General features: G+C 59.6%; 106 protein-coding genes and 3 pseudogenes (2 of these 109 running past the window's edge). 58 read left to right on the top strand and 51 right to left on the bottom strand.

What is annotated here, in order from left to right:
- Both AB4N43_RS12490 and AB4N43_RS12485 read right to left on the bottom strand, forming a co-directional pair.
- A protein-coding gene (locus tag AB4N43_RS12490) for an ABC transporter substrate-binding protein (protein ID WP_460154103.1) crosses the window boundary here: on the bottom strand, positions 1-1042 show its 5' portion. It extends 557 nt beyond the left edge of the window; only the first 1042 of its 1599 coding nucleotides appear in the window; it begins with the start codon at positions 1040-1042; the stop codon falls past the left edge of the window.
- Positions 1043-1349: 307 nt separating this feature from the next.
- Positions 1350-2975 (bottom strand): ABC transporter substrate-binding protein, encoded by a 1626-nt coding sequence (locus AB4N43_RS12485; protein WP_027924498.1) that lies wholly within the window; start codon positions 2973-2975, stop codon positions 1350-1352.
- A gap of 1289 nt (positions 2976-4264) precedes the next feature.
- Here AB4N43_RS12485 and AB4N43_RS12480 point away from each other — a divergent pair.
- Positions 4265-4630, top strand: a complete 366-nt coding sequence (locus tag AB4N43_RS12480; protein WP_460154102.1) for a DUF6124 family protein — start codon at positions 4265-4267, stop codon at positions 4628-4630.
- A 224-nt stretch (positions 4631-4854) separates the two neighbouring features.
- Here AB4N43_RS12480 and AB4N43_RS12475 read toward each other — a convergent pair whose 3' ends face one another.
- Entirely contained in the window at positions 4855-5571 is a 717-nt protein-coding gene (locus tag AB4N43_RS12475; RefSeq protein ID WP_027924500.1) for an SIMPL domain-containing protein, read from the bottom strand.
- Positions 5572-5889: 318 nt separating this feature from the next.
- Between AB4N43_RS12475 and AB4N43_RS12470 the strand changes: the two genes are divergently transcribed.
- The 4 genes from AB4N43_RS12470 to AB4N43_RS12455 all read left to right on the top strand — a co-directional run bounded on the left by AB4N43_RS12470 (position 5890) and on the right by AB4N43_RS12455 (position 10404).
- On the top strand, positions 5890-7152 hold the full coding sequence (locus tag AB4N43_RS12470) for an ATP-binding protein (protein ID WP_027924502.1): 1263 nt from the start codon (positions 5890-5892) through the stop codon (positions 7150-7152).
- Positions 7145-7705 (top strand): response regulator transcription factor, encoded by a 561-nt coding sequence (locus AB4N43_RS12465; protein ID WP_027924503.1) that lies wholly within the window; start codon positions 7145-7147, stop codon positions 7703-7705. Before AB4N43_RS12470 ends, AB4N43_RS12465 begins: the two co-directional genes overlap by 8 nt.
- 96 nt (positions 7706-7801) lie before the next feature.
- Complete coding sequence (locus tag AB4N43_RS12460) at positions 7802-9529, top strand: ABC transporter ATP-binding protein/permease (protein WP_027924504.1); 1728 nt, start codon at positions 7802-7804, stop codon at positions 9527-9529.
- A 125-nt stretch (positions 9530-9654) separates the two neighbouring features.
- On the top strand, positions 9655-10404 hold the full coding sequence (locus AB4N43_RS12455; RefSeq protein WP_027924505.1) for a FadR/GntR family transcriptional regulator: 750 nt from the start codon (positions 9655-9657) through the stop codon (positions 10402-10404).
- Positions 10405-10533: 129 nt separating this feature from the next.
- Here the strand turns inward: AB4N43_RS12455 and AB4N43_RS12450 are convergent, their stop codons facing one another.
- Both AB4N43_RS12450 and AB4N43_RS12445 read right to left on the bottom strand, forming a co-directional pair.
- The gene (locus AB4N43_RS12450; protein ID WP_027924506.1) at positions 10534-10725 is read right to left on the bottom strand and encodes a hypothetical protein; all 192 of its coding nucleotides are present in this window, start codon (positions 10723-10725) and stop codon (positions 10534-10536) included.
- A 14-nt stretch (positions 10726-10739) separates the two neighbouring features.
- Positions 10740-12044, bottom strand: a complete 1305-nt coding sequence (locus AB4N43_RS12445) for a phospholipase (RefSeq protein WP_460154101.1) — start codon at positions 12042-12044, stop codon at positions 10740-10742.
- Positions 12045-12280: 236 nt separating this feature from the next.
- On the opposite strand from AB4N43_RS12445, the gene kdgD reads away from it, so the two are divergent.
- The 5 genes from kdgD to AB4N43_RS12420 all read left to right on the top strand — a co-directional run bounded on the left by kdgD (position 12281) and on the right by AB4N43_RS12420 (position 18860).
- Positions 12281-13192 carry a 5-dehydro-4-deoxyglucarate dehydratase gene (gene kdgD, locus AB4N43_RS12440; RefSeq protein ID WP_027924508.1) on the top strand — a complete coding sequence of 304 codons (912 nt, stop codon included), beginning with the start codon at positions 12281-12283 and terminating at the stop codon, positions 13190-13192.
- A gap of 60 nt (positions 13193-13252) precedes the next feature.
- Positions 13253-14698 (top strand): aldehyde dehydrogenase family protein, encoded by a 1446-nt coding sequence (locus tag AB4N43_RS12435; protein ID WP_460154100.1) that lies wholly within the window; start codon positions 13253-13255, stop codon positions 14696-14698.
- 89 nt (positions 14699-14787) lie between these two features.
- A complete protein-coding gene (locus tag AB4N43_RS12430) occupies positions 14788-16167 on the top strand; it encodes an MFS transporter (protein WP_027924510.1) in 1380 nt (459 codons plus the stop codon).
- Positions 16168-16178: 11 nt separating this feature from the next.
- A complete protein-coding gene (gene garD / locus AB4N43_RS12425; RefSeq protein WP_460154099.1) occupies positions 16179-17732 on the top strand; it encodes a galactarate dehydratase in 1554 nt (517 codons plus the stop codon).
- Between the two features lie 186 nt (positions 17733-17918).
- Entirely contained in the window at positions 17919-18860 is a 942-nt protein-coding gene (locus AB4N43_RS12420) for an AEC family transporter (protein ID WP_027924512.1), read from the top strand.
- A gap of 73 nt (positions 18861-18933) precedes the next feature.
- Here AB4N43_RS12420 and AB4N43_RS12415 read toward each other — a convergent pair whose 3' ends face one another.
- From AB4N43_RS12415 to gatC, 6 genes are all read right to left on the bottom strand, one after another.
- Complete coding sequence (locus AB4N43_RS12415) at positions 18934-19314, bottom strand: carboxymuconolactone decarboxylase family protein (RefSeq protein ID WP_027924513.1); 381 nt, start codon at positions 19312-19314, stop codon at positions 18934-18936.
- Entirely contained in the window at positions 19311-20372 is a 1062-nt protein-coding gene (locus tag AB4N43_RS12410) for a calcium/sodium antiporter (protein ID WP_027924514.1), read from the bottom strand. Before AB4N43_RS12410 ends, AB4N43_RS12415 begins: the two co-directional genes overlap by 4 nt.
- 50 nt (positions 20373-20422) lie before the next feature.
- Positions 20423-20797: a septal ring lytic transglycosylase RlpA family protein gene (locus AB4N43_RS12405; protein ID WP_027924515.1), complete on the bottom strand. Its 375-nt coding sequence runs from the start codon at positions 20795-20797 to the stop codon at positions 20423-20425.
- Positions 20798-20945: 148 nt separating this feature from the next.
- A complete protein-coding gene (gene gatB / locus AB4N43_RS12400; protein ID WP_059181616.1) occupies positions 20946-22391 on the bottom strand; it encodes an Asp-tRNA(Asn)/Glu-tRNA(Gln) amidotransferase subunit GatB in 1446 nt (481 codons plus the stop codon).
- Positions 22392-22401: 10 nt separating this feature from the next.
- Complete coding sequence (gatA, locus tag AB4N43_RS12395; RefSeq protein ID WP_027924517.1) at positions 22402-23853, bottom strand: Asp-tRNA(Asn)/Glu-tRNA(Gln) amidotransferase subunit GatA; 1452 nt, start codon at positions 23851-23853, stop codon at positions 22402-22404.
- A gap of 16 nt (positions 23854-23869) precedes the next feature.
- The gene (gene gatC, locus AB4N43_RS12390) at positions 23870-24157 is read right to left on the bottom strand and encodes an Asp-tRNA(Asn)/Glu-tRNA(Gln) amidotransferase subunit GatC (protein WP_007901429.1); all 288 of its coding nucleotides are present in this window, start codon (positions 24155-24157) and stop codon (positions 23870-23872) included.
- 211 nt (positions 24158-24368) lie between these two features.
- Between gatC and mreB the strand changes: the two genes are divergently transcribed.
- The 8 genes from mreB to tldD all read left to right on the top strand — a co-directional run bounded on the left by mreB (position 24369) and on the right by tldD (position 35654).
- Positions 24369-25406, top strand: coding sequence for a rod shape-determining protein MreB (mreB, locus tag AB4N43_RS12385; RefSeq protein ID WP_002555108.1), 1038 nt, complete (start codon positions 24369-24371; stop codon positions 25404-25406).
- Positions 25407-25585: 179 nt separating this feature from the next.
- A complete protein-coding gene (gene mreC / locus AB4N43_RS12380; protein WP_027924518.1) occupies positions 25586-26674 on the top strand; it encodes a rod shape-determining protein MreC in 1089 nt (362 codons plus the stop codon).
- Positions 26674-27165 carry a rod shape-determining protein MreD gene (mreD, locus tag AB4N43_RS12375; RefSeq protein ID WP_027924519.1) on the top strand — a complete coding sequence of 164 codons (492 nt, stop codon included), beginning with the start codon at positions 26674-26676 and terminating at the stop codon, positions 27163-27165. Before mreC ends, mreD begins: the two co-directional genes overlap by 1 nt.
- 43 nt (positions 27166-27208) lie before the next feature.
- A complete protein-coding gene (locus AB4N43_RS12370) occupies positions 27209-27805 on the top strand; it encodes a Maf family protein (RefSeq protein ID WP_027924520.1) in 597 nt (198 codons plus the stop codon).
- A gap of 57 nt (positions 27806-27862) precedes the next feature.
- Entirely contained in the window at positions 27863-29320 is a 1458-nt protein-coding gene (gene rng, locus AB4N43_RS12365) for a ribonuclease G (RefSeq protein ID WP_027924521.1), read from the top strand.
- A 75-nt stretch (positions 29321-29395) separates the two neighbouring features.
- A complete protein-coding gene (locus tag AB4N43_RS12360) occupies positions 29396-33199 on the top strand; it encodes a YhdP family protein (RefSeq protein ID WP_460154098.1) in 3804 nt (1267 codons plus the stop codon).
- Positions 33200-33344: 145 nt separating this feature from the next.
- Positions 33345-34193 carry a carbon-nitrogen hydrolase family protein gene (locus AB4N43_RS12355; protein ID WP_027924523.1) on the top strand — a complete coding sequence of 283 codons (849 nt, stop codon included), beginning with the start codon at positions 33345-33347 and terminating at the stop codon, positions 34191-34193.
- Positions 34194-34211: 18 nt separating this feature from the next.
- Positions 34212-35654, top strand: coding sequence for a metalloprotease TldD (gene tldD / locus AB4N43_RS12350; protein ID WP_027924524.1), 1443 nt, complete (start codon positions 34212-34214; stop codon positions 35652-35654).
- A 50-nt stretch (positions 35655-35704) separates the two neighbouring features.
- On the opposite strand, the gene yjgA is transcribed toward tldD, so the two are convergent.
- Positions 35705-36229, bottom strand: coding sequence for a ribosome biogenesis factor YjgA (yjgA, locus tag AB4N43_RS12345; RefSeq protein ID WP_027924525.1), 525 nt, complete (start codon positions 36227-36229; stop codon positions 35705-35707).
- A gap of 107 nt (positions 36230-36336) precedes the next feature.
- On the opposite strand from yjgA, the gene pmbA reads away from it, so the two are divergent.
- The gene (pmbA, locus tag AB4N43_RS12340) at positions 36337-37683 is read left to right on the top strand and encodes a metalloprotease PmbA (protein ID WP_027924526.1); all 1347 of its coding nucleotides are present in this window, start codon (positions 36337-36339) and stop codon (positions 37681-37683) included.
- 89 nt (positions 37684-37772) lie between these two features.
- Here the strand turns inward: pmbA and AB4N43_RS12335 are convergent, their stop codons facing one another.
- From AB4N43_RS12335 to AB4N43_RS12290, 10 genes are all read right to left on the bottom strand, one after another.
- The gene (locus AB4N43_RS12335) at positions 37773-38048 is read right to left on the bottom strand and encodes an HPr family phosphocarrier protein (RefSeq protein ID WP_123435312.1); all 276 of its coding nucleotides are present in this window, start codon (positions 38046-38048) and stop codon (positions 37773-37775) included.
- 15 nt (positions 38049-38063) lie between these two features.
- Positions 38064-38921, bottom strand: coding sequence for an RNase adapter RapZ (gene rapZ, locus AB4N43_RS12330; protein WP_027924528.1), 858 nt, complete (start codon positions 38919-38921; stop codon positions 38064-38066).
- Positions 38922-38923: 2 nt separating this feature from the next.
- Positions 38924-39388, bottom strand: a complete 465-nt coding sequence (ptsN, locus tag AB4N43_RS12325; RefSeq protein ID WP_027924529.1) for a PTS IIA-like nitrogen regulatory protein PtsN — start codon at positions 39386-39388, stop codon at positions 38924-38926.
- A 12-nt stretch (positions 39389-39400) separates the two neighbouring features.
- A complete protein-coding gene (hpf, locus tag AB4N43_RS12320) occupies positions 39401-39709 on the bottom strand; it encodes a ribosome hibernation-promoting factor, HPF/YfiA family (protein ID WP_027924530.1) in 309 nt (102 codons plus the stop codon).
- 74 nt (positions 39710-39783) lie between these two features.
- Positions 39784-41277 (bottom strand): RNA polymerase factor sigma-54, encoded by a 1494-nt coding sequence (locus AB4N43_RS12315; RefSeq protein WP_027924531.1) that lies wholly within the window; start codon positions 41275-41277, stop codon positions 39784-39786.
- 183 nt (positions 41278-41460) lie between these two features.
- Entirely contained in the window at positions 41461-42186 is a 726-nt protein-coding gene (gene lptB, locus AB4N43_RS12310) for an LPS export ABC transporter ATP-binding protein (protein ID WP_027924532.1), read from the bottom strand.
- Positions 42186-42734 carry a lipopolysaccharide transport periplasmic protein LptA gene (gene lptA / locus AB4N43_RS12305; protein ID WP_027924533.1) on the bottom strand — a complete coding sequence of 183 codons (549 nt, stop codon included), beginning with the start codon at positions 42732-42734 and terminating at the stop codon, positions 42186-42188. The genes lptB and lptA overlap by 1 nt, the downstream gene beginning before the upstream one ends.
- Positions 42721-43293: an LPS export ABC transporter periplasmic protein LptC gene (gene lptC, locus AB4N43_RS12300; protein WP_027924534.1), complete on the bottom strand. Its 573-nt coding sequence runs from the start codon at positions 43291-43293 to the stop codon at positions 42721-42723. The genes lptA and lptC overlap by 14 nt, the downstream gene beginning before the upstream one ends.
- A gap of 7 nt (positions 43294-43300) precedes the next feature.
- The gene (locus AB4N43_RS12295; protein WP_027924535.1) at positions 43301-43825 is read right to left on the bottom strand and encodes a KdsC family phosphatase; all 525 of its coding nucleotides are present in this window, start codon (positions 43823-43825) and stop codon (positions 43301-43303) included.
- Entirely contained in the window at positions 43825-44799 is a 975-nt protein-coding gene (locus AB4N43_RS12290; protein ID WP_027924536.1) for a KpsF/GutQ family sugar-phosphate isomerase, read from the bottom strand. Before AB4N43_RS12290 ends, AB4N43_RS12295 begins: the two co-directional genes overlap by 1 nt.
- Positions 44800-45076: 277 nt before the next feature.
- Between AB4N43_RS12290 and AB4N43_RS12285 the strand changes: the two genes are divergently transcribed.
- The 10 genes from AB4N43_RS12285 (at position 45077) to hisC (ending at position 53013) form a co-directional block, all read left to right on the top strand.
- Positions 45077-45886, top strand: a complete 810-nt coding sequence (locus AB4N43_RS12285; protein ID WP_027924537.1) for an ATP-binding cassette domain-containing protein — start codon at positions 45077-45079, stop codon at positions 45884-45886.
- Positions 45886-46683, top strand: coding sequence for a lipid asymmetry maintenance ABC transporter permease subunit MlaE (mlaE, locus tag AB4N43_RS12280; protein ID WP_027924538.1), 798 nt, complete (start codon positions 45886-45888; stop codon positions 46681-46683). The genes AB4N43_RS12285 and mlaE overlap by 1 nt, the downstream gene beginning before the upstream one ends.
- Positions 46683-47150, top strand: a complete 468-nt coding sequence (gene mlaD, locus AB4N43_RS12275; protein ID WP_027924539.1) for an outer membrane lipid asymmetry maintenance protein MlaD — start codon at positions 46683-46685, stop codon at positions 47148-47150. Before mlaE ends, mlaD begins: the two co-directional genes overlap by 1 nt.
- Positions 47151-47161: 11 nt before the next feature.
- Positions 47162-47803, top strand: coding sequence for an MlaC/ttg2D family ABC transporter substrate-binding protein (locus AB4N43_RS12270; RefSeq protein WP_027924540.1), 642 nt, complete (start codon positions 47162-47164; stop codon positions 47801-47803).
- The gene (locus tag AB4N43_RS12265; protein WP_027924541.1) at positions 47800-48105 is read left to right on the top strand and encodes an STAS domain-containing protein; all 306 of its coding nucleotides are present in this window, start codon (positions 47800-47802) and stop codon (positions 48103-48105) included. The genes AB4N43_RS12270 and AB4N43_RS12265 overlap by 4 nt, the downstream gene beginning before the upstream one ends.
- A 113-nt stretch (positions 48106-48218) precedes the next feature.
- The gene (locus tag AB4N43_RS12260; RefSeq protein ID WP_007912386.1) at positions 48219-48458 is read left to right on the top strand and encodes a BolA family protein; all 240 of its coding nucleotides are present in this window, start codon (positions 48219-48221) and stop codon (positions 48456-48458) included.
- A gap of 22 nt (positions 48459-48480) precedes the next feature.
- Positions 48481-49746, top strand: coding sequence for a UDP-N-acetylglucosamine 1-carboxyvinyltransferase (gene murA, locus AB4N43_RS12255; protein WP_027924542.1), 1266 nt, complete (start codon positions 48481-48483; stop codon positions 49744-49746).
- A 126-nt stretch (positions 49747-49872) separates the two neighbouring features.
- Entirely contained in the window at positions 49873-50508 is a 636-nt protein-coding gene (hisG, locus tag AB4N43_RS12250; protein WP_007942738.1) for an ATP phosphoribosyltransferase, read from the top strand.
- A 124-nt stretch (positions 50509-50632) separates the two neighbouring features.
- Complete coding sequence (gene hisD / locus AB4N43_RS12245) at positions 50633-51958, top strand: histidinol dehydrogenase (RefSeq protein ID WP_027924543.1); 1326 nt, start codon at positions 50633-50635, stop codon at positions 51956-51958.
- A 2-nt stretch (positions 51959-51960) separates the two neighbouring features.
- Entirely contained in the window at positions 51961-53013 is a 1053-nt protein-coding gene (gene hisC, locus AB4N43_RS12240; RefSeq protein ID WP_027924544.1) for a histidinol-phosphate transaminase, read from the top strand.
- Positions 53014-53134: 121 nt separating this feature from the next.
- Here hisC and algW read toward each other — a convergent pair whose 3' ends face one another.
- On the bottom strand, positions 53135-54295 hold the full coding sequence (gene algW, locus AB4N43_RS12235) for a Do family serine endopeptidase AlgW (protein WP_027924545.1): 1161 nt from the start codon (positions 54293-54295) through the stop codon (positions 53135-53137).
- A 102-nt stretch (positions 54296-54397) separates the two neighbouring features.
- Here algW and AB4N43_RS12230 point away from each other — a divergent pair, with 102 nt between their 5' ends.
- The 3 genes from AB4N43_RS12230 to cysN all read left to right on the top strand — a co-directional run bounded on the left by AB4N43_RS12230 (position 54398) and on the right by cysN (position 58189).
- On the top strand, positions 54398-55156 hold the full coding sequence (locus AB4N43_RS12230; RefSeq protein WP_027924546.1) for a Nif3-like dinuclear metal center hexameric protein: 759 nt from the start codon (positions 54398-54400) through the stop codon (positions 55154-55156).
- Positions 55157-55363: 207 nt separating this feature from the next.
- The gene (cysD, locus tag AB4N43_RS12225) at positions 55364-56281 is read left to right on the top strand and encodes a sulfate adenylyltransferase subunit CysD (protein ID WP_460154097.1); all 918 of its coding nucleotides are present in this window, start codon (positions 55364-55366) and stop codon (positions 56279-56281) included.
- Between the two features lie 9 nt (positions 56282-56290).
- A complete protein-coding gene (cysN, locus tag AB4N43_RS12220; RefSeq protein WP_027924548.1) occupies positions 56291-58189 on the top strand; it encodes a sulfate adenylyltransferase subunit CysN in 1899 nt (632 codons plus the stop codon).
- Positions 58190-58299: 110 nt separating this feature from the next.
- On the opposite strand, the gene AB4N43_RS12215 is transcribed toward cysN, so the two are convergent.
- From AB4N43_RS12215 to AB4N43_RS12205, 3 genes are read right to left on the bottom strand one after another with little or no spacing between them, the layout of a single operon-like run.
- Positions 58300-59205, bottom strand: a complete 906-nt coding sequence (locus tag AB4N43_RS12215; RefSeq protein ID WP_027924549.1) for an acyltransferase — start codon at positions 59203-59205, stop codon at positions 58300-58302.
- Positions 59206-61305: a phosphate acetyltransferase gene (gene pta, locus AB4N43_RS12210; protein WP_027924550.1), complete on the bottom strand. Its 2100-nt coding sequence runs from the start codon at positions 61303-61305 to the stop codon at positions 59206-59208.
- Between the two features lie 60 nt (positions 61306-61365).
- Positions 61366-61704, bottom strand: coding sequence for a DUF3565 domain-containing protein (locus AB4N43_RS12205; protein WP_194940803.1), 339 nt, complete (start codon positions 61702-61704; stop codon positions 61366-61368).
- On the opposite strand from AB4N43_RS12205, the gene AB4N43_RS12200 reads away from it, so the two are divergent.
- The 3 genes from AB4N43_RS12200 (at position 61673) to AB4N43_RS12190 (ending at position 64024) form a co-directional block, all read left to right on the top strand.
- Positions 61673-62158, top strand: coding sequence for an FKBP-type peptidyl-prolyl cis-trans isomerase (locus tag AB4N43_RS12200; protein WP_045061434.1), 486 nt, complete (start codon positions 61673-61675; stop codon positions 62156-62158). The two genes, AB4N43_RS12205 and AB4N43_RS12200, sit on opposite strands and share 32 nt — an antisense overlap.
- A 122-nt stretch (positions 62159-62280) precedes the next feature.
- Positions 62281-62763: a glutathione peroxidase gene (locus AB4N43_RS12195; protein ID WP_027924552.1), complete on the top strand. Its 483-nt coding sequence runs from the start codon at positions 62281-62283 to the stop codon at positions 62761-62763.
- A 157-nt stretch (positions 62764-62920) separates the two neighbouring features.
- Positions 62921-64024 (top strand): NADH:flavin oxidoreductase, encoded by a 1104-nt coding sequence (locus AB4N43_RS12190; protein WP_059181609.1) that lies wholly within the window; start codon positions 62921-62923, stop codon positions 64022-64024.
- A 116-nt stretch (positions 64025-64140) separates the two neighbouring features.
- Here the strand turns inward: AB4N43_RS12190 and AB4N43_RS12185 are convergent, their stop codons facing one another.
- Entirely contained in the window at positions 64141-65340 is a 1200-nt protein-coding gene (locus AB4N43_RS12185; protein WP_027924554.1) for a glycosyltransferase family 4 protein, read from the bottom strand.
- A gap of 40 nt (positions 65341-65380) precedes the next feature.
- A complete protein-coding gene (gene cysZ, locus AB4N43_RS12180) occupies positions 65381-66133 on the bottom strand; it encodes a sulfate transporter CysZ (RefSeq protein WP_027924555.1) in 753 nt (250 codons plus the stop codon).
- Between the two features lie 313 nt (positions 66134-66446).
- On the opposite strand from cysZ, the gene trxB reads away from it, so the two are divergent.
- Together trxB and AB4N43_RS12170 are read left to right on the top strand one after the other, a co-directional pair.
- Positions 66447-67409, top strand: a complete 963-nt coding sequence (trxB, locus tag AB4N43_RS12175) for a thioredoxin-disulfide reductase (protein WP_460154096.1) — start codon at positions 66447-66449, stop codon at positions 67407-67409.
- Between the two features lie 245 nt (positions 67410-67654).
- Positions 67655-67913 (top strand): annotated as a pseudogene (locus tag AB4N43_RS12170) (transposase); the annotation flags it as partial.
- A 101-nt stretch (positions 67914-68014) separates the two neighbouring features.
- On the opposite strand, the gene AB4N43_RS12165 reads toward AB4N43_RS12170, so the two are convergent.
- The 11 genes from AB4N43_RS12165 to AB4N43_RS12115 form a co-directional block, all read right to left on the bottom strand.
- A complete protein-coding gene (locus AB4N43_RS12165) occupies positions 68015-69298 on the bottom strand; it encodes an NAD(P)/FAD-dependent oxidoreductase (protein ID WP_027924557.1) in 1284 nt (427 codons plus the stop codon).
- Between the two features lie 67 nt (positions 69299-69365).
- The gene (locus AB4N43_RS12160; RefSeq protein WP_027924558.1) at positions 69366-70199 is read right to left on the bottom strand and encodes a transporter substrate-binding domain-containing protein; all 834 of its coding nucleotides are present in this window, start codon (positions 70197-70199) and stop codon (positions 69366-69368) included.
- 47 nt (positions 70200-70246) lie between these two features.
- On the bottom strand, positions 70247-70975 hold the full coding sequence (locus AB4N43_RS12155) for an amino acid ABC transporter ATP-binding protein (RefSeq protein WP_032833571.1): 729 nt from the start codon (positions 70973-70975) through the stop codon (positions 70247-70249).
- Between the two features lie 69 nt (positions 70976-71044).
- Positions 71045-72019: an amino acid ABC transporter permease gene (locus AB4N43_RS12150; protein ID WP_027924560.1), complete on the bottom strand. Its 975-nt coding sequence runs from the start codon at positions 72017-72019 to the stop codon at positions 71045-71047.
- A 128-nt stretch (positions 72020-72147) separates the two neighbouring features.
- Positions 72148-73398 carry a 2-aminoadipate transaminase gene (locus tag AB4N43_RS12145; RefSeq protein ID WP_460154095.1) on the bottom strand — a complete coding sequence of 417 codons (1251 nt, stop codon included), beginning with the start codon at positions 73396-73398 and terminating at the stop codon, positions 72148-72150.
- Positions 73399-73519: 121 nt separating this feature from the next.
- Positions 73520-73858 carry a HopJ type III effector protein gene (locus AB4N43_RS12140; RefSeq protein ID WP_027924562.1) on the bottom strand — a complete coding sequence of 113 codons (339 nt, stop codon included), beginning with the start codon at positions 73856-73858 and terminating at the stop codon, positions 73520-73522.
- Positions 73851-74147: a DUF1244 domain-containing protein gene (locus AB4N43_RS12135; RefSeq protein WP_007944633.1), complete on the bottom strand. Its 297-nt coding sequence runs from the start codon at positions 74145-74147 to the stop codon at positions 73851-73853. Before AB4N43_RS12135 ends, AB4N43_RS12140 begins: the two co-directional genes overlap by 8 nt.
- Before the next feature lie 97 nt (positions 74148-74244).
- Positions 74245-74616 carry a dihydroneopterin triphosphate 2'-epimerase gene (folX, locus tag AB4N43_RS12130; RefSeq protein ID WP_027924563.1) on the bottom strand — a complete coding sequence of 124 codons (372 nt, stop codon included), beginning with the start codon at positions 74614-74616 and terminating at the stop codon, positions 74245-74247.
- Entirely contained in the window at positions 74616-75194 is a 579-nt protein-coding gene (gene folE, locus AB4N43_RS12125) for a GTP cyclohydrolase I FolE (protein ID WP_027924564.1), read from the bottom strand. The genes folX and folE overlap by 1 nt, the downstream gene beginning before the upstream one ends.
- 21 nt (positions 75195-75215) lie before the next feature.
- On the bottom strand, positions 75216-75926 hold the full coding sequence (gene folM / locus AB4N43_RS12120; RefSeq protein WP_027924565.1) for a dihydromonapterin reductase: 711 nt from the start codon (positions 75924-75926) through the stop codon (positions 75216-75218).
- A 71-nt stretch (positions 75927-75997) separates the two neighbouring features.
- A complete protein-coding gene (locus AB4N43_RS12115; protein WP_027924566.1) occupies positions 75998-76567 on the bottom strand; it encodes an antibiotic biosynthesis monooxygenase in 570 nt (189 codons plus the stop codon).
- Between the two features lie 209 nt (positions 76568-76776).
- On the opposite strand from AB4N43_RS12115, the pseudogene AB4N43_RS12110 reads away from it, so the two are divergent.
- Positions 76777-77739 (top strand): annotated as a pseudogene (locus tag AB4N43_RS12110) (MerR family transcriptional regulator).
- A gap of 3 nt (positions 77740-77742) precedes the next feature.
- Here AB4N43_RS12110 and AB4N43_RS12105 read toward each other — a convergent pair.
- Together AB4N43_RS12105 and AB4N43_RS12100 are read right to left on the bottom strand one after the other, a co-directional pair.
- Complete coding sequence (locus tag AB4N43_RS12105; RefSeq protein WP_027924568.1) at positions 77743-78348, bottom strand: hypothetical protein; 606 nt, start codon at positions 78346-78348, stop codon at positions 77743-77745.
- A gap of 54 nt (positions 78349-78402) precedes the next feature.
- Positions 78403-78879, bottom strand: coding sequence for a PAS domain-containing protein (locus AB4N43_RS12100; RefSeq protein WP_059181604.1), 477 nt, complete (start codon positions 78877-78879; stop codon positions 78403-78405).
- 101 nt (positions 78880-78980) lie between these two features.
- Between AB4N43_RS12100 and AB4N43_RS12095 the strand changes: the two genes are divergently transcribed.
- From AB4N43_RS12095 to AB4N43_RS12080, 4 genes are all read left to right on the top strand, one after another.
- Positions 78981-79433, top strand: a complete 453-nt coding sequence (locus tag AB4N43_RS12095; protein ID WP_460154094.1) for a flavodoxin — start codon at positions 78981-78983, stop codon at positions 79431-79433.
- A gap of 205 nt (positions 79434-79638) precedes the next feature.
- A complete protein-coding gene (locus AB4N43_RS12090) occupies positions 79639-80421 on the top strand; it encodes a class II aldolase/adducin family protein (RefSeq protein WP_059181602.1) in 783 nt (260 codons plus the stop codon).
- Positions 80421-81323: an alpha/beta fold hydrolase gene (locus tag AB4N43_RS12085; RefSeq protein WP_027924572.1), complete on the top strand. Its 903-nt coding sequence runs from the start codon at positions 80421-80423 to the stop codon at positions 81321-81323. The genes AB4N43_RS12090 and AB4N43_RS12085 overlap by 1 nt, the downstream gene beginning before the upstream one ends.
- Positions 81324-81434: 111 nt before the next feature.
- Complete coding sequence (locus AB4N43_RS12080; RefSeq protein ID WP_059181601.1) at positions 81435-82346, top strand: SDR family oxidoreductase; 912 nt, start codon at positions 81435-81437, stop codon at positions 82344-82346.
- A 65-nt stretch (positions 82347-82411) separates the two neighbouring features.
- Here the strand turns inward: AB4N43_RS12080 and AB4N43_RS12075 are convergent, their stop codons facing one another.
- Positions 82412-83179, bottom strand: a complete 768-nt coding sequence (locus AB4N43_RS12075) for an N-acetylmuramoyl-L-alanine amidase (RefSeq protein WP_027924574.1) — start codon at positions 83177-83179, stop codon at positions 82412-82414.
- 756 nt (positions 83180-83935) lie between these two features.
- On the opposite strand from AB4N43_RS12075, the gene AB4N43_RS12070 reads away from it, so the two are divergent.
- The 4 genes from AB4N43_RS12070 to AB4N43_RS12055 all read left to right on the top strand — a co-directional run bounded on the left by AB4N43_RS12070 (position 83936) and on the right by AB4N43_RS12055 (position 90633).
- The gene (locus AB4N43_RS12070) at positions 83936-85729 is read left to right on the top strand and encodes a DUF1302 domain-containing protein (RefSeq protein WP_027924575.1); all 1794 of its coding nucleotides are present in this window, start codon (positions 83936-83938) and stop codon (positions 85727-85729) included.
- A 23-nt stretch (positions 85730-85752) separates the two neighbouring features.
- The gene (locus AB4N43_RS12065) at positions 85753-87120 is read left to right on the top strand and encodes a DUF1329 domain-containing protein (RefSeq protein ID WP_027924576.1); all 1368 of its coding nucleotides are present in this window, start codon (positions 85753-85755) and stop codon (positions 87118-87120) included.
- 139 nt (positions 87121-87259) lie between these two features.
- A complete protein-coding gene (locus AB4N43_RS12060; protein WP_027924577.1) occupies positions 87260-89815 on the top strand; it encodes a LuxR C-terminal-related transcriptional regulator in 2556 nt (851 codons plus the stop codon).
- Positions 89812-90633, top strand: a complete 822-nt coding sequence (locus AB4N43_RS12055) for a hypothetical protein (RefSeq protein ID WP_156428506.1) — start codon at positions 89812-89814, stop codon at positions 90631-90633. Before AB4N43_RS12060 ends, AB4N43_RS12055 begins: the two co-directional genes overlap by 4 nt.
- Before the next feature lie 51 nt (positions 90634-90684).
- Here the strand turns inward: AB4N43_RS12055 and AB4N43_RS12050 are convergent, their stop codons facing one another.
- Positions 90685-91488: an IclR family transcriptional regulator gene (locus AB4N43_RS12050; RefSeq protein ID WP_027924579.1), complete on the bottom strand. Its 804-nt coding sequence runs from the start codon at positions 91486-91488 to the stop codon at positions 90685-90687.
- A gap of 164 nt (positions 91489-91652) precedes the next feature.
- On the opposite strand from AB4N43_RS12050, the gene hmgA reads away from it, so the two are divergent.
- The 3 genes from hmgA to maiA are packed head-to-tail and all read left to right on the top strand — an operon-like array spanning position 91653 to position 94913.
- Positions 91653-92957 (top strand): homogentisate 1,2-dioxygenase, encoded by a 1305-nt coding sequence (hmgA, locus tag AB4N43_RS12045; RefSeq protein ID WP_194940797.1) that lies wholly within the window; start codon positions 91653-91655, stop codon positions 92955-92957.
- Between the two features lie 3 nt (positions 92958-92960).
- Positions 92961-94265 (top strand): fumarylacetoacetase, encoded by a 1305-nt coding sequence (fahA, locus tag AB4N43_RS12040; RefSeq protein ID WP_027924581.1) that lies wholly within the window; start codon positions 92961-92963, stop codon positions 94263-94265.
- A 12-nt stretch (positions 94266-94277) separates the two neighbouring features.
- Positions 94278-94913, top strand: a complete 636-nt coding sequence (maiA, locus tag AB4N43_RS12035; RefSeq protein ID WP_027924582.1) for a maleylacetoacetate isomerase — start codon at positions 94278-94280, stop codon at positions 94911-94913.
- Positions 94914-95008: 95 nt separating this feature from the next.
- On the opposite strand, the gene AB4N43_RS12030 is transcribed toward maiA, so the two are convergent.
- Entirely contained in the window at positions 95009-95812 is an 804-nt protein-coding gene (locus tag AB4N43_RS12030; protein WP_460154093.1) for a SirB1 family protein, read from the bottom strand.
- Between the two features lie 183 nt (positions 95813-95995).
- Between AB4N43_RS12030 and AB4N43_RS12025 the strand changes: the two genes are divergently transcribed.
- Positions 95996-97015, top strand: coding sequence for a Glu/Leu/Phe/Val dehydrogenase family protein (locus tag AB4N43_RS12025; protein WP_027924584.1), 1020 nt, complete (start codon positions 95996-95998; stop codon positions 97013-97015).
- Between the two features lie 181 nt (positions 97016-97196).
- On the opposite strand, the pseudogene AB4N43_RS12020 reads toward AB4N43_RS12025, so the two are convergent.
- A pseudogene (locus tag AB4N43_RS12020) lies at positions 97197-97436 on the bottom strand (YebG family protein); the annotation flags it as partial.
- A 347-nt stretch (positions 97437-97783) separates the two neighbouring features.
- On the opposite strand from AB4N43_RS12020, the gene AB4N43_RS12015 reads away from it, so the two are divergent.
- Positions 97784-98284 (top strand): phosphate-starvation-inducible protein PsiE, encoded by a 501-nt coding sequence (locus AB4N43_RS12015; RefSeq protein ID WP_027924586.1) that lies wholly within the window; start codon positions 97784-97786, stop codon positions 98282-98284.
- Here the strand turns inward: AB4N43_RS12015 and AB4N43_RS12010 are convergent.
- Complete coding sequence (locus AB4N43_RS12010) at positions 98281-98598, bottom strand: DUF3509 domain-containing protein (protein WP_460154092.1); 318 nt, start codon at positions 98596-98598, stop codon at positions 98281-98283. The genes AB4N43_RS12015 and AB4N43_RS12010 overlap by 4 nt on opposite strands.
- A 264-nt stretch (positions 98599-98862) precedes the next feature.
- Positions 98863-100239 (bottom strand): L-serine ammonia-lyase, encoded by a 1377-nt coding sequence (locus tag AB4N43_RS12005; protein ID WP_460154091.1) that lies wholly within the window; start codon positions 100237-100239, stop codon positions 98863-98865.
- A gap of 135 nt (positions 100240-100374) precedes the next feature.
- Between AB4N43_RS12005 and AB4N43_RS12000 the strand changes: the two genes are divergently transcribed.
- The 5 genes from AB4N43_RS12000 to AB4N43_RS11980 all read left to right on the top strand — a co-directional run bounded on the left by AB4N43_RS12000 (position 100375) and on the right by AB4N43_RS11980 (position 106396).
- Complete coding sequence (locus AB4N43_RS12000; protein WP_059181596.1) at positions 100375-101322, top strand: LysR substrate-binding domain-containing protein; 948 nt, start codon at positions 100375-100377, stop codon at positions 101320-101322.
- 213 nt (positions 101323-101535) lie between these two features.
- Positions 101536-101943 carry an HPF/RaiA family ribosome-associated protein gene (locus AB4N43_RS11995; RefSeq protein ID WP_027924590.1) on the top strand — a complete coding sequence of 136 codons (408 nt, stop codon included), beginning with the start codon at positions 101536-101538 and terminating at the stop codon, positions 101941-101943.
- Between the two features lie 320 nt (positions 101944-102263).
- Positions 102264-102827, top strand: coding sequence for an RNA polymerase sigma factor (locus AB4N43_RS11990; protein WP_027924591.1), 564 nt, complete (start codon positions 102264-102266; stop codon positions 102825-102827).
- Positions 102824-103813 (top strand): FecR family protein, encoded by a 990-nt coding sequence (locus AB4N43_RS11985; protein WP_027924592.1) that lies wholly within the window; start codon positions 102824-102826, stop codon positions 103811-103813. The genes AB4N43_RS11990 and AB4N43_RS11985 overlap by 4 nt, the downstream gene beginning before the upstream one ends.
- 153 nt (positions 103814-103966) lie before the next feature.
- Positions 103967-106396, top strand: a complete 2430-nt coding sequence (locus AB4N43_RS11980; protein ID WP_194940795.1) for a TonB-dependent siderophore receptor — start codon at positions 103967-103969, stop codon at positions 106394-106396.
- A gap of 151 nt (positions 106397-106547) precedes the next feature.
- On the opposite strand, the gene AB4N43_RS11975 is transcribed toward AB4N43_RS11980, so the two are convergent.
- On the bottom strand, positions 106548-107423 hold the full coding sequence (locus AB4N43_RS11975; protein ID WP_059181593.1) for an AraC family transcriptional regulator: 876 nt from the start codon (positions 107421-107423) through the stop codon (positions 106548-106550).
- 138 nt (positions 107424-107561) lie between these two features.
- Here AB4N43_RS11975 and AB4N43_RS11970 point away from each other — a divergent pair, with 138 nt between their 5' ends.
- A complete protein-coding gene (locus tag AB4N43_RS11970) occupies positions 107562-108464 on the top strand; it encodes a DMT family transporter (protein WP_194940794.1) in 903 nt (300 codons plus the stop codon).
- A 39-nt stretch (positions 108465-108503) separates the two neighbouring features.
- On the opposite strand, the gene AB4N43_RS11965 is transcribed toward AB4N43_RS11970, so the two are convergent.
- Positions 108504-109478, bottom strand: coding sequence for a 2-hydroxyacid dehydrogenase (locus AB4N43_RS11965; RefSeq protein WP_460154090.1), 975 nt, complete (start codon positions 109476-109478; stop codon positions 108504-108506).
- Positions 109479-109776: 298 nt separating this feature from the next.
- Between AB4N43_RS11965 and AB4N43_RS11960 the strand changes: the two genes are divergently transcribed.
- Positions 109777-111305 (top strand): IS3 family transposase gene (locus AB4N43_RS11960; RefSeq protein WP_460154089.1). Its coding sequence is split into 2 segments (ribosomal slippage): positions 109777-110236 and positions 110236-111305, totalling 1530 coding nucleotides; the frame shifts between segments, so codons are not numbered across the junction.
- 519 nt (positions 111306-111824) lie between these two features.
- Here the strand turns inward: AB4N43_RS11960 and AB4N43_RS11955 are convergent.
- Both AB4N43_RS11955 and AB4N43_RS11950 read right to left on the bottom strand, forming a co-directional pair.
- On the bottom strand, positions 111825-112202 hold the full coding sequence (locus tag AB4N43_RS11955; RefSeq protein WP_460154088.1) for a DUF6124 family protein: 378 nt from the start codon (positions 112200-112202) through the stop codon (positions 111825-111827).
- A 332-nt stretch (positions 112203-112534) separates the two neighbouring features.
- Positions 112535-113119 carry the 3' portion of a LysR family transcriptional regulator gene (locus AB4N43_RS11950; RefSeq protein WP_027924598.1) on the bottom strand. Its footprint extends 384 nt past the window's final position, so the window shows 585 of its 969 coding nt (coding positions 385-969); its start codon lies off the right edge, out of view; it ends in the stop codon at positions 112535-112537.

The raw sequence follows: 113119 nt of genomic DNA, 5'->3' as shown, positions 1-113119 counted from the left end.
CTTTGATCGTTTCGTCGTACGACCATTGGGTCGGCGGCATGGCATTGACGGCCAACTGCCCGGCACCCTGGTAGACGGCGTTGAGAATGCTTTGCTTGTTCACCGCCATGTCCAGCGCCTGTCGCACTTCGAGCTGGTCGAAAGGCTTGTGCCGAACGTTGTAGGCGATGTAACCGAGGTTGAAACCTGGCTTCTCGATGAGCTTGAGTTTTTCGTCGTGCTTCAGCGCGGACACGTCGGCAGGGCGAGGGTGCAGGGTGATCTGGCACTCGTTGGCCTTGAGTTTCTGCACCCGCACCGAGGCGTCGGTGTTGATGGCGAAAATCAGGTTGTCGAGCTTGACCCGGCTCGGGTCCCAGTACTGCTTGTTGCCGGTGTAACGGATGTTGGAGTCTTTCTGGTAACTCTTGAACACAAACGGGCCAGTGCCGATCGGCTTCTGGTTGATGTCGCTCGGTTTGCCAACGGCCAGCAACTTGTCGGCGTATTCGGCGGACAGGATGGCGGCGAAGCTCATGGCGATGTTCTGGATGAACGCGGCGTCGACGCTGTTGAGCGTCATGACCACGGTCAGCGGCCCGGTCTTTTCGACCTTGGCGATGTTCTTGTTCAGGCTCATCCCGTTGAAATACGGGAACTCGGTCGGATAAGCCTTACGGAAAGGGTGTTGCGGGTCGAGCATGCGATTAAACGTGAACAGCACGTCATCGGCATTGAAGTCGCGGGTCGGCGTGAAGTAGGGCGTGGTATGAAACTTCACCCCTTCGCGCAGGTGAAAGGTGTACTTGAGGCCGTCTTCGGAAATATCCCAATGAGTGGCCAGGCCCGGTACGACATTGGTCGCGCCTTTTTCAAACTCTGCCAAACGGTTGTACAGCGGCTCGGCGGCGTCGTTATCGGTCGCAGTGGTGTACTGCGCCGTGTCGAAACCGGCGGGGCTGCCTTCAGAGCAGAACACCAGGCTGTTATTGGCGGCCTGGATGGATGTGGCGGCCAACAGGCCGGTGCCCAGTAATGCGGATAAAACCAAGGAATGGCGCATGACGCTCCCTCTTGTAATCACGAGTGTTTTGACAATGAGCCGCCGTCCCGTCCTGGGACGTGGAGGATCACTGACTTCAAACCATGCCTTTCAGCAATAACCGAGAGCCCACGCATGAGCTGGTCAGAACCCGACGGTATGAGCCGTGGATCTGGCAGTAAATGCGTAGAGTCCTAAAGACTCGTAGGAAATGGCAACGCGTCCGACTCCACCGCCGTAGTACGCGGAGGAAACGGATGTAAGAGTTTTCCTGCTTTCTCGGCAGATAAAGCAACGGCGACGTCAAAAACGTCGCCGTTGCAAAACCTTATTTGCTGACGCTGACGCCGTAGAAGGAGTTCAAGCCAAACGGACTGATCTTGAAATCCCGCACTTCGTTGCGCATTGGTTGGAACACCGTCGAGTGAGCGATAGGTGTCATTGGAACTGCATCTTTGAGGACGTGTTGCGCCTGTTTGTACAGTTCGGTGCGCTTGGCCTGGTCGGTTGTGCGCTTGGCTTCTTTAACGATGCCGTCGAACTTCTTGTCGCACCACTTGGAGAAGTTGTTGCCTTGCAGCGAGTCGCAGCCGAACAACACGTTCAGCCAGTTGTCCGGGTCACCGTTGTCGCCGCTCCAGCCAATCAGCATCGCGCCGTTTTCGCCGCCTTTGGAGCGCTTGATGTACTCGCCCCACTCGTAGGTCACGATCTTGGCTTTGATGCCGATCTTGGCCCAGTCGGACTGCAGCATTTCAGCCATCAGTTTGGCGTTCGGGTTGTAAGGACGCTGTACCGGCATCGCCCACAGGTTGATCTCGGTACCTTCCTTGATGCCGGCTTCCTTGAGCAGCTCTTTGGCTTTCTCAGGGTTGTACGGAGCATCTTTGATGGTGGTGTCGTAAGACCACTGGGTTGGCGGCATGGCGTTGACGGCCAGTTGGCCTGCGCCCTGGTAAACCGAGTCGATGATCTGCTGCTTGTTGACGGCCATGTCCAGTGCCTGACGCACTTTCAGTTGGGCCATCGGGTTCGGCTCGTCGCTGCCCTTGATCTTGTCCATCACGTTGTAGGCGATGTAACCCAGGTTGAAACCGGCCTGATCAGGCACTTTCAGGGTCTTGTCTTCTTTGAGCGCCTTCAAGTCGGCTGGACGTGGGAACAGAGTGATCTGGCACTCGCCCTTCTTCAGCTTCTGGATACGCACCGACGGGTCGGTGGTGATGGCGAAGATCAGGTTGTCGATCTTGACGTCGTCAGGCTTCCAGTAGTCCTTGTTCCCGGTGTAGCGGATGTTGGAGTCTTTCTGGTAGCTCTTGAATACGAACGGCCCCGTGCCGACCGGCTTCTGGTTGATGTCTGCCGCTTTGCCTTCTTTCAGCAGCTGGGCTGCGTACTCGGCGGACTGCACCGAGGCGAAGCTCATGGCCATGTTCTGGATGAACGCGGCATCCACTTCTTTCAACGTGAACTTGACGGTTTTGTCGTCGACTTTATCGATCTTGGTGATGTTGGTGTCCATCCCCATGTCGGTGAAGTACGGGAATTCAGTCGGGTACGCCTTACGGAACGGGTCATCCTTGTTAATCATGCGATTAAAGGTGAACAGCACGTCGTCGGCGTTGAACTCACGAGTCGGCTTGAAGTACGGGGTGGTGTGGAACTTGACGCCGTCACGCAGGTGGAAGGTGTACGTCAGGCCGTCCGGGGAAATGTCCCAGCTGGTCGCCAGGCCAGGAATCACGGCGGTGCCGCCGCGCTCGAACTGGGTCAGGCGGTTGAACATGGTTTCTGCAGAGGCGTCGAAGTCGGTTCCGGTGGTGTATTGACCTGGATCGAAACCGGCCGGGCTCCCTTCGGAGCAGAACACCAGGTTAGTCGCGGCTTGGGCGAAGGGTGCGCTAGCTAGCAAGCTGGCGCCGACTAAAAACGGAATGACCGCGTGTTTAAGCATGGTGGCCTCATGATTGTTGTCATTTTTGGAATTAGAGGACGACCTCGTGAGTCGACCTGCGGATACTTATGCAGGGGCCGTACCCAATGCAAGATCCAGAGCGACCACAGGCGTTAAACAGTGGCACGTACGTACCTTAATGTCGCATTTGTATAAATTCAGGCGCATTTGACCGTTTGCGCAGGTTTTTTTCGGTGCAACCGGCGCACCGCGGCGGGGCGATTGGCGGGGCTTGCGCACCCGGTTGGAGCGTGGTGTTACTTATTTATACCCACGTTTTGGGGGTTGAATGGGTTGGGTGGGTGGTTTTTTGGGATTGAGAATATTTTGCGCCGGGCGTGGGGGCTGTTGAGTTTGGGACCGTGTGGTAGGTATTTGTTGTTTAACGGGTTTGTTGTGGGGGTGGGTGCAGTTTGACTGGCAGGTGTTTGTCAGTGGACATCTTGGTTGTTGGTCTAATCAGTACATTATTGGCGACAGTTGGCGCACGGTCATGGGCTGAGTGTTTATGGGTGGTACTGGGTGCAACCTTGGCTTTTTATTGGTGGCGCCTTTTTTCGATGGCGGGGTACATATCCATTCCTGCGGTAACGGCCGCTAATGGTTTCGCTCTTACAGCGAGTCACTTTGGAAGTGCGCCAAAGTAACCAAAGCGCATTTGCCCCTTTCGTTCGGTGCCTCGCCCAGGCTCGGCATGCCCTCGCTCCGGTCCTGCTCCGTGGGCCCGCCGCCATCGGCCATCCATGGCCGGGGGCGGCTAACCCGGCATCCATGCCGGGTTGCCCACTGCGCAGAACCTCCACTCGGCCTCTCGAGGGGGCGGCGCGTCAAGATCAAAAGCTGTAGGCGAGCTAACGCTCGGCCTGTTGAGTGGTGAGAAGCGGCGGGTGTACGCCGACTGATCGTTCCCACGCTCCCGCGTGGGAATGCCGCCAGGGACGCTCTGCGTTCCATTTTTGCGTGTTGAAAGATGTGTAAAAAACACAGCGCTTTCCCACGCATTTTTCAGGTTGTCGGGTAGGAAGCCTTGTCTCTAACCTCTGGCTGTCGCTGCAAAATCAGCGACCGGGTGTGAGATCCCCGGCTATTAGTATTCATCTAGCGCCAATGCCACCATAATTGGCGCCAGCTTATCTGCTGCCTGTAAATGCGTTATGGCGGCTGTGTGCGGGCAGACTTCGGTCTGGCCGGGTGCCTACTACCGGTGATCTCACTCTGCACATAGCTGCCACCTCTTTGCCGCTTGAGATCCGGCGAAGGGAAGGCTCCCGTTACCAGTAGGAGTTTCCATGGATAAGTTAATCCCCGATCCACCCATCACCCCCGAAACCGAAGCCGAAGACATACGCGCCGAAACGCTACTCAAAGACCACGAAGCCATAAAACGCGCCCTCGACTACTACCTCGATTCCCCATCCCAATACACCGAAAAACCCCGCCGTCCCAGCACGATGTACATGATCGCCCCGAACATGGACACCGAAAGCCTGCTGGCCCAAGCCTGCGAATCACTGGCCTCCGCCAGTGTCATGACCAGTGATTTCGCCGCGAACCTGATCGGCCCGCAGCGTAATACGGTGTTGGCGATTCAGCAGATCATCATGCTGGCAGAGCTGGCGGTGAATCCGGCACTGGATAACGTCGATCCAGCATAGTAGTTCAGAGACCACGTTATCGTTCATCGCGAGCAAGCTCGCTCCCACAGGATTTATGTCGTACACAAATACTGTGCTCACCGTAGATCCACTGTGGGAGCGAGCTTGCTCGCGATGGCGGCCTATCATTCGCCAAAGAATTGAAGGGTTTACCCCAACTTCTGGCAGGCAAAAAAAACGGCGTTCACTCCAGTGATCGCCGTTTTTATGTACGTCTTATCAAATCAAGGCATCAACACTTCAATCGCGCCATCCGCCGTCATGCTGACCTGACTGGTGCCCGCCTCAACATCCGGTGTCACCGGTGCGGCGTCCATCGAGGCGGCTTTCATCATCATTGGGGCGCGCATGTACGGTTGTGGATAACCGTTGCTGTTCAGGTTCAGGTTAACGATCTTGTAGCTCTTGCCACCCAGTGCATCGGTCGCCAGTTGTGCGCGAGCCTTGAAGGCGGTCACGGCTTCTTTAAGCAGTGCGTCTTCGCTGGCCTTGCGTGTTGGTGTGGCGATGGCGAAGTCCATGCCGCCCATTTTCAGGTCGGTGAGCAGTTCGCCGGTCAGTTTCGACAGGGCGGCGAAGTCCGAGCTTTCCAGGCGCAGTTCGGCGCGTTCACGCCAGCCGGTGATTTTCTGGCCCTTGGTGTCGTAGATCGGGTAGCTGTTGCGGCTGCCCTGGCGCAGGGTGATGTCTTTGACCTGTTTGGCCTGGGCCAGTGCTTTGTTCATGGTGGTGCTGACGTCGGCGGCGAGTTTGGCCGGGTCGGTGTTTTGGTCTTCGGTATAAAGGGTCACGATCATCAGGTCGCGGGCCACTTCCTGGCTGACTTCGGCGCGCAGGGAAATCTGGTTGTAATGCAGCTCGTCGGCGGCGAGGGCCGGGAGGCTGGCGAGGGTGCCGGCACTCAGGGCGAGGAGGGCGGTGCAGCGGCGCAATGTGTGCATGAAAGCTCCTTGGGCGATGCGCAGGTGTCAGGTCCGAGCCTGCGTGAAACCATCAGACTCTAGCTTTATTGATCCGGTTCGCACAGTTACAACTTCTATACAGATAGCGACAGGTGACCGCTTCGCGGTCAATCGCGGGCAAGCCACGCTCCCACAGGGGAATGCATTTCAAGGTGGGAGCGAGCTTGCTCGCGATAGCGGCCTTATAGCCGCCGCAGAACTTTCTGCCATGTGGCCGTTTGCCGCACTTTTGCCTGTCAGCCCCCGTGCTTGGTTATACTCCGTGCGATCCGCCTGGAGCGCTCATCAGGAGAGCTCATGCTCGCCCCCGTTCAAATCACTTCTGCCACTCGCCAGAACCTCTGGCGGTTGACGTTCATCCGCACGTTAGTGCTCGCCGCTCAGGCCGGTTCCGTCGGGTTGGCCTATTGGCTCGACCTGCTGCCGCTGCCGTGGGTGCAACTGGCCATGACCCTCGGTTGCTCGACGCTGTTGTGCGCATTTACCGCGGTTCGGCTGCGCACGACGTGGCCGGTCACCGAGCTGGAATATGCGCTGCAACTGGCCTGCGACCTGTTTATCCACAGTGCCCTGCTGTATTTCTCCGGTGGCTCGACCAACCCGTTCGTCTCGTATTACCTGGTGCCGCTGACCATCGCCGCGGTGACGTTGCCATGGCGCTATTCGGTGATTCTGTCGGGTATCGCGTTGACGATGTACACCTTGCTGCTCGCGCGGTTCTATCCGCTGCAAACCTTCCCGATTGCCCGGGAGAACCTGCAGGTCTATGGGATGTGGCTGAGTTTCGCACTGGCGGCGGCGGTCATTACGTTTTTCGCCGCGCGCATGGCCGAAGAGCTGCGCCGTCAGGAAGAGCTGCGGGCGATTCGGCGTGAAGAAGGTCTGCGTGACCAGCAATTGCTGGCGGTAGCGACGCAAGCCGCCGGCGCGGCGCATGAATTGGGCACGCCGCTGGCGACCATGAGCGTGTTGCTCAAGGAAATGCGCCAGGACCACCACGACCCGTTGTTGCAGGACGATTTGAGTGTGCTGCAGGATCAGGTCAAGCTGTGCAAAGAGACCTTGCAGCAACTGGTGCGCGCCGCCGAGGCCAATCGCCGTTTGGCGGTGGAAATGCAGGACGTCACCGACTGGCTCGACGAAGCGCTGAACCGCTGGCACCTGATGCGCCCGGAAGCCAGTTACCGCTTCCAGCGCCTGGGCCAAGGCACTGTGCCGCGCATGGCACCGCCACCGGACCTGACCCAGGCGCTGCTGAATTTGCTGAACAACGCTGCTGATGCGTGCCCTGAAGGGCTGCAGGTGACGCTGGACTGGAACGCCGAAGACCTGACCATCAGCATCCGCGATCACGGTGCCGGTGTGCCGTTGGCCATCGCCGAACAGATCGGCAAACCGTTTTTTACCACCAAGGGCAAAGGTTTCGGCCTGGGCCTGTTTTTGAGCAAGGCCAGCGTGACACGCGCCGGCGGCTCAGTGAAACTCTACAGTCATGAGGAAGGCGGCACGCTCACCGAGCTGCGCCTGCCCCGTGTCGCCCGAGGAGACGAACATGAGTGACGATATCCAGGTTGAAGGCGAAGAACTGCCGCATTTGCTGTTGGTCGACGACGATGCAACCTTTACCCGCGTGATGGCCCGCGCCATGGCCCGCCGTGGTTTTCGCGTCAGCACCGCCGGCTCTGCCGAAGAAGGCCTGACCATCGCCCAGGCCGACCTGCCGGATTACGCCGCGCTGGACCTGAAAATGGACGGCGACTCGGGCCTGGTCTTGCTGCCCAAGCTGCTGGAACTGGACCCGGAAATGCGCGTGGTGATCCTCACCGGTTATTCGAGCATCGCCACCGCCGTCGAGGCGATCAAGCGCGGTGCCTGCAATTACCTGTGCAAACCGGCCGACGCCGACGACGTGCTGGCAGCCTTGCTGTCCGAGCACGCCGACCTCGACACCCTGGTGCCGGAAAACCCGATGTCGGTGGACCGTTTGCAGTGGGAGCACATCCAGCGCGTGCTGACCGAGCACGAAGGCAACATCTCGGCCACGGCCCGCGCCCTGGGCATGCACCGCCGTACCCTGCAGCGCAAACTGCAGAAACGTCCGGTGCGCCGCTGAACGGGCGCTGAACGATCATCGCCACCCCTCGCGATAACTCGAGCCGATCAACTATGATCGGTTCGTGTGTGTACTTTTCTTTATCGAGCCTTATCCATGAATCAGAACGCTGAATATTCCGCGGTCAACGATGCCGTGCGCGGGCAGTTTTTCCGCAAGGTCTGGGCGATCATCACGCCCTATTGGCAAAGTGAAGAGAAGGGCAAGGCCTGGACGCTGCTGATCGCGGTGATTGCCCTGTCGTTGATCAGCGTGGGGATCTCGGTGTGGTTCAACACCTGGTACAAGGATTTTTACAACGCCTTGCAGAAGAAGGATGAAGCGGCGTTCTGGCAGCTGATTCTGTATTTCTGCGCGATTGCCGCCGTGGCGATTGTCGGGGCGGTGTACCGGCTCTACCTGACGCAGATGCTGACGATCCGGTGGCGAGCCTGGCTGACGGAGAAACACTTTGCCCGCTGGCTCGGCAACAAAAACTACTACCAGCTGGAGCAGGGCGGTTACACCGATAACCCGGACCAGCGGATTTCCGAAGACCTCAACAACTTTACGGCCAACACCCTGAGCCTGGGCATCGGGCTGATCCGCAACGTCGTCAGCCTGGTGTCGTTCTCGATCATTTTGTGGGGCGTTTCGGGCAGCATTGAAGTGTTCGGTTTTACCATTCCCGGCTACATGTTCTGGTGTGTACTGGTCTACGCCGTGGTCGGTAGCTGGCTGACGCATTTGATCGGTCGTCGCTTGATCGGCCTGAACAACCAACAACAACGCTTCGAAGCCGACCTGCGTTTCTCCATGGTCCGGGTTCGTGAGAATGCCGAAAGTATCGCGTTGTACAACGGCGAGCCGAATGAAAATCGTCGCTTGAGCAGCCGTTTCGGAATGGTCTGGCACAACTTCTGGGACATCATGAAAGTGTCCAAGCGCCTGACATTCTTCACCGCCGGTTACAGTCAGGCCGCGATCATTTTCCCGTTCATGGTCGCTGCGCCGCGTTACTTCGCCGGCAAGATCGAACTCGGTGAACTGATGCAAATCAGCTCGGCGTTCGGCAACGTGCAAGAGAGTTTCAGCTGGTTTATCAGCGCGTATCAGGACCTCGCCTCATGGCGTGCCACCTGTGATCGTCTGCTGAGTTTCCGTCAGGCCATGACCGACAACGAAGAGCGCCAACCGGCCATCGACGTACAGAATCAGGGCGATGAACTGAAGATCCACAACCTCGGCCTCGATCTGGCGGACGGTCGTCACCTGCTGACCAACGCCGACCTGACGGTGGAAGAGGGCGATCGCGTGATGCTCAGCGGCCGTTCCGGCAGCGGCAAGTCGACCTTGTTGCGCGCGATGGGGCATCTGTGGCCAGCCGGCCACGGCAGTATCCGTCTGCCGTCGGCGCGCTACCTGTTCCTGCCGCAAAAGCCGTACTTGCCGATTGGCACCTTGCGTGAGGCGCTGAGTTATCCACAGGCGGGTGATATCTATCCGCAGGAACGCTACGTCCATGTGCTGGAAACCTGCCGTTTGCCGCATCTTGTTGCACGTCTGGATGAGGCGAACCACTGGCAGCGCATGCTCTCGCCGGGTGAACAGCAACGTTTGGCGTTTGCCCGAGCGCTGCTGTATGCACCGCAATGGCTGTACATGGACGAAGCCACTTCGGCGATGGATGAAGAGGATGAAGGGTCGCTGTATCAAGCGTTGATCGACGAGTTGCCGGGGTTGAGCATCATCAGCGTCGGGCACCGCAGCAGCCTGAAGCGTTTCCACCCACGGCATGTTCGAATCGAGAACGGCCATTTGGTGGACCAGACCGTGACCGCATAAACACCACTATCCCTGTGGGAGCGAGCTTGCTCGCTCCCACAGGGATAGTGGATGCTGACGGTGATCGTACAACCGCGTTGAGCTATGATGCGGTTTCAGCCGAATTTTCGAGACAGATGTTCACCATGGAAAACCCGATCGACGCACCACGCCTCCCTCGCAAGCGCCGCAGCCTCGCACAGGAATTGGTGACGGTGCTGTCCGAGCAGATCCGCGACGGTCACCTCAAGCGCGGCGACAAATTGCCCACCGAGTCGGCGATCATGGATGCTCATGGCGTCAGCCGCACGGTGGTGCGCGAGGCGATTTCCCGTTTGCAGGCGGCCGGGCAGGTTGAAACCCGCCATGGCATCGGCACCTTCGTGCTCGATACCCCGAGCCCGAGCGGCTTTCGCATCGATCCGGCAACGGTGGTCACTCTGCGTGACGTGTTGGCGATTCTGGAGTTGCGCATCAGCCTCGAAGTGGAGTCCGCCGGCCTCGCCGCGCAACGCCGCAGCGACGAGCAACTAGGTTTGATGAGAGCTGCGCTGGACGCCCTCAACGAAAGCGCTTCGCATGCCAGCGATGCGGTCGCCTCGGACTTCCAGTTCCACCTGCAAATCGCGCTGGCGACCGGTAACCGCTACTTCACCGACATCATGACCCACCTCGGCACCAGCATCATTCCGCGCACCCGCCTGAACTCCGCGCGCCTGGCCCATGACGACCAGCAGCACTACATGAATCGCCTGAGCCGTGAACACGAAGAGATTTACGACGCCATCGCCCGTCAGGATTCCGATGCGGCGCGGGCCGCAATGCGTTTGCACCTGACGAATAGCCGCGAGCGGTTGCGTCATGCGCATGAAGAGGCTGAGGCGCAGCGGGGTTAATTTTCCGGTCGCAATTTTCTGTTGTCTGCTGGAATGCCATCGCGAGCAAGCCCGGCTCCCACAGTGTCTTGTGAAAACCTGTGGGAGCCGAGCTTGCTCGCGATAGGGCCTTCAGCCCTGATGAAAAAGTTAGCTGATACGCAGGATCGAACGATCCACCCTCACCGCCAATCCAGCCACCCCAGGCTTGGCATCAAACACCACATCCCCCCGTTCATTCACCACCGCCCGCGCAATCACCACGCCCTTGGACAACAACTCCAACGGCGCCCCGTTCATAGATTGGCCCGAAGCCAGTTCCAGTTTCACTTTGATCGTCATCATGGATCTCCTTATCAGGCAACGTTGCCGGTGGGTGTGTAGTCCTTGAGCAGCAAATAAGTGCTCCAGCCCCACCAGTCGTCGATGGTGGCGGTGTCGTTCAGGTTGTTGACGTCCTTGCGCCGCAGCACCTTGCTGCCCTCGACCCTGAACAGCGGCGAGAAATTGCCGGCCGGGTTCAGCGCGGCTTGCAAGTCCGGCAGCTTTTTCAAGGCGCTGAAGTTGCTGGGCGATGGAGCGACACCGCTGAGGTACGCCGTGAAGATCTCATCCGCAGACAGCTGAACCGCTTGATTGACCTGCACGCGATTGGCGCTATCGATCGCGTCGAAATAGCGTTTGTCGCCATACGCGCGCCATTGATCGGCGTTGCCATTACGCACATTGAGGCCGAACTTGCTGTCTTCGTCGTGCATGAAACGGGTGATCAACGAGCCCAGGTCGCTGGGTGTGACCACCGCCGCCAGTTGCTTGCGCGGTACACGCAGGTGGCCCGCGGAAAACAGGTCAGTCAGGTAATGATCGGCAAACGCATTCATCGCGTAGGCGATTTCGAGCTGTTTTTCATCACCACTGTTTTTCGCCAGCACGGCTTGCTGCACGGCCGCAGTGTGGCCGGCGATATAGGCTGCCAGTGCCCCTTCGGCAAAGTGGTCAGTATTGTTGGCGGCGAGTTTCAGATAACGCCCCAACGGGAATAGCGCCGAGACGAAACTGCCGCCGCCGGTGATCTTGTTCCACTCCTCCGACAACGTATCTCCGAGGGCGTCATAGACCTCGTGAGGCTGTTTGCCGTCCTGGATCGCCTGCTTCACGGCGGCGATTTCCTTTTGCATGACCCCGAGGATCAGCTTGGCCTCGGCATTCGCGGCCGGCAGCACCGCCAGCGAGTTGAATGCGTTGGAGAAGCGCTGGACTCGGTCCGGAGCGGTGGCGCCTTCGCTGATCGGTTGCTCGGGAATTCCGTAGAAATCACCGCCCAGCGCAACAACCTGGCCATAGGTCAGCGCCAGCCCGTTGGGCAAATGCAGTTCGACCTGTGAGGCCGGGATCGCGGGGGCATCCTTGATGAAACGCAGCAGGGTGCCATCCCCGATAGCCGTGTGTTCACCCCCCTCGAACCTCAGTGGCGGCTTGCCATTCAAGGCTTTGCCGGAAGGGGAGGCGGACGGTTGAGGCGCGTGGTTGTGAGGTATGCCCAAGTGCAGCACCAGCAATTCATGGCCACTGATGGCAATGCCGTGCTCATTGAAAAGATCATCCAGAACGGTAATGACCTGCTTGGGTTTTTCCTGGGATTGAGTGTGTAGACCTGACATTTCTAGCTCCTTGATATGTCGTAGGCAGATTTCAAATTAACTGTATGTATATACAGTTAATTCGATCTTAGCCCAGAAATTTCCTACGTCAAGGACAGAACCTCTCCTACATAAAAATGCAGACGGCGATGAAATGCAGTTGACGGTTATTATTTAAGTTGTACGATGACCTACAACTCGGCGAAAGCTGAACGGTTTCCTCACACACATACGTTGCTACTCAGGGTGTTCGAATAATGAATCCACAAGAACTGAAGTCCATCCTCTCTTCCGGCCTGTTGTCTTTCCCGGTCACCGATTTCAATGCTCAGGGCGATTTCCATCGCGCGGGCTACATCAAGCGTCTCGAATGGCTGGCCCCATACGGCGCCACGGCGTTGTTCGCCGCGGGCGGCACCGGTGAGTTCTTCTCTCTGGCGGCCAGCGAATATTCGGAAATCATCAAGACTGCCGTCGACACCTGCGAAACCAGCGTGCCGATCCTGGCCGGCGTGGGCGGTTCGACCCGTCAAGCCATCGAGTACGCACAGGAAGCCGAGCGCCTGGGCGCCAAAGGCCTGTTGCTGCTGCCGCACTACCTGACCGAAGCCAGCCAGGACGGCGTTGCCGCCCACGTTGAAGCCGTGTGCAAATCGGTGAAAATCGGCGTGGTGGTTTACAACCGTAACGTCTGCCGCCTGACCGCTCCTTTGCTGGAGCGTCTGGCCGAGCGCTGCCCGAACCTGATCGGCTACAAAGATGGCCTGGGCGATATCGAACTGATGGTGTCGATCCGTCGTCGCCTCGGCGATCGCTTCAGCTACCTGGGCGGTTTGCCGACCGCTGAAGTCTACGCCGCTGCTTACAAAGCCCTGGGCGTGCCGGTTTACTCCTCGGCGGTGTTCAACTTCATCCCGAAAACCGCGATGGATTTTTACCACGCCATCGCTCGCGAAGATCACGCCACCGTTGGCAAGATCATCGACGACTTCTTCCTGCCCTACCTGGACATCCGTAACCGCAAAGCCGGCTACGCGGTGAGCATCGTCAAGGCCGGGGCAAAAATTGCCGGTTACGACGCAGGTCCTGTGCGTGCACCGCTGACCGATCTGACGGCCGAAGAGTACGAAATGCTCGCCGCGCTGATCGACAAGCAAGGTGCGCAGTAACACATCCGATTTAACAGGGCCGCTGAGTGATCAGCGGCCTTTTGCGTGAGGAGAATTGTTGTGGCAGATGCAAAGCGTTTTGATAACTACATCAACGGTGCATGGGTGGCGGGCAGTGATTACTGCGCCAACATCAACCCGTCCGAACTGACCGACACCATCGGTCACTACGCCAAAGCCGATCTGGCTCAAGTCCACGCCGCCATCGACGCCGCTCGCGCCGCGTTCCCGGCCTGGTCGACGTCGGGTATTCAGGCACGTCACGACTCGCTGGATAAAGTCGGTACTGAAATCCTCGCCCGTCGCGAAGAACTCGGTACCTTGCTGGCCCGTGAAGAAGGCAAGACCCTGCCTGAAGCCATCGGCGAAGTGGCTCGCGCCGGTAACATCTTCAAGTTCTTCGCTGGTGAAACCCTGCGTCTGTCCGGCGACTATTTGCCGTCGGTACGCCCGGGTGTGAACGTTGAAGTGACTCGCGAAGCATTGGGCGTGGTTGGCCTGATCACCCCGTGGAACTTCCCGATCGCCATCCCCGCGTGGAAAATCGCCCCGGCCCTGGCGTACGGTAACTGCGTCGTGCTGAAACCAGCGGATCTGGTACCCGGTTGCGCCTGGGCCCTGGCCGAAATCATCTCCCGCGCAGGCTTCCCGGCTGGCGTGTTCAACCTGGTGATGGGCAGCGGTCGGGTGGTCGGCGATGCGCTGGTGCAGAGCCCGAAAGTCGACGGCATCAGCTTCACCGGTTCCGTCGGTGTCGGTCGTCAGATCGCGGTCAGCTGTGTATCGCGTCAAGCCAAGGTTCAGCTGGAAATGGGCGGCAAGAACCCGCAGATCATTCTCGACGACGCTGACCTCAAGCAAGCGGTCGAGCTGTCGGTGCAGAGCGCGTTCTACTCCACCGGTCAGCGTTGCACTGCTTCCAGCCGTTTCATCGTGACGGCCGGCATCCACGACAAATTCGTCGAAGCCGTGGCCGAACGCATGAAGTCGATCAAGGTCGGCCATGCGCTGAAAACCGGTACTGACATTGGTCCCGTGGTTTCCCAGGCTCAGCTTGAGCAAGACATGAAGTACATCGACATCGGCCAGTCCGAAGGTGCGCGTCTGGTCAGTGGCGGTGGTCTGGTGACCTGCGACACCGAAGGCTACTACCTCGCGCCAACGCTGTTTGCCGACAGCGAAGCCGCGATGCGCATCAGCCGCGAAGAGATCTTCGGTCCGGTGGCCAACGTGGTTCGCGTCGCGGATTACGAAGCGGCACTGGCCATGGCCAACGACACCGAGTTCGGTCTGTCGGCGGGTATCGCGACCACCTCGTTGAAGTACGCCAACCACTTCAAGCGCCATTCCCAGGCCGGGATGGTGATGGTCAACCTGCCGACCGCAGGCGTGGATTACCACGTTCCATTCGGCGGGCGTAAAGGTTCATCCTATGGATCCCGCGAGCAAGGTCGCTATGCGCAAGAGTTCTACACCGTGGTGAAGACCTCTTACATCGGCTCCTGACAGGAAACGCCGCGGTATCGGCATCGATGCCGCAACCCCTGTAAATAGTTCCACCCGCGCATAAAAATAATCAGTGGGAGTACATCTACATGCAAGCGACCAAGCCGACCCATGTCCGCTATTTGATCCTGCTCATGCTTTTCCTGGTGACCACGATCAACTACGCCGACCGGGCTACCATCGCCATTGCGGGCTCGAGCCTGCAAAAAGACCTCGGCATCGACGCGGTCACTCTCGGTTATATCTTCTCTGCATTCGGTTGGGCCTACGTGGCCGGGCAAATTCCCGGTGGCTGGCTGCTGGACCGTTTCGGCTCGAAAAAAGTCTACGCACTGAGCATCTTCACCTGGTCGCTGTTCACCGTGCTCCAGGGCTACGTCGGTGAGTTCGGCATGTCCACGGCGATCGTTGCGCTGTTCATGCTGCGCTTCCTCGTCGGCCTGGCCGAAGCGCCATCCTTCCCTGGTAACGCACGCATCGTTGCGGCCTGGTTCCCGACCGCTGAACGCGGTACTGCGTCTGCGATCTTCAACTCGGCGCAATACTTCGCCACCGTTCTGTTTGCACCGCTGATGGGCTGGATCGTCTACACGTTCGGCTGGCAGCATGTGTTTGTGGTGATGGGCAGCATCGGCATCGTGTTCTCGCTGATCTGGCTGAAAGTTATCCACAGTCCGCGTCAGCACCCGATGATCAACGAGGCCGAGTTCAAGCACATCGCCGAGAACGGCGGCATGGTCGACATGGACCAGGACAAAGGCAAAGGGCAAGCCGCCGGCAAACCGGCTGAAGGCCCGAAATGGGACTACGTGCGTCAGCTGCTGACCAATCGCATGATGCTCGGCGTCTACCTGAGCCAGTATTGCATCAACGCCATCACCTACTTCTTCCTGACCTGGTTCCCGGTGTATCTGGTGCAAGAACGCGGCATGACCATCCTCAAGGCCGGTTTCATTGCCTCGTTGCCGGCGATCTGCGGTTTTATCGGTGGTGTGTTGGGCGGTGTGATTTCCGACTACCTGCTGCGCAAGGGCCACTCCCTGACCTTCGCCCGCAAGGCGCCGATCATCGCGGGCCTGCTGGTGTCCAGCAGCATCGTGGCTTGCAACTACGTCGACATCGAATGGATGGTCGTGGGCTTCATGGCCCTGGCCTTCTTCGGCAAAGGAGTGGGCGCGTTGGGCTGGGCCGTGGTGTCCGATACCTCGCCAAAGCAGATCGCCGGTTTGAGTGGCGGCCTGTTCAACATGTTCGGCAACATCGCGTCGATCACCACGCCAATCGTGATCGGCTACATCATCAGCTCCACCGGCTCGTTCAAATGGGCGCTGGTGTTTGTCGGTTGCAACGCACTGGTGGCGGTGTTCAGCTACCTGGTGATCGTTGGTCCGATCAAACGCGTGGTACTCAAGGAGCCGCCAGTCAGCGGTCCTGAAAAAAACAACAAATTGTCACAAGCGCATTCCTGAGGAGCGGCGTCATGCAGTTGATTGAACATTCCGACTCGCCGCGCTACATCCGTCTGCACGAGCGGGACAACGTAGTGATCGTGGTCAATGACCAGGGCGTGCCGGCCGGCACCGAGTTTCCCGATGGCCTGGTGACCGTGGACTTCGTGCCACAAAGCCACAAAGTCACGCTGGAAGACATTCCCGAAGGCGGGCAGGTGATTCGTTACGGCCAGACTATTGGCTACGCGTTGCAGCCGATTCCGCGCGGCAGCTGGGTCAAGGAAGATCAACTGCGCATGCCCACCGCGCCGCCGCTGGACAGCTTGCCGCTGTCCACCGAAGTGCCGGCGGCGCAAGCCCCGCTCGACGGCTATACGTTCGAGGGTTATCGCAACGCCGACGGCACTGTCGGCACACGCAATATCCTGGGGATTACCACGACCGTTCAGTGCGTCACCGGTGTGCTGGATCATGCGGTCAAGCGCATCAAGGACGAGTTGCTGCCCAAGTACCCGAACGTCGACGACGTGGTCGCGCTGACCCACAGCTACGGCTGTGGTGTGGCGATTACGGCGGCCGATGCGTACATCCCGATTCGTACTGTGCGCAACCTGGCGCGTAACCCGAACCTGGGTGGCGAAGCGTTGGTGATCAGCCTGGGTTGCGAGAAATTGCAGGCCGGGCAGGTGATGCACGAGAACGACAGCTCGGTGAATCTGAGCGAGCCGTGGTTGTACCGCCTGCAGGATTCGAGTCACGGTTTCACCGAGATGATCGAGCAGATCATGGCGCTGGCCGAAACCCGTTTGAAGAAGCTCGATCAGCGCCGCCGGGAAACCGTGCCGGCGTCCGAGCTGATTCTGGGCATGCAGTGCGGCGGCAGTGATGCGTTCTCCGGCATCACCGCTAACCCGGCGCTGGGTTATGCCTCGGACTTGTTGCTGCGTGCCGGTGCGACGGTGATGTTTTCCGAAGTGACTGAAGTGCGCGACGCGATCTACTTGCTGACCTCGCGAGCGGAAACTCAAGAAGTCGCTCAGGAACTGGTGCGGGAAATGGACTGGTACGACCGGTATCTGGCCAAGGGCGAAGCGGACCGTAGCGCCAACACCACGCCGGGCAACAAGAAGGGCGGGTTGTCGAACATCGTCGAGAAATCCCTGGGCTCGATCGTCAAGTCCGGCAGCAGCGCGATCAATGGGGTGCTTGGCCCTGGCGAGCGTTTCAAGCGCAAGGGCCTGATCTTCTGCGCAACCCCGGCCAGTGACTTTGTCTGCGGGACGTTGCAGTTGGCGGCGGGGATGAACCTGCACGTGTTCACCACCGGCCGTGGTACGCCGTATGGCTTGGCGATGGCGCCGGTGGTGAAGGTGTCAACCCGTACGGAACTGGCGCAGCGCTGGCCGGATTTGATCGACATCGATGCGGGGCGGATTGCCACCGGGCGGGCGTCGATCGAAGACCTCGGCTGGGAGTTGTTCCACTACTACCTGGACGTGGCCAGTGGCAAGAAGCAGACGTGGGCCGAGCAGCACAAGCTGCATAACGACATCACCCTGTTCAACCCTGCGCCGATCACCTGAGACCGCGTTATCGTTCATCGCGAGCAAGCTCGCTCCCTCCGGGATTTTCGTCGTGCGCAGATTGCGTGTTTTTCGCAGGACAAATGTGGGAGCGAGCTTGCTCGCGATTGCGGTCTAACAGACGCCGAAGGGCTGAGTGGCTTATTATTAGCCCCCTAACGACGCTCACCCAAGGTTCCCCTCGGCATGCTGGCAATCTTCCTCGAAACACTGAACATCACCGCGCCGGTGTTTGCCATGCTGTTTCTGGGTGTGCTGCTCAAGCGCATTGGCTGGATCAACGACAATTTCATCCACACCGCGTCGGCCCTGGTGTTCAACGTCACCATGCCGGCGTTGCTGTTTCTGGGCATTCTGCATGCGGACCTGCACGCGGCGCTGCAACCGGCGCTGCTGATCTACTTCTCGATGGCCACGCTGGTGAGTTTCGCCATTGCCTGGGTCTGGGCGATCTGGAAGTGCCCGCGCGAAGACCGGGGGATTTATACCCAAGGCGCGTTTCGCGGCAACAACGGGGTCATCGGCCTGGCGCTGGCGGCGAGCATGTACGGCGCCTACGGGATTTCCCTCGGGGCGATTCTCGCGGCGCTGGTGATCCTGTTCTACAACACGCTGTCGACCATTGTGCTGGCGGTGTACAGCCCGGTGATCAAGTCCGATCCGTGGAGCATCTGCAAAAGCGTGATGGGCAATCCGCTGATCATCAGCGTATTCGCGGCGGCGCCGTTTGCCTATTTCAAGATCGGTTTGCCGGGGTGGCTGGAGACGTCCGGGCAGTACCTGGCGCAGACCACATTGCCGCTGGCGTTGATTTGCATTGGCGGCACGCTGTCGCTGGCGGCGCTGCGCAAGAGCGGCGATATGGCGCTCAGTTCCAGCCTGGTGAAGATGATCGGCCTGCCGGTGCTGACGACCCTTGGGGCGTGGCTGTGGGGCTTTCGTGGGGCGGAGTTGGGGATTCTGTTTTTGTATTTTGGCAGCCCGACGGCGGCGGCCAGTTTTGTGATGGCCCGTCAGGCTGAGGGGAATCATGAACTGGCGGCGGCGATCATCGTCATCACCACGTTGATGGCGGCGGTGACCACCAACGTCGGGATCTTTTTGTTGCAGTGGGGTGGGTGGATCTAGCCCTGGGATTTTGGGTTGTTTTTCCGGGCCTGCTCGCGATGACGGCTGAACAATCACCACAAATGCCGGATTTTTATTCCGGCTTCTGATAACTCTCAATCACTTCCTGCGCCGCCCGAAATGCATCTATCGCCGCCGGCGCACCGGCATACACCGCGCAATGCAGCAGCGTTTCACGAATCTCTTCCACGGTGCAGCCGTTGTTCAATGCACCGCGCACATGGCCTTTCAATTCCTGCGGGCACTTCAGCGCGGTCAGCGCGGCGAGGGTGATCAGGCTGCGGGTTTTCAGTTCCAGGCCTTCGCGGTTCCACACAGCGCCCCACGCGTGTTCATTGACGAAATCCTGCAACGGCTGGGTGAATTCGGTGGCATTGCCCAGTGCGCGGTCGACGAAAGCGTCGCCCATCACTTGGCGGCGGACTTCAACGCCAGGTTTTTTATTGTCGGTCATGGCACATCCCTCTTGTGGTGTTGGCGACGCCAGGCGAGCAGCGACGTGAACAGCAAAAACGCCACCAGCGCCGGCAGAACGAAAAACAGCATCAGGTGTTCGAGCTTGCCGGCCAGCGGCATGCCGGTGGTGAACGACACCACGTGCAGCCCGTAAGCCAGGTACAAACCCAGGCACAGCAAACCTTCGGCCCGGGTCACCCGGTAGCCGGTGTAGAACAACGGCAGGCACAACACCGCGACGCCGAGCATCACCGGCAAGTCGAAATCCAGGGCGTTGGGTGATACCGACAGCGGTGACGGCGCGATCAACGCTGTCACGCCGAGCACGCCCAACAGGTTGAACAGGTTGCTGCCGATCACGTTACCCACGGCAATGTCGCGCTGACCGCGCAGGGCGGCGATCAGGGAGGTGGCGAGTTCCGGCAGGGAGGTGCTGATGGCGACGATGGTCAGGCCGATGATCCGTTCCGACAATCCAAGGTCGGTTGCCACCACCACGGCGGCGCCCAGCAGCAGATGCCCGGCGTAGACCAGCATCGCCAGCCCCGCCACGATCATCAGCAGGCTGCTGAACCAGGGCGCGGCCTGACTGAGGGGATCGCTCGATGGCGGGCGGGCCGAGTGCCGCGACTGGCGCAACAGCAAGCCCAGGTACAGCGCCAGTGCCGCCAGCAGGATCATGCCATCGGTGCGGGTCAGTTGTTCATTCCAGGCCAGCACGAACACCAGCAGGCTGGCGCCGATCATCAGCGGAATATCCAGGCGCACCAGTTGGCGCGAAACCCGCAGCGGAATGATCAGCGCCGAGAGCCCGAGGGTGACGAGAATGTTGAAAATGCTGCTGCCGATCACGCTGCCGACGGCAATGTCGGCATTGTCCGCCAGGGTGGCTTGCAGGCTGACGGCCATCTGCGGCGCACTGCTGCCGAGGGCGACGATGGTCAGGCCGATGATCAGTGGGCGCACATGCAGTCGCGCTGCCAGGCGCACGGCCGCGCGCACCATCAGCTCCGCGCCGATAATCAGTAGAACCAGGCCGCTGAGCAGTTCAATCAGGCTGATCAGGGGTACATCGGCAAGTCCGAAAATGGTCGGTACTCCGTCTGTCAGTCGTCGAGGGCTTGCACGCGAACCTTGGCGGTACCGCTGCTGATCATGCCCAGGCGTTCGGCGGCTGCATGGGACAGATCGATCAGGCGCCCGCGGGTATGCGGCCCACGGTCGTTGATGCGGACCACGCAGGACTTGTCGTTGTTCAGGTTGGTGACCTTCACCCGCGTGCCGAAGGGCAACTGGCGGTGGGCGGCGGTCATGGAATTCTTGTCGAAACGCTCGCCACTGGCGGTGCGTTTACCTTGGTGTTTGGCGCCGTAATAGGACGCCGTACCGGTCTTGTCGTAGCCGTGTGGATCGATGACATCGTTACTGGCGCAACCGGCCAGCAGAGCGAGCAGGGCGCAGGCACCGAGTAGACGCTTCATTTAAAGGTTTCCACAAACAAATGTGGGAGCGGGCTTGCTCGCGATTGCGTCCTGACAGCCAACTCATTGTTGAATGCAAAACCGCAATCGCGAGCAAGCTCGCTCCCACAGGGGGTGGAGCCAGGCTTTGAAACTGGCTCCATGCTCATCAGCCTTCGAGCTTGCTTTTCAGCAGTTCGTTGACCTGTTGCGGGTTGGCCTTGCCTTTGGAGGCTTTCATGGCCTGGCCGACGAAGAAGCCGAACATCTTGCCGCGTTTGGCTTCGTCTGCCGCGCGGTACTGTTCAACCTGTTCGGCATTGGCCGCAAGCATTTCGTCCAGCACCGCCGAAATCGCACCGGTGTCGGTCACTTGTTTGAGGCCGCGCTTGTCGATGATTTCGTCCGCGCTGCCTTCGCCGTTGGCCATCGCTTCAAACACGACCTTGGCGATCTTGCCAGAGATGGTGTTGTCCTTGATGCGCAGCAGCATGCCGCCCAGTTGCTCGGCCGAAACCGGTGAGTCTTCGATGTCCAGGCCTTGCTTGTTGAGCAGGCTGCCCAACTCGACCATTACCCAGTTCGCCGCCAGTTTGGCGTCGCCGCCGATGCTCGCGACTTTCTCGAAGTAATCGGCTTGCTCGCGGCTGGTCGCCAACACGCTGGCGTCATAGACCGACAGACCGAATTGCTCCTGGAAACGCTCGCGTTTTTGCGGTGGCAGTTCTGGCAGGGTCGCGCGCACGTCGTCGAGGAACGAATCTTCGATGACCACGGGCAGCAGGTCCGGATCGGGAAAGTAACGGTAGTCGTTGGCTTCCTCTTTGCTGCGCATCGGACGGGTTTCGTCCTTGTTCGGATCGTACAGACGGGTCTGCTGGATCACTTTGCCGCCGTCTTCGATCAGCTCGATCTGACGCTGTACTTCGCTGTTGATCGCTTTTTCGATGAAGCGGAACGAGTTGACGTTCTTGATCTCGCAGCGAGTGCCGAACTCAACCTGACCTTTCGGACGGATCGACACGTTGCAGTCGCAACGCAGCGAGCCTTCGGCCATGTTGCCGTCGCAGATGCCCAGGTAACGCACCAGCGCGTGGATCGTCTTGACGTAAGCCACGGCTTCCTTGGCGCTGCGCATGTCCGGCTCGGAGACGATTTCCAGCAGCGGCGTGCCGGCACGGTTCAGGTCGATGCCGGTGGCACCGTTGAACTCTTCGTGCAGGCTTTTACCGGCGTCTTCTTCCAGGTGCGCACGGGTCACGCCAACACGTTTGATCGTGCCGTCTTCCAAGGCGATGTCCAGGTGGCCCTTGCCGACGATCGGCAATTCCATCTGGCTGATCTGATAGCCCTTCGGCAAATCCGGGTAGAAATAGTTTTTACGGGCGAACACGTTGTGCTGGCCGATCTCGGCGTCAATCGCCAGACCGAACATCACCGCCATGCGCACCGCTTCCTGGTTCAGCACCGGCAATACGCCGGGCATGCCCAGGTCGATCAGGCTGGCCTGGGTATTCGGCTCGGAACCGAAGGTGGTGGAACTACCGGAAAAGATTTTCGACCGGGTGGTGAGCTGGGTATGAATCTCCAGCCCGATCACGACTTCCCATTGCATGTGTGTCTCCTCAGAAGCCGGTTGGGGTGCGGGTGTGCCAGTCAGTGTTCAACTGATACTGGTGGGCAACGTTCAACAGGCGACCTTCCTGGAAATACGGCGCGAGCAGTTGCACGCCCACCGGCAGGCCATCGACGAAACCGGCCGGCATGGACAAGCCCGGCAGGCCAGCGAGGTTGGCGGTGATGGTGTAGACGTCTTCCAGGTAGGCAGCGACCGGGTCGCTGTTCTTGGCGCCGAGCTTCCAGGCCGGGTTCGGCGTGGTTGGGCCGAGGATGATGTCGACCTCATTGAAGGCAGCCATGAAGTCGTTCTTGATCAAGCGACGAATCTTCTGGGCCTTCAGGTAGTAGGCGTCGTAGTAACCGGCCGACAGCGCGTAGGCACCGACCATGATCCGGCGCTGCACTTCCGGGCCGAAACCTTCGCCACGGGAACGCTTGTACAGATCGATCAGGTCTTTCGGGTTCTCGCAACGATGGCCAAAGCGCACGCCATCGAAACGCGACAGGTTGGACGAGGCTTCTGCCGGCGCGATCACGTAGTACGCAGGAATCGCGTGCTGCATGTTCGGCAGGCTGATTTCCTTGATCACGGCGCCGAGCTTTTCCAGCTCCTTGACGCTGGTGTGGATCAGCTCGGCAATGCGCGGGTCGAGACCGGCGCTGAAGTATTCCTTCGGCACACCGATGCGCAGGCCTTGCAGCGAATCGTTGAGGCTGGCGCGGTAATCCGGCACAGGCTCGTCGATGCTGGTGGAGTCCTTTGGATCGAAGCCGGCCATGCCTTGCAACAAAATCGCGCAGTCTTCGGCAGTGCGTGCCATCGGGCCGCCCTGATCGAGGCTGGAGGCGTAGGCAATCATGCCCCAGCGCGAAACACGACCGTACGTCGGTTTCAGGCCGGTGAGGTTGGTCAGGGCCGCTGGCTGACGGATCGAGCCGCCGGTGTCGGTGCCGGTGGCTGCAGGCAGCAGGCGCGCGGCAACCGCGGCGGCCGAACCGCCGGACGAACCGCCAGGCACGTATTCCAGGTTCCATGGGTTTTTCACCGGGCCGTAGTAGCTCGACTCGTTGGCCGACCCCATGGCGAATTCGTCCATGTTGGTCTTGCCCAGGGTCACGGTCCCGGCAGCCGCCAGCTTGGCGACGACGGTGGCGTCGTACGGGGCTTTGAAGTTGTCGAGCATCTTCGAGCCGCAGCTGGTACGGATGCCCTGGGTGCAGAACAGGTCTTTGTGGGCAATCGGCGCGCCGAGCAGGGCGCCGCTCTCACCATTGGCCCGGCGTGCGTCAGCGGCTTTCGCCTGCTGGAGCGCCAGGTCCTCGGTGAGGCTGATGAAACTGTTGAGCTGAGGATCAAGCAGGGCGATACGCGCCAGCAGGGTCTTGGTCAGCTCTTCGGAAGAAAACTTTTTTTCGGCGAGTCCGCGGGCGATCTCGGCCAGAGTCATGTGATGCATTGCAGGCTCTTTCCCTTTAGTCGATGACTTTCGGAACCAGGTACAGGCCGTTTTCGACCGCTGGTGCGATGGACTGATAAGCCTCGCGATGATTGGTCTCGGTCACGACGTCTGCACGCAGGCGCTGGCTGGCTTCCAATGGGTGGGCCAGCGGCTCGATACCGTCGGTATTGACCGCCTGCATTTCGTCGACCAGGCCCAGAATGCTGTTCAGGGCCGAAGTGATGTGTGGAAGATCGGCATCATTAAGGCCAAGGCAGGCCAAATGAGCGATTTTTTCCACGTCGGAGCGTTCAAGCGCCATTGCGATTCTCCAGTGGAATACAGAACGGACGGCGTCCGTGTGTTAGATTGTCGGAACACTACCGCATTTCTACGGTCATAAGGCCGCGATTGTGGGGGTTGGTGCACAGAAAAGCGGCCAATTTAACATATTGGCGCCTTGCCCAAAATCCCTGTCGTTGTTAGAGTTTGCCGCACTTTTTTACCCACGCGTTGCCTAGGGTCCCTTTCCCATGTTCAAGAAACTGCGTGGCATGTTTTCCAGCGATCTTTCCATTGACCTGGGCACTGCCAACACCCTTATTTACGTGCGCGAGCGCGGTATCGTCCTGAATGAGCCATCGGTTGTGGCTATTCGGACACACGGTAACCAGAAAAGTGTCGTTGCTGTCGGCACCGAGGCGAAGCGTATGCTCGGCCGTACGCCGGGCAACATTGCTGCCATTCGTCCGATGAAGGACGGCGTGATTGCCGACTTCAGCGTCTGCGAAAAGATGCTGCAATACTTTATCAACAAGGTTCACGAAAACAGCTTCCTGCAGCCTAGCCCGCGTGTGCTGATCTGCGTTCCGTGCAAATCCACCCAGGTTGAGCGTCGTGCCATCCGTGAATCGGCCCTTGGTGCCGGTGCTCGTGAAGTGTTCCTGATCGAAGAGCCGATGGCTGCTGCGATCGGTGCCGGCCTGCCGGTTGAAGAAGCACGCGGTTCGATGGTGGTCGATATTGGTGGTGGTACTACTGAAATCGCCCTGATCTCCCTGAACGGTGTGGTTTACGCTGAATCCGTACGGGTTGGCGGCGACCGCTTCGACGAAGCGATCATCACCTACGTGCGTCGCAACTACGGCAGCCTGATCGGCGAATCCACTGCCGAGCGCATCAAGCAGGAAATCGGTACGGCTTACCCGGGCGGCGAAGTGCGTGAAGTTGACGTTCGTGGCCGTAACCTGGCCGAAGGCGTTCCACGTGCTTTCACCCTGAACTCCAATGAAGTGCTGGAAGCTCTGCAAGAGTCCCTGGCCACCATCGTTCAGGCTGTGAAAAGTGCACTGGAGCAATCGCCTCCGGAGCTGGCGTCCGATATCGCCGAGCGCGGTCTGGTACTGACCGGTGGTGGCGCCTTGCTGCGCGACCTCGACAAGTTGCTGGCCCAGGAAACAGGTCTGCCGGTGATCGTTGCCGAAGACCCGCTGACCTGCGTTGCTCGCGGCGGTGGCCGTGCATTGGAAATGATGGATAAACACACCATGGACCTGCTTTCCAGCGAATAAGTCGCCGGATTGCCTCTATGCTGTTGAGCGCGCAGGCGGCACTTTGCAGTGCTGCCTGTTGGCGCTTATCTTCTGTCAGTCTGCATCCAGGCCGGTTTGATGCCGTATGAGTAAAGAGAACATTTGCCTGGGAGGAGCGGCTTATTAAACCGCTTTTTTCCAAAGGTCCCTCACTGGGCGTGCGCTTATTGGTGCTGGTCGTGCTTTCGATCGCGCTGATGGTGGTCGATGCCCGCTTCACACTGCTCAAGCCAGTGCGTAGCCAAATGTCGCTGGTGCTGATGCAGTCTTACTGGATCACCGACCTGCCGCAGCGGCTATGGCAGGGTGTGGCCAGCCAATTTGGCAGCCGTACCGAGCTCGTCGCCGAAAACGAAAAACTCAAGACCGAAAACCTGCTGTTGCAGGGGCGCATGCAGAAGCTTGCCGCCCTCACCGAGCAGAACGTTCGGCTGCGCGAGTTGCTCAACTCTTCCGCGCTGGTCAACGAGAAGGTCGAAGTGGCCGAGTTGATCGGCATGGACCCGAACCCGTTCACCCATCGCATCATCATCAACAAGGGTGAGCGCGACGGTGTGATCCTTGGCCAGCCGGTGCTCGATGCCCGCGGCCTGATGGGGCAGGTGGTCGAGTTGATGCCCTACACCTCCCGTGTCTTGCTGCTGACCGATACGACTCACAGCATTCCGGTGCAGGTGAACCGCAACGGTCTGCGGGCGATTGCCAGCGGCACCGGCAACCCGGAGCGCCTGGAGTTGCGTCACGTAGCGGATACCGCCGACATCAAGGAAGGTGATCTGCTGGTCAGCTCCGGCCTGGGTCAGCGGTTCCCGGCGGGTTACCCCGTGGCGACGGTCAAAGAAGTGATTCACGATTCCGGCCAGCCATTTGCCATCGTGCGTGCCGTGCCAACCGCCGCGCTGAACCGCAGCCGTTATTTGCTGCTGGTGTTCAGCGATGGCCGCACGGCCGAAGAGCGCGCCAACGAAGCGGCCCAGGCACAAGAGGCGCTGGATCAGCACGGCGGCGGTCCGATCATTCCGGCCACCGTTCCTAAACCGGTTCCGGCGGCAACCGTGGCGCCTGCTGCACCTGCCGTCACGCCGGCGGCCGCTGCGCCGGCTCCAGCAACGCCTGCTCCTGCAACCCCCGCCAAACCGGCCAAACCCGCCGCTTCCAAGCCGCCTGCCGCCAGTAAACCGCCGGCCGTGAAGCCTGCTGTCAAACCGCCTGTCTCCGAACCGGCTGCCACTGGGAGACAAGAATAATGGTCGGCGTCAAAGCCTCCCGAAACAGCTGGATTGTCTGGTTGACGTTCGCGATCGGCCTGTTGCTCAGCGTTTCACCGCTGCCGCAGTTCATGGAAATCCTCCGCCCGTTGTGGCTGGCGTTGCTGCTCGCGTTCTGGGCGCTGACCCTGCCGCAAAAAGTCGGCATGGTCACCGCGTGGTGCCTGGGCTTGGCTGAAGACGTGCTGTACGGCACGTTGCTTGGCCAGAACGCATTGATCCTGACGTTGATTACCTTCCTGGTGTTGTCGCTGCAACAGCGCTTGCGCATGTTCCCGATGTGGCAACAGAGCCTGGTGATCCTGGTGATCTTCGGCCTGGCGCAGCTTGTTCAGTTGTGGCTGAGTGCCTTGACCGGTAACCGTCAACCCACCCTGGCGCTGGTGCTGCCGGCACTGGTCAGCGCGTTGTTGTGGCCCTGGGTCAGCTACGGTTTGCGTGGTCTGCGTCGGCGCTACAAAATCAATTAATTCGGTCAGGCATTGGCCCGCACCTCGACAGGGAGATGTCTTGATGAAACAGCTATACCTCGCCTCAGGCTCGCCGCGTCGGCGTGAACTGCTCACGCAGATCGGCGTGCCGTTCTCCGCCATCAGCGCGGACATCGATGAAACCCCTTTTCCTCAAGAATCCCCGTCGGCCTATGTCGAGCGCCTCGCGCGCGGCAAAGCCGAGGCCGGGCGCGGGACCGTCGTGTCCGACGCTGATTTTTGCGTGTTGGGCGCCGACACCGCCGTGGTGCTGGAAGGCAAAATTCTTGGCAAACCGGTGGACGAAGCCGATGCGTGCGCCATGCTTATGCTGTTGGCCGGTCGTGAACATGAAGTGCTGACGGCCATTGCCGTACTCGATGCCGAACGCTGTGAGTCTCGGGTGGTGCGCAGCCTGGTGCGGTTTCGCAACATCAGTGGCGACGAAGCGGCAGCCTATTGGGCCAGCTGCGAGCCACGCGACAAGGCGGGTGGTTACGGCATTCAGGGCCTGGGTGCGGTATTTGTTGCCGGGCTCAATGGCAGTTATTCGGCGGTCGTCGGGTTGCCGCTGTGCGAAACCGCAGAACTGCTCGGCCATTTCGGCATACCCTGTTGGCAAACACTTAACGCGCGCTGAGCGTCGTACTGACAAGATGTAGCCATTATCGTGAACATGCCTGAACGAGACCCTGCCATGAGTGAAGAGATTCTGATCAACATCACGCCGATGGAATCACGCGTGGCGGTGGTCGAAAACGGTGTTCTGCAAGAGGTCCACGTCGAGCGTACGCAAAAGCGCGGGATCGTCGGCAACATCTATAAAGGCAAGGTCGTACGGGTTTTACCAGGCATGCAGGCGGCGTTCGTCGACATCGGCCTGGACCGCGCAGCATTCATTCACGCCTCGGAAATCTCCCTGCGTGAAGGCCCTGCGGTCGAGAGCATCAGCGCCCTGGTCCATGAAGGCCAGAGCCTGGTGGTCCAGGTCACCAAGGACCCGATCGGTTCCAAAGGCGCACGCCTGACGACGCAGCTGTCGATTCCGTCGCGCTATCTGGTGTACATGCCGCGTACCGCTCACGTCGGCATCTCGCTGAAGATCGAAGACGAGGCCGAACGCGAGCGCCTCAAGCAAGTGGTCACCGATTGCGTGGCCAAAGAAGGCATCAAGGAAGCCGGCGGTTTTATATTGCGCACTGCTGCCGAAGGGGCGGGCGCCGATGAGATCCTCATGGACATCCGCTACCTGCGCCGTCTCTGGGATCAGATCAACGAACAAATCAAAACCATTGCCGCGCCGAGTGTGATCTATGAAGACCTCGGTCTCGCGTTGCGCACCCTGCGTGACCTGGTGAGCCCGAAGATCGAGAAGATCCGCATCGATTCCCGGGAAACCTTCCAGAAAACCACACAGTTCGTCGCCGAACTGATGCCGGAAATCGCCGATCGCCTGGAGCATTACCCGGGTGAGCGGCCTATTTTCGATTTGTATGGCGTCGAAGACGAAATCCAGAAAGCCCTGGAGCGCAAAGTCCCGCTCAAGTCCGGCGGTTACCTGGTGGTCGATCCGGCGGAAGCCATGAGCACCATCGACGTCAACACCGGGGCGTTCGTCGGCCATCGCAACCTTGAAGAAACCATTTTCAAGACCAACCTCGAAGCCGCCACCGCCATTGCCCGTCAGCTGCGCCTGCGCAATCTGGGCGGGATCATCATCATCGACTTCATCGACATGGAAGACGAAGAACACCAGCGCCAGGTGTTGCGCACGCTCGAGAAGCAACTGGAACGCGACCACGCCAAGACCAACATCATCGGCATCACCGAGTTGGGCCTGGTGCAGATGACCCGCAAGCGCACCCGCGAAAGTCTTGAGCAAGTGCTGTGCGAACCGTGCAGCAGCTGCCAGGGCCGCGGCAAGTTGAAGACGCCGGAAACGGTCTGCTATGAAATTTTCCGCGAAATCCTCCGCGAGGCGCGCGCCTATCAAGCGGAAGGCTATCGTGTATTGGCGAACCAGAAAGTCGTCGACCGTTTGCTCGACGAAGAGTCAGGTAACGTTGCCGAGCTGGAAGGGTTTATCGGACGCACGATCCGATTCCAGGTGGAAACCATGTATTCCCAGGAACAATACGACGTGGTGCTGCTCTGAATCGCGGTGTTTCAACCTTAATAGAACGGCTGGCCTCAGCTTTTTGCAGCATTTTTGCCATGGGAGCCACCTGACATGGAACGTCTGACACGCATTTTGGTTGCATTGACCCGTTGGGGTCTGGGCCTGTGCGCGTTGGTACTCGTGTTGATGGCGTTTTACGTCAGCCTCGGCCGAGAGCTGACGCCTCTGGTGGCCGAATACCGTGCCGACGTCGAAACCAAAGCCACCGAAGCCTTGGGCATGCCGCTGCAAATCGGCAAGCTGGAAGGTAACTGGAGTGGTTTTGCGCCGATTCTGCTGGCCCATGACGTGACCGTCGGCGAAGGCGCCAATGCCCTTCATCTGGATCAGGTGCGTGCAGTGCCAGACATTTGGGAAAGCCTGTTGGCGCGCCAGGTGCGCATCGCTCACCTTGAACTCAATGGTTTGAAGATCAGCCTCAAGGAAGGCGACGACGGTCAGTGGGCGCTGGAAGGTTTGCCGGTGCAGAAAGATCAGCCTCTCGATCCAGAGCAGTTGCTCAATCGCATGCAAATGGTCCAGCAGTTGTCGGTGATCGACAGTCAGGTGACCTTGCAGCCCCTGGACCAGCCGCCACTGACCCTGACCTACGTCGGTTTCAATCTGAAAACCGGTGCTTCTCGCCAACGCCTCGATGCGCGAATGACCTTGCCCGATGGCCAGCCAGTTGCCATGAGCCTGCGCACCCGCATTCAGGCCAGTCAGTGGAAGGACGGTGAAGCCGAGGCTTACGTGAGCCTGCCGCAAAGCGACTGGTCGAAATGGCTGCCCGAACGCCTCACCCAGCAATGGAATTTTTCCGAGATCAAGGCCGGCGGCGAGCTCTGGATCAATTGGGGCAAGGGCGAACTGCAATCCGCGGCCATTCGCTTGAACGCACCGCAAGTCAAAGGTGCCTACGCCGAACGCAAGCCCATCCAGATCAACAATCTGGCGCTCAATGGCTATTTCCAACGCAGCACTGAAGGCGTGGTGGTGACGCTGGATTCCCTGGCCATGAATTTTGGCGAGACGCGCTGGGAATCCCATCTGCAACTCACACAAACCTCCGCCACCGACAAGGTCCAGGAGCTCTGGCACCTGCAAGCCGACCGCGTCGACCTCACCCCGCTCACGCCATTGCTGAACGCCCTGGGGCCACTGCCCGAAGGTGTCGCCACGGCGGTGGAAAAGCTCAAAGTGACCGGTGGGCTGCGCAATGTGCTGATCGACGTGCGCCCCAATGCCACCGACGACAGCAAGTTCAGCTTCGCCGCGAACCTCGACCGGGTCGGTTTTGATGCCTATCACGGCGCACCGGCCGCGCGGAATGTCAGCGGCAGCATCAGCGGTGACCTCGGCAAGGGTGAGTTGCGCATGGACAGCAAGGACTTTGTCCTGCACCTGGACCCGATTTTCGCCAAGCCATGGCAATACCTTCAGGCCAACGCGACGCTGACCTGGAAGCTCGACAAAGAAGGCTTCACCCTGATCGCGCCGTACCTCAAGGTACTTGGCGAAGAGGGCAAGATTGCCGGTGACTTCCTGATCCGCCTGCATTTTGATCACACCCAGGAAGACTACATGGACCTGCGGGTCGGCATGGTCGAGGGGGACGGTCGCTACACCGCCAAATACCTGCCGACCATGCTCAGCCCTGCGCTTGACGAATGGTTGCGTACGGCCATTCTAAAGGGCGCGGTAGACGAAGGTTTCTTCCAGTATCAGGGCTCGCTGAACCATGGTGCGGCCGACACTGCCCGCAGCATCAGCCTGTTCTTCAAGGTGCACGATGCCGAACTGGCGTTCCAGCCGGGCTGGCCGCATGTGAGCAAGGTCACCGGTGATGTGTTTGTGGAAGACAGTGGTGTGCGGGTTCTGGCCAGCAAGGGCCAGTTGCTCGACACTCAGGTGCGCGATATCTACGTCAATATCCCCCATGTCCCCGATGGCAAAAACGTCCATCTGTACCTCGACGGCGGATTCGCCGGCGGCTTGGGCGATGGCCTGAAAATTCTCCAGGAAGCGCCGATCGGCACCGCAGACACATTCGCCAAGTGGGAGGGTGAGGGCGATCTGCAAGGCACGTTGAACCTGGATATCCCGCTGGCCAAAGACGAGCAACCGAAGATTCTCGTCGATTTCAAGACCGCCAAGGCGCGCCTGAAGCTGGCCGAGCCCGCGCTGGAATTGACCCAACTCAAGGGTGATTTCCGCTTTGACAGCACCAAGGGTTTGAGCGGACAGAACATTAGCGCGCGGGCTTTTGACAGGCCTGTCACCGCACGGATTTTCGCCGATGGCAGCGCGGGCAACATCAAGACACGCGTCACGGCTTCCGGTCAGGTCGAGGTCAAGAAACTCACGGACTGGTTGAGCGTGACTCAGCCGTTGCCGGTTTCCGGGGTCATCCCGTATCAGTTGCAGCTGAACCTGGACGGTGCTGACAGTCAGTTGATGGTCAATTCCAGCCTGAAAGGCGTGAAGGTCGATCTGCCGGCCCCGTTCGGCATGACGGCCGATGACAGCCGTGACACGACGTTCCGCATGACCCTGCTAGGGCCGGAGCGGCGCTACTGGGTCAACTATGGTCAGCTGGCAAACTTCACGTTTGCAGCCCCTAGCGGCAGTTTTGCCGACGGTCGTGGTGAGCTGTTCCTCGGTGGTGGCGATGCCGTATTACCCGGCGCCAAAGGCCTGCGGGTGCGCGGTGTGCTGTCGGAGCTGGATGTCGGTCCCTGGCAGGATCTGGTGGGCAAGTACGCCGGTCAGGATCCGGGGGGCAGTGCCAAGCAGTTCTTCAGCAGTGCAGACTTAAAGATTGGCAAGCTCAGCGCTCTGGGCACGACCCTCGATCAGGCGTCCGTGCAAGTGAACCGAAAGCCTGCCAGTTGGGCGTTGCAACTCGACAGCCAGCAGGTCAAGGGCACCGTCGGTGTTCCCGATGCGAAAGGCGCACCGATCGCGGTCAATCTGCAATACGTGCGGCTGCCCGCGCCGGATCCGAAGGTGGTGGCCGACGAAAACTCGCCCGATCCACTGGCTACGGTCGACCCGACAAAGATTCCGGCACTGGACATCACCATCAACCAGCTTTTCCTAGGGCAGGATCTGGTGGGTGGCTGGTCGCTGAAAATCCGTCCGACTGCCAAAGGTATTGCACTCAACAACCTCGACATGGGCCTCAAAGGGATTCTGTTGCAAGGCAGTGGCGGCTGGGAAGGTGTGCCCGGTAGCTCCAGCAGTTGGTACAAGGGGCGGATCAGCGGCAAAAATCTCGCCGATGTCCTCAAGGGCTGGGGGTTTGCGCCGAGTGTCACCAGCGAAGAGTTTCATATGGATGTTGACGGTCGCTGGCCGGGTTCACCGGCCTGGCTGGCCAGCAAGCGTTTCTCCGGCACCCTGGATGCATCGCTGACCAAAGGCCAGTTTGTTGAGGTCGAGGGCAGTGCCCAGGCCCTGAAAGTCTTCGGCCTGCTGAACTTCAACTCCATCGGCCGCCGGCTGCGCCTGGACTTTTCCGACCTGTTCGGCAAAGGCCTGAGCTATGACCGGGTCAAGGGATTGCTGGTCGGGACCAATGGCGTCTACGTCACCCGCGAGCCGATCCGGATGACCGGTCCGTCCAGCAACGTAGAACTTGATGGCACCTTGAACCTGGTGGGTGATCAGATCGACGCCAAGTTGCTGGTGTCCTTGCCGGTGACCAACAACTTGCCGATTGCGGCGCTGATTGTCGGCGCGCCGGCTGTTGGCGGTGCGCTGTTCCTGATCGACAAACTGATCGGTGACCGCGTCTCCCGATTTGCCAGCGTGAAATACACCGTCAAGGGCCCGTGGAAAGAGCCGCAGATTACCTACGACAAACCTTTTTGACGCTCTTTTTCAAAAGCCATGTCCCAGCCTGATGGAGTAGCATGGCCGAACATATTCCAATTAGCGACGCCGATCCTGTAGCAGCCGGACGCAGGCTTCGCCAGCTGCTACAGGTTGGCGGACACTTCTCGAGTAAGGAAAGGCCATGTCGGTAGCGGTGATTCAAATGGTCAGCCAAAGCGATGTGCTGGCCAATCTGGCTCAGGCTCGCCGGCTGCTTGAACAGGCAGCGGCCGGTGGTGCGCAACTCGCCGTGCTGCCGGAAAACTTCGCCGCCATGGGCCGGCGCGACATTGCCGACATCGGCCGCGCCGAGGCATTGGGTGAAGGCCCTATCCTGCCATGGTTGAAACAGACCGCCCTCGACCTCAAGTTATGGATAGTGGCAGGCACATTGCCGTTGCCGCCGGTGGATCAACCGACGGCGAAGGTGCATGCCTGCTCGTTGTTGGTGAACGATCATGGCGAAACAGTAGCGCGCTACGACAAGCTGCACTTGTTTGACGTGGACGTGGCGGACAATCGCGGGCGTTATCGTGAGTCCGATGACTATGCTTATGGCGGTGGCGTGGTGGTTGCGGATACGCCGGTCGGGCGAGTCGGCCTGACGGTGTGTTACGACCTGCGCTTCCCGGAGCTGTACAGCGAATTACGGGCTGCCGGGGCGGAGTTGATTACCGCGCCGTCGGCGTTTACGGCGGTGACCGGCGCGGCGCATTGGGATGTGCTGATTCGTGCCCGGGCCATCGAGACTCAATGTTATGTGCTGGCGGCCGCTCAGGGTGGAACGCATCCGGGGCCGCGAGAAACCTGGGGACATGCCGCAATCGTCGACCCCTGGGGCCGGGTGCTGGCACAACAGGATCAAGGCGAGGCCGTGCTGCTGGCCGAACGCGATAGCAGCGAACAGGCGTCCATCAGGGCGCGGATGCCGGTGTCCAGTCACCGGCGTTTTTTCTCGCAGGGCGCCCAGCGACCTGCCTCAGAACGATGAATTTAAGGCGTAAAGCATATGAGCGAGTTGTTGTCCTCAGTCAGTGAACACCTCTTGGCGCCCGGTGGCGTAACGATCGAGAGCCTGCAAGGTGTACTCGGTGATCTGGCCGGCCCGGGCATCGATGCCGCCGACCTGTATTTCCAGGGGCAGATTTCCGAGTCCTGGGCGCTGGAAGACGGGATCGTCAAGGAAGGCAGCTTCAACCTCGACCAAGGCGTCGGCGTGCGTGCGCAATCGGGTGAAAAAACCGGTTTTGCGTACAGCAATGCCATCACCCTGGAAGCCCTCGGTGCCGCGGCCCGTGCCGCGCGTTCGATCTCCCGCGCCGGGCAAAATGGCACGGTGCAGGCGTTCACCACCCAGGACGTTGCCCAGTTATACGGACCGGACAACCCGCTGGAAGTGATCTCCCGCGCCGAGAAAGTCGAACTGCTCAAGCGCATCGATGCAGCCACACGCGCCCTCGATCCACGCATCCAGCAAGTGACCGTGAGCATGGCCGGCGTCTGGGAGCGCATCCTCGTGGCCTCCACCGATGGCAGCCTGGCCGCCGATGTACGGCCGCTGGTGCGTTTCAACGTGAGCGTGATCGTTGAACAAAACGGTCGCCGCGAGCGCGGTGGGCATGGCGGTGGCGGACGTACCGATTACCGTTATTTCCTCAGTGACGACCGCGCCATGGGCTACGCCCGTGAAGCGTTGCGTCAGGCACTGGTCAACCTGGAAGCCATTCCGGCGCCGGCCGGTACGTTGCCGGTGGTATTGGGTTCCGGCTGGTCCGGCGTGCTGCTGCACGAAGCGGTCGGCCACGGTCTGGAAGGCGACTTCAACCGCAAGGGCAGTTCGGCCTACAGCGGGCGCATGGGCGAGATGGTTGCCTCCAAGCTGTGCACCATCGTCGATGACGGCACGCTGGCAGGCCGTCGTGGCTCTCTGAGCGTCGACGACGAAGGTACCCCGACCCAGTGCACCACGTTGATCGAAAACGGCGTACTCAAAGGCTATATGCAGGACAAGCTCAATGCGCGTCTGATGGGCGTGGCCCGTACCGGTAACGGTCGTCGCGAATCCTACGCGCACCTGCCGATGCCGCGCATGACCAACACCTACATGCTGGCGGGCGAAAGCGATCCGGCGGAAATCATCGCTTCGGTCAAACGCGGCATCTACTGCGCCAACCTCGGCGGTGGCCAGGTGGACATTACCAGCGGCAAGTTCGTGTTCTCCACCAGCGAGGCGTACCTGATCGAAGACGGCAAGATTACCGCCCCGGTCAAAGGCGCGACGTTGATCGGCAACGGTCCGGAAGCCATGAGCAAGGTGTCGATGGTCGGTAACGATCTGGCGCTGGACAGCGGCGTGGGGACGTGTGGCAAGGATGGGCAGTCGGTGCCGGTGGGTGTCGGCCAGCCAACGCTGAAAATCGATGCGATCACTGTGGGTGGCACAGGATCGTAAGCAGGGATGGAGCTTCGGGTGAACCGCATGCGGTTCACCCGATTCGGGACTTAGCGCAGACCGCGTTGAGTCTCGTCCAGCTCTCGGATGTACTTGAAGATTTTACGGCTCGATGCCGGTGGCTTGTTGGTCGCCAGTTCGTGCTGGGCCTGACGGATCAGGGAGCGCAATTGCTGACGATCAGCCTCCGGGTAGTCGAGCACGAACTTCTCCAGGACTGCATCGTCGCCCGCGATCAAGCGATCGCGCCAGCGTTCCAGGCCATGGAAACGTTCGTTGTACTGCCGGGTGGAGGCATCGAGTTGATCGAGCAAGGTCAGAATGGCGGCAGTGTCCTGATCGCGCATCAGTTTGCCGATGAACATAAGGTGCCGTTTACGCGCGATATTCGCGGTGTGCTTGGGCGCATCGGCCAGGGCCCGACGCATAGCGTCGGTCAACGGCAGTTTTGCCAGCAAGTCAGGCTTGAGTGTTGTAAGGCGCTCGCCAAGGTCAACCAGAGCATGAAGCTCGCGTTTAACCTGGGATTTGCTTTTTTCTCCCGTATCGAGGGAGTCGTCGTAAGAATCAACCATGGTGGCCGTCCGCAAAGAAACGCCGCCATGATAACCAGTCGGGGGCCACTTGTCCGGCCCGGTCGCTCGAAGGCCTTACCGAAAGCAGAATTTGAGTGGAGAACAGCATGAGTGCAGTTGAAAGCGTCGGCCCACAAGCGTTGCCGGCACTGCAAGAACAAGTCGAGCAGATCATCGCTGAAGCCAAGCGTCAGGGCGCCAGCGCCTGCGAAGTTGCCGTGTCCCTGGAGCAGGGCCTGTCCACCTCGGTGCGTCAGCGTGAGGTCGAAACCGTCGAATTCAACCGCGATCAGGGCTTTGGCATCACCTTGTACGTCGGTCAGCGCAAAGGCTCGGCCAGTACCTCGGCCAGTGGTCCTGAGGCCATTCGCGAAACCGTCGCGGCGGCGCTCGCCATCGCCAAGCACACCTCCGAAGACGAAGCCTCGGGCCTGGCTGATGCCGCGCTGATGGCTCGCGACCTGCAGGATTTCGACCTGTTCCACCAATGGGACATCACCCCGGAACAAGCCATCGAACAAGCGCTGGCCTGCGAAGCCGCTGCGTTTGCCACCGACAGCCGGATCAAAAATGCCGACGGCACCACCCTCAGCACTCATCAGGGTTGCCGCGTGTACGGCAACAGCCATGGGTTTATCGGTGGCTACGCGTCGACCCGCCACAGCCTGAGCTGCGTGATGATCGCCGAGGCTGATGGCCAGATGCAGCGTGATTACTGGTACGACGTGAACCGTCAGGGCAATTTGCTGGCCGACCCGGTGAGCATTGGCCAACGTGCCGCGCAACGGGCGGCGAGCCGTCTGGGCGCGCGTCCGGTACCGACTTGCGAGGTGCCGGTGCTGTTTTCCGCCGAGCTGGCGGGTGGTTTGTTCGGCAGCTTCCTGTCGGCGATTTCCGGCGGCAGCCTGTACCGCAAATCGTCGTTCCTCGAAGGTACGCTGGGTCAGAAGCTGTTCCCGGAATGGTTGACCATCGACGAACGTCCGCACTTGATGCGCGCCCTGGGCAGTTCCGCGTTTGATGGCGATGGTCTGGCGACCTACGCCAAACCGTTCGTCGAAAAGGGTGAGCTGGTGTCGTACATCCTTGGCACCTATTCCGGGCGCAAACTCGGGATGCCGAGTACCGCCAACGCTGGCGGCGTGCACAACCTGTTCGTCACCCACGGCGATGAAGATCAGGCCGCTTTGCTGCGCCGCATGGGCCGTGGCCTGCTGGTCACCGAACTGATGGGGCAGGGCCTGAACATGGTCACCGGGGATTACTCCCGTGGTGCGGCGGGTTTCTGGGTCGAGAACGGCGAAATCCAGTTCGCGGTCCAGGAAGTGACCATTGCCGGCAATATGCGCGACATGTTCAAGCAGATCGTGGCGGTGGGTAATGACCTGGAGCTGCGCAGCAACATTCGTACGGGTTCTGTTTTGATCGAGCGCATGACGGTGGCGGGCAGCTAAACTCGCTTGTCACAAAAAAGGCGCGCCACCTGATTGGGTGGTGCGCCTTTTTTATCGGGTTACTGAGCGGCTTTGGTCTGGACTGGCGTTTACTCGCCTTCGTCGAAATAACGGTCGATCAAGTCCTTCAACGCATCCAGTGCCCTTTGCGCGTCTTCGCCTTCGGTGCTGATATAGATTTTGGTGCCCTTGCCCGCAGCGAGCATCATCATTGCCATGATGCTTTTGCCGTCGACCGTGGATTCCGGAGTGCGTCCTACTCTGATCGTGCAATCCTTGAACTCGCCGGCGACCCCGACGAATTTTGCAGAAGCACGGGCATGCAGGCCCAGCTTGTTGATGATTTCGATTTCCAGAGCAGGCATCGCGGTGTGAATCCTTTAGCTGAGGTCGCGGTGGCGGACCTGGACGTTCTTCAGGGATTGTTGCAGAACCTGGCCCAGACGTTCGGTCAGGTAGACGGAGCGGTGATGCCCGCCGGTGCAGCCAATGGCAATGGTGACATAAGCACGGTTGCTGGCGGCAAAGCGCGGCAGCCACTTGAGCAGATACGACGATATGTCCTGGAACATTTCTTCGACGTCCGGTTGAGCGGCGAGGTACTCGGCCACCGGTTGATCGAGCCCCGACTGCGCACGCAGCTCCGGCTTCCAGTAAGGGTTGGGCAGGCAACGCACGTCGAACACCAGGTCCGCGTCCACCGGCATGCCACGCTTGAATCCGAACGACTCGACCAGAAAGGCAGTACCGGCTTCCGGCTGGTTCAGCAGGCGCAGCTTGATGGTGTCGCGCAGCTGGTACAGGTTCAGATTCGTGGTGTTGATCTTGAGGTCGGCCAGATCGACGATCGGACCCAGCAGATTGCTTTCGTCCTCGATCGCCTCGGCCAACGAACGGTTGGGGGTGCTCAGCGGGTGACGCCGACGGGTTTCGGAAAAGCGCTTGAGCAAGGTTTCTTCGTCGGCGTCCAGGTACAGCACATCGCACTTGATGTGCCGGCTACGGACTTCTTCGAGCAGTTCGGGAAAGCGTGACAGGTGGCTCGGCAGGTTACGCGCATCGATGGACACGGCGACCAACGGCTGTGCCAATTCGGTATGAATCAGTGCGCGTTCGGCCAGTTCCGGCAGCAAGCCGGCGGGCAGGTTGTCGATGCAGTAGTAGCCGTTGTCCTCGAGAACATCGAGTACGGTACTTTTACCTGAGCCGGAACGGCCACTGACGATGATCAAGCGCATGATTAGTGACCGTTTTGCTCTTCCAGAACAACCTTATACAAGGCTTCGTTACTCTGAGCACTACGCAGTTTTTCCCGCACCTCCTTGCGATCGAGCATGCTGGCGATCTGGCGGAGCAGTTCAAGGTGCGCATCGGTAGCCGCTTGCGGGACCAGCAGTACGAACAACAGGTCAACCGGAGCGCCGTCGATGGCGTCGAAATCGATAGGGGCGTCGAGGTGCATCAAGGCGCTGATGGGCGACTTGCAATCCTTCAGGCGGCAGTGGGGGATGGCGATGCCGTTGCCAAAACCGGTCGAGCCGAGTTTTTCACGGGCAATCAAAGCCTCGAAGACATCTTGCATCTCCAGATCCGGCACTTCCCGGGCGATCAGGTTGGCAATTTGTTCGAGGGCTTTCTTTTTACTGCCGCCCGGCACGTTCACGAGGGAACGGCCGGGGGTCAGGATGTTTTCAAGTCGGATCATGGGTTGGGAGTGTTAACGACCGGTTGCACCCTGGAGGAGGCTCTGGGTCTTTTCCTTATGCTTTTTGAGTTGTTTATCCAGCTTGTCGGTCAGTGAGTCGATCGCCGCGTACATATCGGTATGCTCCGCGTTGGCGACCACTTCACTGCCGGGAATATGCAGGGTGGCTTCGATTTTCTGCTTCAGCTTCTCGACCGTCATCGTGACCTGCACGTTGGTGATCTTGTCGAAATGCCGCTCTAATCGTTCGAGTTTTTCGCCGATGTAGGTGCGCAGGGGTTCGGTCACTTCCAGTTGGTGTCCACTGATGTTGACTTGCATACAGCTTCTCCTTCGTTGCCAGTGCATAAAGCGGTAGATCAGATGATCTACCACTGGAACGCTGTGGCGTGGCTCTACATCAACCGCTTGCGTTCGCTCGAAGGCGCGATCCCTAAGGATTCGCGGTACTTGGCGACGGTGCGGCGAGCCACCTGAATGCCTTGTGCCTCCAGTAAACCAGCGATCTTGCTGTCACTCAACGGCTTTTTCTGATTTTCCGCGGCAACCAGTTTTTTGATGATCGCGCGGATCGCCGTGGACGAGCATTCGCCGCCTTCGGAGGTGCTGACGTGACTGGAGAAAAAATATTTCAACTCATAAATACCCCGAGGGGTATGCATGAATTTTTGCGTGGTCACCCGTGAAATCGTCGATTCGTGCATGCCTACCGCTTCGGCGATGTCATGCAGGACCAGCGGCTTCATGGCTTCGTCGCCGTATTCGAGGAAGCCGCGCTGATGCTCGACGATCTGGGTGGCAACTTTCATCAGGGTTTCGTTGCGGCTTTGCAGGCTCTTGATGAACCAGCGGGCCTCTTGCAGCTGATTGCGCATGAAGGTGTTGTCGGCGCTGGTGTCGGCGCGACGGACAAACCCGGCGTACTGGGCGTTGACCCGCAGCCTTGGAACCGACTCCTGGTTCAGTTCCACCAGCCAGCGTTCGTTGTCCTTGCGCACGATCACGTCTGGAACGACGTACTCGGCTTCGCTGGATTCGATCTGCGAGCCGGGGCGCGGGTTGAGACTCTGGACCAGTTCGATGACCTGGCGCAGTTCATCTTCCTTGAGCTTCATGCGGCGCATCAGCTGGCTGTAGTCGCGACTGCCGAGCAAATCGATGTAGTCGCAGACCAGGCGCTTGGCTTCGGCCAGCCAAGGCGTCTTGGCGGGCAATTGGCGCAATTGCAGCAGCAGGCATTCGCCCAGGTTGCGAGCGCCGATGCCGGCCGGTTCGAATTGCTGGATGCGGTGCAGGACGGCTTCGATTTCGTCCAGTTCGATGTCCAGTTCCGGATCGAAGGCTTCGAGGATCTCCTCCAGGGTTTCATCCAGGTAGCCCTGATTGTTGATGCAGTCGATCAGGGTCACGGCGATCAGGCGATCGGTGTCGGACATCGGTGCCAGGTTCAGTTGCCAGAGCAGGTGGCTTTGCAGGCTCTCGCCAGCCGAAGTGCGAGTGGTGAAGTCCCATTCGTCGTCATCGTTGCTCGGCAGGCTGCTGGCGCTGGTCTGGTAGACGTCTTCCCAGGCCGTGTCGACGGGCAGTTCGTTGGGAATGCGCTCGTTCCAGTCACCTTCCTCGAGGTTGTCCACCGTCGGGGCGGTTTCCTGGTAGGAGGGTTCCGAAACATCGGCATTGGGTTGCTGTTCGGCTTTGTCGGCCAAGGGGTCGGCGTTGTCGAAGTCGTCGCCTTCTTCCTGGCGTTCGAGCATCGGATTGGACTCCAGGGCCTCCTGGATTTCCTGTTGCAGGTCCAGGGTCGACAATTGGAGCAGGCGGATGGCCTGTTGCAGCTGCGGTGTCATCGTCAGCTGCTGGCCCATTCTCAAGACTAGCGATGGTTTCATGGCAGGGGCTTAACACCTTATTCGCCGGCGCACATGCGCCATCCACTACAGGGCGCCGGAGCGCCAAACATAAGCAAATTATATGCCTGAAACTGAAGTGTTTGCCTAGAGCGCTGTAACAATAAAAACCTGTTGATTTTTATCGTCGTAAGCGCTCAGTCGACTAGCCAGACACCTCAACGCTTACAGGCGGAACTCATGGCCCAGATAAACTTCTTTAACCAGGTCGTTGGCCAGGATAGTGGCGGAGTCGCCTTCGGCAATCAGCTGGCCATCGTTGACGATGTAGGCCGTTTCGCAGATATCCAGGGTTTCACGGACGTTGTGGTCAGTGATCAGCACGCCAATGCCTTTGGCCTTGAGGTGGTAGATGATCTGCTTGATGTCGCCGACCGAAATCGGGTCCACGCCGGCGAAAGGTTCGTCGAGCAGGATGAATTTCGGATTGGTGGCCAGTGCGCGAGCGATTTCCACGCGGCGGCGTTCACCACCCGACAGGCTCATGCCGAGGTTGTCGCGGATGTGGCTGATGTGGAATTCCTGCAGCAGGCTTTCCAGCTCTTTGCGACGCCCGGCCTTGTCGAGTTCCTTGCGGGTCTCGAGGATCGCCATGATGTTGTCGGCCACCGAGAGTTTGCGGAAGATCGACGCTTCTTGCGGCAGATAGCCGATACCGGCCTTTGCACGACCGTGCATCGGCTGGTGGCTGACGTCCAGATCATCGATCAGCACACGGCCCTGATCGGCCTGCACCAGGCCGACAATCATGTAGAAGCAGGTGGTCTTGCCGGCGCCGTTGGGACCCAGCAGGCCGACGATTTGACCGCTGTCGATCGACAGGCTGACGTCGCGCACGACCTGGCGGCTCTTGTAGCTCTTGGCCAGATGCTGAGCTTTCAGAGTTGCCATTACTGGGCCTTCTGCTCGTCGGTTTTCTTCTTCGGCTGGATCACCATGTCGATGCGTGGACGCGCCTCGGTGACCTTGTTGCCTGTCGCACGGCCAGCGCTCGCAAGCTTCTTGACTGTGTCGTAGACGATTTTCTCGCCCTGGGTGGTGTTGTTGTCCTTGTCGACAACTTTTGCCTTGTCGATCAGCACGACGCGGTTTTGCGCGGCGTGGTACTGGATAGTCACACCCCAACCCTGGACAGGCTTGGTGTCGCCAGCGGTCTGCAGTTGCTCGAAGTAGGCGAGGTTGCCCACCGAAGTCACCACGTCGATGTCGCCAGCCGGCGTACGAGTGATGGTTACGGTGTTGCCCTTAACGATCATCGAGCCCTGGGTGATGATCACGTCACCTTTATAGGTGGCCACGCCATTCTTGTCGTCCAGTTGGGCATCGTCGGCCTGAATGCGGATTGGCTGCTCTTGATCGTTCGGCAGAGCCCAGGCGCTCACGCTTCCCAGTGCTGCGCCCAGACTGAGCAAAATAGGGAGGGTTTTAACGAGCCTCATACTGTCCTCTTACGTTAGATAGCAGGTGTATCCTGCTTTCTTTCAAGTACGCTTTCATTCCGTTGCCTGTCGATACACCGCCAGCGCCGTCGATTCTAACGGGTTGGTCGGTCTGCGCATATTGCTGCTGCGGGAACACAGTCATACGGGTGGTGGTAATCAGGGTCCTGCGGTTCTTTTCGTCGAAACGGGTAATGCGTACCGAGTCGATCAGCTCGACCTGGGTGCCGTCTGGATTGACTTCCCCATGTTCGCTCTGGACGTGCCAGGGAAACTGGGTGCCGCGGAACATGTTCAGGTCGGGGTTGGTCAGCAGCGTGACCTCGGACACTTTCAGGTGTTCGACCTTGTCGGACGTCATTTCGTACTGCAATTTGCCGTCCGGCAGGTACTGCACGCTGTGGGCGTTGAGTGCGTAATAGTCGATCGCGCTTTCGTCGACAGGGGCAACTGTCTTGTCGAGAAAGCGTTCCGGGCTGATGTTCCAGTAGCCGACCGCAGCGAACAGCGCCGCGATGCAACTGAACAACAGGATGTTACGAAACTTTTTGCTCAGCATAATGGGCTCACAGGTACGCGGCGTTGGCCGCATCGAGGCGGCCCTGGGCGCGCAGGATCAATTCGCAGAATTCGCGAGCGGCACCCTCGCCACCACGGGCGACGGTAATGCCATGGGCGTTTTCACGCACGAAGCTGGCAGCGTTGGCTACCGCCATGCCCAGGCCGACGCGGCGAATCACCGGCAGGTCCGGCAGGTCGTCACCGAGATAGGCCACTTGTTCATAGCTTAGGTTGAGTTGGGCCAGAAGTTCGTCCAGTACCACCAGTTTGTCCTCGCGACCTTGATAAAGGTGCGGGATGCCGAGGTTTTTTGCTCGTCGTTCGACCACCGGGGTCTTGCGGCCGCTGATGATAGCCGTCTGTACGCCCGCCGCCATCAACATCTTGATGCCTTGACCGTCGAGGGTGTTGAACGTCTTGAACTCACTGCCGTCTTCGAGGAAGTACAGGCGTCCGTCAGTCAGCACGCCGTCGACGTCGAACACGGCAAGTTTGATCTGTTTGCCGCGTTGCAGCAGGTCCGAACTCATTACATTACTCCTGCGCGCAGCAAGTCGTGCATGTTCAAGGCGCCGACCGGACGGTCTTCGCTGTCGACCACGACCAGCGCGTTGATTTTGTGGTCTTCCATGATTTTCAGGGCCTCGGCGGCGAGCATTTCGGCGCGGGCGGTCTTGCCGTGTGCGGTCATGACCTGGTCAATGGTGGCGCTGTGGATGTCGATGCTGCGATCCAGTGTGCGGCGCAGATCACCGTCAGTGAAGATCCCTGCCAGCTTGCCGTCGGCTTCCAGAATGACGGTCATGCCCAGACCCTTGCGGGTCATTTCCATCAACGCGTCCTTGAGCAAGGTGCCGCGTTGAACCTGTGGCAGCTCTTGCCCGGCGTGCATGACGTTTTCCACTTTCAGCAGCAGACGCCGGCCCAGCGCACCACCGGGGTGGGAAAAGGCGAAGTCTTCAGCGGTAAAGCCGCGCGCTTCCAGCAACGCAACGGCCAGGGCGTCGCCCATGACCAACGCGGCAGTGGTAGAGGAGGTGGGTGCCAGGTTCAGCGGGCAGGCCTCGTGTTCGACGTGAACGTTGAGATTGACCTCGGCAGCCTTGGCCAGCGGTGATTCCGGGTTGCCGGTCACGCTGATCAACTGTATGCCCAGACGCTTGATCAGGGGCAACAGGGTGACGATTTCGTTGGTGGAACCGGAGTTCGACAGGGCCAGGATGATGTCGTCTCGCGTGATCATGCCCATGTCGCCGTGGCTGGCTTCGGCCGGGTGCACGAAAAAAGCCGTGGTGCCGGTGCTGGCCAGGGTGGCGGCGATCTTGTTGCCGATGTGCCCGGACTTACCCATGCCGACCACCACCACGCGGCCTTTGCTGGCCAGAATCATCTCGCAAGCGCGTACGAAATCAGCGTCGATGTGGGGCAGCAAGCCTTCTACGGCTTCCAGTTCGAGGCGGATGGTGCGTTGTGCTGATTGAATCAGGTCGCTGGATTGGCTCATGTCAGAAATCGTATAGCCTGATGAAAAGGCGGCGATTATAGCGGTAATGATCAAAACCCTCACGCTAGTTCGTCACGCTTTGTCATTCCCTGTAACCGAATCCCCTCTAAACAAGGCTTTTTGCCTGTCATGTTACTGAACATGGTCGGGCTTGGGCCTTGGGGGGCAGGCCTTTGCAGTGATATAGTTCGCCGCCAGTTCGGCCTGCCCGGGGAGGTATGTGCTTTCGTCAGAGAGCCAGGCGTCCGAGTGAGAGGCTGCATCGCAAGGAGTTTAGATGAGTGCCGATAACGCCTACGCGGTCGAGCTGAAGGGACTGACCTTCAAGCGCGGTACGCGCAGCATTTTCAATAACGTCGATATCCGTATCCCGCGCGGCAAGGTCACCGGCATCATGGGGCCTTCCGGGTGTGGCAAAACCACGCTGTTGCGATTGATGGGCGCACAATTGCGTCCCACCAAGGGCGAAGTGTGGGTCAACGGCCAGAACCTGCCCAAGTTGTCGCGCAGTGATCTGTTCGATGCGCGCAAACACATGGGGGTGCTGTTTCAGAGCGGCGCCCTGTTTACCGACCTCGATGTGTTCGAGAACGTCGCGTTTCCGCTGCGCGTTCATACCGAGCTGCCGGAAGAAATGATCCGCGACATCGTCCTGCTTAAATTGCAGGCCGTGGGCTTGCGTGGCGCCATCGACCTGATGCCTGACGAGTTGTCCGGTGGCATGAAGCGTCGTGTTGCGCTGGCCCGGGCGATTGCCCTCGATCCGCAGATCCTCATGTACGACGAGCCCTTTGTCGGCCAGGACCCCATTGCCATGGGCGTACTGGTGCGCCTGATCCGCCTGCTCAACGACGCGCTCGGTATCACCAGTATCGTGGTGTCCCACGATCTGGCCGAAACCGCGAGCATCGCCGACTACATCTATGTCGTCGGCGAAGGCCAGGTGTTGGGGCAGGGGACTCCCGCGGAACTGATGAACTCGCAGGAGCCACGGATCCGTCAATTCATGACCGGCGAACCCGACGGTCCGGTCGCATACCACTTTCCAGCGACGGATTACCGCGCAGATCTTCTGGGGAAGCGTTGATGCGCAAGATTTCATTAATAGAGCGCGTGCGCCGGTTTGGCCATGCCGCCATCGACGCGCTGGCGGTGTTCGGCCGCTCGACGATTTTCCTGTTCCATGCCTTGCTCGGTCGCGGTGGCATCGGCGGCGGCTTTGGCCTGCTGATCAAGCAGCTCCATTCTGTCGGCGTGATGTCCCTGGTGATCATTGTCGTCTCCGGCGTGTTCATCGGGATGGTGCTGGCGCTGCAAGGCTTCAACATCCTGTCCAGCTACGGCTCGGAGCAGGCGGTCGGGCAGATGGTTGCGCTGACGCTATTGCGTGAATTGGGACCTGTGGTGACGGCGTTGCTGTTTGCCGGGCGTGCCGGTTCGGCGCTGACGGCGGAAATCGGCAACATGAAGTCCACCGAACAGCTCTCCAGTCTGGAAATGATTGGTGTCGACCCGCTCAAATACATCGTCGCCCCGCGCTTGTGGGCCGGCTTCATTTCCCTGCCGGTGCTGGCAATGATTTTCAGCGTGGTGGGTATCTGGGGCGGTTCGTGGGTGGCCGTCGACTGGCTCGGTGTGTATGAAGGTTCGTACTGGTCGAACATGCAAAACAGCGTGACGTTCACTGATGACGTGCTCAATGGCATCATCAAAAGCATCGTCTTCGCGTTCGTCGTGACCTGGATCGCCGTATTCCAAGGCTATGACTGTGAGCCCACTTCCGAGGGGATCAGTCGTGCCACTACCAAGACCGTGGTGTATGCCTCTTTGGCTGTACTCGGCCTGGACTTTATTTTGACCGCCTTGATGTTTGGAGATTTCTGATGCAAAACCGCACCCTGGAAATCGGTGTCGGCCTTTTCTTGCTGGCTGGCATCCTGGCTTTATTGCTGCTGGCGTTGCGGGTGAGTGGTCTGTCCCCGAGCCCGAGCACCGACACGTATAAACTTTATGCGTACTTCGACAATATCGCCGGTTTGACGGTCAGAGCTAAAGTGACCATGGCCGGTGTCACCATCGGCAAGGTCACCGCAATCGATCTGGACCGCGACAGCTTCACCGGTCGGGTGACCATGCAACTGGAAAAGCGCGTAGATAACCTGCCGACCGACTCCACTGCATCTATCCTGACCGCTGGCCTGTTGGGCGAGAAATACATCGGTATCAGCGTGGGCGGCGAAGAAGCCTTGCTCAAGGATGGTGGGACCATCCACGACACCCAGTCGTCGCTGGTGCTTGAGGACCTGATCGGTAAATTCCTGCTCAATACCGTTAGCAAAGACGCCAAATGAGGAGCTTTTGAATGATCTCTACCTTGCGACGTGGCCTGTTGGTAGTACTCACGGCGCTGCCGTTGATGGCTAACGCCGTGGCGGCGCCTACCGCGCACGATCTGGTACAGGACACCACCAACCGGATGCTGGCCGATCTGTCGGCCAACAAAGAGAAGTACAAGCAGGATCCACAGGACTTCTATACGGCGCTGAACACCATCGTCGGACCTGTGGTGGATGCCGAAGGCATCTCCAAGAGCATCATGACGGTCAAGTACTCACGCAAAGCCACGCCGGCACAGATGAAAACCTTCGAAGAAAACTTCAAGAAGGGTCTGTTCCAGTTTTATGGCAATGCGCTGCTCGAGTACAACAATCAGGGCATCACCGTTGACCCGGCCAAAGATGAATCGGGCGATCGCACCAGCGTCGGCATGACCGTCAAAGGCAGTAACGGCGCGATCTATCCGGTGTCTTACACACTGGAAAAGATCAATGGCGAGTGGAAACTGCGCAACGTCATCATCAACGGTATCAACATCGGCAAGCTGTTCCGTGACCAGTTCGCGGATGCGATGCAGCGCAATGGCAACGACCTGGACAAGACCATTAACGGTTGGGCCGGGGAAGTCGCCAAAGCCAAGGCATCGACTGAGAAGCCAGCCCAATGAGTGTGTCGGCCATTCGCATGAGCGAGTCCGGCGAACTTCGGCTTAGCGGCATGCTGGACTACCTCACGGCCCCTGGCTTGCGCAAGCAGGGGCAGGCGTTGATTAAATCGAGCGCGGCTACCGAACTGGTGGTCGACTGCTCGGCAGTGTTGAAGTCCAGCAGCGTCGGATTGTCGCTGCTGCTGTGCTTCATGCGTGATGCAGAGGCGGCCGGCAAGGCGCTGAGCATCCGTGGGATGCCCGAAGACATGCGTGAAATCGCTCAGGTCAGCGAATTGACCGAGCTGTTGGCGCACCCCTGACCGCATCTATAAGGAAGCCCCCCGTCAGAGTCCTGCTTAGCGGGGTTCGCAGGCGCGGGGCTTTTTTGTATGATGTCCGACCCGTGCGCACAGGGCGCCGATTGAGGTTGAGCATGCAGGCCGTAGAAGTGAAGAGCTTCCTTGAAGGAAAGCTGCCCGGAACGTTGGTAGAAGTTGAGGGCGAAGGCTGCAATTTCCAGCTGAACGTGATTAGCGATGAACTGGCGGCGTTGAGCCCGGTGAAGCGTCAGCAGCAGATCTATGCCCATTTGAACCCATGGATCACCGATGGCAGCATCCATGCGGTCACTATGAAATTTTTCAGCAGCGCGGCCTGGGCCGAGCGCACCTGAGCCCAAGGGCGTCGAGATTCTTATGGATAAATTGATTATTACCGGTGGCGTTCGTCTTGATGGCGAAATCCGCATCTCCGGGGCAAAGAACTCTGCCCTGCCGATCCTGGCTGCCACCCTGCTGTGTGATGGCCCGGTAACCGTGGCCAACCTGCCGCACCTGCACGACATCACCACGATGATCGAGCTGTTCGGTCGCATGGGCATCGAGCCGGTGATCGACGAGAAGCTCAGCGTCGAAATCGACCCGCGCACCATCAAGACCCTGATCGCACCGTACGAACTGGTTAAAACCATGCGTGCGTCGATCCTGGTGCTGGGCCCGATGGTTGCCCGTTTCGGTGAAGCCGAAGTCGCACTGCCTGGCGGTTGCGCCATCGGTTCGCGTCCGGTTGACCTGCACATCCGTGGCCTTGAAGCCATGGGTGCGGTCATCGACGTCGAAGGCGGCTACATCAAGGCCAAGGCGCCTGAAGGTGGCCTGCGTGGCGCGCACTTCTTCTTCGACACCGTCAGCGTGACCGGCACCGAAAACATCATGATGGCGGCCGCTCTGGCCAAGGGCCGCAGCGTGTTGCAGAACGCCGCTCGTGAGCCTGAAGTCATCGACCTGGCGAACTTCCTGATCGCCATGGGTGCCAAGATCACTGGCGCCGGCACCGACACCATCACCATTGATGGCGTTGAGCGTCTGCACCCGACCACGTACAAAGTGATGCCTGACCGCATCGAAACCGGCACCTACCTGGTGGCGGCTGCCGTGACCGGCGGTCGTGTGAAGGTCAAGGACACTGATCCGACTATCCTCGAAGCCGTTCTGGAAAAACTCCGCGAGTCGGGTGCCGAAATCACCTGCGGCGAAGACTGGATTGAGCTGAACATGCACGGCAAGCGGCCAAAAGCCGTCAACGTGCGGACCGCTCCTTACCCGGCGTTCCCTACCGACATGCAAGCGCAGTTCATCTCCCTCAACGCCATTGCCGAAGGCACGGGCGCTGTGATCGAGACGATCTTCGAAAACCGCTTCATGCACGTTTACGAACTGCACCGCATGGGCGCCAAGATCCAGGTCGAAGGCAACACTGCCATCGTTACCGGCACCGAGACGCTCAAAGGCGCGCCTGTCATGGCCACCGACCTGCGTGCTTCGGCCAGCCTGGTGATCTCGGCGTTGATCGCCGAAGGCGACACGCTGATCGACCGCATCTACCACATCGACCGTGGTTACGAGTGCATCGAAGAGAAACTGCAGATGCTCGGCGCCAAGATCCGCCGCGTACCGGGCTAGTAGTTGCTGCATGGGCATAAGGACATGCCCGTTGAATTGTTGAAGTCGAGCCGGTTTCCGGCTCGATGTGTGTCCGGCGCCATTTGCGACCGGGCATGAGTACCTTGATAAGGACTGACGTTTCCCATGTTGACCATCGCACTGTCCAAGGGCCGCATCCTTGACGACACCCTGCCGCTTCTGGCTGAAGCGGGCATCGTGCCGACCGAGAATCCGGACAAGAGCCGCAAGCTGATCATTCCCACGACCCAGCCTGACGTACGTCTGCTGATCGTGCGCGCCACCGACGTGCCGACCTATGTCGAGCATGGTGCCGCGGACCTCGGCGTCGCCGGTAAAGATGTGCTGATGGAATATGGCGGCCAGGGCCTGTACGAGCCTCTGGACCTGCGCATTGCCCTGTGCAAGCTGATGACCGCCGGCCGTGTCGGCGATGTCGAGCCCAAAGGCCGTCTGCGGGTTGCCACCAAGTTCGTCAACGTTGCCAAGCGCTACTACGCCGAGCAGGGTCGTCAGGTTGACATCATCAAGCTGTACGGCTCGATGGAACTGGCGCCGCTGATTGGTCTGGCCGACAAGATCATCGACGTGGTCGACACCGGCAACACCCTGCGGGCCAATGGCCTGGAGCCTCAGGATTTCATTGCCGACATCAGCTCCCGGCTGATCGTCAACAAAGCTTCGATGAAAATGCAGCACGCCCGTATCCAGGCGTTGATCGACACCCTGCGCAAGGCAGTGGAGTCTCGACACCGCGGCTGATTCACCTGCGCGACGTTAAGTCGCGCCCGTCTATCCGCCTCATAGCCAGAATTCTCAGGTGCCCAAGCGGATCGATGGTAGCTTCGGGCACCTGAGTTTTTGCCATTCCTATGAGGCTCTCGCTATGACCGCACCGACTGCAATTCGCCGACTCAACGCTGCTGACCCGGATTTCGCACATCATCTGGATCATCTGCTGAGCTGGGAAAGTGTGTCTGACGACTCGGTCAATCAGCGGGTGCTGGACATCATCAAAGCCGTGCGCGAGCGTGGCGATGCGGCGCTGGTGGAATTCACCCAGAAGTTCGATGGCCTCGAAGTCGCCTCGATGGCCGACCTGATCCTGCCGCGTGAGCGCCTGGAACTGGCCCTGACCCGGATCACCGTGCCGCAGCGTGAAGCACTGGAAAAAGCCGCGGCCCGCGTGCGCAGCTACCACGAAAAACAGAAACAGGATTCCTGGAGCTACACCGAAGCCGACGGCACGGTGTTGGGCCAGAAGGTCACGCCGCTGGATCGCGCCGGTCTGTATGTGCCGGGCGGCAAAGCGTCGTATCCGTCTTCGGTGCTGATGAACGCGATCCCGGCCAAAGTGGCGGGCGTGACCGAAGTGGTCATGGTGGTGCCGACCCCGCGCGGTGAAATCAACGAGCTGGTACTGGCTGCGGCCTGCATTGCCGGCGTCGACCGCGTGTTCACCATCGGCGGCGCCCAAGCGGTTGCCGCGCTGGCTTACGGCACCGAAAGCGTGCCGAAGGTCGATAAAGTGGTGGGCCCGGGCAACATCTATGTCGCCACCGCCAAGCGTCATGTGTTTGGTCAGGTCGGTATCGACATGATCGCCGGTCCGTCCGAGATTCTCGTGGTGTGCGACGGCCAGACCGATCCGGACTGGATCGCCATGGACCTGTTCTCCCAGGCCGAGCACGATGAAGACGCCCAGGCGATTCTGGTCAGCCCGGACGCCGAATTCCTCGACAAGGTCGCCGCGAGCATCGCCAAGCTGCTGCCAACCATGGAACGCGCCGAGATCATCGAAACCTCGATCAATGGCCGGGGCGCGTTGATCAAGGTCCGCGACATGGAACAAGCCATCGAAGTGGCCAACCGCATCGCACCGGAACACCTTGAGTTGTCGGTCGCTGATCCGCAGGCGTGGTTGCCGCAGATCCGTCACGCGGGCGCGATTTTCATGGGCCGTCACACCTCCGAAGCCTTGGGCGACTACTGCGCCGGTCCGAACCACGTGTTGCCGACGTCTGGCACCGCGCGTTTTTCTTCGCCGCTGGGTGTGTACGACTTCCAGAAACGCTCCTCGATCATCTTCTGTTCCGAGCAGGGTGCGTCCGAGTTGGGCAAGACCGCTTCGGTACTGGCCCGTGGCGAGTCGCTGACCGCCCACGCCCGCAGTGCCGAATACCGCATCATTGACGACAAGCAGGGGAACTGAAGATGAGTAAATTCTGGAGCCCCTTCGTCAAGAGCCTGGTGCCTTACGTGCCGGGCGAGCAGCCAAAATTGACGAAACTGGTGAAGCTCAACACCAACGAAAACCCGTACGGTCCATCGCCCAAAGCCCTGGCGGCGATGCAGACCGAACTGAACGACAATCTGCGTTTGTACCCGGACCCGAACAGCGACCTGCTCAAGCAGGCTGTTGCCAGGTACTACGGCGTGCAAGGCAATCAGGTGTTCCTCGGCAACGGTTCCGATGAAGTCCTGGCGCACATCTTCCACGGTCTGCTGCAACACGATCAGCCGCTGCTGTTCCCGGACATCAGCTACAGCTTCTATCCGGTTTACTGCGGGTTGTATGGCATCAGGTTCGACGCGGTGCCGCTGGACGAGCAGTTCCAGATCAACCCGGCCGACTACGCCAAGCCAAACGGCGGGATCATCTTCCCGAACCCGAATGCACCGACCGGTTGCCTGCTGGCGCTGGACGCCGTTGAGCAGATCCTCAAGGCCAGCCCGGATTCAGTGGTCGTGGTAGATGAGGCCTACATCGACTTTGGCGGAGAGACGGCGATCACGTTGGTGGACCGTTATCCGAACCTGCTGGTGACTCAGACCCTGTCCAAATCCCGTTCACTGGCCGGCCTGCGGGTTGGCCTGGCGGTGGGGCATCCGGACTTGATCGAGGCGCTGGAGCGGATCAAGAACAGCTTCAACTCTTATCCGCTGGATCGCCTGGCGATTGTCGGGGCTGCGGCGGCGTTTGAGGATCGTGAGTACTTCGACAAGACCTGTCAGCTGGTGATCGAGAGTCGCGACAAGGTCGTCGGGCAACTTGAGGCGAAGGGTTTTGAGGTGTTGCCGTCGGCAGCCAACTTCATTTTTGCCCGTCATCCGAAGCACGATGCGGCAGGGCTGGCGGCGAAGTTGCGAGAGCAGGGCGTGATCGTTCGGCACTTCAAGCAGGAGCGGATTGCCCAGTTCCTGCGGATCTCCATCGGCACACCGGAGCAGAACCAGGCGCTGATCGACGGCCTCGGCGACCTCTAAACCACCACCACCCCTGTTGGAGCGTGGCTTGCCCGCGATGAACGATAACGCGGTGTACCTGATACACCGCGGTGTTGCCATCGCGGGCAAGCCACGCTCCCACAAGGGATCTGGAGGGCTGTTACTCTTCTTCTTTCTCTTTGACCGGTGCCGGTGGTGGGCGCAGGCCGATCTCGGCAGTGAGCTTCAGCTCCTTGCCATTGCGCATTACTTGAACCGTCACCTTGTCCGTCGGCTTGATCCGCGCGACCTGGTTCATCGAACGGCGACCATCGCCGGCCGGTTCGCCGTCGATGCTGAGAATCACATCACCCAATTGCAGGCCGGCTTTCTGCGCCGGACCGTCACGGAAGATCCCCGCGACTACAATCCCCGGACGTCCCGACAGACCGAACGACTCCGCCAGTTCCTGGCTCAACGGCTGCACTTCAATGCCCAGCCAGCCGCGAATCACCTGGCCGTGTTCGATGATCGACTTCATCACTTCCATCGCCAGTTTGACCGGGATCGCAAACCCGATGCCTTGCGAGCCGCCAGATTTGGAGAAAATCGCCGTGTTGATGCCGGTCAGGTTGCCATTGGCGTCCACCAACGCACCGCCGGAGTTGCCGGGATTGATCGCAGCGTCGGTCTGGATGAAATCTTCGTAGTTGTTCAGGCCCAGCTGATTGCGCCCGGTGGCGCTGATGATGCCCATGGTCACGGTCTGGCCGACACCGAACGGGTTGCCGATGGCCAGCGCCACGTCGCCGATGCGGATGTTGTCGGAACGGCCGATGGTGATTGCCGGCAGGGTCTTCAGGTCGATCTTCAATACCGCGAGATCGGTTTCCGGGTCGCTGCCGATCACGCGAGCCAGGGTCTCACGGCCATCCTTGAGCGCCACGACAATCTGGTCGGCCCCGGTGGTTACGTGGTTGTTGGTCAGGATGTAACCTTCCGGGCTCATGATCACGCCAGAACCCAGGCTCGACTCCATACGCTTCTGTTTGGGCGAATTGTCCCCGAAGAAGCGGCGAAACTGCGGGTCTTCGAACAGTGGGTGATTCGGTTTGTTGATGACCTTGGTGGTGTACAGGTTGACCACCGCAGGTGCGGCAATGACCACGGCGTCGGCATAGGACACCGGCCCCTGTTGCACACTGGTGGTTTGCGGTGCTTGCTGCAAGTTCACGTCGAGGCTCGGAAGCCCGACCCACTGCGGGTAACGCTGAATTATCAAAAGAGCGATAAGCACGCCGGCCAACAGCGGCCAGCCGGAAAAACGCAGCGCCTTGAGCATTAAGCACTTCCTGAAAGGTTGCAGGCGGTATGAGACCGCCCATAATGTCGCGCATTATACGAGGCCAAGCGCGCCTCTGAACGGGATATTTAGGAGTCTTTTATGGCCGTCGCCCTGAGCACCCTGGTCGAAGAAGCCGACCGTTACCTCTCCAGCGCCAAAATTGCCGATTATTGCCCCAACGGCTTGCAGGTCGAGGGCCGGCCGCAAGTGATGCGCATTGTCAGTGGCGTCACAGCCAGCCAGGCACTGCTGGACGCGGCGGTCGAAGCCGAGGCCGATCTGGTGCTGGTGCATCACGGTTATTTCTGGAAAGGCGAGAACCCGTGCATCACCGGCATGAAACAGCGTCGATTGAAGACCTTGCTCAAGCACGACATCAGCCTGCTTTCTTATCACTTGCCGCTGGATCTGCACCCGGAAGTCGGCAACAACGTGCAACTGGCACGTCAGCTCGACATCACCGTCGAAGGTCCGCTGGATCCGGACAATCTTAAAGTTGTTGGCCTGGTCGGTTCGTTGAGCGAACCGATGACGCCGCGTGATTTCGCCCGTCGCGTGCAGGAAGTCATGGGCCGCGAGCCGCTGCTGATCGAAGGCAGCGAGATGATCCGCCGGGTCGGTTGGTGCACGGGCGGCGGTCAGGGCTACATCGATCAGGCAGTGTTGGCCGGTGTCGATCTTTACCTCAGTGGCGAAGCCTCCGAGCAGACCTTTCACAGCGCGCGGGAAAACGACATCAGCTTCATCGCCGCCGGCCATCACGCCACCGAGCGTTATGGTGTCCAGGCACTGGGTGATTATCTGGCGCGCCGGTTTGCCCTCGAACATATCTTCATTGATTGCCCCAATCCTATTTGAGGGTTTGTGCAAATTCTGTGAACAGCACCCTTCAAGAATGTGGGAGGGCGTTTGCTTCCGCATGGGGCTGTGGCGCCCAAACGAGGGGGTATATTCATATACCCTTTCGATCTAGTTGGCGTCCTGATTAGAAGAGGTCGCTGTGCTAGGATTCTTCGCTCGAACACGGCCCGCTGGCCGTCCATAAGATCGTTTTCGTGAGTAGCCATGGTCGACAAACTGACGCATCTGAAACAGCTGGAGGCCGAAAGCATCCACATCATCCGCGAGGTCGCCGCCGAGTTCGATAACCCGGTGATGCTGTACTCCGTCGGTAAAGATTCCGCCGTGATGCTGCACCTTGCGCGCAAGGCGTTCTTCCCGGGCAAGCTGCCGTTCCCGGTGATGCACGTCGACACCCGGTGGAAGTTCAAGGAAATGTACGCGTTCCGCGACCGCATGGTCGAAGAGCTCGGCCTTGACCTGCTGGTACACGTGAACCCCGATGGCGTTGCACAGGGCATCAACCCGCTGACCCACGGCAGTGCCAAGCACACCGATATCATGAAAACCGAAGGCCTCAAGCAGGCCCTCGACAAGTATGATTTCGATGCCGCTTTCGGTGGTGCCCGTCGTGACGAAGAGAAATCCCGCGCCAAAGAACGCGTGTATTCCTTCCGCGACACCAAGCATCGCTGGGACCCGAAAAACCAGCGTCCAGAGCTGTGGAACGTCTACAACGGCAACGTCAACAAGGGCGAATCCATTCGTGTGTTCCCGTTGTCGAACTGGACCGAACTGGACATCTGGCAGTACATCTACCTCGAAGGCATCCCGATTGTGCCGCTGTATTTCGCCGCCGAACGCGACGTCATCGAAATGAATGGCACCTGGATCATGATTGACGACGAACGTCTGCTCAATCACCTGAGCGATGAAGACAAGGCGCGCATCGTCAAGAAGAAGGTCCGTTTCCGTACGCTCGGCGACTACCCGCTGACCGGTGCGGTCGAGTCCGAGGCTGTCACGCTGACCGACATCATTCAGGAAATGCTCCTGACGCGAACTTCCGAACGCCAGGGCCGGGTCATCGACCACGATGGCGCAGGCTCGATGGAAGAAAAGAAACGTCAGGGTTATTTCTAAGGGGTTGTCATGTCGCACGTATCTGATTTGATCAGCGAGGACATCCTCGCCTACCTGGGCCAGCACGAACGCAAGGAAATGCTGCGCTTTCTGACCTGTGGCAACGTCGATGACGGCAAGAGCACCCTGATCGGGCGCCTGCTGCACGACTCCAAGATGATCTACGAAGATCACCTGGAAGCCATTACCCGCGACTCGAAGAAAGTCGGCACCACCGGTGATGACATCGACCTGGCGTTGCTGGTCGACGGCCTGCAGGCCGAGCGTGAGCAGGGCATCACCATCGATGTCGCTTACCGCTATTTCTCCACCGCCAAGCGCAAATTCATCATCGCCGACACCCCCGGCCATGAGCAGTACACCCGCAACATGGCCACCGGTGCATCCACCTGTGACCTGGCGATCATCCTGGTCGACGCCCGTTATGGCGTGCAGACCCAGACCCGTCGCCACAGCTTTATCGCTTCGTTGCTGGGCATCAAACACATCGTTGTGGCCATCAACAAGATGGACCTCAACGGCTTCGACGAAAATGTCTTTGAGTCGATCAAGGCCGATTACCTGAAGTTCGCCGAAGGCATCGCCTTCAAGCCGACCACCATGGCCTTCGTGCCGATGTCGGCGCTCAAGGGCGACAACGTGGTGAACAAGTCCGAGCGCTCGCCGTGGTACACCGGCCAGTCGCTGATGGAAATTCTGGAAACCGTCGAAATCGCCAGCGACCGCAACTACACCGACCTGCGTTTCCCGGTGCAGTACGTCAACCGTCCAAACCTGAACTTCCGTGGTTTCGCCGGCACCTTGGCCAGCGGCGTCGTGCACAAGGGCGACGAAGTCGTTGTGCTACCGTCAGGCAAGAGCAGCCGAGTGAAATCCATCGTCACCTTCGAAGGTGAGCTGGAGCATGCCGGTCCAGGCCAGGCAGTGACGCTGACCATGGAAGACGAAATCGACATCTCTCGTGGCGACTTGCTGGTACACGCCGACAACCTGCCGCAAGTGACCGACGCCTTCGACGCCATGCTGGTGTGGATGGCCGAAGAACCGATGCTGCCGGGCAAGAAATACGACATCAAGCGTGCCACAACTTATGTGCCGGGTTCGATCACCAGCATCGTCAACCGCGTTGACGTGAACACCCTGGAAGAAGGTCCGGCCAGCGCTTTGCAACTGAACGAAATCGGTCGGGTCAAGATCAGCCTCGACGCGGCCATCGCGCTGGACGGTTACGCAAGTAACCGCACCACCGGTTCGTTCATCGTCATTGATCGTTTGACCAATGGCACCGTCGCCGCTGGCATGATCATCGCTCAGCCGGTGGCCCATGGCAGCGCTACGCACCATGGCAAGCTCGCTCACGTCGCCACTGAAGAACGCGCCCAGCGCTTCGGCCAGCAACCGGCCACCGTGTTGTTCAGCGGCCTGTCGGGCGCTGGCAAAAGCACCCTGGCCTACGCGGTTGAACGCAAGCTGTTCGACATGGGCCGTGCGGTGTTTGTGCTCGATGGTCAGAACCTGCGCCATGACCTGAACAAAGGTCTGCCACAGGATCGCGCCGGGCGTACCGAGAACTGGCGTCGTGCGGCACACGTAGCGCGTCAGTTCAACGAAGCCGGTTTGCTGACCCTCGCAGCCTTCGTTGCACCGAGTGCTGAAGGTCGTGAGCAGGCCAGGGAACTGATCGGCAAGGAGCGTTTGCTGACCGTTTACGTCCAGGCCTCGCCGACTGTTTGCGCCGAACGTGACCCGCAGGGTCTGTACGCGGCGGCCGGGGATAACATCCCGGGCGATTCCTTCCCATTCGATGTGCCGCTGGATGCTGACCTTGTGGTCGATACCCAGTCGCTGTCGCTGGAAGAGAGCGTCAAGCAGGTGCTGGATCTGCTGCGTGGCCGCGGCGCGATCTAAGCGCTAAGCCGGCCATAAAAAACCCGCCGATGAGTGATCATCGGCGGGTTTTTTTGTGTCCTTAAGATCGCCATCGCGAGCAAGCTCGCGATGAGGCCGGAACGCGCGCCTCAAGACTTGGCTGGATACTCCCGGTGCATCTGCCCCAGCAACGCATCCTTATCCAGCCACAGCTGGTTGATCCACCCCTGAAACTGCAATCGATACTCGCCATCCTGGTCGTAGTTCTTGCCAATAAACTGCGGCGGTATCTTCAGCTCCTGAAAATGCACGACCACGTCCTTCACATTCCCGCAGAGCAAATCCCAATAGCCCGGACGGCCGCCCGGATAGTGAATCGTCACGTTGACGATGGACTCCAGCTGCTCGCCCATCGCATCCAGCACAAACGCAATGCCACCGGCCTTGGGTTTGAGCAAATACTTGAACGGTGATTTCTGCTGGGCATGCTTGCCTTCGGTGAAGCGCGTGCCCTCGACGAAGTTGAAAATCCCCACCGGGCTGTTGCGAAACTTCGCGCAGGTCTTGCGGGTGGTTTCCAGGTCTTTGCCTTTCTTCTCCGGGTGCTTTTCCAGGTACGCCTTGGAATAGCGCTTCATGAACGGAAAGCCCAGCGTCCACCACGCCAGACCAATCACCGGCACCCAGATCAGCTCCTGCTTGAGAAAAAACTTCAGCGGCTGGATGCGACGGTTGAGCACGTATTGCAGCACCATGATGTCGACCCAGCTCTGGTGGTTGCTGGTGATCAGGTACGAGTGCCGATAGTCCAGGCTTTCCAGGCCACTGAGGTGCCAGCGGGTGCGGCAGACCAGGTTCATCCAGGCCTTGTTGTTGCTGATCCACGCTTCATGGGTGTGGCTCATCAGCCAGCGCGTGAAACGCTGGGTGATGGCGAACGGCAGCACCTTGAAAATCGCCACGCAGAACAGAAACGAGCACAGCAGAATGGTATTGAGGGCCAACAACAACGAGGCAATCACGCCGCGCATGGCGGCAGGCAGGGAATCCAGCATTTAAACATCCATAGGTCGGTTGGCAGCCTGGATCGCGGTCAACGCGATGGTGTAGACGATGTCATCGACTTGCGCACCGCGCGGCAGGTCGTTCACCGGTTTGCGCAGGCCTTGCAGCATCGGCCCGAGACTCACGCAGTCGGCGCTGCGCTGCACGGCTTTGTGGGTGGTGTTGCCGGTGTTCAGGTCGGGGAACACGAACACCGTCGCGCGACCGGCGACCTGGCTGTTGGGGGCCAGTTGCCGGGCGACGGTTTCGTTGGCGGCGGCGTCGTACTGCAACGGGCCGTCGATCAGCAGCGAGTTTTGCTGTTCGTGGGCGAGCAGCGTCGCCTCGCGGACCTTCTCGACTTCTTCGCCACTGGCGGACTCTCCGCTGGAATAGCTGATCATCGCCACGCGCGGAGTGATGCCAAACGCGGCCGCCGAGTCGGCGCTTTGCAGGGCGATCTCGGCCAGTTCGCTGGCGCTCGGGTGCGGGTTCATCACGCAGTCGCCGTAGACCAGCACTTCTTCGGGGAACAGCATGAAGAACACTGACGACACCAAGGTGCAGCCCGGCGCGGTTTTAATCAGCTGCAGGGCCGGGCGGATGGTGTTGGCGGTGGAGTGAATGACCCCGGAGACGAGGCCATCGACTTCATCCAGCGCCAGCATCATGGTGCCGATCACCACAGTGTCTTCCAGTTGCTGCTCGGCCATCGGCGCGTTGAGGCTTTTGCTTTTGCGCAGGGCAACCATCGGCTCGACATAGCGTTCGCGGATCAGGTCCGGGTCGAGAATTTCCAGCCCCGGCGGCAGCTCGATGCCTTGGGCGCGGGCGACGGCTTCGACGTCCGCCGGTTTCGCCAGCAACACGCAACGGGCAATGCCACGGGCCTGACAGATCGCCGCGGCTTGTACGGTCAACGGCTCGCTGCCTTCTGGCAACACGATGCGTTTGTTCGCCGCCTGGGCACGCTGGATCAATTGATAACGGAACACGGCGGGCGACAGGCGCATCTCACGCGGGGTACCGCAGCGCTGGTGCAGCCAGTTGGCATCGAGATGGCTGGCGACGAAGTCGGTGATGATCTCCGCACGCTCGCGGTCGTCGATCGGGATTTCCTTGTTCAAACCGTTCAACTGGTTCGCGGTGTCGTAGGAGCCAGTGCTCACCGACAGCACCGGCAAACCGGCCTGCAAGGCGCCACGGCAAAGGTCCATGATGCGCGGGTCGGGCAGGGTGTCGCTGGTCAGCAGCAGGCCGGCCAGCGGCACGCCGTTCATGGCCGCGAGGCTGACGGCGAGGATGATGTCGTCGCGATCACCCGGCGTCACCACCAGCACGCCGGGCTTGAGCAGCTCCACGGTGTTGCGCATGGTGCGGGCGCAGATGATGATGTTGGTCATGCGCCGGGTTTCATAATCGCCGGCATTGAGGATTTGTGCGCCCATCAGGTCGGCGACGTCGCGGGTGCGCGGCGCATTCAATTCCGGCTGGAACGGGATGCAGCCCAGCAAACGGAAATCACCGCTGCGCAGCAACGGCGAGTGTTCCTTCAAGCGCGTGGCGAAGACGTCCATGCTTTCGTCGGTCTTGACCTTGTTGAGGATCACGCCGAGTACTTTCGGGTCCTTCGGCCCGCCGAACAATTGGGCCTGCAATTCCACGCGGCCGGAGAGCTCGGTCAGGGCTTCGCTTTCTGGCGCGGAGACCAGAATCACGTCGGCATCCAGGCTCTTGGCCAAATGCAGATTGACCCGCGCGGCGTAACTGGCGCTGCGGGTCGGGACCATGCCTTCCACGACCAGCACGTCCTTGCCGACGGCGGCTTGCTGATACAGGGTGATGATTTCTTCGAGCAGCTCATCCAGCTGGCCATCACCGAGCATGCGCTCGACGTGCGCCAGGCCGAGCGGCTGCGGTGGCCGTAAACCGTGGGTGCGCGCCACCAGTTCGGTGGACCGCTCCGGGCCGGTGTCGCCCGGGTGTGGCTGGGCAATCGGTTTGAAAAAACCGACCTTGAGGCCGGCACGCTCAAGGGTGCGCACCAGCCCGAGGCTGATGGAGGTCAGACCCACACCAAAATCGGTGGGTGCGATAAAAAAAGTTTGCATGCGGATTCTCTAAGGGAGCATGGCAAAGGCGATCGTTTATACCTGACGATCTACCGAAATTCAGTCGCCAAGGTTATCGCTAACCGGGCCTTGTGCGCACCAACCGCAATCAAAGGGCTGGCCTATTTTTTCAATACGTTGCGCGGGATCCAGGACCCAGGCACGCGATTGCCACGGTGGCTGGTGGCGCAGGTGCTGAGTATGGCCGCAGGAAAGCTCGGCCACCCAATGCCCGTCCTCATCCTGATGGAAACCGGTGACCGTTGCGCTTGGCGTCGCCAACCTTCCGTCCGGGTTGTGTTCGCTTTCGGGCGATGGCTTCGCTAAACTTGGCCTTTCTTCATTCTTATGCAAAAGGTCTCGCCCCATGCTGATCGCCGCCAATAAGGCTGTCTCCATCGACTATACCCTGACCAACGACGCTGGTGAGGTCATCGACAGCTCCGCCGGTGGCGCGCCGCTGGTCTACCTGCAAGGCGCAGGTAACATCATCCCGGGCCTGGAAAAGGCTCTGGAAGGCAAAGCTGTCGGCGACGAGCTGACCGTAGCCGTTGAACCTGAAGATGCCTATGGCGAGTACGCTGCCGAACTGGTCAGCACCCTGAGCCGCAGCATGTTCGAAGGCGTCGACGAACTGGAAGTGGGCATGCAGTTCCACGCTTCCGCTCCGGACGGCCAGATGCAGATCGTCACCATTCGCGATCTGGACGGCGACGATGTCACCGTCGACGGCAACCACCCGTTGGCCGGTCAGCGCCTGAATTTCCAGGTCAAGATCATCGACATCCGTGACGCCAGCCAGGAAGAAGTCGCTCATGGTCACGTCCATGGCGAAGGTGGCCATCACCACTGATTTTCTGCGCTAAGCTCAGAGAACTGGAGAGGCGCCCGAGGGCGCCTTTTTAGTCGGCGGCTGTCCCTGGCGGCATTGCCAAGTGGCTGTTTCGAGAAGAACACGGGAATTTGGAGTTCGTCATGAGTGCTTTTCACGACCTTAAGTTGACAGCCCTGGATGGACAGGAGCTACCGCTGGCGCCTTTCAAAGGGCAAGTCGTGCTGGTGGTCAACGTCGCCTCCAAATGTGGCTTGACCCCACAGTACGCGGCGCTGGAAAACCTCTACCAGCAATACAAAGGTAAGGGTTTCAGCGTACTCGGCTTGCCTTGCAACCAGTTTGCCGGGCAGGAGCCGGGTTCCGAACAGGAAATCCAGGAGTTTTGCAGCCTCAACTATGGCGTGACCTTTCCGTTGTCCAGCAAACTGGAAGTCAACGGTCATGAGCGTCATCAGCTGTACCGCCTGCTGGCGGGCGAGGGCGCGGAATTCCCGGGTGACATTACCTGGAACTTCGAAAAATTCCTGCTGGGCAAGGACGGTCGTGTGCTGGCGCGGTTTTCCCCGCGTACGGCGCCGGATGATCCGACGATCGTGCATGCGATTGAAAAAGCGCTGAGCTGACACCCCCAAAAATCGCAGCCCTCGGGCTGCGATTTTTTATGCCTGCCTTTTGTCCCTTAATCACTCAGATCAATAGTGCTGGGCTTGGCTTTGAACTGCACATATTATCGCCGTCATAAAATTCCATCCCGTCGATATCGTTTTCGTGGAGTGCCCCATGCCCGTTAAAGCCCTGTTCAAACCGTTCCACCTCGGCACCCTCGAACTGCCGACCCGCGTCGTCATGGCGCCGATGACCCGTTCGTTTTCACCGGGTGGCGTGCCTAATTCCAAAGTGATCGAGTACTACCGTCGTCGCGCCGCCGCAGGCGTCGGCTTGATCATCACCGAAGGCACCACCGTCGGTCACAAGGCGTCGAACGGCTACCCGAACGTGCCGCATTTCTACGGTGAAGCCGCGCTGGCCGGCTGGAAGAAAGTTGTCGATGCGGTGCATGCCGAAGGCGGCAAGATCGTTCCACAGCTGTGGCATGTCGGCAGCGTGCGCCGTATCGGCACCGAACCGGATGCGAACGTGCCGGGTTACGGCCCGTCAGAAAAACTGAAAGACGGTCAGGTCGTGGTTCATGGCATGACCAAACAGGATATTCAGGACGTGATCGCCGCGTTCGCCCAAGCCGCCAAGGATGCCCAGAGCATCGGCATGGACGGCGTGGAAATCCACGGTGCCCACGGCTATCTGGTCGACCAGTTCTTCTGGGAAGGCAGCAACCAGCGCACCGACGAATACGGTGGCGATCTGGCCAACCGTTCACGTTTTGCTATCGAACTGATTCAAGCGGTGCGCGCCGCGGTCGGTGAAGGTTTCCCGATCATCTTCCGTTTCTCGCAATGGAAGCAGCAGGATTACACCGCGCGTCTGGTGCAAACCCCGGAAGCGCTGGGCGAGTTTCTCAAGCCGTTGTCCGACGCTGGCGTGGATATTTTTCACTGCTCGACGCGCCGTTTCTGGGAGCCGGAATTCGACGGTTCCGAGCTGAACCTGGCCGGCTGGACCCGCAAACTGACGGGCAAACCGACTATCACCGTGGGCAGCGTGGGCCTGGATGGCGAGTTCCTGCAGTTCATGGTCAACACCGACAAGATTGCCCAGCCGGCGAGCCTGGAGAAACTGCTGGAGCGTCTGAACAACGACGAATTCGATCTGGTGGCGGTGGGGCGTGCGTTGCTGGTTGATCCGGATTGGGCGCAAAAAGTACGAGACGGTCGAGAGGAAGACATCCTGCCGTTCAGCCGAGAGGCGTTGATGACGTTGGTTTAAGTCGCGTCTGGAAGGGCCTCTTCGCGAGCAGGCTCGCTCCCGCAGGTTTTGAGTACGACACAGAACCCCTGTAGGAGTGAGCCTGCTCGCGATGACTGACCCAATGTCACCAACCATCAAGGGACAGTCGATGCAGTCGGCACCACCAACTCCCCCACACAAGCCCCCCGCAACTGCCCCTCGAACTGCTCGATAATCGCCGCCCAACCCTGCCGGCTCGCATGCTGTCGCGCATTCAGGCGCACGCAGCGCAAGGTCTCGCGCTCTTCCAGCAGCCACACTGCCGCATCACAGAACGCCTCTTCATCCCCCGGCATCGCCAGCACGCCGTTATAGCCATGACGGATATGTTGAGCGGCGGCCGCCTGATCGTAAGCGACCACCCCCAATCCCGACGCTAATGCCTCAAGCACCACATTGCCGAACGTTTCGGTCATGCTCGGGAACAGAAATACGTCACCGGATGCGTAGTGACTGGCCAACGCTTCGCCGCGTTTCGAACCGCAGAAAACCGCCTCGGGCAGTTCCTGCTCCAGCGTCGCTCGTTGGGGGCCGTCGCCGATCACGATCAAACGCAGGTTGCGCTGGGGATAAGTGGCCTTCAGTGCGTCGAAACTGCGCTTGAGCAAGCCGAGGTTTTTCTCCGGGGCCAAGCGCCCGACATGAATGATCGCGATGTCGTTCTCGGCCAATCCCCATTGTTCCCGCAGCGATGCCAGCCTTTTGCTCGGATGAAACAATTGGCTGTCGACCCCCCGGGAGAGCAATGCCAGGCGTTCGAAGCTGCGACGCTCAAGCTCCATGCGCTGACTGGGGCTCGGCACCAGGGTCAGGGTCGAACGGTTGTGGAACCAGCGCAGGTAGTGAGTCAGCAATCGCGTCAGCAACCCCAGTCCGTATTGGTTGGAGTACTGCTGAAAGTTGGTGTGAAAGCCGCTGACCACCGAAATCCCCAGCCGCCGTGCCGCACGCAATGCAGACAAGCCCAGCGGCCCTTCAGTGGCGATGTAGAGCACGTCCGGGCGATGCCGGGTCCAGCGCCTGAGCAACTTGTGCATCGACGACTGGCCCCATTGCAGGCCGGGATAGCCCGGTAGCGGCCAGCCGCGGCACAACAGCAAATCATCGTCACTGCTCATCTGCAGATCACACAGTTGGCGTGGCCGGACCAATTCCACCTGATGCCCGCGCGCGCGCAAACCGTCGCACAAACGGCCAAGGGTATTGGCCACGCCGTTGATTTCCGGAGGGAATGTTTCAGTGATCAGGGTGATATGCAGAGCTGTCGTCATGACCTCAGTGTGGGCTGAGGCCATGTCGTCATTGTGGCGCTTTGATGATGGATTTATGACCTGATCAGCGCTGGGCCACCAGATTCTCCGCGCCGCGCTCACGCACCCAGAACAACGTCGCGCCCGCCACGGCGGCCGGCATCATCAGAATGTTGACCACCGGGATCAACAGCACCAGATACACGCTGCCGCCGAAGCTCATGCTCTGCCAGCGCTTCTGCCGAAGCCAGGCGAGCATCTCGTTCCAGCCCAGCTTGTGGTTGTCTGCCGGGTAGTCGATGTACTGGATCGCCATCATCCACACCCCGAACAACAGCCACAGCGGCGCAGCAATGATGTTGACCACCGGGATGAAGGACAGGATGAACAGCCCGATCGCCCGGGGCAGGAAGTAGCCGAGTTTGCGCATCTCCCGGGACAGGGTGCGCGGAATCATGGCGATCAGTTCGCCCCAGCTGAAGGACGGGAAGTCGTCGGTGCCGCGCACCACCACTTCGACTTTCTCCGCGAGGAAGCCGTTGAAGGGCGCGGCGATGACGTTGGCGAGCATGGTGAAGGTGAAAAACACCATCAACACCACCAGCACCACAAAAATTGGCCAGAGGATGTAGCTGAGAAAACTCAGCCAGTCGGGCAGGGTCGGCATCAGCGTATCGACCCACACACTGAATTGATGGCCAGCCAGATAAATCAATCCGACGAACAGCACCAGGTTGATGGCCAGTGGCAACAACACGAATAAACGCAGGCTGGGGCTGAGGACCAACTTGAGGCCTTCACGCAGGTATTGCGGTCCGGACAGGACGGGTGCGGGCATAACGTGCTCCGGGCAGAGGGAAACGCGCCGACCTTACCGGCTTTGCCGAAAGGGGGAAAGCGCGGCGGCGGTATCGACATTCACTGTAACAAAGACGCCTATATAGTCGCCGCAGTGGGATAGAGACCGCCTATGAGCTGGATTGTTAAACCGTATTTCCTTAATCTTCGCCCCCTCGATACGCTGCACCCAATCTTTTTGCAGGACTGTCGTACTCAAGCCTTCCCCAAGGTCAACCACGGTCCTTTTTTATTCCCGCCGGCAACCCGGCGTTCCGCGCCCGTTGTTCAGGGCCGGTCAACAGGAGCAGGTCATGTCTGAAGTCCGTCATTCGCGAGTGATTATTCTCGGTTCCGGCCCTGCCGGTTACAGCGCTGCGGTCTATGCCGCCCGTGCCAACCTCAAGCCGCTGCTGATCACCGGCATGCAAGCCGGCGGTCAGCTGACCACCACCACCGAAGTCGACAACTGGCCGGGCGACGTCCACGGCCTGACCGGCCCGGCGTTGATGGAGCGCATGAAAGAGCACGCCGAGCGTTTTGAGACCGAGATTGTTTTCGATCACATCAATGCCGTGGACTTTGCTTCCAAGCCGTACACCCTGATCGGCGACAGCGCGAAGTACACCTGCGACGCACTGATCATCGCGACCGGCGCCAGCGCTCGTTACCTGGGCCTGCCGTCGGAAGAAGCATTCATGGGCAAAGGCGTGTCGGCCTGCGCGACCTGCGACGGTTTCTTCTACCGCAACAAGCCAGTGGCTGTGGTCGGCGGCGGCAACACCGCGGTTGAAGAGGCGCTGTACCTGGCCAACATCGCCAGCAAGGTGACCCTGATCCACCGTCGCGAAACCTTCCGCGCCGAGAAGATCCTGATCGACAAGCTCAATGCCCGGGTTGCCGAAGGCAAAATCGAGCTGAAACTGAACTCGAACCTGGACGAAGTCCTGGGCGACAACATGGGCGTGACCGGTGCTCGCCTGAAGAACAACGACGGCAGCTTCGACGAGCTGAAAGTCGACGGCGTGTTCATCGCCATCGGCCACACCCCGAACACCTCGTTGTTCGAAGGTCAGCTGACGTTGAAAGACGGCTACCTGGTGGTGCAGGGCGGCCGTGAAGGCAACGCCACAGCGACCAGCGTTGAAGGTATCTTTGCCGCCGGTGACGTGGCTGACCACGTTTACCGTCAGGCCATCACCTCGGCCGGCGCCGGCTGCATGGCGGCACTGGACACCGAGCGTTACCTGGACGACCTGCAGAACGCCATGTTCTGAGATCGTTGAAATGAAAAAACCGGCCTCGGCCGGTTTAATGAGATGGTCACCCCACACCCTGCGAGGGCTACGCTTTCGCAGGGTGTTTTGTTTTCGCAGGCCATCATCATGAGCGAGTCAGCGCTGATCGGTATCGATCTCGGTAAACACAGTTTCCACCTTCACGGCCAGGATAAGTCGGGTCGTGAGGTGTTTCGCAAAAAGTTCTCACGACCGCAGGTGATGCATTTTTTCGGCAACCTGCCGAGCTGGGTAGTCGTTTGCTGAGCTTGCCGTGTGTCGGGCCGATCACCGCCAGCCTATTGGCTGTGGAGATGGGCGATGGTCAGCAGTACCGATGCAGTCGCGATTTTGCTGCGTCCGTTGGCTTGGTGCCCAGGCAGTACAGCACGGGTGGCAAGGCCAACCTGCTGGGGATCCAATAAACTAGCGCTTATCGCCTGGGCGATAGCCGCTCACCCTACGCAGTATGAAGCAGGGCCAGGCGCGCTGAAAAAACTGTAGGAGTGAGCCTGCTCGCGATAGCGGTGTTTCAGTCGACATCAATGTTGAATGATCGATGTCATCGCAAGCAAGTTCGCTCCCACAGGCGGGGCGTCAGACCTTCAGCCTTTGAGCCGCTCCTGAACGAAATCCATCACTTTCAGCGATTGATAGATCGCATTGGCGGCCACGCGCCCGAACGGCCCGCCATTCCAGTCCAGCAGGTAAGGCTTGAACAACTCATACCGCTTCGTTTCCCCGCACACCGCCTCGGCAATCACCCGCCCACCAATCGAGCCGGTATTCAGACCGTGACCGCCAAATGAAGTACAGGCCCAAACACCCGGTTCCAATAATCCCAGGTTGGGCATTTTATTGGTGGAGTAACCCATCAGACCGGACCAGGCCAATTCGATCTTTACCGGTGCCAGTTGCGGGTAGACCGACACCATGTCGGCCTTGAGCATCGCCGCCAGGGCTTGCTCGTTCTGTTCGTTGCGGGTCGTGATCCGTCCACCCCAGAGGAGGCGATCGCCTTCGACGATGCGGTAGTAGTCAGACGCGCGGCGGTCATCGGAAAAAGCCGCGCCGGAATCGAGGACGTTTTTGATCGAGTCGCCCAGGTGTTCGGTTAACACCACATAGGTGGCGATGGGCAGGTACGCGCGGCTGAGCTTTTGCAACTCGGCGCCGCCATAACCGCCGGCGCAGAACACCAGGTCCTTGCAGCACACGGTGCCATGCCCGGTCTTGATGATGTTGTCGCTGCCTTCACGGTGCCAGGCGAGCATCTTCGATTGCTCGAAAATCCTGCTTCCAGCCGTTTCGATGGCCAGGGCCAGGCCCAGGCAATAATTGAGCGGGTGGAAATGCATGGCGTTCGGGTCTTCGACACCCTGGAAATAGCGCAACGTGTGTGCCCGTTCGCGGATTTGCGCGGTGTCGAGAAAGTTGAGTTCATACCCGAAATCGCGGCGCATGGCGTCAATGTGGCTTTTCACGCCGGCACCGTCGTCGTAGCGCTTGACCCGAATCGTGCCGGCGGACGGCGTGCAACCGCTCAGGGCCAATTCAGCGATGTTGCGGCGGACAATCTCCACGCCTTCGACCGACATCTGGAACAGCGCCCTGGCGTGTTCCAGCCCAAGTTTCTTGCGAATCGCGCCAGACCCTTCCGCCCAGCCCGGCGAGACCACGCCGCCATTGCGTCCAGACGCGCCCCAAGCGACCTGATGGGCTTCGAGGATGATCACGCGCTTGCCGCGGCGGGTCAGCTCAAGGGCCGCCGTGAGGCCGGCGATGCCGGCACCGATGATGCACACGTCGCAGGTTTCGTCCGTGTTCAATTCAGACCTGGCTGGGCGGGGCAGCGAGGTCCGGGAATACCAGGTGTTGGGGAAGGACATGGTCAATCCTTGAAGAGTCGGTTCTCTGTGGGAGTGAGCCTGCTTGCTCCCACAGAAAGGGGGGCGTTTACTTGATGGTCGAGTAGTCGACGCCGTACCACTTGTCCGACAGCTTGGTCAGCGTGCCGTCCTTGTGCATTTCGCCGATGATTTCACCCAGCTTGGCCTTCAACTCCGGGTCACCCTTGTCGGTGGCAACGGCCAACGGTTCGTAAAACACCACACCGTTGTCGACGGCGCGCAACGGATAACCCTTCTTGACGGCGGCATCCAGCGTGCTGCGTTGCGTGAGGATCGCATCCAGTCGGGTACCGTCGCCCAGGCGCAGGTCGTCGAGTGGGCCGACGGAGCCGGAGTAAGTCTTCATTTTCTCGGTTTTGACGTCGTAGACAACGGGCGGCACGTCGGTGGTTTCGATGGCCAGCGCCTGGCTGAAATAATCCTCGGACGTGGTGCCGCCTTCGACGCCGATGGTTTTGCCATTGAGGGCTTTGTGGTCGGTGACCGTGGATTTGTTGTGCACTGCAAACACATAGGGAACGTAGTAATAGGTGCCCGGGAAATCGAGAATCCGCGCACGACTTTTGGTCGCCGTCATCGAGCCCACAGACACGTCCCAGCGGCCATTCCACTTGCCTGCGGTAATCACGTCCCAGTCGGGTGTGATGAATTTGGCCTCGACGCCGAGACGCTTGGCGATCTCTTTGGAAACATCAATGTCAAAACCGTCGATTTCGTTTTTGTCATTGATAAACCCCTGCGGTGGCCAGGTCGCCGAGGTGGCGACGGTCATCGTCTTGCTGCTCTGGATCTTGTCCAGCACGGCGCCGGCATTGGCGACGCCGACAAACAACAGTGACAGGGAGGCTGCGAGGGTGATTGCGCGTTTTCTACTGAGCATGTCCATCTCCACTTTTCGTTATTGTTATGCGGGGGGTAAAGCGCTTCTCAGTGACCGATGATTTGCGACAGGAATTTCTGCGCGCGTTCGGTCTGCGGGTTGTTGAAAAACTCGGCCGGGGTGGCTTGTTCGATGACCTGGCCCTGGTCCATGAACAACACACGGTCCGCGACTTTGCTGGCGAAGCCCATCTCGTGGGTCACACAGATCATGGTCATGCCGTCGGTGGCCAGTTCGCTCATGACGTCCAGCACTTCATGGACCATTTCCGGGTCCAGTGCGGAGGTCGGTTCGTCAAACAGCATCACTTTGGGATTCATGCACAGCGCCCGCGCAATGGCCACGCGTTGCTGCTGACCGCCGGACAGTTGCGACGGATATTTGTGCGCGTGTTCGGCAATGCGCACGCGTTCGAGGTAAAGCTGTGCGCGTTTTTTCGCCTCGGCAGACGACACGCCTTGCACCAGTTGCGGGGCCAGGGTCAGGTTGTCCATCACACTCAAGTGCGGGAACAGGTTGAAGCTCTGAAACACCATGCCGATTTCGCTGCGCACGGCGCTGACACTTTCCGCTTCGCTGGTGAGGGTGATGCCATTGACCTGGATGTGGCCTTTCTGGAAATTTTCCAGGTGGTTGATGCAGCGGATCATTGTCGACTTGCCCGAACCCGACGGTCCGCACACCACCAGGATTTCGCCAGTGGCGACTGTCAGGTCAACATCGCGCAAGGCGTGAAAATTGCCGTACCACTTGTTCAGGCCGGTGATCGAAATCATTGAAGGACCGGGATTTACAGTCGCAGCCAGGTGAAGCTGTTCAGCGGTATTGGTTCGAGTCATCACGTATCAGCCCCTTGCCGTGGAACGGTTGACCCGTTTTTCGATCCGCGCCTGCACCCGTTCGAGAATGAACGACAGCGCCCAGTAAATCATTGCCGCAGTAATCAGCATCTCCAGGTGGCGGAAGTCTGCACGGCCCTGGGTCTTGGCCAGGTACATCAGTTCCCAGACACCGATCACCGACACCAGCGAACTGTCCTTGAGCATGGCGATGAATTGATTGCCGGTCGGTGGAATGATCACCCGCAAGGCCTGGGGCATGATCACGCGGCTGAGGGTTTTGAACGGGCTGATGTTCAGCGCTCGTGACGCTTCCCACTGACCGACCGGAATGCTCTGGATACCGGCACGGAAAATTTCGGTCATGTAGGCGCCGTAGCACAGCGACAGCGCCAGAATGCCGGCCGGCACGGCGTCAACCACATAGCCGAGTTGCGGCAGACCCAGGTAAATCAGGTAGATCTGAATCAGCAGCGGTACGCCACGAAAGAACGAGGTGTAGAACGACGCGAGCGCATTGGCCAGGCCGTTGTTCGACAGCTTCGCCACCGCGCCGATCAACGCCAGTACAAACGCGATCACAATGGCCACGGCAGAGATGTACAAGGTGGTGGCGGCGCCCTGGATGATGAGGAAACCGACCTTGTCGAGAATGAAACTGTAGGAGAGATCGAAGGTGTCGAAGAATGCCAGAAACAGAATCAGCAACTCGACCCACACCACCGTGGTTTGTACCTTGAACTTCAACCGCCCGAGCACATGGAAGTTCAGCGTGCCCAGTGCAGCGATGCCCAGGCCAATGGCAATGTTGCGAGCGGTCAGGCTGTCCGGGGCATTGCCCAGCAGCGGTTGCAGAAAATGACTGAGGGCGCTGTTACCCAGGTTCATCAGGTAGGAGCCAAGAAACAGCACCACGGCTACGCCGAGCAGGAATTGAGGATCGTTAGACTTTTTCTTATAAATTATATTGTCGTGATACATGACTGCCTCGGTTTGTAGGTGGTGACGATCTCGCTAGGTAAAGGGGGTTTTGGTCAGTATTGCGACGCGAATTCAGGGACAACAAGCGACCATAATTCGCTATGTCAGTCCCTGAGCTCATTTTGCTGTCAGGACAGTTTCGCGAGGCAGGCCTCAAGGATGTCCAGCCCTTCCTCGAGCACGGAGGCTTCGGTGGTCAGCGGTGCCAGCAGGCGGATGATGTGGCGCGACTTGCCGCTGGGCATCAGCAGCAAGCCTGCCTCTCGTGCCAACGCCAGCAATTGCGTCAACTGGGCCGGCGCCGGTGTGCCGTCGGCATGGGCCAACTCGATGCCGCGCATCGCGCCAATACCGGTCAAGCGCCCCAGATACGGTGAAAGTTTGCTGGCGCGCCAGGCTTGATATCGGCTGACGATCGCTTCTTCCTGCTGCGCGCCCCAGGCTTGCAGGTTGGTATCCGTCATTTCATCCAGCGTCGCCAACCCGGCAGCGCAGGCGATGGGATTGCCCGAGTAAGTGCCGCCCAGACCGCCCTTGGGCAACGTGTCGAGCAATGTCTTGCGCCCGACCACCGCGCCCAGCGGCACGCCGCCGGCAATGCTTTTGCCCAGCAGGATCAGGTCTGGCTCAATGCCCAGCCGCGAAAACGCAAAACGCTCGCCGGTGCGGCCGAAGCCGGACTGGATTTCATCGGCGATCAGCAGGATGTTCTTTTCATCGCAGAACGTGCGCAGCGCTTGGGCGAACTCCACGTCCATCGCGAGGAAGCCTGCTTCACCCTGCACCGGTTCAACGATGAAGCAGGCCACGTCTTCAACATCGATTTCGACGCTGAACAGTCGGTCCATGGCCTTCAGCGCTTCGGCGCAGGTCACGCCGTTGTCCTTGCTCGGGTAGGGCAAGTGAAACACCGGACCGGGCAGCACGCCGACTTTCTGTTTGTAGGGGGCGACCTTGCCATTGAGGTTGAGGGTGGCGAGGGTGCGGCCGTGGAAGGCGCCGTCGAAGGCGATCACGGCGGTGCGCCCGGTGGCGCCACGGACGATCTTCAGGGCGTTTTCCGCTGCTTCCGCGCCGCTGTTGGTGAGCATGCCGCTGACCGGGTAATCCACCGGAATGAACGCGCTCAGGCGCTCCATCAGTTCGAGGTAGGGCACATGCGGGGCGGCGTTGAACGCGTAGTGGGTCAGGCGGGTGGCTTGTTCGCGAATGGCCTCGACGATGCGCGGGTGGCAATGGCCGAGATTCAGTACGCCGATGCCACCGACGAAGTCGATGTAGCGTTTGCCATCGGTGTCCCAGACCTCGGCATTTTTGCCGTGGCTGAGCGTGACAGGATGAACGATGTTGATCGACCGGCTGATGGATTCGCTGCTCATGGATGACCGACTCTGAAGAAGGGATGCTTCTTTTTATCTAAGCCGTGAGCAGCGGTTTGGGGCAAACGAAATAAAGTGGCCGGGTCAATCTTAAAAGTCGGGATGTGCAGTCAGGCGTGAATCAGCGGCGAGTGAGCGGTTGCTGAGTGAACTTCACACCAGCCAGCCCATGAGCAATCAGCGCGCGGATATTGCCGTGGTCGCTGCCTTCAGGCGTTGCCACCACCGAGCGGTAATGCTCGCCAAACGCCAGCAGCGCTTCTTCATCGCTCAAGCCCTCCAGCAGCGCCAGACCCAGGGTCTTGCACGAACCTTCGTTCTGACCGGCTGCGTTTTCCACACCACCGTTGTTGAAGGCCTGTGGCTGATAGTCGTAACCGGCGGCGATGAAGGCCAGGGTGTCGGCAAAGGCGTGTTCGCCACTCTTGAGGCTGGCGCGCAGGGTGTTCAAATCACTCATTGGGTTTTCCTTTGGCGAACGCCGCTTGTTGTTCGGCGCTGGCTTCTTGCTGGTATTGGGCTTTCCATTCGGCGTACGGCATGCCGTACACCACTTCGCGGGCGTCATCGAGGCTGACGTCGATCTGGCGTTCGTCGGCGGCGGCCTTGTACCACTTGGACAGGCAGTTGCGGCAGAAACCGGAGAGGTTCATCAGGTCAATGTTCTGCACATCCTTGCGGCTGTCCAGATGCGCTACCAGTCGGCGAAAGGCGGCGGCTTCAAGTTCCAGGCGTTGTTGATCGGTCATGGGGGCCTCTGCGAGGCAGCTTCAAGCGGCAAGCTTCAAGCTGCAAGATGGATTGCGGTGGCTTGTAGCTTAACGCCTGAAGCTTGAAGCTTGAAGCTTAGCGGCTTGCCGCGAGCGTAATCGACACCGATTCGGCGAATCGCAGGGCGTGAGGTTTATCGACTTCAACCTCGGCGTACAGCACCGACGTGTTGGCCATGACCAGATCGAGGATTTCCTGGGTCAGGCGTTCCAGCAGGGCAAAGCGATTGCCTTCAACGTGGGCGATGATTGCCTTGGTGATGGTGCGGTAGTTCAGCGCGTGATCGATGTCGTTGTCGCGCACTGCTTCCTGGGCCGCATACAGGATGGTCAGGTTGATCAGCACATCCTGCTTGTTGAGGATTTCATCCTCGTTGATTCCGATGTAAGTCCGCAGGCACAGGTCCTTGACCCGGATGCGTGCCATGCCTGGTTGAAGTTGTGGCATTACGACGTGCTCCGTCCAATCAATTGCAGGAACTCCTGGCGGGTGTTGCTCGACTCGCGAAAGGCGCCGAGCATCACCGAGGTGTTCATGGTTGAATTCTGTTTCTCGACACCGCGCATCATCATGCACATGTGTTTGGCTTCGATGACCACCGCGACGCCTGCCGCGCCGGTCACCTGTTGCACCGCATCGGCAATTTGCCGGGTGAGGTTTTCCTGGATTTGCAGGCGCCGGGCGAACATGTCCACCAGTCGCGCAATTTTCGACAGGCCCAGCACCTTGCCCGTTGGAATATAAGCCACATGGGCCTTGCCGATGAAGGGCAGCAGGTGATGTTCGCAGAGCGAGTACAGCTCGATGTTGTCGACGATGACCATTTCATCGTTGTCAGAGGCGAACAGCGCACCATTGACGATCTCTTCAACACTTTGTTCGTAACCATGGCAGAGGTACTGCATGGCTTTGGCTGCGCGCACCGGGGTGTCGATCAGGCCTTCGCGATCCGGGTTTTCACCAAGACCGATGAGGATCTCGCGGTAGCTTTGGGACAGTGCGTTCTGGGGCAGGATCAGCGTCATGGAACATCCTCGCGGGGCATCTTATTTGAGGTGCCTTCCGCCATTGACGGTCAGGGTGGTGCCGGTGACATAAGGGTTGTCGAGCAAGTAGCGCAGGCTCTGGTAGATCACTTCGCTGCCAGGTTCGATGCCCAGCGCGGACTTGGCCAGTGCCTTGGCGCGGTAAGCCGCGTCGTCCTCGGGGTTGAACATTAGCAGGGCGGGCGCGATACCGTTGACCTTGATTGTCGGCGCATATTTCGCGGCGAAGGACAGGGTCAGGCTGTCGAGCCCGGCTTTGCTGGCGCAGTAGCCGATGTGCCGGCTGCTGCCCTTGCGGGTCACGTCATCGCTGATGTGCACAATGTCCGCCGGGTGCGAGCGTTGCAGCAAGTCGGCACAGTGCAGGTTGATCAGGTAAGGCGCAAGCATGTGCACGCTGAACATGCGGGTGAAGGCAGCGGCGTCGTTGTCCGGTGTTTCGCTCAGCCATTCGGAGGCGTTATGGACAATCGCCCGCAGGCTGTCAGTGTGGGTTTTCAGCTCGCTGATGAACGCCAGGATCCCTGCTTCAGTGGAAAAGTCGGCAAACACAGCGAGAGCGCCCAGATCGCGCAATGCCTGGACGCCCGGGCGTTCGCTGCGGTAGCTGAAGATCACCCGTTGGCCGTCTTTGATCAAACGCTGCGCACAGTGCAGGCCGACACGCTGGCCGGCACCGGTGATGAGGATTGGGGCTGCGGAAGAGGTCATGAACGGCTCGCGTCGCGGTAAGAGCAAAACTATACCAGCGACGGGAGGCGTGTACCTATGTTGGTGACGGCTTAGCGGTTCTGTGTGGAAGGCTGGACAGTCAATGGCCGTGCCGGTGTGCTATTCAGCCAGTTGGCCAGCAGGCGGGTCGACAACGGAATGAAGAAGTAGACCATCAACGGCGTCAGGCACAGCGTGCTGACAAGCACCCGTGGCAGCAGGCTCACTTCGTTCAGCAAAGGCCCCAGGATAAAGTTGAACAACAGGGACACTGGAAAGAACGCCAGCCAGATCGCTACCGCCTGTTTCCAGCGGGGCGGGCGCTGACCGACCGCGCCAAACCAGCCCTCGATCCCGCTGACGCGATGTTCCGTCTTGTGGGCAAACAGGTCACTGCCGCGTGCCAGCCAGGCTGTGCGCGACGCAGAGTGTTCCCAGGCGTGCATGGTCTGCTCATCGGCAAAGCGGAAAATAATCTGGAATTCGTCATCGTCGGGCGGCGGAGCGAGCACGCCAGAGCCCAGATAACCGGGAAAATCGGTAGCCAGTTGCTCGCCTTCGCGCAACCAGGCCATCAGGTCTTGATAGCGCCCTTCGGCCACGCGGCGCGCAACCATCAGGGTGACGGGTGAGGTAGACATCATGTATCTCCGTGAACGTTTGCGGTACACCGGGTAGGCGTTTCGCCAGGCACAGCACCGGGGTGGTGGGCTGCGACTTGAGACAAGCAAGGATTATTCCTGATTATGGCCAAGCCCCCAACATTGTTTGTCGTTAATAAATGCCTTGAAAAGTCCGGGAGGGGGAGGGTTAAATGGGATCCAATTTGACCAGGGATGTCGATTTTCTGATGCCGGTACTGACTGACGATACATCTACTACCGCGCAGGTGAAGCTTTCCATTGAGCAGGAAGAGCTATTTCCAATTCGAGAGGTAGCGCGTCTGACGGGGATCAACCCGGTTACGCTGCGTGCCTGGGAGCGGCGTTATGGTCTGATCCAGCCTTTGCGCACCGAAAGTGGGCATCGCTTGTACTCGATGGCCGATATCGAGCGCGTTCGTAGCATTCTCGACTGGGTCGAGCGCGGCGTCGCAGTCAGCTAGGTTGGCAAGATCCTCGCCAAGATCGAACCGCTCAAGGCGCTGGCGCAGATCATTCCGAACGAACTCGTTCAGGCTGACTACACCCAATGGCAGGAACAAGTCCTGGCCGCGGTGAAGGCCTTTGACGAGTTGCAGTTGGAGCAGGTTTATGGGCAGATCTTCTCCAGCTACCCGCTCTCAGTGGTGTTCGAGGACATTTTGCTGCCGCTCTGGAAGCAATTGCTGCACCACCATGAAGCCTTCGGCCTGACCAGCAAGTGGCTTTTTCTGGACGGCTTTCTACGTTCTCGCGTGTTGCAAAGGCTGCTGCTGGTGCGTGTCATGCAGCCACGTCGAATCATCGTCTGTGCATTGGCCGACCAGGCCCGTGAGCTGGAAGTCCTGATCACCGCGCTGTACTTGAGCAGTGTCGATTCGGCAATTCAGGTGCTGGCGATTGGTCAGCCCTTCGACGAGTTGACCCTGATCTGTGAGCGGGTCAAACCCCAGGCGTTGGTGTTGGTGTCCAATCACGCGCCGACCGCAGAATTGCCCCGGCGGCTAAATCGCCTGGCCATGAGCCTGGATTGTCGATTGTTGCTCGCCGGCGACACGTCGGAACTGGCTCAGGAAAGCCTGGCCGGGTCATCGATCGGTTGTCTGGGGAATGAGGGGACGGTGATGCGCCAGCGTCTGAAACAGTTCCTGGCGGGAAATCTGGATACCTGAGATTCAGATATGTAGGGCAGGGTGTGTCAGGCGATGTTGCTGAAGGATGTACTGGCGCAGACGTTCGGTTTCGTCCTTGTCAGACTGGCTCAACTCGTAGGCGTAAAAGCCCTGTTCGGTTTCACGCTCAAAGCTGCCGCGCAATGCAATCCGTTCATAGCCGGACGGGCTGAACCACAAGGCAAAATGCTTGGGTGGCTTGGTCTTGTTGCGGACTTCCAGCAAAACCCCTTTGCACGATACTTCATGCACATACATCGTGCCTGGCTGGCCTTTGGCGTTTTCCAGCGCCACCGGTTCTTCCAGGACCAAGCGCCAAGGACGGACCATTGGCCCGTCTTCGTAAATGCTTGGCACACCCAGACGCAAATGCAGCGCATGAAACTCGTCTTCCACCAGGTGGAGGGGGAAGGTCATTTGCTGGTTTTCGAAATTGGCCTGGATGGTGACTTGCTCATGAGCGGCGAGGCGCGTGAGCAAATCACGTATCTGCGAACCACCGTTGACGAGCAGGCTCGACGTCGCATCCCGCACATTGAGCTGCGGGTTGTGTTGCATGGTCTGGATGAAATCCAGCTCATCCTGAGTGAGGAGTGCGTCGCGCTGCATGGCTTGCTCGAAAGGTATAGTTACAAAGTCATTGGTGATTGTAGTTAATGACACTTAATTCGCAGTTTTGTTTGCGCCGTTCGTCGCTTTCAGCGCAGATAGTTCGGCGAGCGCCTCGGCCAACTGTGATTCCAGTTGCGCCACGCGCTGCTGTGCTTTGACTTGCGTCGTGACGTCCTTCTGCACACCGACGAAATAAGTCTGCCCGTCGTTCGGGTCTTTCACTGTCGATAGCGAGAGTTCATTCCAGAAAGGCGTGCCGTCCTTGCGGTAGTTCCTGAGGATTTCCCGGCAGGATCCTTCCTTGTTCAATGCGTCGCGTATGGTTGGAAGCGCTTCCTGATCCCGGTCGCCCGACTGCAAGAAACGACAATCCTGATAGAGGATTTCTTCGCTGGTGTAACCCGTCAGTCGTTCGAACGCCGGGTTGACGTAAATCAGGATCTTGTCCTGCTCGCCTTCCTTTTCGGCGATCACGATGCCGTCGTTGGAAGCGTTGATCACCATTTGCAGCAGTTGAGCATTGATCATCGGAGAGTCCTTTCCGGTTTGAGGGTGTGTTGCATTCTAAAAGAACAATGCAGGTCCTGCTGTTAATATCCGGTCTTTCACTCAGTTTCAGGATCAGATTGATGAAAGTCGCCATTATTTCCGGCTCGGTGTACGGCACGGCTGAAGAAGTCGCCCGTCACGCCGCAAAAATTTTGAACGCTGCCGGTCACGAAACCCTGCACAACCCGCGCGCGTCACTGGCCGATGTCCTGGCTTTCGAACCGCAAGCGTTTCTGGCGGTGACGTCGACCACCGGCATGGGTGAATTGCCGGACAACCTGCAACCGTTGTATTCGATGATTCGCGATCAACTGCCCGACGCCTGGCGCGGCCTGCCGGGAGCGGTCATCGCCTTGGGCGATGCGAGCTATGGCGATACGTTCTGTGGCGGCGGCGAACAAATGCACGAATTGTTCGGTGAGCTGGGGCTGCGTGTCGTACTGCCGATGCTGCGTCTGGACGCCAGCGAAACAGTGACCCCGGAAACCGATGCCGAGCCCTGGCTCAAAGAATTGGTCAGCGCTTTGCGCTGAAGATGAGGCTCGTCATACTTCTGACGAGGCAACTGAGTCTGTTCGCTACAGGGTTACTGGCGTCGGTCCTTTGACATGGATCCAGACTCATTGCGCCGCTGACTCGCTAGGCCATCAAGCTGGCTGCCAATGCAACTACACGAAGATCGGGGGCTGACTAGACTGCTGTGACGACAGCAGAACAATAAGAACAGGAGGTCTTGCCGTGAATGTTGCTCCCGTCCAGTCACCCCACAGTGTCAAAGGTCAGGTCAGTGCCGCCGAGTGGCAAACTCGCGTCGATCTGGCGGCCTGTTATCGTTTGGTCGCCGCGCATGGCTGGGACGATCTGATCTTTACGCACATCTCGGCCAAGGTGCCGGGCACCGAAGATTTTCTGATCAACCCGTTCGGGCTGATGTTTCACGAAATCACCGCGTCAAGCCTGGTCAAGGTCGATCAGGCCGGCAACAAGTTGATGGACAGTCCTTACGAGATCAACCCGGCGGGTTACACCATTCACAGCGCCGTGCATGAAGTTCGCCACGATGTGGTGTGCGTACTGCACACCCACACCGCGGCGGGTGTTGCAGTCTCGGCGCAAAAACAGGGCATTCTGCCGATCAGTCAGCAATCCTTGTTTGTCCTGTCCAGCCTGGCTTACCACGCGTATGAAGGCGTGGCGCTGAACCATGAAGAGAAGGCACGCCTGCAAGCCGACCTCGGTGAAAACAATTTCCTGATGCTGCACAACCACGGTCTGCTGACCTGTGGTGGCACCATCGCCGATACGTTTCTGATGATGTTTACCTTCCAGCGCGCCTGCGATATTCAGGTGCTGGCGCAGAATGGCGGCGCCGAATTGATCGCCATCCAACCGCAGATTCTGGCGGGCGCCAAGGCGATGATCGCCGGCGTGACCAAAAGTGCTCAAGGGATGGGTGGCGCGCTGGCCTGGCCGGCGCTGCTACGTAAACTCGATCAACAAGACCCGGGTTATAAACTCTAATGCCACTCGCCGAGATCCCCCTGTGTGTCTGGCGCAAACGCGGCCAGACGTTCGTATTCCGTGGCCAGACCATTCGCTATTGGACGGCCGGGCAGGGTGAGCCGCTGTTGCTCATTCATGGCTTTCCGACTGCCAGTTGGGATTGGCATTACTTGTGGCAGCCACTGGCGCAACGCTATCGAGTGATTGCCTGCGACATGCTCGGTTTCGGCGACTCTGCCAAACCGGTGGACCACGAATACAGCCTGCTCGAACAGGCGGACTTGCAACAGGCGTTGCTGGCGCATTTGAGTGTCACCCAACCGGTGCACGTGCTGGCTCACGACTATGGCGACAGCGTGGCGCAGGAACTGTTGGCCCGGCATTACGAAACCCGCATTCACCTCGCCAGTTGTGTGTTCCTCAACGGTGGCCTGTTTCCCGAAACCCATCGTCCGCTGCTGGCGCAAAAGCTGCTGCTCAGCCCCTTGGGCTGGATGATTGGCCGCGCCTTCACGCGTGACGCGCTGGTGAAGAGTTTTCGGCAGATTTTCGGGCGGATGACCCGGCCGACTGAAAGTGAGATGGATGATTTCTGGGGGCTGGTCGAGAGCAATCACGGCCCACGAATCATGCACAAGCTCATTACCTATATCCCGGAGCGGCGAGTCCATCGCGATCGTTGGGTCGACGCCATGCAGCGCGGTGAAGTGCCGTTGCGTGTCATTGATGGCGAGGTCGACCCCATTTCCGGTGCACACATGGTCGCGCGCTATCGGGAGCTGATCCCCAATCCGGACACGGTTCTGCTGGCCGAGATTGGCCATTACCCACAGACTGAAGCGCCGGTGCAGGTGCTCAAGCACTATCTGGAGTTTCGTGATCGGCTGATTTTGCCGCCGCGCAGGTTCGCGTACTCCTGATTATCCCCCTGCCTTATCGGGCACCATTCAGCCTCACCCCTATTCATTGTGACCCGCAGCGCCGTGCCTGACACTCGGGCTTATTGTCCCTGGCCTGCTGGAGTTCTCCCCATGAATGAGTCTGTGCGCTTCGAAGATAAAGTCGTGATCGTCACCGGTGCAGGCGGCGGCCTGGGCCGGGCACACGCGCTGCTGTTCGCCAAACAGGGCGCCAAAGTGCTGGTCAACGATCTCGGCGGCTCGGCGCAAGGTGAGGGTGCCAACGCGTCCGCAGCAGATCGCGTGGTCGCCGAGATTCGTGAGGCTGGCGGTATCGCCGAAGCCAACCATGATTCGGTTACCGACGGCGACAAAATCGTCCAGCACGCGCTCGATGTTTTCGGCCGTGTCGATGTGGTGGTCAACAACGCCGGGATCCTGCGCGACAAAACTTTCCACAAGATGGATGACGCCGACTGGGACCTGGTTTACCGCGTCCACGTCGAAGGCGCCTACAAAGTCACCCGCGCCGCCTGGCCGCACATGCGCGAGCAAAACTATGGCCGCGTGATCTTCACCGCGTCGACCTCGGGCATCTATGGCAATTTCGGCCAGTCCAACTACGGCATGGCCAAACTCGGCCTCTACGGCCTGACTCGCACCCTCGCTATTGAAGGGCGCAAGAACAACATTTTGGTCAACGCCATCGCTCCGACTGGCGGCACGCGCATGACCGAAGGCCTCATCCCGCCGCAAGTGTTCGAACAACTCAAACCGGAACTGGTCAGCCCGCTGGTGGTGTACCTGGCCAGTGAAAACTGCAAGGAGACTTCCGGTTTGTTTGAAGTCGGTGGCGGCTGGATGGGCAAGGTGCGCTGGGAACGCAGCCTCGGTGCCGGGTTCGATCCGCGGGTGGGGTTCTCGCCGGAGGATGTAGCGGCGCAGTGGGAGCAGATTTGTGATTTCGAGGGCGCGGCGCATCCTAAGGACAATATTGAAGCGCTGAAGGAAATGATGGGGAATTTGCAGAAGTATTCGCTTTGATGGAGGCCAGCAAGGTCACTGTTGATGACCTTGCTGGTGCTTAGTGTTCGGGGCTGCAGCGATAATCAAGGAAAGTACTTGCGAACCAATGCGGCCAGATTCGCCGCCGTTTGCACGTCCATGATTCCGTCGTATGTTTGAGGGCGAAAGTGCAACTGAAAGGCTCGAACCAGTTGCATGAAGCCTTGATCGGTAGACGCATTTGAAACGTCATAGCCATAGGTTTTGAACTGCTTGAGCAATTCGGTTCGGGCTGGAATGCCGGTTTCGTTGTATTGCTGAAGATAGGCGTCGCGGGTGGTATCGTCGAACCAGGCACCAATGCCTTTCAAGTACAGGGCCTGCCAGGGAAACTTCGGCCCTGGGTCACTCTTGCGGCCGACCGCAACGTCAGAGTGGCCCAAGACGTGGGTCGGGCGGATATCCGGATAGCGCTCAAGAATGTTCAGCGCCAGATCTTCAATCGCAGCAATTTGTTCTGGCTGATACGGCGGGAAATTGAACACCCCTTGGCTGAATGTCGCCAGGTTAACGATTTCGACACCGATAGACGTGTCGTTCAGGTTGCTGCGGTTACCCCACTGACTGACACCCGCATGCCAGGCACGTTTGGTTTCGTCGACGAGGCTGAAGACTTCCTGCCCGGTGTAGCCGGCGTTCAAGTAACTCGGATCGGTGATGTCCGGAACCAGATAATGTGCGCTGACATTCGGGCCGGTCAATGCATTGACCGAACTGGAGAAGTTGCCGGCCGTGTAGTGAAAAATCAGAAAACGTACGCGGCTGTTGGAACTCTGGGTGGCGTGGTGTTTGTTGTAGATGACGGGTTTCATGAAAAAACGGCTCTTGGTTAAATTGAAGTCAGCCGTAGTTAGTATTGATGGCTGAGCTGTAATTAACCTTAATAGCTGTTGCGCTTCGCGTGTTTACTGAGTCCTGTAGTCGCTTTCCGAAGTCTGTGTAGGGGGTCGATAAATAGAGTTGAACTGCCACCGATAGCCGCGCACTCGATTAGCGAAAAGGTATATAGAGAACTGTCTGCAACTCTGCTCGTTTGTCAGTCTACTAATCTTGGAATGTCGCCCATAAAAAAGGCCGCTGCAAACGCAGCGGCCAAGTAAGACGTTGGATCAGGAGCTACAAATCAACGTCTGTGTACACGGGGCGATCAATCGAAAAAGCGTCGATTCATCTGGATTCTGTCGCCGATGGCGTGGGTTGATCACACGCCATGGCTTCGTGCTGTCCGGCGGTTCACCGTGAAAGCCCGGCAAGAATAAGCCGTTGAGCCCAAAGGAAAAATAGCGATTCGCGACATGCAGTGTTGCAGCCTGAGTAACAGTCCCGGCTGGCCACACCCAGGTAGCAGCTGCCTCGCGTTGCTCCGCAGCTGCTACAGGTCGGTGGTCGCCAGGCCCATGCGTCTGACTGATAACCCTCCATCCAGCCCATCGATGCCCGGCGCAAAGCCGCGGCCCGTCTGGCCATTCATCCTTTAGAGGTATACCGCGAATACCTCCTTGGTGCGCTTATCGCTCCCCGGTTGCGGCAGTAGGGTGTGGCCTTCTGTCACTCACCGGGGAAGACGCATGACAAAAACAACAATGCGCGCCATCTTCAAACCGCAAGCGCTGGCCGCTGCGGTGGCCTTGGGTTGCTGTGCCCAGGCGCAGGCTGTTTCATTCAATATCGGCGAGATCGAGGGCACGTTTGACTCCTCACTGTCCGTCGGCGCGAGTTGGGGCATGCGCGATGCCGAGAAATCGTTGGTGGGCACCGTCAACGGCGGGACCGGGCAGTCGTCGACCGGGGATGACGGACGGCAGAACTTCGGGAAGGGCGAAACCTTTTCCAAAATCGTCAAGGGCATCCACGACCTCGAACTGAAGTACGGCGACACCGGTGTGTTCGTGCGGGGCAAGTATTGGTACGACTTCGAATTGCAGGATGAAGATCGTCCGTTCAAACAAATCAGCGACCACGGCCGCAAGGAAGGCGCCAAGTCTTCCGGCGCGCAAATCCTCGACGCCTTCGTTTATCACAACTACTCCATCGCTGAGCTTCCGGGCAGCGTGCGCGCCGGCAAGCAAGTAGTGAGCTGGGGTGAAAGTACCTTCATCGGCAACTCGATCAACAGCATCAACCCGATCGACGTTTCTGCGTTCCGTCGCCCCGGTGCCGAGATCAAGGAAGGCCTGATCCCCGTGAACATGCTGTACGTTTCCCAAGGCCTGACGGATCAGCTCTCGGTCGACGGGTTCTACCAACTGGAGTGGGACCAGACCGTTCTCGACAACTGCGGCACGTTCTTCGCTGTCGACGTGGCGGCGGACGGTTGCAACAACAACTACACCGTCGGCAGCCCGGCGATTGCTCCTTTGGCGCCGCTGGCAGCCGCGTTTGGCCAACCGATTCAAGTGACCCGCGAAGGCGTGGTCGTTCCCCGTGGTGGCGACCGCGATGCGCGGGACTCCGGGCAGTGGGGCACCGCATTGCGCTGGCTCGGTGATGACACCGAGTACGGCCTGTACTTCATGAACTACCACAGCCGCACACCGACGGTGGGCACCGTCACGGCCGGCGCGTCGACACTGGCCAGCTTGCCGGGCATGGTCGGTATCGCCAACCGTCTGGCACCCGGTAGCGGTTCGGGGCTGGCGCAGAGCGTGATGCTCGGTCGCGGCCAGTACTACCTCGATTACCCGGAAGACATTCGTCTGTATGGCGCGAGCTTCTCCACCACCTTGCCGACCGGCACGGCGTGGAGCGGTGAGATCAGCTATCGCCCGAACGCCCCGGTACAGGTCAACACCAACGACCTGACCCTGGCCTTGCTCAACCCGATTGCCGGTGGTGCTGCATCACCGATTGCCACCACGCCTGGCGCTGACAACAAAGGCTACCGCCGCAAGGAAGTCACGCAAATCCAGAGCACCCTGACGCAGTTCTTCGATCAGGTACTGGGTGCGCAACGACTGACCGTGGTGGGCGAAGCGGCCGTGGTTCACGTCGGTGGTCTGGAGGGGCGCAGTCAGCTGCGTTACGGCCGCGACTCGGTGTACGGCCAGTACGGTTTCGGTGGCGACACCGAAGGCTTTGTCACCTCGACCTCGTGGGGCTACCGCGCCCGGGCAATCCTCGATTACGCCGACGTGTTCGCCGGGGTCAACCTCAAGCCCAACCTGTCCTGGTCCCATGACGTTGCCGGTTACGGCCCCAACGGGCTGTTCAACGAAGGCGTCAAGGCGGTCAGTGTCGGTGTCGATGCCGACTATCGCAACACCTATACCGCGAGCCTCAGTTACACCGACTTCTTCGGCGGTGACTACAACGTCCTCGAAGACCGCGACTTCGTGGCGCTGAGCTTCGGCGTGAACTTCTGATCTGGCTGAGAAGGATGATTTCAATGCGCAAGATGATTCTGCAATGCAGCGCCCTGGCCCTGAGTTTGCTGGCCGCCAACGTGATGGCGGCAGTGTCGCCGGAAGAAGCCAACAAACTCGGCACCAGCCTCACGCCGCTGGGGGCCGAGAAGGCCGGTAACGCCGACGGCTCGATCCCGGCCTGGACCGGTGGCCTTCCAAAAAACGCTGGCGCGGTGGACAGCAAAGGCTTTCTCGCTGACCCGTTCGCCAGCGAAAAACCGCTGTTCGTGATCACCCCGGCGACCGTCGACAAGTACAAGGACAAACTGTCGGAAGGCCAGGTGGCGATGTTCAAGCGCTACCCGGAAACCTACAAGATCCCGGTCTACCCGACCCATCGCACCGTGGCCGTGCCGCCGGAAATCTACGAGTCGGCCAAGCGCAGTGCGCTGAACGTGACCACCATCAACGATGGTAACGGCCTGGCCGGTTTCACCGGCAACCGCTACTACGCGTTCCCGATTCCCAAGAACGGCGTCGAAGTGATGTGGAACCACATCACCCGATACCACGGCGGTAACCTCAAACGCATCATCACCCAGGTGACCCCGCAAACGAACGGCAGCTACACGCCGATCCGCTTCGAGGAAGAAATCGCCGTCCCGCAACTGATGAAGGACCTGGATGCGGACAAGTCCGCCAACGTGCTGACCTTCTTCAAACAGTCGGTCACCGCGCCAGCGCGTCTGGCGGGTAACGTGCTGCTGGTGCACGAAACCCTCGATCAGGTGAAGGAACCGCGTCTGGCGTGGATCTACAACGCCGGCCAGCGTCGTGTACGTCGCGCCCCGCAAGTGGCCTATGACGGCCCGGGCACCGCCGCTGACGGTCTGCGCACCTCCGACAACTTCGACATGTTCTCCGGTGCGCCGGATCGCTACGACTGGAAACTGATCGGCAAGAAGGAAATGTACATTCCGTACAACAGCTACAAACTCGACTCGCCAAACCTCAAATACGACGACATCGTCAAGGCCGGGCACATCAATCAGGACCTGACCCGCTATGAACTGCACCGTGTCTGGGAAGTGGTCGGCACGGTCAAGCCGAGTGAGCGCCACATTTACGCCAAGCGCCACATGTACATCGATGAAGACAGTTGGCAAGTGGCGCTGGCGGATCACTACGACGGTCGCGGGCAACTGTGGCGAGTGGCTGAAGGGCATGCTCAGTATTACTACGATCACCAGACTCAGGCGTACACGCTGGAAGCGCTCTACGACATCATCGCCGGCCGATACATCGCGCTGGGGATGAAGAACGAAGAGAAGCACAGTTTCGAGTTTGGCTTCGAAGCCAAGATCGCCGATTACACGCCATCGGCGCTGCGTGCGGAGGGGGTTCGGTAAGGGCTTTATCCATTCACCGTGCAAAAGGCGACCGATGGGTCGCCTTTTTTATGGCTGTCGATCAACGCCCTGAATACTTCTCAACAAGCGGGTTAGACAGGTCTAGGGTGGCCTCACAATTATAAAAAGGCACGCTGCAATGACCGCCATGACTCCGTGTCTGGACCGTTCCGGATTCCTGCCCCGTCTGTCTTCTCATCACCTGTCGCGTGAGCGCTTGAGCGAGCCGTTGCTGGCGTCTACCGCGCGGGTGAAATTGATCTGCGCACCCGCTGGCAGTGGCAAGTCGGCGCTGCTTGCCGACTGCCTGTTGCAGGCGCCGCCGCAGTGCCGGGTGTGCTGGTTGCCGTTGTCGGGCAGGGTGATGAGCGCGGCGGATTTTCGTCAGAGCGTGGCAGAAGCGCTGGGGCTGGCTTCGTCAGAAGAGCCGGCGATGCTTGGCGCGATGGCTCGATTGCAAGTGCCGACCTGGCTGTTTCTGGATGACTATTGCCGCGTTCCGAACCCGGAACTCGATCAGCTGCTGGATCGCATGCTGGCCGTCAGCAGCCCGGCGCTGACCTGGTGGCTGGGCGCCCGCCGTCGCCCGCAATGCAACTGGCCGCGGTTGCTGCTCGATGACGAATTGTACGAATGCGAGCGCGCCACGCTGGCCTTCAACCAAACCGAGGTTGCCTCGCTGTTGCGCCACCTGACACCGGCCGATGCAAGCACCGCCGCCAGCAAGATTATCCAGCTCAGCGGAGGTTGGTGTGCTGGAGTACGCGTTGCGCTGCTGCAAAAATGCGACTGGTCGCGTAACGACCCGCATCACAGCCGACCTGACACGTTGCTCGATTACCTCGAACACGAACTGTTTACCAGCCTGACCCCTGAGTTGACAGAGGCCTGGCGGGTGCTCGCGCATTTGCCTCGCTTCAATGCACGTTTGTGCGATCACCTGTTTGGCGCAGGGGAGGGCGCGCAATGCCTGAAGACGTTGCAGGATCTGGGGGGCTTTATCGAGCCCTGGCAGGACTCGGCCGACTGGCTGCAGATCTTCCCTCCACTCATGCAATTGATGCGAGATGAACAATGGCCGGCCGGACGTTCCTGGCATCGCCGCGCCTGTCAGTGGTTCGCCGCTGAACTGGATTGGAAAGCGGCGTTCGAGCAGGCCCTGCTGGCTGAAGAGTTTGAGGTAGCGGTGAGTCTGTTGCAGCACTTCAGTTTCGAGCATTTGTTCGAGGAGCAGACGGTCGTGCTGTTGTTGCGTTTGTATGAGCATCAAGGCGCAGAGCTTATGTTCGGCTCAGCGCAATTGGTCGGTTTGATCACTGCGGCATTGTTGTTTGCCGGACGATTCGAGCAAGCCGCCGATTGCATCGAACAGTTGTCGCGCTTTACCCCACAACCCTCGGCGGTCCAGCAGCGACAACTGATCGCACGGTGGCAGGCGCAGCAGGGCTGGTTGCTGCATTTGCAAGGGCGTATGGAGGGCTCGCGCGCGCATTTTCTTGAGGCGCTGAGCGAGCTCTGTCCTGACCTGTGGACCGTGCGCTTGATGTGCCTTTCGGGTCTGACGCAACAGGCCCTGCTCAGGGGGGAGCTCGAAGTGGCGCAGGCGATAAACCGCGATGCGTTGTGCCTGGCGCGGGCGCAAGGCTCGCTGGTTTTCGAAGGGCTGCTGGAGCTCGATCATGCGCAATTGCTGGAGCAACGTGGAGCCCCTCAACGAGCCGACCAGTTGCTCGCCAACGTTCAGGGCTTGCTCACTCAACAGCCGCGGATCGCCGAGCCCCTGCTCGGGCGAATTGCCTTGCACCGTGGGCGCTTGAGTTTGTGCCAGGGCCTGGATGCGCAGGCTGCCGCGTATTTCGAAGCGGGGCTGCTCATCTGTTTGCGCAACCACGACAAACGGGTGCTTTACGGTTTCCTCGGTTTGGCGCAGGTGGCGGCCAATCAGCGCGACTACGCCCAAGCCTTTGTCCAGCTGCGCGATGCCGAGCGCTTGATGCAGCAACGGCAGATTCCTGACACCGTTTACCGCGGTGTGCTGTTGCAGATCAGCAGTCAATTCTGGCTTCAGCAGGGGCGCCCGGAACTGGCTCATGAGGCGCTCAGTCGTGTACTGCGCCACTATCGTGGTCCGCATGCGAGGCAGGCGCCTCCCGCGACCCTGATGTTGATTGCGCGTATCGATTATCTGTTGGTGTTGGCAAAGGTCGCTCTGCATCAGGCCAAAGACCCGCTGAACCATTTCGCCCAGGCACTTGAGCAGTCGCAACGCGCAGGGATGCGGGCGCTGGAGGTTGAATTGCTGTTCGCCGCGGCTGAAGTCGCGTGGCAGAACGGTGACATGGTCGGCGCCCGGGATGGGTTGCGCAAAGGATTGAATCTCTCCAGGCACCATAGCCTTCACCAGGCGCTCAGTGAGTTGCAATTGCGTCAGCCTGATCTTTTGCCGGTACTGGAGGAGGCTTGGGACCGTTCGGAAAAAAATCTGCCGGTGAGTGAAATCAATCCACTCAGTCTGCGTGAAGTGGAAGTGCTCAAGCTGATTGCGCTGGGCAATTCAAATCAACAAATAGCCGAGCAGTTGTTTATCTCCTTGCACACGGTGAAAACACATGCACGGAGAATTCACGGGAAGTTGGGTGTGGAGCGCCGGACGCAAGCGGTTGCGAAAGCCAAGAGTGTCGGTCTGTTGGATTGAGCGAAAGACTGTTTGCTATTGGGCACGAAGCTCACGGCGTGCAAAGAGCCGGTTCTGCTATAAAACTATCTTCTGGCGAAGGGGTTTACGAATTCTGGCTTGAAGGTGCGCGCATCACGGGAGGGTATGTTTTTGGTGAGGGGCATGTGAAGTTCGCCTATGTCCCGAATTCGCCCGGCAAAGCCTTTATCTGGGTCGGTGATTTATCCAAGGCTATCGAGAACGATCGCATTTTGGGTGAGCATCTTCTGAGTCTGGCCGGTTTGCGTGGGAGGGACAGGGTCGGCGCTTACATCAGCAAGTCCGGTGATCCGCGAGGTTCGCAGCCAGTGCCCGGGTTAGGCGGTACTTATCCGGTCTACAACTTCAAGGCCGAATACGAAAGCCTGATTGATCGCTCGCTTGATGATCTGGATGTGCTGACCACTTCGCCAGCCGAAGCGTTCTGGCAGGAGACAAAGATTCTTCTCGAAGTGGCATTGGATGTGATTTCAATCTTTGTCCCGCCAGTGGGTTTCGTTGTCAGCGTGTTGAAGATCAGTCATTCGATCGTGCAAGGCATCATTGCATCCAGCCATGGCGACTCTGCAGGCGCCAATGCGCATTTTGCTACCGCGTGGCGTGGGGCAATCGTCATGTACCTGGGTAAAGTCGCCTCGGTAGGATCGGCGGCCTCAGCATTTGGCCTGCTGTCCACAATCAGGGATCTGAGCGACGTGCTCTCCGCCGTCACGGGCGTGCCGGTTGGAATCAGTTATGTCACGGCGGTGGCTGTGCCGCACTGGACCCCCGAGAGTACGACCCACGTGATCGGTTGACGGTCGGACCCACATCCAGGCGTTATCCCGAGGATGATTGATCGGAGCTGATCAGCTCCGGTCTTGAGACATCGGTGATGCCTCATACCCCATCCGCCAGCTCACGGCCCGCGTCGCCGCCAGCAATCGCTGCGCCGCCGGGCCGTTTTCGTCGGCGTGAAACAACGAGGTCGGGCCGACAATGGTCAAGACCGCCGCGACATTCCCCACGGCGTTGAATATCGGTGCCGACAAGGCATCCACCCCTGGCATCAACAACCCATGCACATGATGCAGGCCGCGCTCGCGGATCTGTTCGCACAAGGCCGTATAGGTTTGATCGTCCGCCAAGATATGGTCCGTGGCGTTGTGCAGTTCCTGATTGCGCAAGTCCACGGTTTCCCGTTTCGGTAGATAAGCGCCAAACACCAGGCCAGTGGACGAACTGAGTAATGGCAGCACCGAACCCAATTGCGTCACCACGGTTACCGCACGCACCGCCGGTTCGATGTGGACCACGGTCGCGCCCTGATTGCCCCACACCGCCAGAAAACAGGTTTCATTCAGCTCATCGCGCAGCTCGGCCAGGGGCAGGGCGCCGACTTTCAGCACGTCCATACTGTTGAGTGCAGCGAGCCCGACACGCAAGGCTTCACGGCCGAGACCGTAATGGTTGGTGGCCGGGTTCTGCTCGGCAAAGCCGCTGGCGATCAGCGCCTGTAAATAACGATGAACCTTGCTGGCCGGCATCTGCACGTGTTCGGCCAGGCGCGACAGGGAGGTCGAGGGCGACAGCTCGGCCAAGGCCTTGAGGATGTCAGTGCCGACCTCGGCCGAGCGGACTTTCTGTTTGTCGTTGTTGCGCGGCGTTTCCATGGAGGCGGTCTGATCCCGGGACGAATGGGCGTCTTTATAGCTTGACGGTCAATACCAATCAAATTACGTTATGCGTAATCAGATTACGATAAAAATAACCCTGGCGTGCCGAACCTCTGCAACAGAGTGACAGGCCATCGCCTAGTCCCCGTTCAGGAGGCTCCATGAACCCTGATTCAACCGCGCCAGCGCTGGCTTATCAGTCCGGCTTCGGCAATGAATTCAGCAGTGAAGCGTTGCCCGGCGCACTGCCCGTCGGCCAGAATTCCCCGCAAAAAGCCCCGTATGGCCTCTACACCGAATTGTTCTCCGGCACTGCGTTTACCATGGCTCGCAGCGAAGCGCGGCGGACCTGGATGTACCGCATACAGCCATCGGCCAATCATCCGGCGTTCGTCAAACTGGAGCGGCAACTGGCCGGCGGCCCATTGGGTGAAGTGACCCCCAACCGCCTGCGCTGGAACCCGCTGGACATCCCGACCGAGCCGACCGATTTCATCGATGGGCTGGTGAGCATGGCGGCCAACTCGGGCGCGGAAAAACCGGCCGGAATCAGCATCCATAGCTATCGCGCCAACCGCTCCATGGAGCGCGTGTTCTTCAACGCCGACGGTGAAATGCTGTTGGTGCCTGAGCTTGGCCGTTTGCGCATTGCCACTGAACTTGGCGTGCTGGAGCTGGAGCCGCTGGAGATCGCCGTGCTGCCGCGCGGGCTGAAATTCCGCGTCGAACTGCTCGACCCACAAGCGCGCGGTTACATCGCCGAGAACCATGGCGCGCCATTGCGTCTGCCGGACCTGGGGCCGATCGGTAGCAATGGCCTGGCTAACCCGCGGGACTTCCTGACGCCGGTTGCGCACTACGAACACCTCAAGCAACCGACCACCCTGGTGCAGAAATTCCTCGGTCAGTTGTGGGGGTGTGAGCTTGATCATTCACCGCTGAATGTGGTCGCCTGGCATGGCAATAACGTGCCGTACAAATATGACCTGCGCCGTTTCAATACCATCGGCACGGTTAGTTTTGATCACCCGGACCCGTCGATTTTCACGGTCCTGACTTCGCCAACCAGCGTGCATGGTCTGGCCAACCTCGACTTCGTGATCTTCCCGCCGCGCTGGATGGTCGCCGAGAAAACCTTCCGTCCACCGTGGTTCCACCGCAACCTGATGAACGAATTCATGGGCCTGATCCAGGGCGCTTACGATGCCAAGGCCGAAGGCTTCGTGCCCGGTGGCGCGTCCTTGCACAGTTGCATGAGCGCTCACGGCCCGGACGGCGAAACCTGCACCAAGGCCATCAACGCGGAGCTGGCGCCAGCGAAAATCGACAACACCATGGCGTTCATGTTCGAGACCAGCCAGGTCCTGCGCCCGAGCCGTTTTGCCCTCGACTGTCCGCAACTGCAAACTAATTACGATGCCTGCTGGGCCACGCTGCCCGCCACTTTCGACCCGACCCGGAGATAACCCATGACTCAGACTTCCATCACTCGTAGCTGGGTTGCCTCTGCCAACGGCCATACCGATTTTCCGCTGCAAAACCTGCCATTGGGCGTGTTCAGCGTGAACGGTTCGGCCCCGCGTAGCGGCGTGGCGATTGGCGACCATATCTTTGATCTGGAGGCGGCACTGGATGCCGGCCTGTTCGACGGCGCAGCCAAAGCCGCGGTCGAAGCGACCCGTGGCGGTCAGTTGAATGCTTTTTTCGAACTCGGTCGCGAAGCACGTGTTGCCCTGCGTGAACGCTTGATCGAACTGTTCAGGGACGGCAGCACGCTGCACGGCAAGATCGAAGCCCAAGGCGCAAAACTGCTGCCATTGGCGGCTGATTGCACGATGCACCTGCCGGCGAAAATCAACGATTACACCGACTTTTATGTAGGCATCGAGCACGCGCAAAACGTCGGCAAACTGTTCCGCCCTGACAACCCGCTGCTGCCGAACTACAAGTACGTGCCGATCGGCTACCACGGTCGCGCCTCGACCATTCGCCCGTCGGGCACTGACGTTCGTCGTCCGAAAGGGCAGACCCTGCCGGCCGGTCAGACCGAACCAACGTTTGGCCCGTGCGCACGTCTGGATTATGAACTGGAACTGGGTATCTGGATCGGTCAGGGCAATGAGATGGGTGACTCGATTGCCATCGGTGACGCTGCCGATCACATCGCTGGTTTTTGCCTGCTCAATGACTGGTCGGCGCGTGACATTCAAGCCTGGGAATATCAGCCACTTGGCCCGTTCCTGTCAAAAAGCTTCATCACCAGCATCTCGCCATGGGTCGTCACTGCCGAAGCGCTGGAGCCGTTCCGTCGCGCCCAGCCTGCGCGCCCTGAAGGCGATCCGCAGCCGCTGCCGTACCTGTTCGACAAGCGCGACCAGGCCGCTGGCGGGTTCGACATCGAGCTGGAAGTGCTGCTGCTCACCGAAGGCCTGCGCGAGCAAAACCTGCCGGCCCATCGCCTGACGCTCAGCAACACCCAACACATGTACTGGACTGTGGCGCAAATGGTTGCACACCACAGCGTCAACGGCTGCCAGTTGCAGGCCGGCGACCTGTTCGGTTCGGGCACCTTGTCCGGTCCGGAAAACGGTCAGTTCGGCAGCCTGCTGGAAATCACCGAGGGCGGTAAAAAGCCGATCGAGCTGGCATCGGGCGAAGTGCGTAAATTCCTTGAAGACGGCGACGAGATCATCCTGCGTGGCCGTTGCCGCCGTGAGGGTTTCGCGTCCATCGGTTTCGGCGAATGCCGCGGCAAAGTACTGCCGGCGCGTTAAGAGGATCGGGTGATGGAACTCTATACCTACTACCGTTCGACTTCGTCCTATCGGGTGCGTATTGCGCTGGCGCTCAAGGGCCTGGATTACCAGGCCCTGCCGATCAACCTGATTGCATCGCCAGGTGGAGAACATCGTCAGCCGGCCTACCTGAGCATCAACCCGCAAGGCCGGGTGCCGGCCTTGCGCACGGATGAAGGCGACCTGTTGATTCAGTCACCGGCGATCATCGAGTACCTCGAAGAACGTTATCCACAGGTGCCGCTGCTGTCCAAGGACCTTGCCGCCCGTGCACACGAGCGCGGTGTGGCGGCGGTGATCGGTTGCGATGTGCATCCGTTGCACAACGTCAGCGTGCTCAACAAGCTGCGCCAGTTAGGTCATGACGAACCGCACGTGGTGGAGTGGATCGGACACTGGATCAGCCAGGGGCTGGCGACGGTGGAGCAGTTGATCGGGGATCAAGGGTATTGCTTTGGCGATGAGCCGGGATTGGCGGATGTCTATCTGATCCCTCAGCTGTACGCGGCCGAGCGATTCAACATCGCCCTCGAAGCGTATCCACGGATTCGCCGGGTCGCGGCGTTGGCAGCCACGCATCCAGCGTTCATCAAGGCCCACCCGGCCAACCAGCCGGACACCCCATAAAGCCTCACTCGATCAATATGTGGGAGCGGGCTTGTGGCAGGCATAAATGCAGGCTATACCGAAATCAAACTGTAGGAATGAGCCTGCAGGGGTTCTCAGTGGACGATTGAGTTGGGCGGCAGGTGCCCCAGGCGTTCGGTCAGGCGAATCCGCTGGATCGGGTCGTCGCTGAGCAACAGCGCACGCTCCAGATCGAAACGCTCGGCATTCGGGCAGTCCAGGCGCTGATAGAGGCTGGCCCGGGCCAGGTAATCGGCGGCGCTGGCATCGCCCAGTTCCAGCACTCGTTCGGCGTCGACCAAGGCGCCTATGTAGTCATCGTGGGAGAGGTGCAGTTGACGCAGGTTTCGCGACAGGCGTTGCAGCATCTGCACCGGGTCTGCCGTCAGTAAATGGTCGGCGCCGAGTTTCATGTTCGGACCGTACTGACGTTGCAGCAGCTCCCGGCAGTCGTTGGGGTACAAACGACGTCCGCCACAAGGGTCCAGCAGGTGGTCGGCTCCCGGCACCCGCAGCAGGAAGTGCCCGGGGAAGTTGACCCCCACCAGTGGGATCTCCAGGCGTTTGGCCAATTCCAGCGCAATCAGCCCCAGGGACAGCGGCTGGCCGCGCCGCAGTTCCAGCACTTTATTGAGCAGGGCCACTTGCGGGCGCAGCGGCGTGAAGTCGTCCTGCGCGAACCCCAGGTCATTCATCCGCCGCAACAACGGCTGGGCCAGCTCGCTGACCGGTAACATCGGCAAGCCATGGCTGACTTGCTGTGTCAGGTCGCTGAAGTCGGCCAGCACGGCCTCGGGATTCAGCCTTGAGTCGTGCTCGACCGCCATCCACAGCGCCGCTTCGAACAGCGCGGGCGGTGAACGTTGCAGGCAATCGAAGAAGCGTTGGCGGGGCGTCATCAAAATCTCCGGCAGATGCCTCGTTTTAGCCCCGTCTCCGGCATTCGTCCAGTGCTGCACACATCCGGTTTCAGGTTATGTCCGAAAGCCTGCAATGTGGCTCCGCTTATTCCGGCGCGCTTCTGCAATTTTTGGGCGCAAGCCTATACTGGCGACTACAAGAAGTGATTCGGGAGCCCCGCGATGTTCGCTCTCATGCAAAGCACTCGCCTTGAATCGCTGCATCTGAGCGTCGACCCGGTCACCGGGTTGAAGGCGGTCATTGCCATTCATAACAGCCGGCTCGGGCCTGCCCTGGGCGGTTGTCGTTACCTTGCCTATCCCAGCGACGAATCCGCGGTCGAGGATGCCATACGCCTGGCGCAAGGCATGAGTTACAAGGCGGCACTGGCCGGGCTCGCACAGGGCGGCGGCGTGGCGGTGATTGTTCGCCCGATCCATGTGGAAAATCGCGCCGCGCTGTTCGAGGCGTTCGGACGCTGTATCGATCAGCTCGACGGTCGCTACATCACCGCCATCGACAGCGGCACCTCGGTGGCGGACATGGATTGCATCGCCCAACAGACCCAACACGTCACCAGCACGACGTCGGCCGGCGATCCTGCGCCGCATGCGGCCATGGGCGTGTTCACCGGTATTCGAGCGACCGCGATGGCCCGTCTGGGCAGCGATAACCTGGAAGGCCTGCGGGTGGCGATCCAGGGTTTGGGCAACGTCGGTTATGCGCTCGCCGAACAACTGCACGCGGCTGGCGCGGAACTGCTGGTCAGCGATATCGATCACGGCAAGGTGCAATTGGCGATGGAGCAGTTGGGCGCTCACCCGATTGCCAACGACGCACTGCTCAGCACACCGTGCGACATCCTTGCGCCGTGCGGCCTGGGCGGCGTGCTCAACAGCCACACCGTGACACAACTGCGCTGCTCGGCGGTGGCCGGCTCCGCGAACAATCAACTGACGCACCTGGAAGTCGCCGATCAACTGGAGCGGCGGGGCATCCTGTATGCACCGGACTACGTGATCAATTCCGGTGGGCTGATCTACGTTTCGCTCAAACACCGCGGCGAAGAGCTGACAACCATCACTGCACACCTGTCAAAAATCGCCTCACGGCTGACCGAAGTCTTCGCCCATGCCCAAGCGGAAAAACGTTCGCCGGCGCGGGTGGCGGACGAATTGGCAGAGAAAGTGTTGTACCGCTGAGCGACTCTTTTGTCCGGGACATGAAAAAGGCCCTGAGTCCTTCGACTCAGGGCCTATTCAATTCGGGCGCTGCTTATTTCGGCGTCTTGGTCGCTTTGGCGGGCTTGGCCGGTGTCGGCTCAGCGGCTTCAACCGACTCGGCAGGTTCAGCCTGTGCCACCACTTCAACCGGCGCATTCAGCAGTTCGGACAACGCATCCGGCTGGCTCTTGAATGCCTTGGCGAACACATCGCGATTCTTCGCCATGTAGATCCCGGCTTCTTCCACTTGCTGCTCAGTCAGGGACGGAACGGCTTTTTGCAACACTTCAGCCAGCAATTCAGCCAGTTCGAGCATTTTGTCATGACGGTCAGCTTCGGCTTTATCCATGAACAAGCGCTCCAGATCTCGGCTGCTGCGGTATACCACTTCGACGGCCATTCACCACCTCACATGCCTTCACATTAGTTGTCTGTTTCGACCACTGTATTTATATACAGCGAAAAGGATAAGCGAATCCCTGCGCTTTGGGTAGTGGCTTTTTAATGTAGACCGAAATTGGCGTTTGTCAGGTGAACTATGTCGCCCCCACAGTGGTTTTGTGAACGTCACAGATCCCCTGTGGGAGCCGAGCTTGCTCGCGATGGCGTCAGTGGATACACCACAAAAGTGTCCAGCAACAACTCATCACCATCTCACCGAGAGTGACTGGCCTTTTTTCTGCATGCAGAACAACCGTCACGTCAATCCAGCATCATCCGCTCGAATCGAGCTAAGGAAGCATCATCGTGAAAATAAACTGGGCCGAGAACCTGCGGCAGAACGTGCACCAACTGGCCGAGTCCCTGGGCAATCTGTTCGTCGAGACGTTCCACTACCTGGCGCTGTTCGCCATCGGTGCTGTGACCGCTTACGCAGCGGTGATGGAATTCTTGCAGATGATCGAAGCTGGGCACATCAAGATCGACGACATCTTGCTGCTGTTCATCTACCTCGAGCTGGGGGCGATGGTCGGGATTTACTTCAAGACCAACCACATGCCAGTACGATTCCTGATCTACGTGGCGATCACCGCACTGACGCGACTGCTGATCTCCAACGTCTCGCACCACAATCCGCCGGACGTGGGGATCATCTACCTGTGCGGCGGGATTCTGCTGCTGGCGTTTTCGATTCTGGTGGTGCGCTACGCCTCGTCGCAATTCCCTTCGGTGAAGATTGAACACCCGCAACGCAAGGTCGGTGCGGGTTCCAGTGAACATCCCGAAGTGGAGAAGGGCGAGCTTTAAAGCCGGATCGAAGGTCGCGGCCGGCCTTCGACTGGCGGTGGTGGCAGGGAGCGGCTGTCGCCGTCGGTCATGGCTTCGAGGATGGTCATGGCACTGTGGCCCTGCTCGATGGCGATGCCGAACTGAATGCTTTGCACCAGGCGCTTCAGGCGCTTGGGGTCATTGCGTTGTTCGGCACTGATCATCCGTTTGGCCACCACGCGGCCGCTGTTGGAGAGGGTCAGCATGATGCTGCCGTCCAGACCCTGAATGCTCAGGTTGATCTGGTAATCCGGTGCAAAGGCATCGGTAATGACCTGAAAGGGGTTGTCCATGATGCGTCACCGCCTGATTGAACGTGCAGTTGTTGACCGGTCATATCCAGGTTGGTTCGCACCACCAGACCATCGGCCGATCGCTCGCTGAGGTTTCAAAAGTCCTTTTGCCTCAGAGGTGACTTAGCAAGGGGCATGCCGGAAAAATTGTCGGACAATGATCACGGCAGAAAACAGGCGGGTGCCCTGACAATCAAGCGGCCCGCCTTCTTTTTGCCTGCCCGTTTCGGGGCATGAATGCGCAGATGACCGCAGACAGTGCAATCAGCACTCCACCCAGCTCACCGCCAAACCGCCGCGTGACGTCTCTTTGTATTTGTCATGCATGTCCGCGCCGGTATCGCGCATGGTGCGGATGACCCGGTCCAGGGAAATGAAGTGCTTGCCGTCGCCGCGCAGGGCCATTTGCGTGGCGTTGATCGCTTTCACCGCGGCAATCGCGTTGCGCTCGATGCACGGCACTTGTACCAGGCCGCCGACCGGGTCGCAGGTCAGGCCGAGGTTGTGTTCCAGGCCGATTTCGGCGGCGTTTTCCAGTTGCTCCGGGGTGGCACCGAGCACGTCGGCCAGACCGGCGGCCGCCATCGCGCAGGCCGAACCGACTTCGCCCTGACAGCCGGCTTCCGCGCCGGAGATCGAGGCGTTTTTCTTGCACAGAATGCCGACTGCCGCCGCGCCCAGAAAGAACGCAACCACGTCGTCGTCCGACGCGTCCGGGTTGAACTTCATGTAGTAATGCAGCACCGCCGGAATGATCCCCGCCGCACCGTTGGTCGGTGCCGTGACCATGCGCCCGCCCGCGGCGTTTTCTTCGTTCACGGCGAGGGCAAACAGGTTGACCCACTCCATGGCCGACAGGGTGGAGGTGATGACATTCGGCTTGCCGATTTCCAGCAGGCTGCGGTGCAGTTTCGCCGCACGACGGGGCACGTTCAGGCCACCCGGCAGGAGGCCTTCGTGACGCAAACCCTGCTCAACGCACTCGCGCATCACCGACCAGATGTGCAGCAAACCCTGGCGGATCTCGGATTCGCTGCGCCACGCCAATTCGTTGGCCATCATCAATTCGCAAACGCGCAAACCGTGCTGGTTGCAGAGCCGGAGCAATTCGGCGGCGCTGGAGAAATCGTACGGCAGCACTACATCGCTGGCAGGCGCGATGCCCGACTCGGCTTGGGCCGCTTCGATGATGAAACCGCCACCCACCGAGTAGTACGTTTGTTCGTAGAGTTCGCCGGATTCGCCGAACGCTGTTAGCGACATCGCGTTGGGGTGGTAGGGCAGGCTCTCGTCCAGCAGCAGGAGATCGTGCTGCCAGTTGAAGGCAATTGTGGATGTGCCAGCGAGGGGCAATTCACCGGTTTCGCGCAAGGTCTGGATACGGCTGTCGATGGACGTGGGATCGATGCTGTCCGGCCATTCGCCCATCAGGCCCATGACGCAGGCGCGGTCGGTCGCGTGGCCGACGCCGGTGGCTGACAGGGAGCCGTAAAGGCGGATTTCTACCCGACGTACGGCGTCCAGCACATGCTGGTCAACCAGCGCCTGGGCGAAGGTTGCGGCGGCGCGCATCGGGCCGACGGTGTGGGAGCTGGACGGACCGATGCCGACTTTGAAGAGATCGAAAACACTGATAGCCATGCTAAACCCTATACAAGCAATGGAAGAGAAATCGCTGCCATTTTTGTAGGACGAGCGCAATCTAGGCGATACTGCCAACCTCGGTCCGCCGTGACCAACGAAACTTCCTAAGACAGCCTTTAGTGGGGCTAAACGATGAGCCGTCAATTGCATGCCCAGACCTACGTCTGGCTGCACGTGTTTTCCTGTGCCGCGCGGCACTTGTCGTTCACCCGTTGCGCCGAAGAACTGCACATCACGCCGGGTGCGGTCAGTCAGCAAATCCGCCAACTGGAAGAACGTTTAGGGTTCCGCCTGTTTCACCGTCGTGCGCGAGGGGTGGAACTGAGCGCTGAAGGCCAGCGCCTGGCCATTACCGTCAACGAGGCGTATGGCAGCATTGATGCGGAATTGCGCCGACTGGACGCCGGAATGATCAGCGGAACGCTACGGCTACGCTCGATTCCGTCGTTCCTGAGCAAATGGCTGACGCCCCGTCTGCCACGTCTGCAACAGCGCTTTCCGGACATCCAGTTGCGTCTGGTGGCCGAGGACAGCAGCGTGCCGCTGCACGAAGGTGATTTCGATCTGGCCATTGACCTGAACGATGGCAGCTACCCTGGCCTGTTATCCACAGCCTTGCTCGACGAGCAGATTTTCCCGGTCTGTGCCCCAAGCCTGCTGCGCGGCCGACCGCCGCTGCATGGCCCGGCGGACCTGATGCATTTCCCGTTGTTGCACGACATCACCGCCTGGCGTGGCAGCTATGAATACGCGGAGTGGGAGTTCTACTTGAATGCCATTGGTATCGAGGGCGCCGACGTGCGGCGCGGGCACACCTTCAATCGCAATCACCTGACCATCGAAGCGGCCATTGCCGGGATGGGCGTGGCGATTGCGCGACGCACATTGCTCAACGATGAGCTGGAGCGGGGGACATTGATCGTGCCGTTCGGGCTGGCGGTGCCCAATCACAAGCGCTACATGCTGCTGTATGCGCCGGGGGCCTTGAGCCATCCAGGCGTGCGCGCGGTGCATGACTGGCTGGTGGAGGAGGCGGGGATCTTTCGAAGTTTGCACCCGCTGGCAGAGCAGCAGATGTGAGCAATTATGACAAAGAAGCGTGTCGACCCAACTCCCGACCTTAACAGCGCTTTTGCTCGTTGTCCGGGTTTTTTTGCGAATCCATATTTATCTTTTTTTAGGGGTTGAATTGTTCTGCGCGCAGACCGATTGTGTAAGTAAGAGGTCACGGTGATGACGCCCAAGGGCTAGCCGAAGGGCCTCTCGCGAGCTAGCTGAAATAAGGGATGAACTATGCAAATCCAAGTCAACAGCGATAACCATATTCAAAGCAGCATCCGACTGGAGGAGTGGGTACGTACTACCATTGAGAGCACGCTCGAACGTTATGCAGAGGACCTGACCCGCGTCGAGGTCCACCTGTCAGACGAAAACGGCGACAAGCCCGGACCGCACGACATGCGCTGCCAGCTGGAAGCGCGGCCAAAAGGCCACCAACCGATTTCTGTCACTCATAAAGCCGATAACCTGGAACTGGCGATCGACGGCGCGGCCGAAAAACTCGAACATGCGCTGGAACACCTGTTCGGCAAACTGCGAGGCAAACCACGTGCCGCTGTGGTGCCGTTCGAACGAGCAGCAGCCGATGAGCTGCTTGAGGAAGAATTTCTCGAGAACGAGCAAGCCGCACAAAACGGCTGACAGCTGATTCGCTTTTTATCTTTCCACCCCTGAAAACGGGCCTGCTGACGCAGGCCCGTTCTTGTTTCTGGGTTTCGCGGGCTTCCGGCGGTACACGTTTTGTGTAGCAGCTGCCGAAGGCTGCTACAGGATGTGCGCGATCCGTATCCGGCAATCAGATCTCTTTGCGTATGAGAATATTTATCATTAATATTGCGCCCTCGCTGGCCCGATGACTTTCACGCGGCCTTACCGGTTTCAAGGTCGCACCATGACAGACACCACCACGCTCCCGGTTCGCTCTCGATTGGCCGTCGCCGAATGTGCGCAAGGCTGACCCGATGATCACCCTCCCACCTGAATCTCACGACGATGAACACCGCGGGGCACGCGCGCATTTCCTGCACGTGTTTCTTTCCCAGCGTTCGCAGATGGAAGCTTTGGTGAACCGGCGCGTGGGGTGTCGGGCGACGGCGGCGGACCTGGTGCAGGACTTGTTCCTGCGTTTCTGGCGTCGGCCGCTGGTGCAGGTCGAGGAACTCAGCACCTACCTGCTACGTTGCGCCGGCAACATCGCCATCGACCATTTACGCAGCGAAGGCACGCGAGTGCGGGTCAATGAAGGCTGGATGCCGGACGCGCCAGACAGCCATGGCAGTGAGCCGCAAGCCGCCCTGGAAGCCGGCAACGATTTGCGTCACGTCGAAGCGGCGCTGCGCGCCTTGCCGGAACGCACGCGGCAAATCTTCCTGCTCAACCGCATCCACGGTCGCAAGTACGCCGAAATCGCCAAAGCCATGGGCTTGTCCCAAAGTGCCGTGGAAAAACATATGATGCGCGCCCTCGATGCCTGCAAGGCCAGCCTGCGGGAACCGCCCACGCGCACGCCAGGGAAAGCACCGTGAATCAGCTTGAACGCGTCATCCCGACGCCCGCTCAGGAACAGGCCGCCTTCGCGTGGCTGTGCTTGCTGCATGACCAGCCCAGCAGTGGCGATCAACTCACGTTCAGTCACTGGCTGAAGGCTGATCCCGCCCACGCCGAGGCTTATGCACAGGCTCAAGTGCTGTGGGAATTGAGCGAATCGCCGGCGCGAACCCTGGCCGATGAAGACGCTTTCGCCTTGCAGGGTTATCTCAATGCCATGAATCAATCGCGCCGCCACAGCATTCGGCGTTGGTCGGGGGCGTTGGCGATGGCGGCGTGCCTGTTGTTGATGATGGGCCTCGGCGCGGGTTGGCAGCCAGCGCGTTGGATTGACGACCTGGGGGCGGACTATGTCTCGGCGCCGGGGGAAATTCGCACCGTGACCCTGGCGGATCAATCGCGCGTCACGCTGGATGCCGACAGTGCCATTGCCGTGGATTTCAGTCGCGGTGAGCGGCACGTCCAGTTGCGACGCGGCGCCGGGTTTTTCAGCGTGACGCATACGGGTGATCCGTTTGTGGTCGACGCTGAACAAGGCCAGGCGAAAGTGCTGGGCACGCAGTTTGAAGTGCGCCTGCAACCGCAGGGTGCTCAGGTCACGGTGTTGTCAGGACGGGTCGGCGTGACAGCGAAGAAGTACGCCGAGCCGCAAATTCTGACCGCCGGCCAGCAAGTGGCCTATGGCGAGGGCGCGGCGGAAAAACTGCATGCGGTCGACAGCGAGGCGCAGTTGGCCTGGCGTCAGGGCTGGCTCAATTATTACAAGGCGACGTTGGCGGAGGTGGTGCAGGACCTCGGTCGCTATTACCCGGGGAGGATTGTATTGCTCAACGATGAGCTGGCGGCACGGCGAATCAGTGGCAGCTTTCCGAGCAAGGATCCGCAAGCGGTGTTGAGTTCGTTGCAGGGGGTGTTGGGGTTTGAGCAGCACAACGTGTTGGGGCATCTGATTATTTTGCGCTAAAGCCTCTGGCCCCATGGCGGGCAGACTCACCACCACATCCCTCAAACAAAAATATTTTCAACATTTTGATGAGGTAAACCCAACCCCCATCCGTGTAGTGACTGAAACTGCGAGTCATTCGCATCCGTAGCGGTTCTACACAGGTCATGAGCAATGAAGTCCAGGGCAAAATCGGGTTCGGTCAAACAGTGGTTGGGTGTTTCGGCACTGAGTATGTTGGCGCTGGCCTTGCTGCCATCGAGCATTGCCTCGGCGGCTGAAGCCAACAACACGCAACAGCGTGCCCAGTTCAGTTTCGCCATCGCCGCCAAACCGCTGCCCCAGGCCCTGAGCGACTTCAGCCGGGTCACCGGCATCAGCGTGGTCTACACCGATGAAGCGCCGTATGGCCTCACCGCCCCGGCGATCAATGGCCAGTTGAGTGCCGAGCAAGCGATGCAGCGTTTGCTCAGCGGCTCGGGCTTCACCTTCCGCCGCACCGATGCCAAAACCCTGATGCTGGAACCCGTACCCACGGCCGGCACCTTGAACCTTGGCGCGACCACCATCACCTCGGTCGCCGATCAATCCATGAGCTATCAACCGCCGCCCACCAGTTCGGTGATGCGCTCATCGGCCTTGCTCCAGGAAATTCCGCAGACCGTCAACGTCGTCCCGGCCCAGGTCATTCGCGATCAGCTGCCGCGCAATCTGGATGACGCGCTGGCCAACGTCAGCGGCATCACTCAGGGCAACACGCTGGCGAGCACTCAGGACTCAGTGATGACCCGCGGTTTCGGTGACAACCGTAACGGTTCGATCATGCGCGACGGCATGCCGATCGTGCAGGGCCGCGGCATGAATGAAAGCGTCGATCGCGTCGAAGTGCTCAAGGGGCCGGCCTCGCTGCTGTACGGCATTCAAGACCCGGGCGGGGTGGTCAACCTGGTCAGCAAGAAGCCGGAACTTGAGCAATACAACGCCCTGACCCTGCGCGGTTCGACCTATGGCGATGGCAAAAACGGCAGCGGTGGCAGCCTCGACAGCACCGGCGCGCTCGGCACCTCGGGCCTCGCCTACCGCATGGTGCTGGACCACGAAGATGAAGATTACTGGCGCAATTTCGGCACCCACCGCGAGTCGCTGGTGGCGCCGTCGCTGGCCTGGTTTGGCGAAAGCACCAAGCTGCTGTTCTCCTACGAACACCGCGAGTTCCTGACCCCGTTTGACCGTGGCACGATCATCGATCCGCGCACCAACCACCCGCTGGACATCTCGCGCAACGAGCGCCTCGACGAGCCGTTCAACAACATGGAAGGCCGTTCGGACCTGTACCACTTCGAGGCCGATCACGAACTCAACGACAACTGGACCGCCCACTTCGGCTACAGCTGGAACCGTGAAACCTACGACGCCAGCCAGGTGCGCGTTACCGCCATCGACACCAAAAAAGGCACGCTGACCCGCAGCATGGACGGCACGCAGAATGCGATCAGCACCGACCGCTTCACCACCGCCAGCCTCGAAGGCAATGTCGAGTTCGCCGGGATGAAACACGACCTGGTGTTCGGCGTCGATGACGAGTACCGCAAGATCTACCGCGAAGACCTGATCCGCCAGAAAAGCCTGAGCACCTTCAGTTACGTCAATCCGGTCTACGGTCGCGAAGTCGCCGGCACCACCGTCAGCCCGGCGGACAGCGCGCAAACCGATGAATTGCGCAGCGACTCGATCTTCCTGCAGGACTCGATTCACCTCACCGATCAATGGATTTTCGTCGCGGGCGGGCGCTTCCAGGAATACGACCAATACGCCGGCAAAGGCGTGCCGTTCAAGGCCAACACCGACAGCAACGGCCAGAAGTGGGTACCGCGCGCGGGGTTGGTCTATCGCTACACCGATGAATTGTCGTTCTACGGCAGCTACACCGAATCGTTCAAACCCAACTCCACCATCGCGCCTTTGAGCGGCAGCAGCACCGTGCTCGATGGCAGCATTGCGCCGGAAGAAGCCAAGGCCTGGGAAATCGGCGCCAAGTTCGACCTGCCGGGGCGCATCACCGGTGACATCGCGCTGTTCGACATCAAGAAACGCAACGTGCTGGTGGCCAACTCCGAAGGCCCGGTGACGATCTACAGCGCTGCTGGCGAAGTGCGTTCCCGTGGCCTGGAAGTGGACGTGACGGGACAGCTGACGGATCGCTGGAGCATGATCGGCAGTTACGCCTACACCGATGCCGAAGTCACCGAAGACCCCGACTACAAAGGCAAGCAGCTGCAAAACGTCGCCAAGAACAGCGGTTCGCTGTCGGCGGTCTATGACTTTGGCACCATTGTCGGTGGCGATCAGTTGCGGGTCGGCGCCGGGGCGCGTTATGTCGGTGAGCGAGCGGGTAACGCTGTGAACGATTTTGACCTGCCGAGCTACACCGTGGCGGATGCGTTCGCCACGTACGACACCAAGGTTGAAGGGCAGCGGGTCAAGTTTCAGCTCAACGTGAAGAACCTGTTTGACCGCACGTACTACACCTCGGCGGCGAGCCGGTTCTTTGTGTCGATGGGGGATTCGCGGCAGGTGTTGTTGTCGAGCACGTTGGAGTTCTGATCGAAGACTGCGTCATCGTTCATCGCGGGCAAGTCGAATCGCCGCACCGCCGGCTCCCACAGGGATCGAGTTCCTTCATGAGAATGCGGTCAAATGTGGGCGCCGGGCTTGCCCGCGATGGCGGCCTCACCGGCGCCAATCATCTTAAGTACTACCGCAAAAACGCCTGCCGATACTCCCCAGGCGTCCCACCCAAAGCCTGCCGAAACCGATTGGTGAAATGACTCGCACTGGCAAACCCGCACGCCAACGCAATCTCCCCCAACGGCTGCGACGTCGAGCGCAACAACTCCCGCGCCCGGCCCAATCGGCGAGCCAGCACATACTGATGCGGCGGCAAACCAAAGCTCTCGCGAAACATCCGCGCAAAGTGATATTCCGACAGCGCACACAGCGCAGCCAACTGCCCAAGGCTGATGGCCTCGGCCAATTGATGATCGATGAACTCAACCAACTGCCGCCGCTGATGTGCCGCCAGTCCACCCTTGAGCCGCAACCCCTCGCGCATGCCGACCTGGCCAAGCAATACGTGGCTGAGCATTTCATGGGCCAGGCTGCTGGTCAGCAAACGTTCGCCGGGTTCGTCCCAGTTGAGGGTCAGCATCTGTCGAAAGCGCCGGGCTTGCGCTGGATCGTCGAGGAAAGTGCCTTCGCGTAATTGCAGTTCACGCGGTTCGCGGTCCAGCAGCGTGACGCAGCCGAGGGCGAATTGTTCGGGGCTGAAATACAGGTGGGCCAGGCGAATGTCGCCATTGATCACCCAGCCTGACTGGTGATCCGCCGGCAGGATGCACAGCTTGTCCGGGCCGCCCTTGGTGCCGGGCTGGTCGCGGCGGAAGGTGCCGGTGCCGCCGGCGATGTAGCACGACAGCGTGTGATGGCTCGGCGCTTCGTAGTCCTGGGCGTCGTGATGGTTGCTCCACAAGGCTGCAGCCATGCCGTCACCGAGCTCGGCGCTGTGCTCAAGGCGAGCATTGGGCGAGCGGTTGAGGGCTTGAAAGACTTGCAGCGTTTCCAGTGCGGGCATGATCGGTTCTCTCCAACGCCTAGCATCCTACTCCGTAGACGTTGGCCTGCCAGCCTCTGCGCTGACAAAAGCGCAAGTTTATGCAAGTGCGATCCGAGCGCCCGCAGGACACTGAGCCTCTACTGAGGAGTGTTTGCCATGAACCTGTCGTTGTACTTGCTGACCGTGCTGATCTGGGGCACCACCTGGATTGCCTTGAAATGGCAATTGGGCGTGGTGGCGATTCCGGTGTCGATCGTCTATCGCTTCGGCCTCGCGGCGCTGGTGCTGTTCGCGATGTTGCTGCTGAGTCGACGTCTGCAAGTGATGAACCGACGCGGGCACTTGATTTGTCTGGCGCAGGGGCTGTGCCTGTTCTGCGTCAACTTCATGTGTTTCCTGACAGCCAGCCAGTGGATTCCCAGCGGCCTGGTCGCCGTGGTGTTTTCTACCGCAACGTTGTGGAACGCCCTGAATGCGCGGGTGTTCTTCGGCCAGAAAATCGCCCGCAATGTGCTGATGGGCGGTGCGTTGGGTTTGTTCGGACTTGGCCTGCTGTTCTGGCCTGAACTGGCGGGCCACACCGCGAGCCCGGAAACCTTGCTCGGCCTGGGCCTGGCGCTGCTCGGAACCCTGTGCTTCTCGGCCGGCAACATGCTGTCGAGCCTGCAGCAGAAGGCCGGTCTGAAACCGCTGACCACCAATGCCTGGGGCATGGCGTATGGCGCGGCGATGTTGTCGGTGTGGTGCCTGGTCAAAGGCATTCCGTTCGACATCGAATGGAGCACCCGTTACATCGGCTCGTTGTTGTACCTGGTCATTCCCGGTTCCGTGATCGGTTTTACCGCTTACCTGACCTTGGTTGGGCGCATGGGGCCAGAACGCGCGGCCTATTGCACCGTGTTGTTCCCGGTGGTGGCGTTGAACGTGTCGGCATTTGCCGAAGGCTACCAATGGACTGCACCGGCATTGGTGGGCCTGGTGCTGGTGATGCTGGGTAACGTGTTGGTATTCCGTAAGCCCAAGCCACCTGCGTTGCAGGGGAATGGCAAATTGGCTTGAACGAACGGGCAGACGCTTAAAAACGTCTGCCCGTTGTCATTAGCCTTTCCAGACTTGCGGGTTGACCAGATCTTGCGGCCGCTCGCCCAGCAAGGCGCTACGCAAGTTGGCCAATGCACGGTTGGCCATGGCTTCACGGGTTTCGTGGGTGGCGGAACCGATGTGCGGCAAGGTCACTGCGTTTTTCAGCTGGAACAGCGGCGACTCCGCCAGCGGTTCTTTCTCGTAGACGTCCAGACCGGCGCCGCGAATGCGGTTGTTTTGCAGCGCTTCGATCAGGGCCGGCTCGTCGACGACCGGGCCACGCGAGATGTTCACCAGAATCGCGCTTGGCTTCATCAGCGCCAGTTCACGGTGGCTGATCAGGTGCCGGGTTTTTTCGCTGAGCGGCACCACCAGGCAGACGAAATCGGCTTCGGCCAACAATTGATCCAGCGAGCGGAACTGCGCGCCGAGTTCTTGTTCCAGCTCGGTCTTGCGGCTGTTGCCGCTGTAGATGATCGGCATGTTGAAGCCCAGGCGACCGCGACGGGCAATGGCCGCGCCGATGTTGCCCATGCCGACGATACCCAGGGTTTTGCCGTGTACATCAGTGCCGAACAACGGCGCGCCGACGGTGGCTTGCCATTGCCCGGCCTTGGTCCAGGCGTCCAGTTCGGCAACACGACGAGCGCTGCTCATCAGCAGGGAAAACGCCAGGTCGGCGGTGCTTTCGGTGAGCACGTCCGGGGTGTTGGTGAGCATGATCCCGCGTTCGTTGAAGTAGGCAACGTCGTAGTTGTCGTAGCCGACCGAGACGCTGGACACCACTTCCAGCTTGGCGGCGTTCTCCAGCTGTGCGCGACCGAGTTTGCGACCGACACCGATCAGGCCGTGGGCGTGGGGCAGGGCTTCGTTGAATTGGGCATTGATGTCGCCGTTTTTCGGGTTTGGCACGATCACGTCGAAGTCTTGTTGCAGGCGTTCAACCATTTGCGGCGTGACGCGGCTGAAGGCGAGGACAGTCTTTTTCATGGGAGGAGGGCTCGTCGGGCGTGGAGAATGCCAAGCACGCTAACATTCTTCCCCGCTGTTGTGCGAGTGCCCGGGCGTCGGGTATGCGCCTATTTAAACTGTGGGAGTGAGCCTGCTCGCGAAGGCGTCCTGACAGACGACCATTCTCTTTCTTGGTGTACATATCCATTCCTGCGGTAACGGCCGCTGGCGGTTTCGCCCTTACGGCGAGGCACTTTTTTCAAACGCCCTCCGTGTCAGGCTACCTGTCGCCCTTGTTGATTGACTCACTCATGCAAGAGGGCGAAGGTGTTTAGCAATGTCCAAGCGCTATAACGAAGACTTCAAAGATTGGGTCGTCCTGCAAATGATGCCGCCCCTCAATCGCTCAGTGGCGGAACTCGCCGTTGCACTTAATCTCACGCCTCAGTCACTGCGAAACTGGAGACAAATGGCTAGAGATAAAGGTTTGATCGTGCCGGGAAATGGCAAGACCAGTGATCAATGGTCCAGCGCCGATAAATTCAACGCTGTGATGGAAACAGCACCGTTGAGTGAGGTGGAAATTTCTCAATACTGCCGGCTCAAGGGCATCTACCCGGAGCAAATCCGTCAATGGCGCGAGATCTGCCAAAACGCCAATATTCTTGCTGATCTGAAACCCAATGTAGAGAAAACTGCCGAACAACGGCGGATTAAAGAATTGGAGCGTCAGTTGATCCGGTCAGATGCTGGGCGTGCTGAGGCGGAGGCTTTGCTGGCACTCAGAAAAAAAGCCAATGCGATCTGGGGCAAGGACAAGGAAGACTGATCGACGCCTTTGATCGCACGCAAGCCATGAAGTTGATTGCAGACGCGGTACTGAATGGCGCTCGTCGATATCGAGCGTGCAATGAGTTGGGGTTGAGCCTGCGCACAGTCCAACGCTGGCGACACACTGGTTGTGATCGACGACGACTGGCTCAACGGGCAGCTCCGGCTAATAAGCTCAGTGAGACGGAACGCCAAGCAGTGCTTGATACCGCCAATCAGGCTGGCTACGCCAGCCTCACCCCGCACCAAATCGTTCCTAAGCTGGCCGATGAAGGCATCTACCTGGCTTCGGAGTCGACGTTTTATCGTGTGTTAAAAGCCGCCAACCAAAACGTGCGTCGTGGCAGAACCAAAGCCCCGAAACGCAGGGTGCTGACGACTCATCGCGCTGACAGCCCCAATCAGGTGTGGTGCTGGGATATCACCTGGTTGCCAAGTACCGTCAGAGGCCGGTTTTTCTACTGGGACATGGTCAAGGATGTCTACAGCCGCAAGCTGGTCGCCAATGAAGTACATGAGGTGGAGTGCGCCGAACACGCGTGCGAACTGCTCAGAAAGGGGTGCTTACGTGAACACACAGCGGGTCGCCCGCTGGTGCTGCACTCGGATAACGGGCACGTGATGAGAGGTTCTTTGTTGCGTGAAAGTATGGTTGCGCTGGGCGTCGAGCCATCCTTTAGCCGGCCTAGGGTGAGCAACGATAACGCTTATGCCGAGGCACTGTTCCGCACCGCTAAGTACTGCCCACTCTGGCCGGATCAACCTTTTGAAACGGTGACTGATGCAAGGCTTTGGGTGCAGAAATTCATCGAGTGGTACAACGAAGATCACCGCCACAGTGCCTTGAAATACGTGACACCAAACGAGCGACACGAAGGCAAAGCGACGGCTTTATTACAAGCTAGAGCAGCGCTTTATGAAGAGGCCAGGGAAGCGAATCCGAGCCGCTGGAGTACCAGGACACGCAACTGGAAGCTGGCAGATGCGGTGTATTTGAACCCAGAACGCCCTGAAGTTAACGGCGCAATGGGTTAGCAGCGGAAGTACCAAGGCGACAGGTACCTTGACACGTACCGAACGCCACAAAAGGAACCAAAAAGTCTCGCCCCGAGCGTCCGGCCCCTCGCTAAGGCTCGGCGTTCCTTCGTTCCGGTATCCATCCGGGGACACTGCCCGCAGGTCTGCTGCGCGACGACCTACATGCAGCGTGTTCGACTGCGTCGAACGGCGCTGCGCGCCATTCCCCGGATGCACACCTCCACTCAGCCTCCCGAGGGGGCGGGTGAATCAAAAGCCAGATCAAAAGCTTTCAGGCGAGCTAACGCTCGGCCTGATGAGTGGTGAGAAGCGGCGGGTGTACACCGATCTATTGTAGGAGCCTGGCTTGCCAGCGATGGCGGCCTGACAGCCGACCAATCTCCATCAGGTGTACACAACCCAACTGTGGGAGCGAGCCTGCTCGCGAAAGCGGTATGCCAGACAACATTGATGTTGAATGTTAAATCGCATTCGCGAGCAGGCTCGCTCCCACAGGGATTGGCGTTTACTGGGGGATTAGCGATGTGGCGCGGGCTTGGGCAGTTCGAGGTTGTCCATCATCCGGTTCGCGGCCAGTTCGGCGAGCATGACGATTTGCTGGATCGCCATGGCGGTGTTGCGGTGCGGGCCTTCCAGGTAGGTGGCAAAATCGCCGGCCATGACGCTGGCCTGGGCCAGGGTTTCACAGGTGTGGGCCAGCAGATCTTCGTCTTTGAGGTCCGGTGCGAGTAGGAACATGGTGCTGGGTTTGCGGGTGGGCGGTGATTTCAGGGCTGCGGGGTTGAGGTAGTGATTCAACGCGCGTTCGGCGGCGTCGTGGAATTTTTTGGAATCGACGGATTCGTAGGGGGAAACGTCGTCGGTTTCCGGGGGATTCGGAGTTTCTTTAATCATATGGAAGTTACTCAATGGCGATGAAATGGAGCTGCCATCTTTCGATTTCCAGGCGAAAGGGTGGCAACTGTGCGCGGACTGGAAAAACCGGACCACCATCACACCCGGCAGACCTGAAGGTCTCCCGCGCACAGCCGCCATAACAAAGAACTGCGTGCAAAAAAAGCGCCGCAGTATGCCATGAGGTGTGATGGAGGGTTGTCAGGTTTTCCAGACCTGATCGCTGATTTAGCAGCGACCCACAAAGCCTACCCATTTCCCGTCTGACCCAACAACCGACAGAACCCGTCGGAATCCTTCCTCAAAATCAGTGCGTCTGTAGGACCGTGGAATCAGTTCGCCAACCGAGCCCCGCCCAGACTCCCGCTCAATTCATACGCCGCCAGCTCCGCCTGATGCGCCGCCAGAATCTCCGGCAACGAGCCGCGCAAGTACTCGACCCAGGTCTTGATCTTCGCGTCGAGATATTGCCGTGAAGGGTAGATCGCATACAGGTTCAGTTCCTGCGAGCGGTAGTTCGGCATCACCCGCACCAACGTGCCGTTGCGCAGCCCTTCAATCGCCGCATACACCGGCAGCACGCCAACGCCCATGCCGCTGGTGATCGCGGTTTTCATGGCGTCCGCCGAGTTGACCAGGAACGGTGAGCTGTTGATGGTCACGGTCTCCTGGCCATCGGGGCCGTCGAAGGCCCATTTCTCCAGCGGGATCACCGGGCTCACCAGGCGCAGGCACATGTGGTTCAGCAGATCGCTGGGCTTTTGCGCGCAACCGTTGGCTTTCACGTACGCCGGCGAGGCGCAGACGATGCTGTAGGTGATACCCAGCCGCTGGGACACGAAGCCGGAATCCGGCAGTTCGCTGGCGAGGACGATGGACACGTCGTAGCCCTCGTCGAGCAAGTCCGGCACGCGGTT

It is taken from the genome of Pseudomonas sp. S2_B07 (genome assembly GCF_054668435.1).
The sequence above is the reverse complement of the archived record's forward strand: the minus strand, read 5'-3'. Positions and strand labels throughout refer to the sequence as shown.

Bases quoted from the DNA above. Each gene is read 5' to 3' on its own strand.
- AB4N43_RS12485 (WP_027924498.1), bottom strand. From the start codon at position 2,975: ATGCTTAAACACGCGGTCATTCCGTTTTTAGTCGGCGCCAGCTTGCTA.
- AB4N43_RS12480 (WP_460154102.1), top strand. From the start codon at position 4,265: ATGGATAAGTTAATCCCCGATCCACCCATCACCCCCGAAACCGAAGCC.
- AB4N43_RS12475 (WP_027924500.1), bottom strand. From the start codon at position 5,571: ATGCACACATTGCGCCGCTGCACCGCCCTCCTCGCCCTGAGTGCCGGC.
- AB4N43_RS12470 (WP_027924502.1), top strand. From the start codon at position 5,890: ATGCTCGCCCCCGTTCAAATCACTTCTGCCACTCGCCAGAACCTCTGG.
- AB4N43_RS12465 (WP_027924503.1), top strand. From the start codon at position 7,145: ATGAGTGACGATATCCAGGTTGAAGGCGAAGAACTGCCGCATTTGCTG.
- AB4N43_RS12460 (WP_027924504.1), top strand. From the start codon at position 7,802: ATGAATCAGAACGCTGAATATTCCGCGGTCAACGATGCCGTGCGCGGG.
- AB4N43_RS12455 (WP_027924505.1), top strand. From the start codon at position 9,655: ATGGAAAACCCGATCGACGCACCACGCCTCCCTCGCAAGCGCCGCAGC.
- AB4N43_RS12450 (WP_027924506.1), bottom strand. From the start codon at position 10,725: ATGACGATCAAAGTGAAACTGGAACTGGCTTCGGGCCAATCTATGAAC.
- AB4N43_RS12445 (WP_460154101.1), bottom strand. From the start codon at position 12,044: ATGTCAGGTCTACACACTCAATCCCAGGAAAAACCCAAGCAGGTCATT.
- kdgD (WP_027924508.1), top strand. From the start codon at position 12,281: ATGAATCCACAAGAACTGAAGTCCATCCTCTCTTCCGGCCTGTTGTCT.
- AB4N43_RS12430 (WP_027924510.1), top strand. From the start codon at position 14,788: ATGCAAGCGACCAAGCCGACCCATGTCCGCTATTTGATCCTGCTCATG.
- garD (WP_460154099.1), top strand. From the start codon at position 16,179: ATGCAGTTGATTGAACATTCCGACTCGCCGCGCTACATCCGTCTGCAC.
- AB4N43_RS12420 (WP_027924512.1), top strand. From the start codon at position 17,919: ATGCTGGCAATCTTCCTCGAAACACTGAACATCACCGCGCCGGTGTTT.
- AB4N43_RS12415 (WP_027924513.1), bottom strand. From the start codon at position 19,314: ATGACCGACAATAAAAAACCTGGCGTTGAAGTCCGCCGCCAAGTGATG.
- AB4N43_RS12405 (WP_027924515.1), bottom strand. From the start codon at position 20,797: ATGAAGCGTCTACTCGGTGCCTGCGCCCTGCTCGCTCTGCTGGCCGGT.
- gatB (WP_059181616.1), bottom strand. From the start codon at position 22,391: ATGCAATGGGAAGTCGTGATCGGGCTGGAGATTCATACCCAGCTCACC.
- gatA (WP_027924517.1), bottom strand. From the start codon at position 23,853: ATGCATCACATGACTCTGGCCGAGATCGCCCGCGGACTCGCCGAAAAA.
- gatC (WP_007901429.1), bottom strand. From the start codon at position 24,157: ATGGCGCTTGAACGCTCCGACGTGGAAAAAATCGCTCATTTGGCCTGC.
- mreB (WP_002555108.1), top strand. From the start codon at position 24,369: ATGTTCAAGAAACTGCGTGGCATGTTTTCCAGCGATCTTTCCATTGAC.
- mreD (WP_027924519.1), top strand. From the start codon at position 26,674: ATGGTCGGCGTCAAAGCCTCCCGAAACAGCTGGATTGTCTGGTTGACG.
- AB4N43_RS12370 (WP_027924520.1), top strand. From the start codon at position 27,209: ATGAAACAGCTATACCTCGCCTCAGGCTCGCCGCGTCGGCGTGAACTG.
- rng (WP_027924521.1), top strand. From the start codon at position 27,863: ATGAGTGAAGAGATTCTGATCAACATCACGCCGATGGAATCACGCGTG.
- AB4N43_RS12360 (WP_460154098.1), top strand. From the start codon at position 29,396: ATGGAACGTCTGACACGCATTTTGGTTGCATTGACCCGTTGGGGTCTG.
- AB4N43_RS12355 (WP_027924523.1), top strand. From the start codon at position 33,345: ATGTCGGTAGCGGTGATTCAAATGGTCAGCCAAAGCGATGTGCTGGCC.
- tldD (WP_027924524.1), top strand. From the start codon at position 34,212: ATGAGCGAGTTGTTGTCCTCAGTCAGTGAACACCTCTTGGCGCCCGGT.
- yjgA (WP_027924525.1), bottom strand. From the start codon at position 36,229: ATGGTTGATTCTTACGACGACTCCCTCGATACGGGAGAAAAAAGCAAA.
- pmbA (WP_027924526.1), top strand. From the start codon at position 36,337: ATGAGTGCAGTTGAAAGCGTCGGCCCACAAGCGTTGCCGGCACTGCAA.
- AB4N43_RS12335 (WP_123435312.1), bottom strand. From the start codon at position 38,048: ATGCCTGCTCTGGAAATCGAAATCATCAACAAGCTGGGCCTGCATGCC.
- rapZ (WP_027924528.1), bottom strand. From the start codon at position 38,921: ATGCGCTTGATCATCGTCAGTGGCCGTTCCGGCTCAGGTAAAAGTACC.
- ptsN (WP_027924529.1), bottom strand. From the start codon at position 39,388: ATGATCCGACTTGAAAACATCCTGACCCCCGGCCGTTCCCTCGTGAAC.
- hpf (WP_027924530.1), bottom strand. From the start codon at position 39,709: ATGCAAGTCAACATCAGTGGACACCAACTGGAAGTGACCGAACCCCTG.
- AB4N43_RS12315 (WP_027924531.1), bottom strand. From the start codon at position 41,277: ATGAAACCATCGCTAGTCTTGAGAATGGGCCAGCAGCTGACGATGACA.
- lptB (WP_027924532.1), bottom strand. From the start codon at position 42,186: ATGGCAACTCTGAAAGCTCAGCATCTGGCCAAGAGCTACAAGAGCCGC.
- lptA (WP_027924533.1), bottom strand. From the start codon at position 42,734: ATGAGGCTCGTTAAAACCCTCCCTATTTTGCTCAGTCTGGGCGCAGCA.
- lptC (WP_027924534.1), bottom strand. From the start codon at position 43,293: ATGCTGAGCAAAAAGTTTCGTAACATCCTGTTGTTCAGTTGCATCGCG.
- AB4N43_RS12295 (WP_027924535.1), bottom strand. From the start codon at position 43,825: ATGAGTTCGGACCTGCTGCAACGCGGCAAACAGATCAAACTTGCCGTG.
- AB4N43_RS12290 (WP_027924536.1), bottom strand. From the start codon at position 44,799: ATGAGCCAATCCAGCGACCTGATTCAATCAGCACAACGCACCATCCGC.
- AB4N43_RS12285 (WP_027924537.1), top strand. From the start codon at position 45,077: ATGAGTGCCGATAACGCCTACGCGGTCGAGCTGAAGGGACTGACCTTC.
- mlaE (WP_027924538.1), top strand. From the start codon at position 45,886: ATGCGCAAGATTTCATTAATAGAGCGCGTGCGCCGGTTTGGCCATGCC.
- mlaD (WP_027924539.1), top strand. From the start codon at position 46,683: ATGCAAAACCGCACCCTGGAAATCGGTGTCGGCCTTTTCTTGCTGGCT.
- AB4N43_RS12270 (WP_027924540.1), top strand. From the start codon at position 47,162: ATGATCTCTACCTTGCGACGTGGCCTGTTGGTAGTACTCACGGCGCTG.
- AB4N43_RS12265 (WP_027924541.1), top strand. From the start codon at position 47,800: ATGAGTGTGTCGGCCATTCGCATGAGCGAGTCCGGCGAACTTCGGCTT.
- AB4N43_RS12260 (WP_007912386.1), top strand. From the start codon at position 48,219: ATGCAGGCCGTAGAAGTGAAGAGCTTCCTTGAAGGAAAGCTGCCCGGA.
- murA (WP_027924542.1), top strand. From the start codon at position 48,481: ATGGATAAATTGATTATTACCGGTGGCGTTCGTCTTGATGGCGAAATC.
- hisG (WP_007942738.1), top strand. From the start codon at position 49,873: ATGTTGACCATCGCACTGTCCAAGGGCCGCATCCTTGACGACACCCTG.
- hisD (WP_027924543.1), top strand. From the start codon at position 50,633: ATGACCGCACCGACTGCAATTCGCCGACTCAACGCTGCTGACCCGGAT.
- hisC (WP_027924544.1), top strand. From the start codon at position 51,961: ATGAGTAAATTCTGGAGCCCCTTCGTCAAGAGCCTGGTGCCTTACGTG.
- algW (WP_027924545.1), bottom strand. From the start codon at position 54,295: ATGCTCAAGGCGCTGCGTTTTTCCGGCTGGCCGCTGTTGGCCGGCGTG.
- AB4N43_RS12230 (WP_027924546.1), top strand. From the start codon at position 54,398: ATGGCCGTCGCCCTGAGCACCCTGGTCGAAGAAGCCGACCGTTACCTC.
- cysD (WP_460154097.1), top strand. From the start codon at position 55,364: ATGGTCGACAAACTGACGCATCTGAAACAGCTGGAGGCCGAAAGCATC.
- cysN (WP_027924548.1), top strand. From the start codon at position 56,291: ATGTCGCACGTATCTGATTTGATCAGCGAGGACATCCTCGCCTACCTG.
- AB4N43_RS12215 (WP_027924549.1), bottom strand. From the start codon at position 59,205: ATGCTGGATTCCCTGCCTGCCGCCATGCGCGGCGTGATTGCCTCGTTG.
- pta (WP_027924550.1), bottom strand. From the start codon at position 61,305: ATGCAAACTTTTTTTATCGCACCCACCGATTTTGGTGTGGGTCTGACC.
- AB4N43_RS12200 (WP_045061434.1), top strand. From the start codon at position 61,673: ATGCTGATCGCCGCCAATAAGGCTGTCTCCATCGACTATACCCTGACC.
- AB4N43_RS12205 (WP_194940803.1), bottom strand. From the start codon at position 61,704: ATGGAGACAGCCTTATTGGCGGCGATCAGCATGGGGCGAGACCTTTTG.
- AB4N43_RS12195 (WP_027924552.1), top strand. From the start codon at position 62,281: ATGAGTGCTTTTCACGACCTTAAGTTGACAGCCCTGGATGGACAGGAG.
- AB4N43_RS12190 (WP_059181609.1), top strand. From the start codon at position 62,921: ATGCCCGTTAAAGCCCTGTTCAAACCGTTCCACCTCGGCACCCTCGAA.
- AB4N43_RS12185 (WP_027924554.1), bottom strand. From the start codon at position 65,340: ATGGCCTCAGCCCACACTGAGGTCATGACGACAGCTCTGCATATCACC.
- cysZ (WP_027924555.1), bottom strand. From the start codon at position 66,133: ATGCCCGCACCCGTCCTGTCCGGACCGCAATACCTGCGTGAAGGCCTC.
- trxB (WP_460154096.1), top strand. From the start codon at position 66,447: ATGTCTGAAGTCCGTCATTCGCGAGTGATTATTCTCGGTTCCGGCCCT.
- AB4N43_RS12165 (WP_027924557.1), bottom strand. From the start codon at position 69,298: ATGTCCTTCCCCAACACCTGGTATTCCCGGACCTCGCTGCCCCGCCCA.
- AB4N43_RS12160 (WP_027924558.1), bottom strand. From the start codon at position 70,199: ATGCTCAGTAGAAAACGCGCAATCACCCTCGCAGCCTCCCTGTCACTG.
- AB4N43_RS12155 (WP_032833571.1), bottom strand. From the start codon at position 70,975: ATGATTTCGATCACCGGCCTGAACAAGTGGTACGGCAATTTTCACGCC.
- AB4N43_RS12150 (WP_027924560.1), bottom strand. From the start codon at position 72,019: ATGTATCACGACAATATAATTTATAAGAAAAAGTCTAACGATCCTCAA.
- AB4N43_RS12145 (WP_460154095.1), bottom strand. From the start codon at position 73,398: ATGAGCAGCGAATCCATCAGCCGGTCGATCAACATCGTTCATCCTGTC.
- AB4N43_RS12140 (WP_027924562.1), bottom strand. From the start codon at position 73,858: ATGAGTGATTTGAACACCCTGCGCGCCAGCCTCAAGAGTGGCGAACAC.
- AB4N43_RS12135 (WP_007944633.1), bottom strand. From the start codon at position 74,147: ATGACCGATCAACAACGCCTGGAACTTGAAGCCGCCGCCTTTCGCCGA.
- folX (WP_027924563.1), bottom strand. From the start codon at position 74,616: ATGCCACAACTTCAACCAGGCATGGCACGCATCCGGGTCAAGGACCTG.
- folE (WP_027924564.1), bottom strand. From the start codon at position 75,194: ATGACGCTGATCCTGCCCCAGAACGCACTGTCCCAAAGCTACCGCGAG.
- folM (WP_027924565.1), bottom strand. From the start codon at position 75,926: ATGACCTCTTCCGCAGCCCCAATCCTCATCACCGGTGCCGGCCAGCGT.
- AB4N43_RS12115 (WP_027924566.1), bottom strand. From the start codon at position 76,567: ATGTCTACCTCACCCGTCACCCTGATGGTTGCGCGCCGCGTGGCCGAA.
- AB4N43_RS12105 (WP_027924568.1), bottom strand. From the start codon at position 78,348: ATGCAGCGCGACGCACTCCTCACTCAGGATGAGCTGGATTTCATCCAG.
- AB4N43_RS12100 (WP_059181604.1), bottom strand. From the start codon at position 78,879: ATGATCAATGCTCAACTGCTGCAAATGGTGATCAACGCTTCCAACGAC.
- AB4N43_RS12095 (WP_460154094.1), top strand. From the start codon at position 78,981: ATGAAAGTCGCCATTATTTCCGGCTCGGTGTACGGCACGGCTGAAGAA.
- AB4N43_RS12085 (WP_027924572.1), top strand. From the start codon at position 80,421: ATGCCACTCGCCGAGATCCCCCTGTGTGTCTGGCGCAAACGCGGCCAG.
- AB4N43_RS12080 (WP_059181601.1), top strand. From the start codon at position 81,435: ATGAATGAGTCTGTGCGCTTCGAAGATAAAGTCGTGATCGTCACCGGT.
- AB4N43_RS12075 (WP_027924574.1), bottom strand. From the start codon at position 83,179: ATGAAACCCGTCATCTACAACAAACACCACGCCACCCAGAGTTCCAAC.
- AB4N43_RS12070 (WP_027924575.1), top strand. From the start codon at position 83,936: ATGACAAAAACAACAATGCGCGCCATCTTCAAACCGCAAGCGCTGGCC.
- AB4N43_RS12065 (WP_027924576.1), top strand. From the start codon at position 85,753: ATGCGCAAGATGATTCTGCAATGCAGCGCCCTGGCCCTGAGTTTGCTG.
- AB4N43_RS12060 (WP_027924577.1), top strand. From the start codon at position 87,260: ATGACCGCCATGACTCCGTGTCTGGACCGTTCCGGATTCCTGCCCCGT.
- AB4N43_RS12050 (WP_027924579.1), bottom strand. From the start codon at position 91,488: ATGGAAACGCCGCGCAACAACGACAAACAGAAAGTCCGCTCGGCCGAG.
- hmgA (WP_194940797.1), top strand. From the start codon at position 91,653: ATGAACCCTGATTCAACCGCGCCAGCGCTGGCTTATCAGTCCGGCTTC.
- fahA (WP_027924581.1), top strand. From the start codon at position 92,961: ATGACTCAGACTTCCATCACTCGTAGCTGGGTTGCCTCTGCCAACGGC.
- maiA (WP_027924582.1), top strand. From the start codon at position 94,278: ATGGAACTCTATACCTACTACCGTTCGACTTCGTCCTATCGGGTGCGT.
- AB4N43_RS12030 (WP_460154093.1), bottom strand. From the start codon at position 95,812: ATGACGCCCCGCCAACGCTTCTTCGATTGCCTGCAACGTTCACCGCCC.
- AB4N43_RS12025 (WP_027924584.1), top strand. From the start codon at position 95,996: ATGTTCGCTCTCATGCAAAGCACTCGCCTTGAATCGCTGCATCTGAGC.
- AB4N43_RS12010 (WP_460154092.1), bottom strand. From the start codon at position 98,598: ATGGACAACCCCTTTCAGGTCATTACCGATGCCTTTGCACCGGATTAC.
- AB4N43_RS12005 (WP_460154091.1), bottom strand. From the start codon at position 100,239: ATGGCTATCAGTGTTTTCGATCTCTTCAAAGTCGGCATCGGTCCGTCC.
- AB4N43_RS12000 (WP_059181596.1), top strand. From the start codon at position 100,375: ATGAGCCGTCAATTGCATGCCCAGACCTACGTCTGGCTGCACGTGTTT.
- AB4N43_RS11995 (WP_027924590.1), top strand. From the start codon at position 101,536: ATGCAAATCCAAGTCAACAGCGATAACCATATTCAAAGCAGCATCCGA.
- AB4N43_RS11990 (WP_027924591.1), top strand. From the start codon at position 102,264: ATGATCACCCTCCCACCTGAATCTCACGACGATGAACACCGCGGGGCA.
- AB4N43_RS11980 (WP_194940795.1), top strand. From the start codon at position 103,967: ATGAAGTCCAGGGCAAAATCGGGTTCGGTCAAACAGTGGTTGGGTGTT.
- AB4N43_RS11975 (WP_059181593.1), bottom strand. From the start codon at position 107,423: ATGCCCGCACTGGAAACGCTGCAAGTCTTTCAAGCCCTCAACCGCTCG.
- AB4N43_RS11970 (WP_194940794.1), top strand. From the start codon at position 107,562: ATGAACCTGTCGTTGTACTTGCTGACCGTGCTGATCTGGGGCACCACC.
- AB4N43_RS11965 (WP_460154090.1), bottom strand. From the start codon at position 109,478: ATGAAAAAGACTGTCCTCGCCTTCAGCCGCGTCACGCCGCAAATGGTT.
- AB4N43_RS11955 (WP_460154088.1), bottom strand. From the start codon at position 112,202: ATGATTAAAGAAACTCCGAATCCCCCGGAAACCGACGACGTTTCCCCC.